Annotated in this window: 82 protein-coding genes and 1 riboswitch (1 of these 83 cut by a window edge); of the genes, 73 read left to right on the forward strand and 9 right to left on the reverse strand. The window is 41.4% G+C overall.

The features are described from left to right. The 26 genes from OEV42_00270 to OEV42_00395 all read left to right on the forward strand — a co-directional run. On the forward strand, positions 1–1,866 hold the 3' portion of the coding sequence (locus OEV42_00270; GenBank protein MDH3972683.1) for a PEP-utilizing enzyme. It extends 486 nt beyond the left edge of the window; only the last 1,866 of its 2,352 coding nucleotides appear in the window; the start codon falls outside the window, past its left edge; its stop codon occupies positions 1,864–1,866. Between the two features lie 23 nt (positions 1,867–1,889). Further along, the gene (locus OEV42_00275) at positions 1,890–2,489 is read left to right on the forward strand and encodes a gamma-glutamyl-gamma-aminobutyrate hydrolase family protein (GenBank protein ID MDH3972684.1); all 600 of its coding nucleotides are present in this window, start codon (positions 1,890–1,892) and stop codon (positions 2,487–2,489) included. Positions 2,490–2,498: 9 nt separating this feature from the next. Further along, positions 2,499–3,236: a phosphocholine cytidylyltransferase family protein gene (locus tag OEV42_00280; GenBank protein ID MDH3972685.1), complete on the forward strand. Its 738-nt coding sequence runs from the start codon at positions 2,499–2,501 to the stop codon at positions 3,234–3,236. A 164-nt stretch (positions 3,237–3,400) separates the two neighbouring features. After that, positions 3,401–4,438 carry an FkbM family methyltransferase gene (locus OEV42_00285; GenBank protein MDH3972686.1) on the forward strand — a complete coding sequence of 346 codons (1,038 nt, stop codon included), beginning with the start codon at positions 3,401–3,403 and terminating at the stop codon, positions 4,436–4,438. Positions 4,439–4,479: 41 nt separating this feature from the next. Further along, positions 4,480–5,457 (forward strand): NAD-dependent epimerase/dehydratase family protein, encoded by a 978-nt coding sequence (locus tag OEV42_00290; GenBank protein MDH3972687.1) that lies wholly within the window; start codon positions 4,480–4,482, stop codon positions 5,455–5,457. Beyond that, positions 5,454–6,386 (forward strand): class I SAM-dependent methyltransferase, encoded by a 933-nt coding sequence (locus OEV42_00295; GenBank protein MDH3972688.1) that lies wholly within the window; start codon positions 5,454–5,456, stop codon positions 6,384–6,386. The genes OEV42_00290 and OEV42_00295 overlap by 4 nt, the downstream gene beginning before the upstream one ends. An 18-nt stretch (positions 6,387–6,404) precedes the next feature. Then, positions 6,405–7,391, forward strand: coding sequence for an NAD-dependent epimerase/dehydratase family protein (locus tag OEV42_00300; GenBank protein MDH3972689.1), 987 nt, complete (start codon positions 6,405–6,407; stop codon positions 7,389–7,391). Positions 7,392–7,418: 27 nt separating this feature from the next. After that, positions 7,419–9,377 (forward strand): radical SAM protein, encoded by a 1,959-nt coding sequence (locus tag OEV42_00305; protein MDH3972690.1) that lies wholly within the window; start codon positions 7,419–7,421, stop codon positions 9,375–9,377. Positions 9,378–9,434: 57 nt separating this feature from the next. After that, positions 9,435–9,947 (forward strand): dTDP-4-dehydrorhamnose 3,5-epimerase, encoded by a 513-nt coding sequence (gene rfbC, locus OEV42_00310; GenBank protein MDH3972691.1) that lies wholly within the window; start codon positions 9,435–9,437, stop codon positions 9,945–9,947. A 15-nt stretch (positions 9,948–9,962) separates the two neighbouring features. Continuing rightward, a complete protein-coding gene (locus OEV42_00315) occupies positions 9,963–10,961 on the forward strand; it encodes a kinase (protein MDH3972692.1) in 999 nt (332 codons plus the stop codon). After that, entirely contained in the window at positions 10,939–11,673 is a 735-nt protein-coding gene (locus OEV42_00320; protein ID MDH3972693.1) for a nucleotidyltransferase family protein, read from the forward strand. Before OEV42_00315 ends, OEV42_00320 begins: the two co-directional genes overlap by 23 nt. A gap of 51 nt (positions 11,674–11,724) precedes the next feature. Beyond that, positions 11,725–12,780, forward strand: a complete 1,056-nt coding sequence (locus OEV42_00325; GenBank protein MDH3972694.1) for a hypothetical protein — start codon at positions 11,725–11,727, stop codon at positions 12,778–12,780. 121 nt (positions 12,781–12,901) lie between these two features. Next, on the forward strand, positions 12,902–14,404 hold the full coding sequence (locus tag OEV42_00330) for an oligosaccharide flippase family protein (protein ID MDH3972695.1): 1,503 nt from the start codon (positions 12,902–12,904) through the stop codon (positions 14,402–14,404). Between the two features lie 38 nt (positions 14,405–14,442). Continuing rightward, positions 14,443–15,261 carry a glycosyltransferase gene (locus OEV42_00335; protein MDH3972696.1) on the forward strand — a complete coding sequence of 273 codons (819 nt, stop codon included), beginning with the start codon at positions 14,443–14,445 and terminating at the stop codon, positions 15,259–15,261. Positions 15,262–15,351: 90 nt separating this feature from the next. Further along, positions 15,352–16,275, forward strand: coding sequence for a glycosyltransferase family 4 protein (locus tag OEV42_00340; GenBank protein ID MDH3972697.1), 924 nt, complete (start codon positions 15,352–15,354; stop codon positions 16,273–16,275). A gap of 18 nt (positions 16,276–16,293) precedes the next feature. Beyond that, positions 16,294–18,741, forward strand: coding sequence for a YfhO family protein (locus OEV42_00345; GenBank protein ID MDH3972698.1), 2,448 nt, complete (start codon positions 16,294–16,296; stop codon positions 18,739–18,741). Between the two features lie 53 nt (positions 18,742–18,794). Beyond that, on the forward strand, positions 18,795–19,865 hold the full coding sequence (locus OEV42_00350; protein MDH3972699.1) for a Gfo/Idh/MocA family oxidoreductase: 1,071 nt from the start codon (positions 18,795–18,797) through the stop codon (positions 19,863–19,865). After that, positions 19,858–20,493: an N-acetyltransferase gene (locus OEV42_00355; GenBank protein ID MDH3972700.1), complete on the forward strand. Its 636-nt coding sequence runs from the start codon at positions 19,858–19,860 to the stop codon at positions 20,491–20,493. The genes OEV42_00350 and OEV42_00355 overlap by 8 nt, the downstream gene beginning before the upstream one ends. Continuing rightward, complete coding sequence (locus tag OEV42_00360; GenBank protein ID MDH3972701.1) at positions 20,493–21,596, forward strand: DegT/DnrJ/EryC1/StrS family aminotransferase; 1,104 nt, start codon at positions 20,493–20,495, stop codon at positions 21,594–21,596. The genes OEV42_00355 and OEV42_00360 overlap by 1 nt, the downstream gene beginning before the upstream one ends. Before the next feature lie 5 nt (positions 21,597–21,601). Next, on the forward strand, positions 21,602–22,537 hold the full coding sequence (locus OEV42_00365) for a glycosyltransferase (GenBank protein ID MDH3972702.1): 936 nt from the start codon (positions 21,602–21,604) through the stop codon (positions 22,535–22,537). 17 nt (positions 22,538–22,554) lie between these two features. Beyond that, positions 22,555–23,616, forward strand: coding sequence for a hypothetical protein (locus tag OEV42_00370; protein ID MDH3972703.1), 1,062 nt, complete (start codon positions 22,555–22,557; stop codon positions 23,614–23,616). After that, positions 23,591–24,742 carry a glycosyltransferase gene (locus tag OEV42_00375; protein ID MDH3972704.1) on the forward strand — a complete coding sequence of 384 codons (1,152 nt, stop codon included), beginning with the start codon at positions 23,591–23,593 and terminating at the stop codon, positions 24,740–24,742. Before OEV42_00370 ends, OEV42_00375 begins: the two co-directional genes overlap by 26 nt. A 154-nt stretch (positions 24,743–24,896) precedes the next feature. Then, the gene (locus tag OEV42_00380; GenBank protein MDH3972705.1) at positions 24,897–25,730 is read left to right on the forward strand and encodes a formyl transferase; all 834 of its coding nucleotides are present in this window, start codon (positions 24,897–24,899) and stop codon (positions 25,728–25,730) included. A gap of 16 nt (positions 25,731–25,746) precedes the next feature. Beyond that, entirely contained in the window at positions 25,747–26,673 is a 927-nt protein-coding gene (locus tag OEV42_00385; protein ID MDH3972706.1) for a flippase-like domain-containing protein, read from the forward strand. A 44-nt stretch (positions 26,674–26,717) separates the two neighbouring features. Continuing rightward, positions 26,718–27,461 carry a class I SAM-dependent methyltransferase gene (locus OEV42_00390; protein MDH3972707.1) on the forward strand — a complete coding sequence of 248 codons (744 nt, stop codon included), beginning with the start codon at positions 26,718–26,720 and terminating at the stop codon, positions 27,459–27,461. Between the two features lie 402 nt (positions 27,462–27,863). Continuing rightward, on the forward strand, positions 27,864–30,017 hold the full coding sequence (locus OEV42_00395) for a hypothetical protein (protein ID MDH3972708.1): 2,154 nt from the start codon (positions 27,864–27,866) through the stop codon (positions 30,015–30,017). A gap of 29 nt (positions 30,018–30,046) precedes the next feature. Here OEV42_00395 and OEV42_00400 read toward each other — a convergent pair whose 3' ends face one another. Beyond that, complete coding sequence (locus OEV42_00400; GenBank protein ID MDH3972709.1) at positions 30,047–30,595, reverse strand: tetratricopeptide repeat protein; 549 nt, start codon at positions 30,593–30,595, stop codon at positions 30,047–30,049. Between the two features lie 172 nt (positions 30,596–30,767). After that, positions 30,768–31,787: an acyltransferase gene (locus tag OEV42_00405; GenBank protein MDH3972710.1), complete on the reverse strand. Its 1,020-nt coding sequence runs from the start codon at positions 31,785–31,787 to the stop codon at positions 30,768–30,770. A gap of 426 nt (positions 31,788–32,213) precedes the next feature. On the opposite strand from OEV42_00405, the gene OEV42_00410 reads away from it, so the two are divergent. After that, the gene (locus tag OEV42_00410) at positions 32,214–37,202 is read left to right on the forward strand and encodes a tetratricopeptide repeat protein (protein MDH3972711.1); all 4,989 of its coding nucleotides are present in this window, start codon (positions 32,214–32,216) and stop codon (positions 37,200–37,202) included. Between the two features lie 139 nt (positions 37,203–37,341). Here the strand turns inward: OEV42_00410 and OEV42_00415 are convergent, their stop codons facing one another. Together OEV42_00415 and OEV42_00420 are read right to left on the reverse strand one after the other, a co-directional pair. Then, positions 37,342–37,701 carry a tyrosine-type recombinase/integrase gene (locus OEV42_00415; GenBank protein MDH3972712.1) on the reverse strand — a complete coding sequence of 120 codons (360 nt, stop codon included), beginning with the start codon at positions 37,699–37,701 and terminating at the stop codon, positions 37,342–37,344. A 60-nt stretch (positions 37,702–37,761) separates the two neighbouring features. Then, positions 37,762–37,932 (reverse strand): tyrosine-type recombinase/integrase, encoded by a 171-nt coding sequence (locus tag OEV42_00420; GenBank protein MDH3972713.1) that lies wholly within the window; start codon positions 37,930–37,932, stop codon positions 37,762–37,764. Positions 37,933–38,344: 412 nt separating this feature from the next. Here OEV42_00420 and OEV42_00425 point away from each other — a divergent pair, with 412 nt between their 5' ends. The 9 genes from OEV42_00425 to OEV42_00465 all read left to right on the forward strand — a co-directional run bounded on the left by OEV42_00425 (position 38,345) and on the right by OEV42_00465 (position 44,695). Continuing rightward, a complete protein-coding gene (locus OEV42_00425; GenBank protein MDH3972714.1) occupies positions 38,345–38,992 on the forward strand; it encodes a hypothetical protein in 648 nt (215 codons plus the stop codon). Positions 38,993–39,087: 95 nt separating this feature from the next. Continuing rightward, complete coding sequence (locus tag OEV42_00430; protein MDH3972715.1) at positions 39,088–39,504, forward strand: hypothetical protein; 417 nt, start codon at positions 39,088–39,090, stop codon at positions 39,502–39,504. Then, positions 39,497–39,907, forward strand: coding sequence for a TIR domain-containing protein (locus OEV42_00435; protein ID MDH3972716.1), 411 nt, complete (start codon positions 39,497–39,499; stop codon positions 39,905–39,907). The genes OEV42_00430 and OEV42_00435 overlap by 8 nt, the downstream gene beginning before the upstream one ends. Next, on the forward strand, positions 39,831–40,775 hold the full coding sequence (locus OEV42_00440) for a response regulator (GenBank protein MDH3972717.1): 945 nt from the start codon (positions 39,831–39,833) through the stop codon (positions 40,773–40,775). Before OEV42_00435 ends, OEV42_00440 begins: the two co-directional genes overlap by 77 nt. Before the next feature lie 305 nt (positions 40,776–41,080). Next, positions 41,081–41,536: a hypothetical protein gene (locus OEV42_00445; GenBank protein ID MDH3972718.1), complete on the forward strand. Its 456-nt coding sequence runs from the start codon at positions 41,081–41,083 to the stop codon at positions 41,534–41,536. A gap of 149 nt (positions 41,537–41,685) precedes the next feature. Continuing rightward, a complete protein-coding gene (locus OEV42_00450) occupies positions 41,686–42,294 on the forward strand; it encodes a hypothetical protein (protein MDH3972719.1) in 609 nt (202 codons plus the stop codon). A 254-nt stretch (positions 42,295–42,548) separates the two neighbouring features. Continuing rightward, on the forward strand, positions 42,549–42,761 hold the full coding sequence (locus OEV42_00455; GenBank protein MDH3972720.1) for a hypothetical protein: 213 nt from the start codon (positions 42,549–42,551) through the stop codon (positions 42,759–42,761). Positions 42,762–42,868: 107 nt separating this feature from the next. Next, a complete protein-coding gene (locus OEV42_00460) occupies positions 42,869–43,258 on the forward strand; it encodes a hypothetical protein (protein MDH3972721.1) in 390 nt (129 codons plus the stop codon). A gap of 792 nt (positions 43,259–44,050) precedes the next feature. Then, positions 44,051–44,695 carry a hypothetical protein gene (locus tag OEV42_00465; protein ID MDH3972722.1) on the forward strand — a complete coding sequence of 215 codons (645 nt, stop codon included), beginning with the start codon at positions 44,051–44,053 and terminating at the stop codon, positions 44,693–44,695. Between the two features lie 257 nt (positions 44,696–44,952). Here OEV42_00465 and OEV42_00470 read toward each other — a convergent pair whose 3' ends face one another. Continuing rightward, positions 44,953–49,134: a hypothetical protein gene (locus tag OEV42_00470; GenBank protein ID MDH3972723.1), complete on the reverse strand. Its 4,182-nt coding sequence runs from the start codon at positions 49,132–49,134 to the stop codon at positions 44,953–44,955. A 408-nt stretch (positions 49,135–49,542) separates the two neighbouring features. Here OEV42_00470 and OEV42_00475 point away from each other — a divergent pair, with 408 nt between their 5' ends. The 30 genes from OEV42_00475 to OEV42_00620 all read left to right on the forward strand — a co-directional run bounded on the left by OEV42_00475 (position 49,543) and on the right by OEV42_00620 (position 82,816). Next, positions 49,543–49,695, forward strand: a complete 153-nt coding sequence (locus OEV42_00475) for a hypothetical protein (GenBank protein ID MDH3972724.1) — start codon at positions 49,543–49,545, stop codon at positions 49,693–49,695. 57 nt (positions 49,696–49,752) lie between these two features. Then, positions 49,753–50,832, forward strand: coding sequence for a molecular chaperone DnaJ (dnaJ, locus tag OEV42_00480; protein MDH3972725.1), 1,080 nt, complete (start codon positions 49,753–49,755; stop codon positions 50,830–50,832). Positions 50,833–50,836: 4 nt separating this feature from the next. Continuing rightward, entirely contained in the window at positions 50,837–51,214 is a 378-nt protein-coding gene (locus tag OEV42_00485; protein ID MDH3972726.1) for a MerR family transcriptional regulator, read from the forward strand. Further along, positions 51,204–53,630, forward strand: a complete 2,427-nt coding sequence (locus OEV42_00490; protein MDH3972727.1) for a DNA internalization-related competence protein ComEC/Rec2 — start codon at positions 51,204–51,206, stop codon at positions 53,628–53,630. The genes OEV42_00485 and OEV42_00490 overlap by 11 nt, the downstream gene beginning before the upstream one ends. A gap of 338 nt (positions 53,631–53,968) precedes the next feature. Beyond that, positions 53,969–54,604, forward strand: a complete 636-nt coding sequence (locus OEV42_00495; GenBank protein MDH3972728.1) for a response regulator transcription factor — start codon at positions 53,969–53,971, stop codon at positions 54,602–54,604. 194 nt (positions 54,605–54,798) lie between these two features. After that, positions 54,799–55,149 (forward strand): PilZ domain-containing protein, encoded by a 351-nt coding sequence (locus OEV42_00500; GenBank protein ID MDH3972729.1) that lies wholly within the window; start codon positions 54,799–54,801, stop codon positions 55,147–55,149. A gap of 20 nt (positions 55,150–55,169) precedes the next feature. Next, the gene (locus OEV42_00505; protein MDH3972730.1) at positions 55,170–55,790 is read left to right on the forward strand and encodes a polysaccharide export protein; all 621 of its coding nucleotides are present in this window, start codon (positions 55,170–55,172) and stop codon (positions 55,788–55,790) included. 46 nt (positions 55,791–55,836) lie between these two features. Beyond that, positions 55,837–56,931, forward strand: a complete 1,095-nt coding sequence (locus OEV42_00510) for a hypothetical protein (protein ID MDH3972731.1) — start codon at positions 55,837–55,839, stop codon at positions 56,929–56,931. Position 56,932: 1 nt separating this feature from the next. Next, entirely contained in the window at positions 56,933–58,453 is a 1,521-nt protein-coding gene (locus tag OEV42_00515; protein ID MDH3972732.1) for a Wzz/FepE/Etk N-terminal domain-containing protein, read from the forward strand. 4 nt (positions 58,454–58,457) lie between these two features. Then, positions 58,458–59,477 (forward strand): AAA family ATPase, encoded by a 1,020-nt coding sequence (locus OEV42_00520; GenBank protein ID MDH3972733.1) that lies wholly within the window; start codon positions 58,458–58,460, stop codon positions 59,475–59,477. Between the two features lie 59 nt (positions 59,478–59,536). Continuing rightward, the gene (locus tag OEV42_00525) at positions 59,537–60,511 is read left to right on the forward strand and encodes a polysaccharide biosynthesis tyrosine autokinase (protein ID MDH3972734.1); all 975 of its coding nucleotides are present in this window, start codon (positions 59,537–59,539) and stop codon (positions 60,509–60,511) included. Positions 60,512–60,542: 31 nt separating this feature from the next. Beyond that, complete coding sequence (locus OEV42_00530) at positions 60,543–61,937, forward strand: TIGR03013 family PEP-CTERM/XrtA system glycosyltransferase (GenBank protein MDH3972735.1); 1,395 nt, start codon at positions 60,543–60,545, stop codon at positions 61,935–61,937. 77 nt (positions 61,938–62,014) lie between these two features. Beyond that, the gene (asnB, locus tag OEV42_00535; GenBank protein MDH3972736.1) at positions 62,015–63,976 is read left to right on the forward strand and encodes an asparagine synthase (glutamine-hydrolyzing); all 1,962 of its coding nucleotides are present in this window, start codon (positions 62,015–62,017) and stop codon (positions 63,974–63,976) included. A gap of 41 nt (positions 63,977–64,017) precedes the next feature. Further along, entirely contained in the window at positions 64,018–64,263 is a 246-nt protein-coding gene (locus tag OEV42_00540) for an acyl carrier protein (protein ID MDH3972737.1), read from the forward strand. An 86-nt stretch (positions 64,264–64,349) separates the two neighbouring features. Beyond that, on the forward strand, positions 64,350–65,885 hold the full coding sequence (locus OEV42_00545) for an acyl--CoA ligase (GenBank protein ID MDH3972738.1): 1,536 nt from the start codon (positions 64,350–64,352) through the stop codon (positions 65,883–65,885). Positions 65,886–65,961: 76 nt separating this feature from the next. Further along, the gene (locus OEV42_00550; GenBank protein ID MDH3972739.1) at positions 65,962–66,954 is read left to right on the forward strand and encodes a hypothetical protein; all 993 of its coding nucleotides are present in this window, start codon (positions 65,962–65,964) and stop codon (positions 66,952–66,954) included. A gap of 11 nt (positions 66,955–66,965) precedes the next feature. After that, complete coding sequence (locus tag OEV42_00555; GenBank protein ID MDH3972740.1) at positions 66,966–67,823, forward strand: DUF3473 domain-containing protein; 858 nt, start codon at positions 66,966–66,968, stop codon at positions 67,821–67,823. A 22-nt stretch (positions 67,824–67,845) separates the two neighbouring features. Continuing rightward, a complete protein-coding gene (locus OEV42_00560) occupies positions 67,846–68,760 on the forward strand; it encodes a hypothetical protein (GenBank protein MDH3972741.1) in 915 nt (304 codons plus the stop codon). Between the two features lie 249 nt (positions 68,761–69,009). Beyond that, the gene (locus OEV42_00565; GenBank protein MDH3972742.1) at positions 69,010–69,996 is read left to right on the forward strand and encodes a polysaccharide deacetylase family protein; all 987 of its coding nucleotides are present in this window, start codon (positions 69,010–69,012) and stop codon (positions 69,994–69,996) included. Positions 69,997–70,020: 24 nt separating this feature from the next. Next, positions 70,021–71,070 carry a FemAB family PEP-CTERM system-associated protein gene (locus OEV42_00570; GenBank protein ID MDH3972743.1) on the forward strand — a complete coding sequence of 350 codons (1,050 nt, stop codon included), beginning with the start codon at positions 70,021–70,023 and terminating at the stop codon, positions 71,068–71,070. Positions 71,071–71,094: 24 nt separating this feature from the next. Continuing rightward, entirely contained in the window at positions 71,095–71,901 is an 807-nt protein-coding gene (locus OEV42_00575; protein ID MDH3972744.1) for a glycosyltransferase family 2 protein, read from the forward strand. 24 nt (positions 71,902–71,925) lie between these two features. Beyond that, a complete protein-coding gene (locus tag OEV42_00580; protein MDH3972745.1) occupies positions 71,926–73,050 on the forward strand; it encodes a glycosyltransferase family 4 protein in 1,125 nt (374 codons plus the stop codon). 42 nt (positions 73,051–73,092) lie between these two features. After that, a complete protein-coding gene (locus OEV42_00585; GenBank protein MDH3972746.1) occupies positions 73,093–73,902 on the forward strand; it encodes a putative nucleotide-diphospho-sugar transferase in 810 nt (269 codons plus the stop codon). Between the two features lie 75 nt (positions 73,903–73,977). Then, entirely contained in the window at positions 73,978–75,417 is a 1,440-nt protein-coding gene (locus OEV42_00590) for a hypothetical protein (protein ID MDH3972747.1), read from the forward strand. 46 nt (positions 75,418–75,463) lie between these two features. After that, the gene (locus OEV42_00595) at positions 75,464–76,813 is read left to right on the forward strand and encodes an O-antigen ligase family protein (GenBank protein MDH3972748.1); all 1,350 of its coding nucleotides are present in this window, start codon (positions 75,464–75,466) and stop codon (positions 76,811–76,813) included. Between the two features lie 3 nt (positions 76,814–76,816). Continuing rightward, positions 76,817–78,145 (forward strand): oligosaccharide flippase family protein, encoded by a 1,329-nt coding sequence (locus OEV42_00600; protein MDH3972749.1) that lies wholly within the window; start codon positions 76,817–76,819, stop codon positions 78,143–78,145. Positions 78,146–78,173: 28 nt separating this feature from the next. Then, positions 78,174–78,965 carry a hypothetical protein gene (locus OEV42_00605; protein ID MDH3972750.1) on the forward strand — a complete coding sequence of 264 codons (792 nt, stop codon included), beginning with the start codon at positions 78,174–78,176 and terminating at the stop codon, positions 78,963–78,965. 14 nt (positions 78,966–78,979) lie between these two features. Next, positions 78,980–80,032, forward strand: coding sequence for an acyltransferase (locus OEV42_00610; GenBank protein MDH3972751.1), 1,053 nt, complete (start codon positions 78,980–78,982; stop codon positions 80,030–80,032). A gap of 221 nt (positions 80,033–80,253) precedes the next feature. After that, positions 80,254–81,615 carry a DUF362 domain-containing protein gene (locus OEV42_00615; GenBank protein MDH3972752.1) on the forward strand — a complete coding sequence of 454 codons (1,362 nt, stop codon included), beginning with the start codon at positions 80,254–80,256 and terminating at the stop codon, positions 81,613–81,615. A 52-nt stretch (positions 81,616–81,667) separates the two neighbouring features. Then, positions 81,668–82,816: a glycosyltransferase gene (locus OEV42_00620; protein MDH3972753.1), complete on the forward strand. Its 1,149-nt coding sequence runs from the start codon at positions 81,668–81,670 to the stop codon at positions 82,814–82,816. A 44-nt stretch (positions 82,817–82,860) separates the two neighbouring features. On the opposite strand, the gene OEV42_00625 is transcribed toward OEV42_00620, so the two are convergent. The 3 genes from OEV42_00625 to OEV42_00635 all read right to left on the reverse strand — a co-directional run bounded on the left by OEV42_00625 (position 82,861) and on the right by OEV42_00635 (position 85,886). Further along, complete coding sequence (locus tag OEV42_00625) at positions 82,861–84,309, reverse strand: hypothetical protein (protein MDH3972754.1); 1,449 nt, start codon at positions 84,307–84,309, stop codon at positions 82,861–82,863. A 220-nt stretch (positions 84,310–84,529) separates the two neighbouring features. Beyond that, entirely contained in the window at positions 84,530–85,144 is a 615-nt protein-coding gene (locus OEV42_00630) for a fibronectin type III domain-containing protein (protein MDH3972755.1), read from the reverse strand. A gap of 70 nt (positions 85,145–85,214) precedes the next feature. After that, entirely contained in the window at positions 85,215–85,886 is a 672-nt protein-coding gene (locus tag OEV42_00635) for a fibronectin type III domain-containing protein (GenBank protein MDH3972756.1), read from the reverse strand. 89 nt (positions 85,887–85,975) lie between these two features. Next, a riboswitch (cyclic di-GMP riboswitch) is annotated at positions 85,976–86,081 on the reverse strand. A 333-nt stretch (positions 86,082–86,414) separates the two neighbouring features. Here OEV42_00635 and OEV42_00640 point away from each other — a divergent pair. From OEV42_00640 to OEV42_00655, 4 genes are all read left to right on the forward strand, one after another. Further along, a complete protein-coding gene (locus OEV42_00640) occupies positions 86,415–87,269 on the forward strand; it encodes an exosortase/archaeosortase family protein (GenBank protein MDH3972757.1) in 855 nt (284 codons plus the stop codon). Between the two features lie 386 nt (positions 87,270–87,655). Then, positions 87,656–92,818: a tandem-95 repeat protein gene (locus OEV42_00645; GenBank protein ID MDH3972758.1), complete on the forward strand. Its 5,163-nt coding sequence runs from the start codon at positions 87,656–87,658 to the stop codon at positions 92,816–92,818. Between the two features lie 219 nt (positions 92,819–93,037). Further along, on the forward strand, positions 93,038–94,429 hold the full coding sequence (locus OEV42_00650; GenBank protein MDH3972759.1) for a UDP-glucose 6-dehydrogenase: 1,392 nt from the start codon (positions 93,038–93,040) through the stop codon (positions 94,427–94,429). 111 nt (positions 94,430–94,540) lie between these two features. Further along, positions 94,541–95,206 (forward strand): EpsI family protein, encoded by a 666-nt coding sequence (locus tag OEV42_00655; GenBank protein MDH3972760.1) that lies wholly within the window; start codon positions 94,541–94,543, stop codon positions 95,204–95,206. Between the two features lie 15 nt (positions 95,207–95,221). Here the strand turns inward: OEV42_00655 and OEV42_00660 are convergent, their stop codons facing one another. Next, a complete protein-coding gene (locus OEV42_00660) occupies positions 95,222–95,911 on the reverse strand; it encodes a CAAX prenyl protease-related protein (protein MDH3972761.1) in 690 nt (229 codons plus the stop codon). A 662-nt stretch (positions 95,912–96,573) separates the two neighbouring features. Between OEV42_00660 and OEV42_00665 the strand changes: the two genes are divergently transcribed. The 3 genes from OEV42_00665 to OEV42_00675 are packed head-to-tail and all read left to right on the forward strand — an operon-like array spanning position 96,574 to position 100,841. Beyond that, positions 96,574–99,807 (forward strand): hypothetical protein, encoded by a 3,234-nt coding sequence (locus tag OEV42_00665; protein MDH3972762.1) that lies wholly within the window; start codon positions 96,574–96,576, stop codon positions 99,805–99,807. A gap of 1 nt (position 99,808) precedes the next feature. Then, the gene (locus OEV42_00670) at positions 99,809–100,573 is read left to right on the forward strand and encodes a hypothetical protein (protein MDH3972763.1); all 765 of its coding nucleotides are present in this window, start codon (positions 99,809–99,811) and stop codon (positions 100,571–100,573) included. A gap of 25 nt (positions 100,574–100,598) precedes the next feature. Further along, complete coding sequence (locus OEV42_00675; protein ID MDH3972764.1) at positions 100,599–100,841, forward strand: hypothetical protein; 243 nt, start codon at positions 100,599–100,601, stop codon at positions 100,839–100,841. Positions 100,842–101,553 lie beyond the last annotated feature (712 nt).

The raw sequence follows: 101,553 nt of genomic DNA on the forward strand, positions 1-101,553 counted from the left end.
TGCTACAAGGAGTCCCCTGTTGAATGTAACAATAATGATCTTAAAAAGGTTTGCAATGCCTGCAAGGAGTTAGAGGAAATTACAGGTAACGCCCATCTCGATATAGAGTTTGCAGTAGATGGAAAAGGCGACCTGTACATCTTTCAATGCAGACCTATAGCAATAAAAAACAAAGAAGACTTGTCACAGATTGATCTGGCAGATTCCTTGTTAAAGATCCATAAAAAAATCAAAAAACTCTCCTTCCCTCATCCTAATCTGCTGGGAGACAAGGCAATGTTTGGAGTCATGCCGGACTGGAATCCTGCGGAAATTATCGGAGTGAAGCCTAAGCAACTTTCCTTATCTTTGTATAAGGAGCTTGTAACGGATAGTGTGTGGGCTTATCAGAGGGACAACTATGGTTATAGAAACCTGCGTTCCCATCCCCTGTTGATTTCATTTCTGGGAATGCCTTACATTGATGTGAGGGTAGATTTTAATTCTTTTATTCCTAAAAATTTAAATGAAAAAATTGCAAAAAAATTATTTGCCTATTACATGAGTAAACTCGATGCCATGCCGACTCATCACGATAAGGTGGAATTTGAAGTTGTCCATTCCTGTTATTACCTTAATTTACCTGACAGATTGAGGGAGTTATTGGATTACGGATTTAATGAAAACGAGATCAAAAGGATAGAATTTTCTCTACTAAATATCACAAACGACATTATTTGTCCGGAGCATGGACTCTATAAACGAGACTTGGAAAAAATAGAGATCCTGAAGAAAAAGTATGACACCATCATCGAATCAGACCTCCCCCTAATCGAAAAGATATATTGGTTGGTTGAAGACTGTAAAAGGTTTGGCACATTGCCATTTGCCGGAGTTGCAAGGGCGGCATTTATTGGAATCCAGTTTTTGCAGTCATTCGTTGACTTGGGGATTATGACTATCTCAGAGTATGATGTTTTCATGAATTCATTAAATACAGTTGCAAAAAAATTAAATGCTGATTTGTGCAAACTGGCAGGAAAAGGCATGTCCAGGAAAGAATTTCTTGAGCAGTATGGGCATCTGAGACCTAATACCTATGATATTCTGTCTCTGAGATATGATGAAAATTTTGAACATTATTTTTCTGATGCCAAGATTGTGCAAAATAAAGTGGAAACCTTTGAATTTAGTGTGGGGCAGCTTGAAAGGATCAATACGGCATTGGTTGAAAGTGGGCTCATGATAGATGCTGATAGATTGATCAGATTTATCAAAGAGGCGGTTGAGGGGAGAGAATACGCAAAATTCATATTTACCAAATCACTGAGTGAAATATTGAGACAAATAAAGGTCTTGGGGGAGAAGGTTGGTATGAAGAGAGAAAAATTAGTCCACCTTGATATCAAGACAATACTTAACCTGTATGCAACTCTTGACCATCGTGATGTTAATGATGGCCTTTTAATGGATATAGAAAAAAATAAGGAAGCATTCAACTATACAAAGGCGGTTAAGCTGCCTACCCTCATTAGGGGGGCTGATGATATTTATGCATTCTTTCTGGAAGATGAAGAACCTAATTTCATTACCCTTAAAATGGTGGAAGCTTATATAGTCATGGAAGATGAACTAAGAACTGGAAATCTTGAAAATAGGATTGCTTTTATAAAATCGGCAGATCCAGGATATGACTACCTGTTTTCAAAAAATATTGCCGGGTTGGTAACCCAGTTTGGAGGCGCGAATTCTCATATGGCAATACGATGTGCAGAGCTTGGAATCCCTGCTGTTATAGGAGCCGGCGAAAAGAAATTCAACCGGTGGTCCAAAGCTGGAATGCTGGCGTTGGATTGCGCAAACAGGCAAGTGCGAATAATATTATGAAGCGTATAGCCATAACGCAGCGTTTGATTGAAAATGACAGTTATTATGAGGTCAGAGATGCCCTTGATGTAAGATGGGCTCAGTTACTGGGAAAACTTGGATGGCTTCCAGTAATTCTTCCAACAGCCTTTGACTTTGGAGAATATTTTCGATCATTTAAAATTGATGGAGTTGTACTTAGCGGGGGAAATGATCTTGCTCTACATTCGGACAGCAGTTTGTCCCGGAAGAGAGATGCCTTTGAAATGGGAATTATTAAATTTGCGCTAAATAATGATATTCCTGTTTTTGGAATTTGCAGAGGGATGCAGATATTGGCCCAATATTTTAACTGTACATTTAAAAAAATAGATGGGCATGTTGGTAGTAGGCATAAATTGGTTAATTCGGACAGATCGAGATATAAGGATGATTTAGCTAAATTGAATGAAGTGAATTCATTTCATAATTACGGCATAGACATTGTACATGATGATTTGATTGTATCTGCAAGGAGTGAAGATGATGCAGTAGAAGCAATTGAACATAAGCATTATAAGGTGTTTGGGCAAATGTGGCACAGCGAAAGGGAAACCCCTTTTTCTGATGTTGAACTGAATATAATAAGTAAATTTTTTAACTGAGGGATTTCTATGAAGGGGGTAATACTTGCTGCCGGAAGAGGTAGCCGGATGAAGGATGAGACCGATAATAAGCCTAAATGTTTGGCAAAACTAGGAGGAAAGCCGCTCATTCAATGGCAGATAGAGTCAATGAAGGAGGGGCAAATTGAGGAGATAGGTATTGTACGGGGGTACATGTCCCATATGCTTGACGGCTATGGAGATAAACATTTTGAGAACCACAGATGGTCAGAGACCAATATGGTAATGTCATTGACCTGTGCGGAAGAATGGTTGGATAACGGCACCTGTATAGTTAGCTACTCTGATATCGTATATTCTGCTGATACTATTTCTTTATTGTCGAAAAAAGAAGGTGATATAGTGATTACTTATGATAAAGAATGGTTAAAGTTATGGCAGAAACGATTTGAAAATCCATTATCGGATGCAGAAACATTTCGTATTGATAAAAGAGGAGTTTTAGTTGAAATTGGTAATAGAGCAAAAAGTCTTGATGAGATTGAAGGGCAGTATATGGGTCTTCTAAAATTTACTTCCAGAGGGTGGCAACAGGTAAAAGGTTATCTATCTACTTTAAATCAGGAAGAATGCGACAGGCTTGATATGACGGGTCTGCTAAACAGATTAATAGAAAGAAAAATCATTATAGACACAGTGCCCATAAATGAATGGTGGTATGAAGTAGATAGTGAAAAGGATTTGAAAATATATAACTCTTTATTGAATGAAAGGGATTGCAATTGATAACCCATTTTCTCATGGAATGCTTGTTTAACATTTTAGTTGGTATGTTACATTACATTGTATGAGAGAAGTTGCCCGTTTGGGTATTTAATAAATAAAAGAAGTGATTGTCACGAAAGTTACTTTATGAACGTTAATTTTACCTGATTTATAAAGGTTTATTCATGTCAGACTACATCATTTCAAAGCTTATTTTAGATACACTGTTAGAGAGTGAAAAAATATCGGTTATTGATTGTGGCGCCAGAGGTGGGGGGGAACGGCAATGGTCATCATTAACCAATAATATGATTCTTTATGGCTTTGATCCTGATAAAGATGAATGCGATCACCTAAATGAGCAAGCCAAGAATAAGGGGCTTGATCATTTTTATTACCCTTTATGCCTTGCCGAAAATAATGATAAAAATCGTGATTTTTATATTGCAAAGTGTTGTGATTCAAGTTCCCTGTATCCGCCGAATGAGGAGTTGTTAAAGAGATTCAAACAAAGTGTCTGGGGAAAAACTGTTTATACCTTTGATTCACTTAAAACAGATAAAATTGAGAAGGTTAGCACAACGAGTCTGGATATATGGGCTGAGGAAAATAATATTAAAGAGGTAGATTTCATCAAACTTGATGTTCAGGGTGCAGAGCTTGAAGTTCTTAAAGGAGGAAAAAAACTATTAAAATCTACCTTAGGTTTGAATATAGAGGTTTGGTTTCTTCCTCTTTACAGGGGGATACCTCTGTTTAGTGATATCGATTCTTTTGTTCGCAGTGAGGATTTTGATTTTTATTCAATGCATACTTATACTTCCGGTCAATTTGTTGGCAGAAAGTCATCTCCCGTTATGTTTGACAGGGTTAATACTTTTTGGGAACAGCAACTGGCAGGGCAATTAGTGACTACAGATGCATTCTTTTTAAAAGATCCCATTCAAAGGGCGATACCCTCTATGGATAATAATAAAATTTTAAAATTATCCTGTATTGCAGAAATAAGCGAGCAGATAGAGTATGCTTTTGAGCTTTTATCTTATTTGAAAAAGAAGCTGGATGTAGAGGGTGAAGATAAAAAATCAAGACTTGTTAATGATATTTATCGTATAGCTGCTAAAAAATATGGCAGGAAAAAAAAGATCATATATTTGAAAAAAGACTTGGAAAACAGAGTGTTCCAGCCAATAAAAAAAATGAAAAAGAGATTTTTGGGTTAGATGAGATCAGTAATCATTAATGGAATAGAGACAAGTTAACGTTGTTCTATAAAGGGAAAAGAGTTCTGGTCACTGGCGGGACCGGTTTTGTCGGCCTCCATATTGTTTTGGAATTGTTAAAGCAGGGAGCGAAAGTTCGAGTTCCCCTTCATAATCGCCCTCTGATTATTCAAGATGAAAATATTGAGATAATCAGCGTTGATTTGTCAGATCAAAATGGTTGTCTGAAGGCAGCAGATGGTGTTGATTATGTTTTTCATGCTGCCGGCGCGGTCGCTGGAGTTGGTCTTGCTGCCAATGGTTCAATGGCTGCGATTACAACGAACCTTATCCTGACCTCACAAATGTTGCAGGCCTCATGGACAGCCAGAGTAAAACGGTTTTTACTTTTTAGCAGCAGCACAGGATACCCTGTGACCGACCATCCGGTTCAAGAAGATGAAATGTGGAGTGGTCCGACTCACCCAAACTACTTTGGTTACGGTTGGATGCGAAGGTATTTTGAGAGGCTGGGCGAATTTGTCGCATCCAGTTCGGATCTCCAAATATCAATTATAAGGCCTACGGCTGTATATGGGCAATATGATAATTTTGACCCTTTAACGAGCCATGTCATTCCTGCTCTCATCAGAAAGGCGGTTGAAAGGCAAACACCTTATGAAGTCTGGGGCAGTGGTGAAGAGGCAAGAGATTTTCTGCATGTGAGTGATTTGGCAAGAGGCTGCCTCCTCATGTTGGAGAAAAACCCTGCATGTGATCCTGTTAACATTGGTTATGGTCAGGCTGTTAAGATTAAAGATATTGTCCATATGATTTTAAAAGCTGCCGGACATAATCAGGTTGAGGTCATATTTAATCAATCAAAGCCGACAACTATACCGGTAAGAGCTGTTAATACTGATAAGGCGAGAACATTGCTTGGCTTTGAGCCGCAAGTTTCTCTTGAAGATGGTTTAAGGGATACGCTTTACTGGTATGCTAAAAAGGAAAAATATAACCTGACTGAGATTTCTAAATGAAAAAAGAAAGAATAACAGAAGAGGATTTTGAACGAATGTTTGACTGTGGGAAAAATGATTTTCCTCCTGGGTTTTCATCGCGTCTTGCTACAGTTAATACGGTCTATCGGGAAGCGGAAAGAGAAGATATTGAAGAATATACTCTTGATCTTTTAAAAAGAATTCAATCTCCCCAAATTACCAGGACAAAGGAAGAAAACCTCCAGGCTTTTGAAAAAGGCTGGGGAGAAAACCTGGAAGCATTGAAAATAAAAGGTGTCACGTCGGAAAGTCTTAAGCCCGGGTACTTTCGCCCCTCAAACTATCTTCGCTACAGGAAGAATCTTATTATCCCCGATAACCCTCATATAGAGTATGATCTGTTTAACCTTGCCCGGGAGGTGATATTTACAAAATATCTATCTCCTTATGAAACCATATGTGAGATAGGCTGCGGAAGCTGTCAAAATCTGTTTATGCTTAGTGAACTTTACCCTGAGAAAAAACTGATTGGTCTTGACTGGACATTATCTTCATCTGAAATTGCCGGATTGCTTTCCAAAACATTGAAAAGAGATATTGAAGGTCACCTTTTTGATATGATGGAACCAGAGTCGGACCTGTCTATTAAACCTGCCGGCGCCATAATAACCATTCATGCCATGGAGCAGGTAGGGACTAATTATGGAAACCTGCTATCTTTTATTCTGAATGCAAAGCCAGCTATCGTTTTACACTATGAACCGATTCTCGACTTTTATGATGAGAACAACCTTCTTGATTTCCTTGCCTTAAGTTACTGCAAAAAAAGAAATTATCTGTCCGGTTATTTGACTGCATTAAAAGCGCTGGAAAAAGAAGGGGAAATTGAAATTATTGAGGCACGAAGGCCATATCTCGGGGGAGTCGTTCATGAGGCTTCACTTGTCATATGGAGGCCAAAAGGATAATTATCTGTGAAGGTAAGAATGATTAGTGAAAAAATATTAAAAAGCTTTTCTTCTAAAAAGGTTCTGGTTACGGGTGGCACCGGTTTAATCGGGAGACAGGTTGTTGATATCCTGGTTTCTACCGGTGCTGACGTAAGGATTGTGTCGCTTGATAAAATTAATGTCAATGATAAAGCCGAACATATTTTTGGAGATTTAACCCATTTTGATTTCTGTAAAGAAGTAACAAAGGGAATTGACTGTACTTTTCATATTGCCGGCATAGGGGCATCTGTTCAGGCAACCGTTAATCATCCGGCGAGCCATTTTGTCCCCCATCTGATGATGAATACTAATGTCCTGGAAGCAAGCCGACTAAATGGCATCGAAAAACTTGTCTATACGAGCAGCATAGGCGCCTATGCCAGCGCTGAAGTATTTGTTGAATCTGATTATTCGATTGATTCCAAACCCATGGATTTTGCAGGCTGGGCAAAAAGAATGGCTGAAATGCAGGTTGATGCTTACAAGAAAGAGTATGGTTTAAAAGGTTATTCCATTGTCAGGCCGGCTAATGTTTTTGGGCCCGGTGATAACTTTGATCCCGTAAACGCCCTGGTCATTCCATCTCTCATAAGCAGGATTCACAGGGGGGACAATCCACTCGTTGTCTGGGGAGATGGATCAGCAATAAGAGATTTTGTCTATAGCCGTGATTGTGCAGAAGGGATTATTCTTGCCCTTTACCATGGCACGGGTGATGGTTTTATGAATCTCGGCAGTGGAAAAGGCTATTCCATAGGTGAACTTGTTGAAACTCTTCACCATATTATCGATTTCAATTATGTATTCGACCCTGAAAAACCCTCAGGCTATCCGAAGAGAGTAATGGATATTTCTCTTGCCAGAGAAAAAATTGGTTATCAACCAACAACGACCTTGGCAGAGGGCTTAAAAGCGACATGGGAGTGGTATTGTAAACACCGGGACGAGCATAAACTGAAGATGAACTATTTTAAGGAGTAAGTTCTTTCTTTAGGGAATTAAGGTCTCATGGCTTATAAAAGAAAAATCAGGGTTGGCCTTGTCCAGATAGGGAATTCATTCTCAGGGCAGTATTATATGCCTTATTCCATCGGTTTGCTTCAGGCATATGCTCTAAAATATTTGAAAAATCCTGATGATTTTGAATTCTTACTGCCTCTATTTAAGAGAATTAGTGTTAACGACGCCTGCTCTTCTCTCCAAAAGGCAGACATAGTTTTTTTCAGCATGTATTTATGGAATACGTCCATAAGCCTGGAAATCGCCAGAATGTTGAAAAAGAAAAATCCTGATATTGTTACCGTTTTTGGAGGCCCGCAGGTACCTAGTAATGCCAAAAACCTTGAAGTATTTATGAAAAGTTCCCCATTTATTGATCTTGGATGTTTCGGAGAAGGGGAGATCCCTTTCCTTAAAACGCTTCAAAACTACGATACAAGGAAATGGGAGAATGTTCCTTCAATGGGATTTGTGGACCCAGAAAAAGGACTGGTAATTACGGAAGAGGCAGAAAGAATAATGGACCTGGATGAGATTCCATCTCCTTATCTGGATGGAGTCTTTGATCCCTTGATGAAGGTAAACCCTGATGTTAACTGGTCTATTATGTGGGAGACTAACAGAGGTTGCCCTTTCTCCTGTGCATTTTGTGCCTGGGGAGCCAATAGCAAGAATAAGCTTTACAGATACGGGATGGATCGACTAAAGAGTGAGATCGACTGGTTTGGCAAAAAAAGCATTGACTTTGTTTTTTGCTGTGATGCGAATTTCGGTATTTTGGACAGGGATATGGATATTGTAAGGTATGTAGCGTGCAGCAAGAAGACTTGTGGCTATCCCCAGGTCTTTTCTGTGCAAAACACTAAGAACTCCTCTGAGCGGATTTTTGATATGCAAAGGCTCCTTTCTGAGTATGGGCTTCAAAAAGGGGTTAATCTGGCCCTTCAAACTGTTAATGAGGAAAGTCTTGAGAGTATTAGAAGAGCTAATATTTCCAATCAGGTATTTGAAGAATTGCAGAATCTTTTTGCCAGGGAGGGTATTCCAACTTTTTCAGATATAATTTTAGGCCTTCCCAGGGAAAGCTATGAATCGTTTACAAAGGGAGTGGCAGAAGTTATAGAAAGCGGACAGTACAATAATATCCAGTTTATTAACCTGACAATCCTTGAAAATACAGAAATGGCTGATTATGAATACCAGAAAAAATATGGACTCACTTTGCAGGAGTCACGTATTATCTATCACCATGGAACGGTTGAGGTTGAGGAAATACCTGAAAAGCAGTTTCTGGTTGTCGGATCGGATTCCATGCCTAAATCAGACTGGATAAATTCAAGAGTGTACAGTTGGATTGTCTCTCTGCTTTTCTTTGATAAACTTCTCCAGATCCCCATCCTCATTCTTAACAAAGTTTACAATCTGAACTTTAAGGATATTTTTGAACTTTTTATGACAAACGATCAATCCTATCCGTTGTTTTCAGAACTTAATTCTATTTTAAGGGATAAAGCTAAAGATATTCAGAGGGGGGGAACTGAATATGTACCATCGAAAGAATGGCTAAATATATGGTGGCCCATTGATGAATACCTGTTTATTTATTTATCTTTAAATAACAAATTGGACCTTTTTTATAGGGAGGCTGAAAAGCTGATTAATGCTCTTTTGAAAGAGCAAAAAGCAGTATCCTCGGAAGATGTTATTCGTGATTGTATCGTATTGAATCGCTCCATGATTAAACAGCCTTTTATAAAAGAGGATTTGACTGTCGAATTGAGTCATAATGTGTACAGTTGTTATAGTTCCTTTTTCAAGGGTGAATTGAAAGATATTGAAAAGGGCGAATATAAATTTAAAATTAAGAGAAGTGAAGAGCAATGGTCATCATGGGAGGATTGGTTCAGGCAGCTTGTCTGGTATGGTAAAAAAAAGGGGGTATATCTGTATAATTGTGAAGAAAGTTAATTTTTTTGTAAACCCTATTGTTAGGCAGAATGAATACTCATATTGGAGAGATTTATAATGGAAGTGGTTAAAACAGAATTGGATGGAGTTTTGCTAATCAAACCGGACATTTTTGAAGATCATCGTGGATATTATGTTGAGACATACAACGAAGAGATATATCGGGAAAAAGGAATTGATGTGAAGTTTGTCCAGGATGATATATCGGTATCTTCGAAGGATGTATTAAGAGGCATTCATGGTGATGGAGAAACGTGGAAACTTATTTCCTGTCTTTATGGAAAATTTTATTTTGTCGTTGTTAATTGTGATGAAACATCAGAGAACTTTGGCAAATGGCAGTCCTTTACTCTTTCAGAGACAAACCGATTTCAGGTTCTCGTTCCTCCGAAACATGGAAATGGACATCTGGTTTTGAGTGATAGCGCTATCTTTCATTATAAACAATCTACTTACTATAATCCGGCAGGACAGTTTACCTACAAGTGGGATGATAAAAAGCTAAACATATGGTGGCCTGTTAAGCAGCCCATCCTTTCCAGAAGAGATGAAACCGGTCACTTTGTTTAATAAAGGAGTTATATCATGATTATTACAAGGACACCTTTTCGTATTTCCTTTTTTGGTGGTGGAACTGATTATCCTGTCTGGTACGAGGAAAATGGCGGCGCAGTATTAAGTACAACAATAAATAAATATTGCTACATTAGTTGTCGATACCTTCCCCCTTTTTTCGATTATAAATATCGTATCAGATATTCTCACCGGGAGGAGACGAAGGTGGTCAACGAGATAAAACACCCCTCTGTCAGAGAGTGCCTCAAATTATTAAAGATTGAAAAAGGGATAGAAATGGTTCACACCAGTGATATTCCGGCCATGTCAGGTATTGGTTCCAGTTCAGCTTTTACTGTAGGTTTTCTTCAGGCTTTATATGCGTTGAAAGGAAAGATTGTTACCAAGCGACATTTAGCGCGGGAAGCTATTTCCATGGAGCAAGATGTTTTAAAAGAAAATGTTGGTTCTCAGGACCAGATTGCTGCTGCATTTGGTGGATTTAATAAGGTAGAATTTGGCGGAAATAGAGGATTTTATGTTACACCAATGACAATCGGCACAGAAAAGATGGATTTACTTCAGGATCATCTAATGTTGTTTTTTACAGGCTATTCAAGAACTGCTTCTGATGTAGCCGCTGAACAGATAAGGAAAACAGCTTCAAAAGGTGATGAGTTAAGGGCGATGGGAGAAATGGTTGATGAAGCAATAAATGTTCTTAATAGAGACAGGGGCAATATTACAGATTTCGGTAAGTTTCTCCATGAATCATGGATGTACAAAAGAGGTCTCACAAAACTAATATCGACAAATAAAATTGATGAGATGTATGAAGTTGGAAGAAGCGCCGGTGCTATTGGCGGGAAATTATTGGGGGCTGGCGGTGGTGGTTTTTTACTCTTTTTTGCCAAACCGGAAGACCAGCAAAAAATTAAGGAAAAATTGAAGGGGCTCCTGCATGTTCCCTTTCGATTTGAACCGCTGGGAAGTCAGATAATAATGTATGCAACACAAGACTTCTACTGATAACTTGAAAGCCATGGATGTTGTGATCTTAATCGGTGGCAAGGGGACACGTCTTAAGGATGTTATCAATGACCGTCCAAAGCCGATGGCAGAAATAAATGGCCGCCCATTTCTTGATATTCTTATAGAGTATGTCGCTAGTTTTGGTTTTTGTCGATTTATCCTATGTTCTGGCTACATGTCGGATTTCATAAGTAGATATTATGAGAAACAAGAAACATCTTACAGCATAATAATATCTAAGGAGAAAGAACCGCTTGGGACGGGGGGGGCCGTAAAAAATGCAGAATGCTATATTAAAAGTGATCCTTTTTTGGTAATGAACGGAGATTCATTTTGTCTGGTAAACCTGGAAGATTTTGTCGGTTTTCATATTGAGAAAAAAGCTGATCTTTCTCTCTCTTTAGCTTCTATTGACAATGCAGCGGATTATGGAACTGTTAAGATTAACCAGGAAAATTGTATAGAAAGCTTTGTTGAAAAAGGAATAAGCTCTGCAGGTTATATTAATGCAGGCGTTTATATTTTTAACAAAAGTATATTAGAGAAAATGCCTTCTGAAAAAGCCTTTTCTCTTGAAAATGATCTCTTCCCGCAACTTGCAGGTAAATCATTTTATGGCTATGAAACTGGAGGAGAAATAATCGATATAGGCACTCCGGAAAGATATAGAAAAGCGCAGCAAGCAATAAAAAAGATGCTAAGGTCATAATTATAAATTTAATATTTCCCTTGAATAAGGATTTGATTAGAGTTGCTTATTATGAAGAATTATTTTGTTATATTTTCTTACGGGCGAACTGCAACGCAGTGGATAACTAAAGCATTAAATATGCATTCCGATATATATTGTTCTCATGGCCCGGATTATGGTGATGGGAAGTCTGCGTCTGCATCGGAGGAAGATGAAAGAGAAAGACTTGATTTAATACAAAAACGGATGAACAAATTTACTAAATCAATGGATCTTGATGAATATTTTGACCGGATTGAAACGATTCAAAAAGGAAAAAGTTTCTATGGAAATATTCATGGGATTCTTCCTCAAAGAGTTTTTACCCGTTTAAGACCATTTAAAAGGAAATATAATTTTATCAATGTTGTTAGACATCCTGTAAAAAGAGTTGAATCAATGAAGAATAGATTGCTTCATGTTTCATCTGGCAGTGAGTTTCTTAAACAACAATATGAAAATATGTTTTTGTTTGAAAAAGATACAAAAATGATGCACAGGCTTGTGGAAAAATTTGATGTAGATTTCTCTAAATATGATAATAGAATATTTTTTCTGGCAGTACAACTTCTGGAAGCAGATCTTGTGGAAAGTTCATTGCCTGTTCCTCACTTGCAAATGGAGAGAATTACAGCTGATATTGAGTATTTTTTGTATTTTTTGAAAAAAATTACAGGTGGTAAACTCAAGTTAAGTGATTCCTATATTCGTGATGTTGCATTATTCGGCAAAGTAGATGAGAGAGGAAGTAACATGATTAATAGTTCATTTGATCAGTTTGAACAATGGGAGGAGTGGAAGAAATGGTTGTTTCTTAAGACAATCGACAAATTGAAGCTTTTTAAAGTATATGATAATTATGGTTATGATCTTTCATATTGTATTAATTCGGTTTCAAAAAGTAGTGGCTCTTTGTCTCAATTAACCGATGTTAATGATGATAGTGTAAGTACAGGTAAGAGAAATAACAATGTAATAAATGCGTTGTATTGTCTTTTATCCTTCTTCAAACGTCCTAAAGCATTGGGAGGTTTATTTTTAAAGGCGATGAAACGTCGCAGGTTTTTATCCTCTTTAGTTAATTGATAAATGTAAAATTATTTGTAAAATGACGTCCATTTCATTTATAAACTTGAAAAAGAAATAATGAACATCAAATTGTCTTAATGCTTTATTTAATTAGTATGGAATTTTCGGTAACTCTTTTTTGACAAAATCAGACCAGATTGGCAGGAATATACGTTTAATGGTTTTGAGCCAGGGGTTGATAATGCTTGGCTCCTTTATTTTGATGCCATTAATTGTAGGCCATGTAGGTAAAGAACTATATGGCGCTTATGTTTTAACTATCGCATTTAATGGTTACTTTGGACTTTTTGACTTTGGAATTGGCACGGCAGTGACAAAATATACAGCTGAATATAGAGGGCAGGGAGATATCTCAAAGGTAAATGAAATAGTCAGTGCAGCCTTTGTTTTTTATATATTTTTTGCCCTTCTCGTAAGTTCGATAATATTTTTTATTGCTCTTAATATTGACCAGTTTTTTAGTGTTAAAAATAACAAAGAACTTATAGAAGAGTTATTTAAAATAACAGCGCTATTTTCTCTGATTATATGGCCTACGAAGCTTTTTCGTGATACACTGGAAGGCTTTCAGCGGTTTGACTTAATAGCCAAAATCAATATTCTGACTCAACTGGCTTATATTTCATTAACCTATATTTTTTTGAAGAATGGATATGGAGTGATAACCATTCTTGTTCTTACACACTCCCTTGCTGTTTTGAATAATTTGTTGTTGTGTATATTAACTTTTAAAAACTCAAAGCAATTTAAAATAACATTTCCTTACTTATATTTTGGCACTTTTAAAAAAATATTTAGTTTTAGCTTTTTCATTTTTCTTTGTTCAATGGCCGGCTTTATTTCGAGGGAACTTTCAAATGTAATAATTGGAAGTTTTCTGTCTTTTGCTGCCATAGCCTTATTTCAGCCGGCTTACATGTTTCAAAAGAGCCTGGCTGTATTCATTACAAAAGTTATAGGAGGTTCGTTCAGAGTTGCATCAGCAGAAGCAGAGGGCAAGGGTAATGATGAAAAACAACGATACTTATTACTTGAGGGTGGGAAATTTATTACAATGGCTGCAATCCCCTTGATTGTTATTGTGATATTTTTTATGGAACCTTTGATTAATTATTGGCTTGGAGAGGGGTTTAATGAAAGTATCTTCCCCGCTCAAGTTATAGTAGCCAGTTGGGCTTTCAATGCTTTTTTAGAGGTTGGTCTGGGTATAGTCATTGCGAAAAGCAAGGTAAAGGCTTTTTCTAAAATACTAATAGCTGAAGCGTTCTTATATCTTGCTTTATCTTTGATACTGATAAACTTTATTGGCATTGCCGGGGTAGCAATATCTGTTCTTGTAGCACGAATGACTATATTTTTCCCCGCTTTGTTAGCATTAACTTTAAAGTCGGTTCAAATGCCAATTTTAAATTATTTCAAATTGACATTTCAATGGAATTGCATATTGTTTTTTATCACTTTTTTTGTCTCATTTCTTGTAAGAGAATATTTCTATCCTAAGAATCTATTTATCATGTGCCTTGAAATAGGATTTATTTATTTTTTTGTGATTGCTTTTTGTTATATATTTCAAATGAGTCAGGAAGACAGGAATAAAATTAAAACTCTCATTCGAATTTAAATACTTTAATTTTAAGAAATTAATATGTAGTTAAGATTATGAAAGCCTCGGTTATTACAGTCATATTTAATGAAGTGAACCATATTGAAAGTATAATTAAAAGTGTTTTATCTCAAGACTGCGCTGATTTTGAACTTTTGCTGATTGATGGAGGGTCGACGGATGGAACTGTTGAAATTATAAAAAAATATGCGAAAGAAGATTCAAGATTGAAATGGATTAGTGAACCTGATAATGGGGCCGCTGATGCCATTAGTAAGGGGTTGAAGCTGGCAAGTGGTAACATTATTGGATTTATTAATGCTGGAGATGAACTTTGTGATAGTGCAATAAAGTCTGCAGTAATAACGTTTATGGAAAATCCGACGTATGATATATTTCATGGAGATTTGTTAAAGCTCCAGGGTGAGAAAGTCATGTACCTGTTGAAACCGAGTAGAAATATAGATTTTCATATTTGGCATGAAATGCCGATAAACTCTGTTGGAACTTTTTATACAAGGCGGGCAATTGACATGGTTGGAGGATATGATTTTTCCTATAAAGTGGCAACTGATTATGACATGCTTCTTAGGATGTATATTAAAAAGTGTCGCTTTTACTATCTTGACATGCCTCTTGCAAAAATGAGGTATGGGGGAGTTAGTGATACAAATTACGTAGAAGGTCTTAAGGAAATCTTCATTTCATCAACAAAAAACGGATATCCCAAATATAAAGCTGCACTTTGGTTTGCGTTCAAGTTCTTTGTTAGAACAACAAAAAATTTTCTCAGAAAAATTGGATTTCATTCTGTGATTCGACTTCACCCTAAATTTCATCCCATAGGTGGTGGCAAAAGTAAGATGGGCAGATGAAAAATGAGCAGGCTGAAAATATTATATATTACTAAAAATTCAAAAAGCTTGACCGGTGCCGGGACATATTCCGATATTCTAATTAATGAAATGGCAAAAAAACATGATGTTAAGATTTTTGAAAATGACAGTGATCTGAAAAAAAAATGGGACATTGTTCATGTAACCGATCTAAAACATTTGAATCGTAAATTATTGAAAAAATTACCCAGACCTGTTGTCGTAGATATCCATGACTATTACTGGCTTAAGTTTTATCCATTTTTTTGTCTTGATTTTGCACTCAGGTTAATATTTCAGAAGATAAGAAAGTTCAAGTATAAGCGCTTGTTAAGAGAATCTGATGCGATAGTAACACACTGTAAATATTTGAGGGACAGGGTTGAACATAAAAACAAATATTTACTTTGGATAGGTATCCAGCCTAAGGCCCTGGCTAATGATCTTGAAACTGAAAGAGAAAATTTAATTCTCTTTGTCGGACGTGACTATTTCAGAAAGGGAATATACCCTCTTTTGAAAGCCATCCCTTTTGTGATGAAAAAAATTCCTGACGTCAGATTAATTGTTGTTGGCAAGGAGTATCGGCATTCCAGGTGGTTGGCAAAGTTTTTAGGCCGGGGCTTGCCTGTAGAGTTTATCAATGGCATGGAAAGGAATGAACTCCTTAAATTATTTAGAAAAGCAAAAACCTTTGTGCTTCCTTCACATATTGAAGCTTTTGGTATCGTTAATCTGGAAGCGATGGCTTCAGGTACGCCTGTCGTTGCCTCTCGGGTAGGGGGGATTCCTGAGGTGATAAAGGATGGGGAAAATGGACTGCTTGTTAATAGGGGTGACCATATTGGAATCTCTGATGCCATTATAAAGTGTTTTACAGAGAAATCCCTTATTCGTAAAATATCGGAAGAAGGCCGCAAAGTTGTATCTTCTCGTTTTCTTGCGGGCGATATGGCGGTTTCCATGGAAAAAATTTACAGAGATATTATAAAGACTTATACCTATACACACTAATTGAAGAGAGAACCTTTCATGAATTTAAATGGAACGATAAAAGACCTTCTCGATACCGGCAGATCCCGTTTTTGGATTCTTCTTATCACATTAATACCAATATTTCTTTTATATAAGATTCTTTTTTTAGGCGAAATTATTTACGCCCCGGATGTCCTCACCCAGTACTATTGGGAGGTTATTGACTATGGAAAAACTCATTTTCCAAATCCTTTTGGTGATAAATGGCGCCCTTTGATTAACTTTGGACAGGGAGGTCTTCCGGTTCCGGCCAAGGCATATTTTCCCTGGCGCTTATTTACATACATGATTTTTTCTTTACCGACGAGCATAGCATGGGAAACCGTTACTCATATAATATTTGCCGGTATGGGTACTTTTTTCTATTGCAGGCTGATTAAACTCAATCGGGCCAGTTCATTTCTTGCCGCTATATTTTTTATCCTTTCCTCTCCTGTTATATCTTTAATCAATGCCGGGCATATTGGCAAGATCAATACGATTGCCTGGGCGCCATGGGTTTTTCTTGCGCTGGAAAAAGGATTTCAGGATAGAAAACTATTCTACTTTTTAATTACCGGCGCCGTTCTGGCAGTTCAGTTTTTTGAAATGCACTGGCAGATATCTTTTTACACATGCATTGCAGTAGCCTTCTATTTTATTGCCAGACTTACAAATTTGCACCTGGAGGATAAAAATACAAAAGAAAGTGCCAGGTTATTCGTTTATGGCACAGTAATGGTTGTTGTGCTGTTTGCAGCCATTTCTATTGAATTTTTACATATTTATGACTGGTCAAAACGAAGTGAAAGAGCTGGAGGGATGAGTTATGATACCGGAATGAGTTGGTCATTGCCTCCGGAAGAATTGGTTACATTTCTTATCCCCGGCTTTTTTGGTCTGAGCATGAAGATGGGCGCCGATCCCTCTGGTGAACATATATATTATTGGGGGAGAATGCTATTTACGCAGACAACCGACTACATGGGGATTTTCCCGTTAGTGCTGGCTTTTTCAGCTTTATTTTATCGGAGAAACTGGTACACAAAGTTTTTCCTTTTTCTTTCTCTTTTTACGCTAATTGCGGCGCTTGGAAAATATACACCTGTTTATCGTTTCATGTTTGATTATCTTCCCGGTTTTTCCACATTCCGGGTTCCTAAAATGATACTTTTCCTTTTTGCTTTTACTGTTTCCGTCCTGGCAGGGTTTGGAGCAGAATGGCTGTTTTTTGATGAGGATAGAAAGAAGAGTGAAAGCGTAAAAAGGATTATTTATGTTCTTGGCATCCTTCTTTTGATTACGCTGGGGATTACCCTTTACGCCTATTTTGATAAGGAAAGCCTTATACAGGCATATAAGCCGGAATTATCCAGGTCTTTTCGCACAAAACTACCTGAAAGTATGATTGATAAAAGGTTTATGAACATTATACAGGGTTCTATTGTCTTCCTGTTTATTTCAGGTTCTGCAATGTTTCTATGCTGGTTGAGTATAAAAAAGAAAATTTCCGGAAACCTGCTTGTTTTTATTGCCTCTTTATTATTTATAATAGATATATGGATTGTTAACAGTAAATTTATCGTTACCGGTCCTGCGCCAAAAATAGAGAAAAGCAAGACGATAGAATTTCTTGAAAATGATAAAGGACTATACCGGGTAGCTACTTTTGCCGGGGAAGATTCTTTTCAGTATTCCTATTTCAAAATTCCCGTCGTCTCTAATTATCTTGCAGTTTCAGAAGGTTTTTTTGTTGAATACCGGAACAGGTTATCATTAAAGGGCAATTCCCTGGATCTTATGAATGTTAAGTATATAACACTGAAAAGATCTGATATAAAAGCCCCTCTGGGTTCAACATTTTTGGATAAATATACAGTTGTTTTTATTGATAATGAAAAGGGTATTGTTTTAATTGAAAATAAAAAATATCTTCCAAAAGCCTATCCGGTCCATCGAGTTGTTGTGGAAACTCAAAAGGATTCAATCTTCAATGTATTGAATCACCCTCAGTTTAACTCCAGGGAAATGGTTTTGCTGGAAGAAAAGCCTCACACATTGCCGCCTTCATCTATACCGTCTTCAAAATCTGACGTTCATATTACAACTTATAATAATGATGAAATACTGATTAATGCAGACATGGCCCAGGATGGTTTTCTTGTGCTGGCTGAGAAGTATCATCCGGGATGGAAAGCTTATATCAATGGAGTGAAAACGAAAATTTATAAGGCTAATTATATTGCCAGAGCCATCTATTTGCCTGAGGGAAAGCATAAGGTTACCTTTGTTTTTGATCCCTGGCCGTATAAGGTCGGATTATGGCTCAGTTTGGCCACATTTGTCTTTCTTGCAGGGGCAATTGCAATGAGGGTAAGAGGAGGTAAACCTGTAGTGCTGATTCAGGAAGATGCAGTGAAAAAGAAGAAGAAAAAAGGGAAAAAGGGAAAAAAAGGAAGAAGTTAATAGCCGCCTGAAATATAAAATCTTTTATGGAACCTATTATTAAAGGTTGATCTATGCCTGAAAAATTAAAGTTTGCCTTCATCGGATGTGGTAGAATCGCCAAAAGACATGCCCAGATACTGTCTGTAATGGATGATGTAAAGCTTGTTGCAGTATGTGATATTATTAATGATCGTGCCCGATCATTCAGTACAGAATATGATGTGCCTTGCTATACGGATTATCATAAGATGCTCAAGGATGAAGACATTGACGTTGTCAGTGTGTTAACACCCAGTGGTTCTCATGCCGAAATCGGGATTGATGTTGCGAAGACGGGGCGGCATGTGATTGTAGAAAAACCGATGGCCCTTCGTCTGGAGGATGCCGATGCATTGACGGCAGCCTGCTCTGTTAACAAGGTTGAACTTTTTGTCGTTAAGCAGAACAGGTATAATCTTCCTGTTATCAAGCTTAGGGAAGCTATTGACGGGGGGCGGTTTGGAAAATTGGTTTTGGGGACGGTGCGGGTAAGGTGGTGCAGGAGGCAGGACTATTACGATCAGGATGCCTGGCGGGGGACATGGGCCATGGACGGCGGCGTTTTTACCAATCAGGCGAGTCACCATATCGATCTTCTTCAATGGATGATGGGGCCTGTTGAAAGTGTCATGGCAAAAACAGGAACAATGCTTACCAATATTGAAACTGAAGATACAGGCGTGGCTATACTCAAATTTCAAAATGGCGCGCTTGGAGTAATTGAAGCGACAACCTGTACACGGCCGAAAGACCTTGAGGGATCAATAAGTGTCCTTGGAGAAAAAGGTTCTGTTGAGATTGCAGGCTTTGCCGTTAACAAGATGAAAATCTGGAACTTTGAAGAACCGCTCGACGGAGATGAAGAGGTAATAGAAAAGTATGCCCAGAATCCTCCTGATGTTTATGGTTTCGGTCATAATGAATTTTTACGTAACGTCGTTGATTGCATAAAAGATGGCAGACACTCGATTATCGATGGTTTGGAGGGCCGTAAGTCACTGGAATTGATTAATGCCATCTATGAGTCAGTGGAAACGGGCAGGGAAGTATTCTTGCGTTTTAAACCGAAAAGATGCCGTCTCGGCATGAGAGATCGTGGCTGATTATAAACTTTATAATAATGTCCACCTTGCAGGAACATCAAATATTGGTGATTATGTAATTATTGGTATGCCGCCTGCCGGAAAGTGTGATGGAGAGCTTGAAACATTCCTTGGGAGCGACGCGCTGATAAGGTCTCATACGGTAATTTATGCAGGTAATTGCATCGGTAATTATTTCCAGACAGGGCATAATGTGATGATTCGCGAGGATAACAGAATCGGAAACAGTGTGAGTATCGGGACGGGAACGGTCGTTGAGCACCATGTGACTATTGAAAATAATGTGAGGATTCACTCGCAGGCATTTATTCCTGAATATTCAACGCTGAAGGAGGGATGCTGGATAGGTCCGAATGCAGCGCTTACTAATGCTCTGCACCCGCTTTGCCCCAAGGTAAAGGAATGTATTAAAGGGCCGACTATCGGCAGGAATGCAAAAATCGGGGCCAATGCGACGGTTTTGCCCGATATTAAAATAGGAGAGAATTCTCTTGTCGGCAGTGGTTCCGTTGTTACGAAAGATGTACCTGAGGGCGTTGTTGTCGCCGGTAACCCGGCCAAATTTATTAAAAAAATTGAAGAAATCAATTGTCCCTATGAATTGATAGAAAGGCCCTATGAGATCTGATGAAAGTACCTTTTGCTGATCTTTCCCGGCAGCACATCCCCATTATGGGTGAACTCTCCGCTATATTTGAAGAGGCCCTTAAAAATTCAAACTTTATAATGGGAAAAGGCCTCAAGTCTTTTGAACAAGCTTTTGCCTCATTTTGCAATGCAACGCATTGTGTTGGTGTGGGGAATGGCACAGATGCTCTTGTCCTTGCGCTTAAAGCGCTCAATATCGGCAGGGGTGATGAGGTGATTACGGTCCCCAATACCTTTATTGCAACGTCGGAGGCCATAACGTCTGTTGGTGCAAAACCGGTTTTTGTGGATATCGATCCGCTTACCTTTACTATTGATGTTGAGCAAGTTGAAAAGGTGATTAAGGGAAATACAAAGGCTTTACTTCCTGTGCATCTCTACGGACATCCGGCAGAGATGAGCTTAATAATGGCGCTTGCCCAAAAGCATGGCCTTAAAGTTGTTGAAGATGCTGCTCAGGCTCATGGAGCAACTTACAAAGGGCTAAGGGCAGGGTCCATAGGCGATATTTCAGCTTTCAGTTTTTATCCCGGTAAAAACCTGGGTTGCTTTGGAGATGGTGGCGCTGTTGCTACTAATGACGGTGGATTGGCGGAGAAGGTCTCCATGTTAAGAAACCATGGCCGCAAAGAGAAGTATCTTCATGAACTTGAGGGCTATAACAGCAGGCTCGATACGATCCAGGCGCTTATTCTCGAAAAGAAACTTGAATATCTGACAGCCTGGAATGAGGAGAGGCAGAATGCCGCCTTAATATACAATAGACTCCTTTCCGCTGTTGATGAAGTTGTTATTCCTTATCGCTCCAGTGATGTAACTCACGTTTTTCACCTTTATGTGGTAAGGTGTAGAAAAAGGGATGATCTCAAGAATTTCCTCAGGGAAAATGGCATTGATACGGGGATTCATTATCCTCTCCCCCTGCACTTGCAGCCTGCTTACCAGTGGCTTGATTATGGAGAAGGCAGTTTTCCGGAAGCCGAAAAAGCGGCAAAAGAAATACTCTCTCTCCCTGTTTTCCCCGGCATTAAAGAGGAAGAACAAAACTATGTGGCGCATATGATTAAGGAGTTTTACCGTTGAAGGATGTGAAACCAACTATTTCTGTTTTTATTCCCGGTTATAATGAAGTAGGGAATGTGGATTTGCTTCTTGAGAAGATAGCCGTCGCTTTCAAAAATGACGGTATAAAAGGGGAAGTCATTTATGTTAATGACGGAAGCACTGATGGAACCGCTGAAAAACTGGAAACGCTTAAAGGGAAATATTCTTTTCTCAGAGTTTTCCATCACAGGACAAACTTTGGTCTTACCGAGGCCATGAGAACCGGGTTTCCGGAATGTGGTGGAGAAATTGTAATTTTTCTTCCTTCCGATCTTGAGTCTGACCCGGAAGAAGATATCCCCAAATTATTTCATAAGATCAGGGAGGGTTATGACATTGTAGCCGGTTGGCGACAGGGGAGAAAGGATGGGAAGAGTTTCATGTCAGCCATCTATAATATTGTTTCAAGAAAACTTTTCAACGTATCAGCCCATGATATGAACTGGATCAAGGCTTTTAGAAGGGAAGTCCTTGATGATATTGAATTGAGAAGTGACTGGCACAGGTTTATTTTAATGATAGCCGCATCTAAGGGGTATAAGATTGGTGAAGTAAAGGTTAACTGGTATCCCAGAAAATCGGGTAAATCGAAGTTTGGATTTTGGCGCATTCCCAAATCACTTATCGATGTTTTGGTTGTAAAGTTTCTTCTTACCTATTCAAAGAAGCCCATGCTTTTTTTCGGTCCCGCAGGAGGGGGAATTATTTTAGTCGGTCTTGTGATTGATATGTACTTGGCCTGGCTATGGTTTTTTCAGGCTACTCAAAAAAGACCGGTATTTATCTTTTCCCTTGTTCTAATGGTAATAGGATTATTCATTTTTATGGTTGGTTTCCTGGCAGAGATGATCGTAAGCATTACGGAGAGTCCGGAAAGCAGGGACGGTAAAAAAAATAATAATTTAAACAGGCGGTATTGACAGGCGCTTATTTGGTTATGAAAAAAAAACTTTATGTTGCTATAGGCAGCGATTGTGATCCTGACAGGCCGGGTTACGGAGGCCCTTTATACTCTGAAAAGACCTTAACCTGGCGTGGAAATGAGGAGGGCATAAGTTTTTTTTCTGCTTTTAGAGAAAAGTTTTCAGAAAGAAATGGGTATTTCCCAAAAATTACGTGGAACGTGAGGGCAGACAGGCAGATTGAAATGGTTCACGGCTCAGCCGGTTATTGCCTTCAGAAACATGACAGGTTATGGAATTCACTGGAAAAAGAAGGGGATGAAATTGCATGGCATCCCCACCTGTGGGATTGGGATGATAATGCAGGCAAGTGGTACCAGAAAGTAAATGATTACCGTTTTAAGGAAAGGTGTTTTTCCACTGGTATTGAAGCTTTTCGTCATGTATTAGGATTGACCCCTCATACAGTCCATGCAGGATGGTGCTATCAGGACAATGAAACGCTTGCCATCCTTTCGAGAGAGGGCGTGCGTGTCGATTATTCAGCTAATCCCGGGCAGGATACAATGGGACAGCAAGATATGGATCGATCCCTCTGGGACAGAACACCGTCAAACCCCTACTATCCCAGCGCAAAAGATTATCAGACTCAATCAGAAAATAAAGGGGAAAACCTCACGATTTTGGAAGTTCCTTCTACAACAGGTGAACACCGGGGGATGAATTTGCTGAAAGTAATTTCAGATCAGCTAAAACATGGCGTTAATTTAAAAGCTATTAAACATTCCCCCCGCCAGGTTCCTTTCATTGCATTAAAACCTGCACTTTTTAAGTTGATTATGAGAGATGTTTTAAAGAGAGAGAGACAACCTGTTAACTACTTTCTTTCCTATTTTCACTCCGATGAATTATTGCCTGAACAATATAAAAGGGGATTAAAGAAAAATATGTATAAATTAGAACATATTTTTAAAAATCTGATTCTCCTGAAAAGGGAAGCTGAAAAAAGTGATATGGAATTATCTTTTGTTACTGTGAGGGAACTCCTGGAATTAATTGAAAAAGGGCAAAGTGAAACTGCTTCTGCTTACCCATAACTACCCCCTCTTTTATGGCGATATGCGGGGCAAATTCCTGCTGTCCCTGGTTAAAGGCCTTGTCGAACAAGGTGTAGATGTTGTTGTTTCAACGCCTTTTTGGATTTCTGAAGCTGCGAATAGGGAATGTATTGATTCCTTCTCCGGTGAGACAATAATCAGATTTCCATGGGCGGGCAATCGATTTCAGTCAATGTCACCGGTAAATCCGGTCCATATTCTGAGTTTTCTCAAATTCTGTAAGACCTGGTCTCAATCGTTAAGTACTATTGTAAAAAAAGAAAAGTTTGATTTGATAATAGCTGCATGGGCAATTCCTGCAGGAATTCTTCTGTACAATAAAAATATTAAAGGTGTTTTCAAAGGTGTATGGTTATTGGGAACCGATTATCACAGGTTTATGAAGTATCCTTTTAAACCCATAATTATTAATATCTTGAAGAAGGGTAATCAGGTATGGTCTAACAGTAAAAGGGTCGTCAGTGAATTGCAAACCACCAGGCCCGGTTTAAATGTGTTCTTCATGCCTGACAAAACAAAAAAGTGGGAACAGTTTCAATCTTCGAGCCCTGTAAATGATAAAAAAAATATCCGACTTCTGAGTATTGGCCGTTTGGAAAATGTAAAAGGTTTTGATATGGCTATTAAGGCCTGTCGCTCACTTATAGATAAAGGCATTCCTGTGGAATATGAAATAATAGGTGAAGGGAGCCGGAGAAGCGAGTTGGAAAGTTTGATTAGTGGCTATGGTCAACACATAAAGCTTGCAGGCAAAATTGAAGATGATGATATTTTGCTGGAGTATTTGCAGCGTTGCCATGCGCTTGTAATTCCTTCACGATATGAAGGAATGCCTTCTGTTTTTTTCGAAGCCCTTGAGGCAGGAAAACCGGTTATTGCTACAGATGTGGGTGATATGAAAGTCTGTCTCCGGGGAAACTCTACAGGGAAGGTGACAGCTGTTGAAGATATTGATGGTCTGGCTGAAAGTATTCATATGCTGGCAGAGGGAAAGGTCCATTTTGATCAACAAAGGGCAGATGAACTCTTTGCAGAGTACAGTGTGGATAGATCGGTAGATCTGCTCCTGTCCATTCTTAAAAATAAGAAGACTGAGATTTTATAGAAGACGGAAATTTAATGGAATAAATTCTGTTTTTGATTTACTTGTTATCAACTGACTCATGGATTCAAATTTTTTTATGTTGCAAACCGGTGAGCATCTTCTTGTGAATACTATGAAGGTTTGATGGGAGATTTATACAGGCAGGAAGCAAGGAATGGTTGAAAAAAAATACAGGCCCAGTGTGCTTTTTCTTACAAGAAAGGATCCGGCAAATTGCTTTGTTGCACAAGGGCTTAGTTCAAGCAAGAGCATTAACCTGCGAGCTGTTCTTATTGAAAGTCGTTCAATGGGCCGGCGGCAGTTGTTGTATAAAAAAATCTGTAATGCTTATAAAAAAAACAGCTTGCCGGGAGCCCTGAAGCTTATCATTGATCTTCCCTATTTATATTTTCAGGACAGGGGCTTATTGAAGATGCAGAAACAAAAGCTATGGGGTGGGAGTGATCCGCTCATGCCTCAAAATGTGCCTGTGCACTGTTTTGATGATCTTAACAGCCGGGAATCGATAAACTTTGTAAAAGAGATGGATGCCGATTTTCTTATTGTTATGGGGACCAGGATATTGATTAAAGAACTTTATTCAGCATCGAAAAGTGGTGCTATTAATATTCATATGGGAATCACGCCCGAGTATCGGGGCAGCAAAGGGGAGTTCTGGGCACTTTACAGGGATGATCTTGAAAATATTGGTTTTACGGTACACTTTATTGATGATGGAATCGATACGGGAGAAATATTGTACCAACATTTTACAAGACCGGAATTAAATGATAATGAGCGTACACTGCGTATAAAAAATATTTTTAATGTTGTTCCTGCTGTCGAGCTTGTATTAGAAAATTTACAAATGGGTGTGACACTGCAAATATCAAGGGAGGGGAGAAAGAGCTGCTTTTTTTCTACACCTTCAATGTTTCAGTATATGCGTCTCCATTGGCGTCTGAGACGGGAAAAAAATAGAAAAAGAATGGGAATGAAAAAGCATTAATATGGCAGGAAGGTGGTTGGTAAGATTGGCGGCCTTGCTTATGTTTGTTCTGGCCTCTTATTATATTTATAAAATGGTTTACAGCCAGTGGGAACTTGTAAGGAAAGGCCCTCGAGAGATAAATTGGGAAATGGTTGCCTTTGGCCTTTTTATCTTCGAACTGTACTGGTTATATCAGATTTATCACTGGAAAAGGATTATGGCTGTATTGGGTAGTTCTCTTGGTTTTATTCATTCATGCCAGATGTTTGTAACAAATAATTTGCTCGCTTATATTCCGGGTAAGTTTGCCAATATTATGGGAATGGCAATGCTGGCGAAAAAGAAGAATGTCTCCCGAATCCACACCGTTACGACTGTCATACTTTTTCAAATTTATTCGCTGGTAAGTGGCGTTTTATTTATAGCTGCTGTCATGGTGGGGAGTAATGGAAATGTGAAAAATCTTATATCTGAAGAATGGATCCCTTTTCTTTGTGCGGGCGCTTTATGCGGTATTGTGATGGTTATGCCTGCTACCGTCAATAGAGTCCTTGCTTTAGTCCGCAAAATTACAGGGCGTCAAGTAGAAGAAGTACGCATATCTTTTGTCGATCACCTGGCACATCTTTTAATATATTTTTTCAGTTGGCTGATTCTGGGATTGTCCATGTATTTTATTGTTTCAGGCTTGGGTGAAAATCTTTTGACTAAAGTCTATATCTTTGAGATAACTATAATCATTATTGCGAGCTACTTGATGGGTTTGCTCGCTTTTTTTGTTCCTGCCGGTTTTGGTGTAGCCGAACTGGGTCTTGTTTATGGTTTTATGAAGCTCTTTGAGCCGGCCCAGGCTGTTTGGGGGGCTGCTTCTTTTAGGATTGCAGGTCTGGTAACATTGATTCTCAGCTACTTGCTGTTGCTTCTCTTCGCTGTGAATAGAAAACAGGTTGACCGATTTTAGGTATGAGAATAGAAGGGGGTTTTTTATGATCAGGTGTAAAATGAATGAAGGATAATGTTCAAATTAAGGAGCAAGAAGAGTTTTACGACCGTTTATGGCATGAACGTCTGACCAGTCGAAAGCGAACATGGCTGGGGAAAATCTACCATTTTGATGAAAAAAGCCGCTTGAATATGTTGGGGCGGGAAGTCGATAAATTTATAGACCCGTTTGGCAAGGGCGTCAAATCATTTGATCTCGGTTGTGGGAGAGGAATAGTATCATCCCTTCTATTGCAAAAAGGACTGCAGGTGACGGCCCTTGATTTATCACCCGCTGCCATAGAGCTTAACAAGAAACGAATGCCTGAGGCAGAATTTATTGCATCAGACATCTTTTCTTACGATAATTATGACTTCGGAAAATACGATCTTCTTGTCAGTTCGGAAGTAATGGAGCACCTTCAGGTAGAAAGAAGGAAGGATTATGTTGATATCATTTTCCGGCTGTTAAAGGATGGAGGTATGGCAATTATTACGACGCCAAATGCAACAGAAATGAATAGATTGGGAATGGTGAAAGATCAGCCCCTAGACTTCTGGATGACTATGGAAGAGTTCAAAGCTTGTTTTGAAAGCAAATTTCTACTTCATTCTTTTCAAACAACATGTTTATGTTTTAAAAACAGGTTTTTAAATTACTTCTGGAAATTAGTGCCTTTTGTAAATAATATTGCCGACAGATTCATTGCTTCATCTGAACGAGGAAAGTATCAAATGATTGTTGTTGAGAAAAAAACATCAATATGATGCGTATGTTGTTTAAATTAATATAAATCAATGGAGTCCGGTTTAGTTATTTCCGTCGGCTTACATTTTCCGCAAAGGAGTTGAAATTTGAATTTGTTATCCAGGGTTAAACTTCCCAAGTCAAACTTTTCTATAGCCAGTATATATTTTATTTTAGTTATTATATTTTTTTATAAACTGTTTTTGCATCCTGATTTTATAGTATTCGGCACTGATGCTACAGATAGATTTTCTATTACAAATTATATCAGGAATGTAGCACTTGAATATGGGAGTTTTCCTTTATGGATTCCGGTTCATTTTTCCGGTCTCCCAAATATTGATGCTACTCATTCTATCCAGCTGAATTTATTCTGTTTTTTGTATTACATCCTGCCTCTTCCGTTGGCATTTAACCTCTTTATGTATATACATTTTTTCTTTGCCGGTTTTTTTATGTACCTTTTTGCAAAAGAAATTAATTTGAAAAAAGAGGGGGCTTTCCTGGCCGGTCTTATGTTTATGTTTTCCGGCGTCCTCATTTCACACCTTTTTGTGGGACACATGGCTAAAATTGTATCCTGGTCACATGTTCCCTTGCTGCTTTTTCTGACGAAAAGAGGTGTTGAGAGGAGAGAACTTAAGCCATTTCTCATTATGAGTATTGTTATGGGTCATCAGTTTCTCGGGGGACATACTCAGATGAGTTTTTATTCTACTTTGCTTATAGGTGTTTTTGCCCTTTTTGCTCTTTATCATTTTAAGGAGAAAGGGAATACTCCCGCCGATTGGCTAATTAAGCCGGGCCTGAAGTTTCTATTGTCCATTGTGCTGGCTGTCATGATTTATTCAGTTCAGCTCCTGCCTTCTTATCTTTATACCCAGAAATACTCGGAGCGCTCCGGCGGGACAAGCTATGAGTTTTCCACCTCCTGGTCTTTTGCACCCATTGAACTGCCGGGAATAGTTATTAGAGATCCTTTTGGTTATGCCTGGCCATGGACGATCAATATGGCAAAGACCGAGAGAAATAAAGATTCATTTGCCAAACCTTTCGTTCCTTATTGGGGACCCATGCCTCAACGGTTGACGGGGGATTACCTTGGTGTCTTGCCCTTTATTCTTGTCATAATAGGTATTACCTTTAACAGAAACCGATATAGTTGGTTCTTTATTATTTCAGCGATAGTTACATTGCTCTTATCTCTGGGAAAATATACCCCCCTTTACTGGTTGGCTTATAAGTTTGTATTTGGTTTCAGTTATTTTCGGGTCCCATCATCTATCTTCGCCTTAACGGTTCTTTGTTTCTCTTTACTGGCCGGTAAAGGGGTGGATTTCCTCTTGAATGACGACAGGCAGTTTACACAAAAAAGTTTTAAACGATTTATGAAAGGAATCTCTATTTTTACGGTTTTACTCGTTGTCTTTTCTGCTTTGTTGAGTTTTTTGGGTGAGAACTATCTTAACCTGTTTCAGGTTTCTATGGATAAATATCGATTTGCTGCTCAATTGGCATCCTACGATTCAATGGTAATGGACAGGTTTATCAAAATAAGAAACGGGCTATTCATTTTTTCCGCTTTAATGATAATATCGACACTAATTATTTATTTCCGCAGTATTGGAAAGGTAAGTAAACAACATCTCAGCATATTATTGTTTGCAGTAATCATTATAGATCTTTGGGGGTACGGGTACGAGTTTATAAAATATACAAAGATTGATGAGAATACTTTCTATGGAAATATGAAGGCTGTCAAGATTGTTAAGGAGGATAACAAGGACCAAAAGTTCCGGCTCCTGGCAATAGACGATAGGTCTATCCAAAATGCATCGATTAATTTGAGGTCTTTTTCTTATCATGGTATTGAATTGCTTAACGGAAGGCATGATCTTGCTCCCAGGTATTATCAGCAAATGCTTAATGCCTCTGTTAAAAGTCCAAAATTGTTAAGCCTTCTTAATGCAAAGTATGTGCTTTTAACCAAAAACAATGATTTAAGGCGATTTGTCGGCAGTGGTGAAAGGTTTGAGAAGCAGTTTAAGCTTCTTGTGACGGATGACACCTTTAAACTTTATAAAAATAACGAATATATGGATAGAACTTTCATTGTAAACAGGGCGAGAATAGTAAGTGATGATAAGTACGTACTTCCTTATATGATGAGGGACCACTTTGATCCCACCACGGAAGTTGTTATTGAAGAGAAACCTTCTAAGCCCGATGGTATGGCAGGTAAGCCTGCAAAAGAAAATAAGACTGAAATTGAATTGTACAGCCCTAATAGAATTTTAGTTAATGCCGATCTAAAGGCAGACGGATTTCTTGTTCTTGCCGACACCTATTACCCTGACTGGAAGGTTTATGTTGATGGTGTTGAAGGAAAGATTTACAAGACGGATTATGCTTTAAGGGGTGTTTATCTTAACAGGGGGAGCCATAAGCTGGAATTTGTCTATGAGTCTAAAACACTGAAAATGTACGGGTCACTTTCAGGCTCTGTGCTGATCCTGACATTATCAGCTATTATATGGATTATTTATCGGGAAAAAAGGGCGCTTTCCATGTCATAAACTATCGTTATTATTCTCCTTATTGTTATTTATTTCTTTTCAAGCGTCCTCATCAATTCCCTGGCTTCAGTTTTTAGTTCATGGCCACTATATTTGCTGATAAGCGTTTGCAGGTCAGTTTCTGCTTTTTGAGGTTCTTTAACCTTCAGATAGCAAATAGCGGACATGAAAAGCACATTGGGCATGAATTGGCTTTCAGGGTAATCTTCCCTGAAGCTGTTGAGAGCGACAAGCGCTTCGGGAAAATTATCGCTATTCATAAAATCTTCAGCGCTTTTAAGGGCTGCCGACTCAGCCAGGAGTTTATCGCTTTCGTGCCCTTTCCAGATGGGCTTAAGCTCCTCAGAACCTTTTTCAGCGCCCTTGATTCCTGCGACGGCTGTATTGCTTCGTTTGTTATATTTATTTGGAGAGAGTTTCCTTATCTTGATCCATAACCTGTCAAGAAACCCTTTTTTCTCATACTTTTTTTCTGTTTTAGCAGTGGACTTCTCTTCTCCGTAGAGCTTTTCCTGGTTAAGAGTCCCGATGGGGAAAATCAAGGTAATGATTACAAGAAAGTTTATGACGTTTTTCATGTCTTCCTCCCTTAATGAATATGACTTTCATCAATCTATTCTTATCTTTTTAAGTATAAGACATTTATTGTTAAGTTCAAAGGATATATTAATTTAATCTATCCTAAATTAGAACCCCTGCCTTTTCCGGCAGTGTATTCCCTGCTGTTTACCCGGGACGGCTGGTTTGCTTTTAAGTCAGCAACTCTTCTCTAAAGTGCTTTTTAAAAATGGCGGCAAGCAGATAACTAAATATTATTACAAAGAAGATAGAAAGACACCTGGCAATTACTGTATCATTAATTAGTAAATTTATTATGTAGGAAACAGGTTCCATTAAAAAGGGATGAAGACAATAAAGAGCAAGTGAGTATTTAGACATGAAACTTACAATTTTACCGGATTTTATTTTAGGATCTAAGGCAAAAATTAATAGTGTTAATGTTCCGAAAATGAGTGATGTTCTTGTATATGCAGGAATGGCAAATCCTTGCCCCGGAAAGAATATGGCTCCCGTGGAGGCATTCCATTCAATTATGGAAAATATAAAAAATAAAGAGAATGAAGTGACAAGAATGTAATACTTCTTTGATAAAATATTATCCTCGTTGCCTTTGATAAGAAGCGCTGCAAAGCAATAGGGGATAAAGTTTAATGGATTCCAGTAGGCGCTTAACTGATAATAGCCGTATATTTTTGTAAGCAGTGGCAGGAACGCAATAAATATTATTGATAATATAAAACCTGGTATCAGTATTGCGGGTTTAAGTTTTGAGATGGAATGAGTGAATAAAAGAGTAAGTATCAAACTAACGAAGAAGTAATATTTTGTATTTCCGGCCCGCAGCAAAATTACAATGAATGATGAAATAGAGTCGGGTATAATATCTAACTGGCCCGTGTAAAGATAACGCACAACTATTAATATTGGAGCCCAAAAGCTCAGCAAAAGCAATAGACGCTTCATGCGCTTTTGGAATGCTTTATATGTTATTTCCCTGGAAACGTAAAGATAGTTTGAGACTAAAATGAAAGCCGGAACAGCCAGCAATAAAAGGTGAAAGTTCACAAAATCTGAAAAGGTAAATGTGTGTTGACGGAAGTCTTTCATGGAGAATATTAGTGATCTGCCTCCTCCTCCCATATGCCATATCACTACGAAAACAGACATTATGGCACGTAAATAGTCGATGCCCTCTATTCTTTTATTCATCAATTGTCACTTCGTCGCTAAAAGTGTAAGTTTTTTTAAATCCGGATTTTTTCTTAATTACCATACCATAAATGTTAAATGTATGGTTATTGCGCAGCAGGGCATATTCTATTATAGTAATAGCTGGTCATACCAATAAATTATGGTTTGTTAAATGATATTGTCCTATTTAAGGGGCTGTTAAATATTATGGGATCATGTTTTTGCACTTGTTATACCTGTCTTCATGCTATGATTTAACTAAATAAGTAAAGTAACGGTTCATATCATAAAATAGAGAAAATTAAGCTATAAATTCCCGATGTCATTGTAATGCGTATTTTTATAAAATATTATTATATAAGATGTTTTGATTATTATGGTTTAATGGAAATGTACTTAAAGAACTCTAAAATTATTGTTTTTCCGACCTTTTTGTTTCATCTTATGGCAGTTTCTTTTTTCGTCTTATTCTTCTTTTCTTCTGCCCATTCCTATGAACGTATCGATTTTCTTTTTCAGATAGGCCCCGAATTAAGGGGAGACAAGCCTGGAAAGTTATACGAACCTGTTGATGCTTTCATGTCTGCTGATGGAACCATCTATGTTGTTGATTCAGATGCAGACAGGATTATTACCTTTGATGAAAGTGGTGCCTACAAAGGGGCCTTTGGCAGCAAGGGAAGTGAACCGGGAAAGTTTAATGAACCGACAGCAATAACACAGTCAAAAGATGGAAGACTGTTTGTTGTTGATAGTGGTAATAATCGTATCCAGGTTTTTAATACGCATGGCCAATTTCTTTATTCCTTTGGAAAGGGGGGGGATGAGAGGGGGGAGGTGGATGAACCCGGTGGAATTGCTATCGATAGTCAGGAAAGAGTTATGATTACTGATAGAGATAATTACTCTATCGTTTCTTTTACGCTCGATGGGATCTACCTGGGAAGATTCGGTAAAAAGGGAGATAAAAAAGGGGCCTTTCTTTCGCCGGCGGATATAGCTGTAGATTCACTCGATAATATCTATGTTTCTGATGACAAAAACGAAAATATCCAGGTTTTTGATTATGACCTGAATTTCAAAAGACTTATAAAGAAAAAATCGCGCAAAGATAAAAGCTTTGGATTACCTCTGGGCCTTGCTCTTGACAAGTGGGGGGCTCTTTTGTACACAGATGTTGAAAACAGCAAAATACATCGGCTGGATCGAAAGGGGGAGGAAGTTTTTCTCTTTGGCAGTGAGGGAAGTGGACGTGGACAATTCAGCGGTCTTGCTCGAATAAGGTATAATCGCCGTAAGAACCTGATTCTTGTTACCGGGGCCGGGAACTCACGGGTACAGGTTTTCAGGATTACACCTGAAAAAGATGAAAAAGTTATTGCTGCGGCAAAGGCGAGACGAAGGCTCTCCTTCGAGCGGATTATCCCTCATGTTGCAAATGATATGGCAATGAATGATAAGGGAGAATTCTACCTTGTGCAGTCTGATAAAAGGAAAATTCTTGTTCTTGATAAAGAGGGCAAGGTTGTATCCCGGTTTGGCAAGGCAGGGAAGGGTAAAAGCCTCTTTGATTTGCCTCATTCCATTATGTTGACACCACTGGAGAGACTCTATATTTCCGATGTGGATAACCATAAAATCCACGTTTTTGATACAAAGGGTAAAAAGCTTTTCCACTTTGGCGGCAAGGGGAGAAAAGAAGGAAATTTAAGGGAACCCAGGGGCCTTGCATTTTATAAAGACAATCTATACGTTGCCGATAGTGATAATCACAGGGTCCAGATTTTTAATAAAGATGGAATTTTTCTAAAAAGTATAGGAAAAGAAGGTGATGGGGCCGGCCGTTTTGATACGCCCTATGATATTGCTGTCAATTCGAGAGGTGAAATCTGGGTTGCCGACTATAATAACTCCAGGATTCAGGTTTTTGACAAGAATGGTAAATTTCTCAAAAAAATGGGAAAAAAAGGGATGAAAGCCGGGCAATTTTACCGGCCCAGATCTATCTCTATCGATGCCGATAACCTGGTTTATGTTCTTGACGGTGAAGAGGGCGCCCGCATCCAGGTTTTTAATGACAAGGGAAAGTATCTTTATTCATTGGGAAGTCCGGGAAAAGGGAATCCCCAATTGATGGATGCCCGGAATATTTATGTCCATTCCAATGAAGGGAGCAGGATATTGGTTGCTGATAAGGGAAATAAAGTATTGAAGGTCCTTTTTGTAAAACAGGTTCCTTCTGTCCCTTCCCCTATCTCCCTTGCCGGTAATGAAGCTTTTAGCCGCTTAACATGGGAGGCGGCCGGGGAGTCCTTTGTTGCAGGCTATAAAGTTTATGCCAGAGGGCTGAAGGAAGAGGAGTACTCACTGCTTGGTGCTTCCGGATCAGCGGAATTTGAAGTTAAGCATGATAAGGGAAAAGAAAAACCGCTTTATGTTGTATCGGCCTATTCTTTCGGCGGGCTGGAAAGTGAATTTTCGAAAGAACTGAAAGATGATTTCAGGTTGGGTTATGCTGCTTTTGAAGGGGGTGATTTTAAGGGAGCCATTATCTTTTTCGAAAAAGTTCTTTCCACTGTGCCTGAAGACCCCAAAGCCCTTCTCTATGCAGGGCATGCCTTTAGCCGCGAAAAAGAGTATATTAAAGCAAGTGAAAAGTATAAAGCCCTTTCCAGGGTAAAGGGCCATGAAAAGGAAGGCGCGCTGCAACTGGGCCTGCTCTACATGAATCTCGGTGAGCATATTGATGCGGAAAAAATATTTTCCGCCCTCTTAAAGAAAGACCCCGCATTCCTTCAGGCAAAACGTTATATGGGAGAAATACTTTTTGAAAAGGGGCTTTATTCACCGGCTCTGGAAATGCTTAATGAGGTTGCTGAAAAAGGCCTTAAAGATGCCCGGATTTACAATATTATGGGCAAAATTTACCTCAAGTCCAGTGTGCTTAACAAGGCTGAAAAGGCTTTTAACGACGCAATTAAACTTAATCCCCATTCTGCCGAACTTTACCGGAACCTTGCCGCAGTTTCCAAAAGGAAAGGGAAGGTAAAGGGGGCCATTGAAAAGCTTAATAAGGCTATCAGTCTTGATTCCAAAGATATTGAATCCTACCTTAATCTGGCGGAACTTTATATTGAAGCGGGAAAGCTTGAACATTCGGAAAAAGTTATTAATTCAGCTCTTCAAATTTCACCGGACAGCGCCGATGTTAACTATATTAAAGGGCGCTTGATGACTATGCAGAAGCGCTATGAAGATGCTGTTTTATCTTACGGGAAGGCGCTGACTATTGATAAGGAACATGAAAAATCCCTTTTTTACATGGCAATGGCCTATATGGAGATGGGGCGAAGAGATGAAGCTGTCAGCCATTTTAAAAAAGCCATTTCCTTTAAAAGTTCCAACCCTCTCGTTTATCTGGCCATAAGCCGTCTCTATGAGGAAGAGAACAAACTTGATGAGGCTATTCGCCGCCTGAAACAGTGTGTTGATAAAATACCTGATGATTCGCAATGCCATGAATTGCTGGCTCAACTCTATCTTAAAAAGAATAAACCGGAAAAGTCGGAAAAACACCTGGCTAAAGTCGTTCAAATTTCTCCACAAAAGGCAAGCGCTCGAATTAAACTGGCCTCTGTTTTGAAAGGGCTTGGAAAAACCGGAGAAGCCCTTGTTCAGCTTGAGGCGGCCATCAGTCTGGATGATGCCGGTTCTGAGGCGAGACATCTCCTGGGCACCATTTACCTTGAAAGCAAACAGTTGACAAAAGCGCTCAGGGAGCTTGAAATGGCTGTAAAGCTGGAGGCAGGGAATGCTGCTTATCATAACAGCCTTGGACTGGCATACCTGGAACTTTCCAGACCTGACGAAGCCATTGAAGCTTTTAAAAGAGCTTATAATATTAGCGCTCATGAAGTGTACAAGGCAAACCTCAATGCGGCCTTTGAAAAGAAAACACAACTTGCCGCTTCCAGTGACGGGCCACCTGTTGAAATCGTGCATATCTCTTTTAGTGAGGTTTTTGCCTCTGCCTATAAATCCTATGAAGAAGAGCCTCTCGGGACAATTTCTCTTAGAAACAACAGTGATGAGGTTTTGAAAAATATCAAGGTTTCTCTTAATATCAAGAAATATATGGACTTTCCTTCAGAGCAGCTTGTTAAAAGTATAAATCCCCATGAAACGGTCAAACTTGATATAAAATCGACATTTAATAATGCGCTTCTCCAGTTAACGGAAGATACGTCGGTGCAGGCTGAAATTTCTGTCCAGTACTTTAAAAACGAGAAAACCCTTTCTTTTGAGCGGAGAGAGTCTCTAACCATTTACAATAGAAATGCCATGACCTGGTCCAGAAAGGAGATGGCGGCGGCCTTTGTCACTCCAAAAGATGCGCCTGTCGTTACCTTTGCCCGGGGCGTTATCCAGATGGTTCATGGCGAAAGTCCCGACATCGATATGAACATGGGAAAGGCCATTCAGCTCTTTGACGCCCTTGGTGTAAGCGGTGTCGTTTATGTGGTCGATCCCAATAATCCCTATGCTTCCGTTTCCACCAATAACGGCAAAGTCGATTCCATACAGTATCCAAGGCATACGTTGAAGCACAAGACAGGTGATTGTGATGACCTTGTCGTTCTTTATTCGGCCCTTCTTGAAAACCTGGGGGTGGAAACGGTTATGCTTGATATTCCGGGCCACCTTTTTATGGCCTTTAAAACTGGTATTAAAAGTAAAGACGCCAAAAAGCTTGCAGGCAAGGAAAATCTTTATATCATTCGTGATGAATATGTCTGGATCCCTGTTGAGGTAACCATGGTAGGCAAGAGTTTTACCGAGGCATGGCGTGAGGGGGCGAAGGAAATGGTTTTAAGAAAGACAAAAGGTGAACTTAATATTATTGATACCCACGGGGCATGGGGGCAGTTTAAACCTGTTTCCATCGAGGATAAACAGGAAGTGTCTCTTCCCGGTAAAAATAAATTACTGGCCGCAATCAGGGAAGATATTTTCCTTCAGCAGAGCAAGGGCATAGAGAAGCTGATAAAGCCTTACGTGGAAGCATTGAAGAAGGATCCGGAAAATTACAAAGCCAGGCTTAACCTGGGTATTATTTATGGCAAGAAGGGTTATTACGAAAATGCGCTCAGGGAATTTGAAGGCATTTTGAAAAAGAGGACAGATGATCCTCATACGCTTAACAATATAGGAAATGTTTATTTTGAAGAAAAAAAGTATGAAGAGGCCGTAAAATACTATCAAAAAGCGGAGTCATCCGGTGAACCCGACTCTGCCCTCAAATTAAATCTGTCACTTGCCTATTACAAGATGGGTAAGCTTGAAAAAGCGAAAGCAAAGTTCAGGGAAGGGGAGAGACTATCTCCGGAAATTGCCGAACGCTTTTCCATCTTCAGATCCATTCTTTTTGATTGATTGGAGTCCCTTGAAATTACTTGAAAGAATTCTTTGACCGGACGGCTATGCGGTAATGAATATTTCATGTGGTGGTCATGTTTCCTGCCAGTCTGTGTCATTCCCGGCTTGGTCGGGAATCCATGAGCTTTACTTATCATTAAAAATCGAGCGGGCTTCCGGTTTTCTTGATGGTTGTCGTCTTGATTGTATGGGTGTAAATCATGGTCGTTCGTATGTCACTATGCCCCAGTAGCTGCCGGATTGTCCTGATATCGTAATTAGCCTGGAGCAGATGACTGGCAAAACTGTGCCGGAAGGTATGAGCACTTACCCTTTTTATAATGCCTGCCTGCTTAACGGCTCTTTTCACTGCTTTATTGACGTGGCTTTCGTGCAGGTGATATTGTCGCAGTTCTTCTGTCTCGGGTACTTTTGTCAGATTAATTGCGGGGAAAAACCACTGCCGGGGCAATTCTTTAGCACAGTTTTTGTATTTTTTCTCAATGGCATTGAACATAAAAGCACCATCATAGGCAGCCTTTTCGTCTTCCTGGAGTACCTTCTTTACGTTTTCAATCTAACCCGTTAGTTGAGGATAAATACTTTCCGGTAAAGGTACCGTCCTGTCCTTTTGTCCTTTCCCGTCATGGATTGTAAGAATCGCTGTATCAAAATTAAAATTGTTGATGCCTAATTTAAGACATTCAAAAAGGCGTAAGCCGCAACCACAGAGTAGCTTGACTACCAGATCATAAGGGTGTTCAAGAGAATCGAGTACAAGGTTGACTTCTTCTTTTGATAAAACGACTGGAATATAAGGTTTTTTTTTGCTCTTACATTGTCTTTATGCTGGCCAAAGTCTTTTTTGATAATATGCTTATAAAAAAAGAGCAATGCATTAAAAGGCTGGTTTTGTATTGATGAACTACGGAAGATTGCATTAATAATGGGGCAAAAGTGAATTATAAGAACTTGTTTATCAAAAAAAGAGGCTTTGTTTTTTTTAAATTGAGAAATCAGGCAATATATTCTTGAAAAAAGGTAATGATTGCGATAAAGATAAGTTATTAAATTTAATTATTGGTTGCGGTAAGGGGAATTCTACTAATAGGGTTTTTCTACAGCCTCGTTAGCTGATAAAACAATTAAGTGAGTAAGATATGAAAACAAATGGTTGGGTAGAAATAATTAAGTCCATTAAAACTCCAATTAGCTTACTTGCTCTAATCACCTTGATCGTCGGGTCGTTACTACATTTCAATCCAGATCCAGTAAGTAGATGGGCGGCAATATTTTTGCTTTTTATAATCACTATATTTACTATCGCATACGCCATCAAGTATAAGTCGCTATTCCCAACTGAAATAAGATCGATCTGGAGTAAAAATGATCTTCCATTAGAAGAGAGCGAAAGAGACTCATGGTTAGGTAAATGGAACTGTCGTTGGACATTTAGAGAAAAAGACAATCAGCTTAAGCCATATGTGGATGATATTATTGAAATCAATGAAATTGGTTGTAACAGTGGTGAATTGACTGGTATGGGCTTTTCTTCCTATATTGAAGGGTCAAAATATTTTCTCAAAGGCCGAGTGTCAAATAAAAGAATTGCACACATATTTTATACTAGTTCTGCGGAAACAGCCGGATTGTCAGGCATGGTTATTTTAAGTCGTCCCCCTATTGGTGATATCACAGGATGGTGGCTTGGTGCAGGGCGTAAAGGTGGAGATATTGGTGGAGGGGTAACTATGGAACGGCATGAGAACAACCTTGATTTCAAGATTAAAAAGTACGAAATCAGCTAAGTCTTTTTAAATAACAGCAGCTATCCAATGGGTCAAGTTGACGCCTAAAAGCGGCGCAACTTACCCATAACGTTATGTGTAAATAAGGAGCAATCATGTCGAAAATGCAAAGCCATTTGGAAATGATTCAGGGGATAATAAATCGATTGTCTCACAATTCTTTCCTACTAAAAGGATGGACTGTAGTGCTAGTTTCAGCCCTCTTTGCTCTCGCAGCAAAAGACAAGAATGCACTATTCATCTACCTGTCATACTTTCCTTCTATTGCATTTTGGTGTCTTGATGGATACTTCCTGTGGCAAGAAAGACTTTTTAGAGCTTTATACGATAATGTACGTGTAATGAAAGAAGAAAATATCGATTATTCAATGAATGTCAAAAATGCTGACATTTCGGAGATTACTTGGTCAAGTGCTTTTCTTTCAAAAACACTCATTATGTTTCATGGTGTAATTCTCGGTTCTATAATCATTGTAATGCTTCTAACCTTAAAAGGAGGGTGTAATGGCTAGAAAAGTTTTTTTTAGTTTTCATTATGCAGATATAATGAATGCAAACATTGTTAGAAATTCTGGACAATTTAAACCAACAGCTGAAACTGGATTTTATGATAAGTCCCTTTGGGAGGATGCAGAGACTAAAGGAAAGACCGCTATTCAAAAATTAATAGACGATGGTCTTCATAACACTAGCGTTACATGCTTTCTTCTCGGAGAAAAAACATATGCCCGTCCTTACTGCAAGTATGAGCTTGAAAAAAGTCTCGATGAGAAAAAAGGTATTCTTGGGATATTATTACCAAATCAAGAAAAACATGGCCCAAAATGGATTAGTAAATATGGAAGAGTATACAGTTGGGACCATAGTAAATTTGCTGATTGGGTTGAGAAAGCTGCAAGGGATGCTGGGAGATAACAGTAATAAAAACACTACAGGGGTTGATGGGGTCGGACAGGACTTTAACCTGCTAGATATGTTGCCGGTAACGGCGTACGGTCCGACCCCATTGCAGCATGCGTTGATAACAAAAGAAAAGGGGGCACTCAAATTGAAGATTCTATATGCCGAAGATGAGGAAAGACTCCAAAAGTCTACTGCGATGCTAATGAGTTGTTGGGGGTATGATTTTGACTTGGCTTCTAATGGTCAAGATGTGGTTGAATATGCCAAAGCAAATGAAGGAGGATATGACCTTTGCCTGATGGATGTTGATATGCCCATCATGAATGGTTGCGAAGCAACGGAAATGATACGTCAAAAGTTTCAATATTTTCCTATTATGGGGCTATCAGGAAATCCGCAATATAAAGATAAATGTCTTGAAATCGGTATGGATGATTTTTTGTCAAAACCCTGTTCTCCAGACGAACTTCTTGCTAAAATCAATGAGCTAACAGTCAAGTTTGAAAAACTATGCTTTAAAGATGAAACTATTTTTTTGAAAAAGGAGATGCCCATGGACCAGCAACATGCACAAGAATTGAGAGAATTAAAAAAGCAAGATTTGATTAAAGTTAAATTTGATGATGTAAGCGGTTCAGAGGTTGTTGTTCATAAAAACATTATCAACAAAATTGTTCAGGATTTTAACATCAAAAAACAGTTTGTTTCGACATTCATAAACCGCAACCCCGAGAAACCAACCAAGTGTATCCTCTTTGGCAATAATTGCCGTATGCCACAAATGTATCTTGATGGTGAGGATTATGAAGGCGAGTTGCAAGCAGAAAACGAAGAAGTAAAAAAGTACCCATCCATGATTTTGAAAGCCGAAGAAAAGTAAAATACAAAGCTAATCTTCGGCGGAACTTTCAGGCCTCTGAAAATCCAACAGAACTTCGAGCGACTTCAAACTGGAGCAGCTCAAAATGTCCAGCCAATGCTAAAAGCTCGTGGCTGAAAAGTGAGGGCAAACAAAAGTAGGTTGCCCTCAAGAAACGTGGAATTTCTAACAAATCAATAAAGAGGGAGCACCAAACATGCGTACTTGATTTTAGTATCTTACTCCGCTTAAACATTGTCGGTGGTTTTGGGCTGGTTGCCCCGCATGTTTGGCACCCCCTTATTGTGTCGTAATGCTTTTAAAACATGAAAGAATGCCCAACATTTGAAAATGCAATCCAGTCCTTTGAAGGATTTTTGAAATCAGAGAATAAATCCCAGGCGATTCAATGGTTATTTCGTGAAGATATCACAACTTACAAATTAAAAATGTGGATCAAAATCCCTTATTTTGAAAATCACTGGGAGGTAGCAAAGAAAATTTACCAATTGGGGTTAGATCGTGGGTTCGGTATCAGAATCATCCAGATTGGTTCTATTAATAATGATTCTTTATGCTACATCTGGTTGCCACAAGATGAATTAGATATGGACCAATCAATGATGGACCATAATCTGAAATTAAGTATTTCTCAAACAAACCGGGGGATTACTCCGATTAAAAATAGCGGTTTCTGGAATTTAATAAAATGGGTAAACTCCAAGAGGGGCTACAATTATTTAGAAAGTGATATGCCAAGTAGAAAATCATTGATGGTATAACAATGAAATACACACCAACCTGGAACCCTGCACTTTTTTGTATGCTTTTGGTAGATTTGGAGTGCATCATTTTTTCCGCACTGGCTGGAAGGTCCCAGGCGGGTGATTTAGATGCTAGCCTTACGAAATTAAAGAATGGAGAATAATAGATGAGAACGACCCTAATAGTCTTATTTTTAATAGCTATGCTCATTTCTTCGACTCAAACATTTCGGCACTTTTATGTGAAGTTTATTCATCCAACTGGCTCGGTTTTGGACCAATTTAAAACAGAAACTGAATCAGATATCGAAAAAGCAAAAAGTATAGATGATCTTGTTACACTTTATCGTAAGGCAAAAGATGAAATTAAAAAATATGAATCAGACTCCAGCAATCCGAAAATTGAACACAAACGTCGAAAAAATATTGAACCGTATAAATCTGAAATTCAAATTAAAGGGGAAATACGATCAAGAGAATACGATCAAAATCAACTGTTCAAATTATGCTTTTATTGGCTTTGTGGATTGCTTAGCACACTTATAGGCATCTTTGCTTTCAAGAAAATTAATAATTGGTTGGGACTTTCAGGAATAATTGTAGGGTTTTCCGAAATGCTATGTTGGACAAGTCCACTATTTCACAATCGTCTACTTAGTCAACAATATGAATACTTGTTGAATTATAAATTATTGTTCTCGTTTGTAACTATGGTTTTCCTGGCATCACTTTGGCTAATAGTTGAAAAGAGGGACTTTTTAGCAGAAAAAGGCTAAAAAGGTGCTTGAAAACGATGCAGAAACCAGCACGTTTCAGCTCAAACGTTGAAGCTGTAGGAAAACCCCTTTTGAAGTTTTTTTTTGGAAAAACCACAAAAATGACAAATATTTAATTCAATAAAATCAGCATGTTAGGAAATCGAAAAAATTATATTTTCGTAAATTTTTATTAAATTTGAGTTTTCCTACAGACTCGTTATATTGTTTTTATAAGATACTTAAGTTTCTCGCTTTGAGTGGAGGTATAACATATGGAAACATTTATTAATATTTTTGTCAGTTGGTTCCCAATGATCCTTTTAATTGCGGTCTGGGTACTTATGGTGAAAAAAATCAGGCCAACACAAAAAGAGTCTGTTTCTTTAATGAGGAAGCAAGCTGAACTCTTAGAACAGCATCTTCAACAGGCCGAGCGAATAGCAAGTGCTCTCGAAAAAATCTCTCAAAAATTGAATTCAGAATGAGTATATACAAAGAAACAATATGACCAGTCACTAAACCGGACCGTACACCCACGTTGGCTCTTGCCAATGGCTCCGGCTTGGTCGATTGGCTTTACGTTAGAGCTCAAATGAAAAAAACAATTAGCATAGTTTCAATTTTTCTTTTGGTAATTTTTATCGGATATGCAGTTATTAAAATTATTGGGTCAGCTGGTAATATTAATAACCCCGATGCTCAACTAGAAGCAATGCTACCAGAGGAAAGAGAATTCTGTAAAAAAGTCCTATGGCAGATTAAACCTGAATCTAGTGTAAAAGATGTAATAACATTACTTGGTAAGCCATCTCGTGATTTAAAACTTAAAAAGAATTGGTGGATGAAATTAAACGGAAAAAAGGACAGAGTGGGCGTTTATTTTACCTTGTCAGGCTTTGCAGAAGAGGTTGTTTTAGATGGAGGGCCAGGCAGATTCTACTATAGAAGAAAAGTATCAGATCATGTGAGTAAAAACTTCTAACATTCTCATTCACCAGATCGTCACCTTCGCCTTTTCGGGCTCCGGTGCTAACTGGTGATGAAGGGTGTTAGGAATACAAAGTAAAAGAGTTGGAACAATTCAAATATAGCCATACACTAGAACTGTCGGAGTCTGAATATGCCGATATATACGGCATTTACTCAAGGCGTTCACGTCCTTGGCGACGGTCTTTGGTCGTCATTGGTGGTGTCGCTTGTTTGTTTTGGACTTACACGCTTCTTTTAGGAATCGTACTACTCGGTTTGGCATGCTTGGCTGTTTTCGAACCACGCATGGTACCCTTTGGTGCGTCATCGATATTCAAGGGTCACGCTCATTTGCATCAGCCACTCACTTTTGGAGTTTCCGATGTGAAACTATCGGTTTCGGGATCCAATTTGAATTTATATTGTGATTGGTCAAATCTCGCAGTGTGGTATGAACGCGACGGCTGGTTACGTGTTTCACCGCATGGTATGCAAGATTTGTATTTTCGTGTTTCAGATTTACAGGAGAAAGCGGTGTATAATAGCGTCTTAGAATTGTGCCGGAAACACGGGAAAGAGTTTAATAGTAAGGATTAATTTCCTAACAAATTGACCGTTAAAACGCGGTTGTGTTTTAACGTCGGCTTACTTGAACCAGCAAATAAAGAGGGACCGCCAAACACGCGTACTTGATTTTCAGCGTGTCGTCCCGCAGTAACATTGCGGTAATTTAAAGGCCTCGGCCCGCACGTTTGGCGGCCCCTTATTGTTGTTGTTATATTTTTGTTACCCATAAGGTAAGTAAATGAATTTGGAACTCCATCACTTTTTCATTCTTGTTAAGCCTGAGGCAGAAGTCGCGGAAAAATTGATATCAATTGGGATGTGCGAGGGAACAAGAAACAAGCATGAAGGGCAAGGAACTTCAAACAGGCGTTTTAACTTCTCAAACGGGACTCTAGAGCTGTTATGGGTTCATGATGAAGAGGAGGCAGTTAACGGTCCAGGGAAGGGTATGTGTTTAGCAGAGCGGACTAAAAATACAAGCGCTTCACCATTTGGGGTTATTTTTAATAGAAAGGATAATTGTAGTCAAGAAATGCCATTTGAAGGATGGAAGTACGAACCTGTCTATTTTCAAGCGCCGTGGGCTTTTCATATTGGGGCTAACTCGAAGAGCATAGTTGAACCACTCTGTGTATATATGCCATTTATTGAGCCTGGAATGTCAAAAGGACTTGATGAGAACGAAACATTTAAGTCTATAACTCAAGTAAAGGTACATACTCCATCGGAACCAATGTCGAATGTTCTGGATATTGTGAAAAACGCTGAAAGGTTAACCATTGTAAATGGTAAAGAACATTTAATAGAAGTTACTTTCAATGAGAATCATATGGGTTGTTCACAGGATTTCAGGCCAGATCTTCCGCTGGTGGTTAATTGGTAAGGGATTGAGTGAATAAAAATATAACGATTAGCTACACCGGGTAGTGTTCCACGGCACTTTTTTGTGCTTGAGTAGCACAAAAGAATCACCACTCCAAAATGCAGGTTAGCACAGTGTTATAATTGTGCTTCCGGCGGAGGTATATCCGAATCCTTCTTACCTGATACTCTCTCAAAGAGGACGGGGCTTTCGTGCAGTTGCCATAATGAAAGTAGTCCAGCCACCCTCGGCCATTAATGTCACCTCAGAGCGCTTATTCACTCAACCTTTAATGATGTAGGTGCGCTGAGTGGATTGTCGTCTAGATCATAAAACTCTAAATCATCTTCATTAGCAAACATCAATTCACCCAAGTACGGTATTTTAATAAGTTTGACAAATTGTTTAGTTCCATCCTCAAATGTTTTAAAAATAGATTTATTCACTGTAGTTCCTGCCATATGTGAATAAGTATCATAATCAGCACCACCAACTACAACATCACCTTTATAGCGCTGTTCTGAAACTGAGTTGTTTGGAAATACATAAAATTTCGCAGCTGCACTAAAACCATGCCATCGGTGATGTGTATCAGGCATGTAAAGCAAACGCTCCTGTAGTTCTTTTTTAAATCTAGCCATTTTAATAGCCCTGGGTTTACCCTCGAATATTTTTCTGGGTGTGTAATATGGAACACTGACAGATTCCAATGGCATTATTACCGGTCCCTTACGAACTTGTGCTATCTGTGCTTCCGTGCGATCAATCATATCCCGCTCAATACCTTTCAAAATAGTCGTTAAACGATCATTAGGTACCCACTTTACTTTAATTTCATGACCGAATGTTGTCATATTTATATCACCAGCTTTATACGCATATTTCGAACCATCCCACTTAACCGCGACATTACTACTGATATAAAAGTGCCAATCTCTATAATTACGTATGTTCAAATCTGCCCAAATTTGAAAAGCATCCCAATTATCAACAAAACCTTCTTCATCATTTTTCTTACTTCTTGGAATTTCAGTAATAGTTACATAATCCAAATTATTATCATCAAAAAGTTCTTGCACTCGTTTAAAGCTGTGTGTGTATTCTATTAAGCTCCCTATTGCAGAATCATCAACCCCGAAAACTTTGGGTTCAATGCCGGTACGCGCCCACCAGTCAATAGCATTTAAGAATGGAGTTGTATCCTCGTCTTCCGTTTCAGTGGATTTCAGCCTTTGATATTGTTGAGCAAATTCTGCTGCTATCGTCAATGCCAGTAGTGCCCCTGCTTTAGCTCTGGCTATCTTTGCCTGAGGTTTAGATTGTGGTATACGCCTTAATATCCTCTGTTTTTCCTTTCTAGATAAATGACTGCCATTGACCAATTTATGTGCTAAATTTGGATCAATTCGCCATAACATGGAGACAGCTACATCTCGGTGTTTAGGTGTGATGCGCCCTGTTTCTCGTGCAACTTTCATTAATTTATGAAATCTTTTTATATTGTTAGAATAACTGTGCCTTTCACGAATGTTCCTCATATAGGGAACTGTTAAAGACTCAACAATTTCTGGTATCGGAATATCTTTCACCAATTTTTTGATTTTCTTTTTAAGGGTTTCTGGTGTTGCACCCTTAGCAACTATTTCTGTTGTTTTCTTTTCTAAAGCGGTAAGAGATCTCTTAACACTTCGGTAGGCTTCTCTCAATTTGGACTCATTCAAGCGTTCGTCAAGGTGTCTCCCACTTTGCTCGTGGATGGATAACGCTTCACGCAGCCGAGCCAAACGTCGATAAGCACTCTGAATTTCATTATTTGAAGAAATAGCGCTTTGTACCACCCCTTTGCCACGCCTAACAATTTCACCATCTGAAAATACTGTTAATGTAGCAACCTTATTGCCGGGACCAGGTTCCTTGGCAATATGAACATTAAAACCTAATTCAACCAAAGCTCGGTACGTGCTTTGGTTAAGTCTGAAGGTGCTGGCTCTATCTTTCGATTGAATAATAATATCGATATCACCTCCGTTGTGATGGAGGTGATGCACTAGTCTTGCCGCACCGCGTGCATCACTGGTTTTCGCCAATTTACCCATATGATGCTGAAAGCCTAATAAAATACGTACATTTCGAACGTTTTCCCGATATTCCTTTCCCATCGCACGCTCAAACTCCAATAACGTCTCACTTCTTACATCACCCACATCTAAGAATCGTATGCCGCTGGGTTTATGGGTAACAAACATCAATAGACTCGCAGCATCCCCTATCCCATTAGGCGGTTTTTCTCCTTTTAACCGGACTTCTCTTAACTTTGCGAAGACTCGATTAAGGCCATACAAATCAATTCGTAAAACGTCATTTTCCAAATGTAGATGATGGTATCCTTTTTTATTTTCAGGTTGGGGTATGGCATTAAAATTAGTAGCTAATCCACTCTTCTTTAATTCAGTTTCAAGGGCTGTTATTCTTTTTGCAAACCCAGATCCTGGTGCATCAGGATTGGTAGCAAAAACAGCGGGGTAATATATATTATGTGCAAGTATACCTTCTTCCAAAACAATACGCTTGATTTGCCGGATATGATCTTCATGAAGGTGCTTTATAACTACTCCACTGATTTCGTTAATTTTTAGAGCTTCTTTGACAGCTGCAATTGCATGAGGATAAACAGCATCAGTAGTGCCAGTATCATTAGCAAGCCCTTTGCCCCTGCCCATATGAAACACACGTAGTGATTCTTTGCCACCTGTTGGGACAGCCAAAAGCGGATGTGCCGGGCTGTGCCCTAAACCCGGAGCAGGAACATGAGTAGCATATCCGTAGGCAGGCAATATCGCCAGCCTATGACCTTGCCGGATCAGTAGCAGATCATCATCGTCAGGTTCAATAGATTTAGGCGGATTGGATGAGCTTAAATTTAGTTTGAACGCAGATTTGGCATTACTGCTTGCTGGTTTATTTACCATGTTATAAACGAATTCTCGGGTTTGCCAACCGGCATCTTTAACTTTATATTTTAGAAGGGCGATTATTTTGCTGCCGTCTAATGGCAAATGACGCACTACAGCGCTATTATCTTTTGCGAAATTATTTATGTCTGCAGGTTGCAGACGGCTACCTGATGGATGATCGGATTTAATAATCAAATCCCATTCTTCAACATCAATGTCATTCCTTTTCCATTTGAACGTCACAACATCCTCTGTAATTGCAGTTCCCGGTACAGGCCAGACAAGTTCTGGAGCTCGCATGACAATAGGTCGTAGAAGAAAACGGCTTGCGCTGGATCCAGCCTTGGAACTATGAACAATAAGGTCTCCACTATTATTCATGGCTACTATTTTATGGATTTTCAACTTCTCTCCGATAGGCAAAAGTTTATCCAATGGAGACATAATATTGTTATGCATAATAAAATGTACAGGTTCAGATTCAGTATAGGCACCCTTAAATTCAACAACATAGCCAGCTATCATATTAGAATCATTAATCAAAACAGGTGTAAATTCTTGATAGTAGTCTGGCCTGGCAGGGGAAAGCATTCCCTCAAAAATATGGATATTTCCATCCTCTATTGTAAATATCTTCGTCGATCTGGGGTCTCCCTCTTCTATATATATGGGGCAGTCTGCTGGCTTAGCATAAATTATTTCTGGAGGATTTGTGGCGAATGCACCAACGAGTGTTCCTATGGAATTATTTGCCGAAACACCCCCTGGGCCTGGTAACTTTGTCGACAATAATAATGACTCGGATTGTAAATCGTATTGATAAATTATTGATTGTCGATTCGAGGTGTTTAAGCATGCAATTGGTGTCTGAAGATCGTATGGAGTATAATTCCAGTCATTTAGAACATGACCCTCCATTGGGGCTGGTACATAAGGTTTTCCTCCACCAACAAGTCTGTCCTGGTCGGTTAATAAAGGCATATAAAGAAATTCGAAATCACCAAAACGGGTATAGGATTTCAATTTATTATTTCGAAAAGTAAAATGTTTCCTTGCATAATGTTCACTTGCTAATATAGTTCCTTTATTATTTAATGACGCGCTTTCCAGAGATGGATCAAGACTTTCTTTCTCGCTTATATTATATTCGAAAACTTTATGATCTTTTATATTAAAAAGCGACATTGCAGTTATTTCCTGATAGGTCATATTTCCCGTTTTCTTAGTAATGTATTTATTAGCTAGGACTTCTCCACGATCGTTGAGGCTAGTATACCTATAACCAGGTCTTGGTGTGATTTGACGAACAATTTTATTATCCTTCCAGATGCCATACATTTCTTTTCCATAGTTAATAAGTACTTCAGACTCGTTGTTGATGTCAATTGGAGTAGCATCTTTTATGCCCAGGTCAACAATTTCATATAAAGGCGGATTTGCAAATATTACAGGAGGGTGTGCTAATAGGTTGGCTGCAATACAAAAATATAGACACGTATATTTCATAATACCCTCATAGTCAAATGGCTAGGTTCCTTTACTATACATTTAGAGATTCACGACAAATCAACTCAACCAGTAAATAAGCGCTTTGGGTTAAACGAATGCTATAAAGACACATAATGTACATATTAAGTCAAAACAATTCCTTCTATCTTCGTAAAAGTAGACCAATTACTGAATTAGTTTCTAAAAAATTATAGTAATTTAAGCATTTTTGGAACTGAATTACAAATTACAGCTTATAATCTACTTGTTTACAGGTAAAGGTATTTTTTAATTAGTACGGTAAGTACTTCACCCCATATTGTTAGTGTAGCATTGTTTCTGTAAATTCAATTTAAAGGTTGAAAGAGGTGGATCAAATTAGTACTCCTAAATAGTTCAGCAAAACTAATAAAAGGAGGAAGAGAAATGATCCACCAAGAAAAAGGTAGCATATTTAATGAGTTAATAGAAACGATATCGGAGAAAGGACTGGAAGGCCTGGGTGAAGCCGTAAAAAAATCCAATTACCTCCATAAATACAATGAATGTTCCCCTTTTCTCTATTTGAAGTCACTTTAAAAAGCTGATATCATCTTGATAAAATTTAGTGACTAAAAAGGACCCAGAGAGATCTCGATGCCGAAAAAAGATTATTATAAAATGCTGGAAGTAGATAAGAAGGCAAGTGATGCCGACATAAAGAAGGCCTTTAGAAAGCTTGCAAGAAAATACCATCCCGATGTTAATCCCAACAACGAAGAGGCGGAAGCAAAGTTTAAGGAGATCAACGAAGCCTATGAGGTGCTCGGTGATACTGAAAAAAGGAAGCAGTACGATACGATGGGTGACAGCTTTTTTGAAGGTTTCAGGCCGAGCGGCAGCGGCTTTGAAGGATTCAGTTCTCAGGATTTTGAAAACCTCTTTAGGGGAACAGGCGGATTTGAAGATATTTTCGGGGGGATTTTCGGTCGTGGCGGAGCCCGGCGTGCTGCGCCTCAAAAAGGTGAAGACCTTAAGTACAGGATGGAAATTGACCTGGAAGAGGTTGTGACCGGCAAAAAGGTGGATATCTCCTTTTATCATTCGACGAGTTGCACAAGCTGTGGTGGCAGTGGCGAGAAGCCGGGAGGCAAGAGTGATACCTGCTCCCGCTGCGGAGGAAGTGGTAATGCAGCCCTTTCACGAGGCTTTATGAGGGTGCAGCAGACCTGCCCTGCCTGTAACGGCGCCGGCAGAGTCAATGTGGAGGCCTGTTCTTCCTGTGGAGGGAAGGGGGAGATTGCAAAGCATGAAAAGCTGAGTGTCAAAATACCGGCCGGGGCAGATAACGGTTCCATGATAAGGCTGGCAGGAAAGGGGAATGCCGGGAGGCATGGCGGGCCATCGGGAGATCTCTATATTGAAACGAAGATAAGGGATAAGGCGGGCTTTAAAAGGGATGGCCGGGATATTACCGTTGAAGCCCTTATCTCTGTGCCGCAGGCTATTTTAGGTGACACCATAGAAGTGTCTACTATTGATGGCAAGGCAAGTATGAAAATACCTAAAGGGACACAAAATGGCCAGAAATTCAGGCTGAAAGGGAAGGGTCTTCCTCCTATGGGCGGTGGAAAGCGGGGAGAACAGTATGTTCTTGTTACCGTTAATATTCCGAAGAACCTTGACGGGGAGGCGGAGGACCTTGTCAGGGCTCTCGGCAGAAAGTTAAGGAGTTAGAAAGATGAAGAGGAAAGGTTATATAATCAGCCAGGCTGTTGAAATGACGGGAACCGATGAAGTAACCCTTCTTTCCTATGAAAGGGAGGGACTTATTGAGCCCCTTATTGAAGAGGGGGAGCGGTTCTATACTGATGAGCATATTGAGAAGGTCATGATGATAAAAAGACTTACCGATGATCTCGGTGTCAATATGGCCGGTGTGGAAGTCATTTTAAACATGCGTGAGCAGATGCTCAATATGCAAAGCGAGTTTGAAAAGATTATCGATGAGATGAAGCTCGGCATTTTGAAAGAACTGAATGATTATGAGTCGAGGCTTAGAAGGCCGAGGATTGAAAGTAAGGCGGGAAAATGCTTAAAGGTTAAGATTGAAGATTAATCCCCTTCCCCGCATCATCCTTTCCCGGCCCCTTATAAGCATAACTTTTCTCTACATTGCCGGACTTTTTGCAGGGAAAACTTTTGAGCCTGAATATATTTTCTCTCTTCAGCTTTTGTCTCTCCTTTCGCTTCTGCTTCTTATTTCTTTCTTCTATTTTAAAGATATATTTCCTTACGCCCTTTTTCTTCTCTTTTTCCCTCTCGGTTTATTTCTCTCACAAGGTTTTGGTTTTATTTATGCCGGAAAAGAAAATGTAAGCCAATATGCGGGCCGGGGGAGGATAATCGTTGAAGGAACCGTCCTGGAAAGAAATGACCTGGGGCCTGAAAAAAAACTCTTAATAGAGACGGCAAAGGTTTTTGAGAAGGAAAGTGCAGCCGTCGTCAGGGGGCGCATACTGCTTACGCTTAAATGGGGTGGTGAAAGTATCGTGCCCGGCCAGAGGGTCAGGTTCAGGGGGAAACTTAAGGAACCACGCAATTTCGGTAATCCCGGTCACTTTGATTATGAAAAATATCTGCATGAACGGGGAATCTATGGGACATCCTATTTGAAAGATGATGATTCGCTGGCTGTTATCGGCGGCGGCAGTCCTCTTTGGGAAAGGGTTTATTCATACAGGCGGAAGGTAAGCGCCGCCATTGAGGAAAGCAGTTTAAAAGAGTCGAGGGGGATTATTGCCGCCATCAGCATCGGTGACCGCGGCTATATTGAAGAAGATCTCATGAGGGCATTCAGAAAGTCGGGGGTAGCGCACCTCCTGGCTATTTCAGGCCTCCATATGGGGATTGTGGCCTTTTTCTTTTTCAGGCTTTTCAGGTGGTTGCTTTCAAGGTCCGAGAGTATTCTTCTTTACAACCTGGCAGGCAAGGGGGCTGCCATGGCGACACTTATTCCGCTTACAATATACCTCCTTGCCTCGGGCATGGCAACTTCTGCCGTGCGGGCATATATTATGGTTGTTATTTTCCTCTTTTCCCTTATCATGGAAAGAGAGGCGCATATTTATAACACGATCGCCTTTGCAGCCCTTGTGATCCTCTTTATATGGCCGCCGGCTCTTTTTGAGGTTGGCTTTCAGCTCTCATTTATTGCTGTCTTGTCAATTGTTTACCTTGTTCCCAAACTGGAGCGATTCCCCGGGACAGGAAGGAAGAGTCAAAAAAAAGACTGGAAAAGCAAAATGGCAACCTTTGTCATTGTCTCTATTGCAGCATCACTGGGAACGGCTCCCCTGACTGCTTACTATTTTACGGAGGTCTCTTTTTCTGCCGTCATATCAAATCTCCTCATTATTCCACCGGGAGCTTTTATTGCAGTCCCTCTTTCAAGTCTCGCTCTTTTTCTCTCAATATTTTCAATGGAAGCGGCAAAGGTCATGTTTTTCGCGGCCTCTGCTGTTATGAAACTTCCCATTCTGCTCGCTCAGCATATCTCATCCATACCTTATTCATCATCCATTGTTGTCCCGCCATCAGGGTATGAGATCGTTTTTTATTATCTTCTTCTCATTTTAATCTTCAGTTCCTATAGAAAAGTCGCTTTTTCAGCAATGCTTATCCTTCCCCTTGCTTTTATGTTTTTTAAATTTTCGGATAATGGGCACGATGAATGGTCAGGGAAGCTAAGTGTGACCTTTATCAGCGTCGGCCAGGGAGAATCGGCTTTTATACGCTTTCCCCGGGGGAAAACAATGCTTATCGACGGGGGAGGGTTTTATGATAATTCCTTTGATGTGGGCCGCATGGTTTTGAGGCCTTTTCTTCTTTCCCGGGGTGTAAAAAGGCTGGATTACGTTGTCATTACCCATCCCCATCCCGATCATATGTATGGCCTTTTGCATATTGTTTCGGAATTTTCAGTCCGTCAACTCTGGACCAACGGCATGCCGCCCTTCGATGATATATATGGTGAAATCCTGGATGTTTCAGAAAAAAAAGGGACCCTGAAAAAGGTGATAAACGCTTCATCCCCTCCTGTTGAAATTGAAGGGGTAAGGATAGAATTTTTACACCCGCCGCCGGGAGTGATGAGATTCAGATCAGGGACGGATATCAATAACGGATCGATTGTCATGAAAGTGACTTTCGGTAATAAAAGTTTCCTTTTTACGGGAGATCTTGAAAAAGAAGGCGAAAGGAGACTATTAAGCAGCGACTATGATCTGAAGGCGGATGTCATAAAAGTTGGTCATCACGGCAGTCTTACATCGAGCGCGAAGGCTTTTGTCAGGGCTGTTTCTCCCGATTATGCGCTTTTTTCGGTGGGTCATAATAATCGTTTTCATTTTCCGAAGAAAGCAATTGTCAAACGCTACATGGATGTGGGAAGTTCTCTTTTAAGGACCGATGAATCGGGCGCCGTCACTTTTTTTACTGATGGCAGGGAATTGAAAGTCAGCACATTCAGGTGACGGCTCTTTTGACTCGATATTGTAGTATAATGAAATTAAGGGAACCTCTAAAAAATCATGCCTTTTCTCCGCCGGAATGATGAGCGCTTCCCTGACGGTTCATATTGACTGGGAATATAAATGAAAGGTATGGCGTGATTGACAGGCACAATTCAGTGGTAAAGGGCTATTGTGAAAGGTTGAATATTTTGTGCTATACTTTATTTCTTCTCATACTCCAGTCCTGTCACAGGTCGGCCGTGATCCAATAATAAATAGTAAAAATGTTTTTTTTGAAGGAAATTTGTTGATATACTATGATAGGATAGTTAATCTGTTCAACTTAGAGGAGAAAACTATTGTCTATAAGTGTCGTTATTTCTTTCAGTAATAAACTCTTTTCCGAGGGGATAAAAAAGCTGCTCGAAAATGATCCCCGAATAAAGGTGGAAAGCGTTTCGTCCCCCGGAAAAAAGGAAGCAAAAAGATCTTTAGCCCTTAAACCGGATATTCTTTTACTCGATTTTACTGCCCTTTATAATGATTTTTCCTTCCTCGATGAGTCAAGTCTTATCAAAATGATACTTTTTGATACGGGATGCGGGGAAAATAATATTACTCATGCCATTGTGACAAGAGGTGTCAAGGGTGTTGTGCTCAGTAATTCTTCCATTGATTTGCTTGTAAAGGCAGTTAAGGCAGTCGCTGAAGGTGACGTCTGGTTTGATAAGGCGACGGTGAAGAACCTTCTCACAGGCATGAACTCAATAAAGAGTGAAGATAAAGAGGTCCTTACGAAAAGAGAAAAGGAGGTGGTTACCCTCGTTGGCAAGGGTTATAAAAATAAAGAAATTGCAAAAAAACTTTATATCAGTGAGCCTACCGTTAAAACACATCTGCACAGAATTTTTCAGAAGCTGGAAGTTAGCAACAGACCCCAATTGATTACCTACGCCCTAAAGAATCCGGAAATTTCAGGTTTATCTCTCGATTAGCAACTAATTTTTTTATACATTTTGCCGGTGGTTTAGCTTGAAATATAGAGCTAAGTCATTGAATTCACAGGTTAATTTGGTTTGGTGTAGACCTAAAGGTTTACAACGCCGTTTACTATTTTTATCCGGTAGTATAATTGACTTGAGTGCTCATAAAAGTGAAAATGAAATCATAATAGTTTAGGAATGAGTTAATGATTGAGTTAAGAATTTGTCCCCAATGCAACAAGGTTTTTTATTCTAACAGCAAAGAGTCTTCTCCTCCTTGCGTGTATTGTGGCTATGTACTCATAGAGAGATGTGAAGAGAGAAAGGAAGTATCACAGGATATGACACTTACCATTAACGGTCGAAAAAAGGGCGTAACACTAAAAGATTATTCTCCCAATGGCGCTATGGTCGTTTATGTAGGCAGCGAAATTCCTGTTAACACTTCTTTCTTATTTGAAATAAGGGAATTGAATATTAAAAAAGCCGCTAAAATCGTTTGGTCAAAAAAAATAAACAAGTCCATATCGGCAACAGGGATTCGTTTTTGCCGGTAATGGGGAGCAGGGAGGAAAAAATGAGAAAATATAAAATTAAAGGACCCCAAATAGCTGCTTATGCTTTTTTTGCAATCCTTTTAATCTTTGCGGCGCCTAATGCGCTTGCTGAAGAAGCAGATGAGAGCAAGGCTAATAATCCTTCCGCTTACCTTATCGGTCCTGAAGATATTCTCGAAATCTCTGTCTGGAAGAATGAAGACTTGTCAAAAGTGGTAAGAGTAAGGCCTGACGGGGTGATTTCTCTCCCCCTCATTGGAGATGTGATTGCCGCCGGCCTCAGTCCGGCAGAATTGCAAAATATAATAATTGAAAAATTGAAAAAGTATCAGAATGCCGCTGTTGTTTCCGTCATTGTCGGCGAGGTTAACAGCTATAGAGTCTTTGTTGTCGGTGAAGTGGTAAGGCCTGATACGTATATATTGAGAAGAAAGACTTCGGTTATTCAGGCCGTCGCCATGGCAGGCGGCTTTACGCCTTTTGCCAAAAAGAACAGGATTGTCTTGATCAGGGAAAAAGGGAATAACAACGGTAATGTTAAAAAGAAAATTCGCATTTACTTTGATGACATTGTAGATGCCGGTGAAAAATATGATAACAATTTAACCTTAATTCCGGGAGATACCCTCTTTGTCCCGTAGACCAGGCTTATTACTAATAATGATTATTTTAATGCAATCAAATTTAATGAGTAAGAGCGCCTTTGGAATGATGACGTTGAGCCCCTCTCTTGCCGTTAGTGAGCGATACCATAGTAATGTTGAGGCGAGCAGTACTGATGAAGAGGCTTCCGAAGATTACGAAACATCGATTAATCCGCAGATTGCTCTCCTTAATGAATGGGAGGGCCTCTCAATTACCGGTAACTACAGCCTCAATTCGAGGCTCTATGCGAAAGATGCCGATCGTAACTATGTAGGCCACACCTTTAGCCTGGCCATGGATAAAGAGCTTACAAGGAATATATCCATGTTTTTTTCCGATTCTTATATTTATACAAAGGATTCCCGTGAAGCCCTTGAAAATCAGATGGAGCTGGGCCGGGGCACGGTCATTACAAACAGCGCGGCTTTGTCTTTGGCCTATACTATTAGTGAGAGGGCCTCATCAGGCATCGGCATATCACAAAGTACGACACTTTATGATAATGAGGAGCTTTTTGACGATAGAACGGATGGCTTATCCCTGACTTATTCAAACAGGATGAGCCGCTATTTAACGTTGGATTTCAGTTATGCTTACACGGTTTTCAACTATGAAAATGATTCTCATGTTGATGACCGGGAGATTCATAATATGAGCCTTGGCATAACAAGAATGTTAACGAGATCACTCACTTTTACCCTCACTGCCGGCGTGAATTATATGCCCGACATGGAATCCGATTATGACTGGACCGGCAATGGGGGACTTTCCAAATCATGGAGACGGACTTCTCTTGACCTTGCCTATACAAGAGCCGTAACAAACAGCGGCGGTTTGGTGGCGGAGGTTGTCATTAATGATCGCGGTTCTCTTCTTTGGCATATTAACAGGGCAAGGACAGTCACATGGTCGCTTGAGGGGAGTTATTCAAAAAGCAGGAGTAAAGACACTGACGTGATAGACAACTATTCTTACAGTTATGGTCTTAATTGCAGCTGGCAAAGGGGCGAATGGACTATGCTCAATCTTGGTGTTACAAGGTTTGAACAAAAGACGGATGATCTGCTCACGAGAGAAGTGGAAAGTAATGCCCTTTTTTTGAGTATTGCATTCACTCCCGAAGGATGGAGATTATAAGATGATAGCAGATACGAATAAAAATTTGATAGATCAGGTAGAGCCTTTTATCCGGAGAAAGTGGATAATCGTCATATCTTTCCTGCTGGTTTTTCCTCTGTCTGCCGCTTATGCCTTGATGATGCCCAAGTCATATCGTTCGACGACCTTAATACTCGTCGAACAGCAGAAGGTTTCCGAACAATATGTGACACCCACAGACGCTACTCCCATTACGCAGCGTTTAAATACGATAAGTCAGCAAATAATGAGCAGGACCAACCTGGAAAGTATCATCATGGATTTTAACCTTAATGCCCCCAGGGAGCCCGGGTTAAAGGAAAAAATATTAAATAAACTCGGTCTTTCAATGGATCGCACTCCTGTAATGGAAGTTCTCATTGAAGAGATGAAAGCCAATATTGAAGTGAATGTGCATGGCAGACGGCGAGGTTCGGGAGATGCATTCAGCATAAGCTTTGCGGGGAAGGACCCGGAAGTAACGAGGCAGGTAACCAATGCGCTGGCCACAATGTTTATTAATGCAAACCTTAAGATAAGAGAGCAGTATGCCGAGGGAACGACGGATTTTATTTTAGGGGAATTGAAAAAAGCCAAGCTTGAACTTGAGGCCCAGGAAAAAGCGCTGTCGGATTTTAAAACGGAGCATATGGGGGCATTGCCTGAACAGCTGAATGCCAACTTAAGAACGCTTGACCGTTTGCAGTTGGAGTTGCAATCCGTGAGGGATAGCATTAAAAGCACGAAAGACAGGAAATTATTGCTTGAAGCTCAATATGCAGCGGGCAGGTTGGCGCCGACGGCAGGAACGGGAGATATATTGTTTCGCCTCAATGAAGAACTGGCCGGCTTGATAAATGAAGAAAGATCATTGCTGTCCCTGTATAAAGAAAACTATCCCGATGTCATTCTTGTTCGGGAACAAATCAGGAATTTGGAAACCCGGATAGCGGAAGAAAAGAAGAAGAAAGGCAAAAAAGGCAGAACCGCCGGAAATGGAGTGTCTTCCGGATCAAATAGTGAGCTAATGATGTTGGAAGGGCAGATACGATTATATATGAACCGGGAATGGGAAATTAATAAACAGACGAGGCATTATGAAAAACGTGTGGAAGAAACGCCCTCTAATGAGCAAAGGCTGGCAGATTTGACAAGAGATTATAATATTTCCTTTCAAAATTACCAGCAGTTGCTTGAAAAAAAGCTGAGCGCCCGATTGGCCGAGAATTTGGAAAAAAGGCAGAAAGGGGAAAAATTCAGGGTCCTCGACCCTGCCAATTTACCGGAAAAGCCTTTTAAGCCGAATGTAAAATTGATTGCCGCCATGGGTGGGGCTCTTGGTATCGGCCTCGGTATGGCCCTTGTTTTTCTTATTGAATTAATGAATCCGGCCTTCAGGAAAGCAGAGGATTTTGACGGTGTTTTTTCATTGCCTGTTTTAGGGCAAATCCCCCTGTTTGAAGATAAGCCTGAAAAAAATATTAAAAGCAGGTTGAAGGTAGTTAACGGTGGAAAGGCTTAGTTTAATGAAGAAAAATGTGCTCAATTTAAATATCAATTCTTTGCAAATGGAAAATACCGGCGCCGCCGGCATGGAGAATTTTAATAAAAAGATGACTGAAAGTGACAAAAAACGGAATGTGAATGCTTCCAGTATATGGTGTATTGGCGGAGGGAAGGGGGGCATTGGAAAAAGCTTCATATCGTCTAACCTGGGCACCCTGCTGTCAATGCAATCGAAAAGAGTGCTGCTTGTCGATGCAGACTTTGGCGCCGCAAATCTGCATACCTTTATTGAATGCAGGCAAAGAATGTATTCTTTCTCAAAGTTTTTGAAAAGGGAGGGCTCAAATATCAGGGACGTTATTTGTAAAACGTCATTTGATAATGTGGACCTTCTTAGCGGGGCCAATGATGTTCTCGATGTGGCGGATATCAAGGAGGGCGCCATGAGGCGTCTCATAAGAGAATTAAGAAATCTTGACTATGATTATATTTTGATCGATGTGGGGCCGGGCACTTCATCTCATATGCTGGACCTGTTTCTTATGTCCGATCAGGCCCTTTTAATATCGACGCCGGAGCCCACATCCATTGAAAATACCTATCGTTTTTTAAAGGCCCTCTGTTTAAGGCAGATAAAGCAGCTTGTCAGCAGCGGGAAAGACGATGAATTGAAAGGGGCCCTTTGCGCGGCCCTGGGAATGACGGGTAACAGCAAGGCAAAGACCATCATTGAAATTTTTGAAAGGTTAACAACGCTTGATAACGGCCGGGGGAAATACCTTGATGCCGTCATAGGAGAAATGGATTTTTCACTCATCATTAATCAAACGAAAAATAAAGCCGATGAAAATATCGGTTTACAAATGAAACAGGCATGCTGTGACTATTTTAGTATAGAAATGAATTACCTTGGCCATATCAAATACAATGAAACCGTCGGGGATTCGCTTCGTAAACGCATGTCTCTCGTAAAAGACTTCAGTAAAAGTGAGCCGGCTCTGTTGATGAAAGCCTGCCTGAAGAAGATGCATGATAAATGAGCCTTTTTTCAAGACCAAGTTTAATAACGTGAATAGTAAATGAAAACAATGGGTCTGCTTTGAAAAATGAACTGAAAAATTATTATGAGATTCTTGACCTCTCGCTGGATGCCGATATGAAAGCGCTTGAAAAAGCCTATAAAAAAGCGATGTCGATATATGGGCAGGATTCAGCCGCAATATATTCTCTTTATACGGAAAAAGAGAAGGAAATGAAGGTATCTAATATTAAAGAGGCATATCATACGCTTAAGGATCCCGAAGCACGGCGGCTTTATGATAGAAAACTTGATAACATGAGCGCAGCCCTTTCAGAGGATAGCAATTTGAAATCAGAACTTGCTGTAAGCGATGAGGTCGGTTTGCAGGATTGCCTTGTTTTGAAAAAGCCCCTTGCCGTTATGGAAGCCGGTGATCCCCTGGCCGCAGAGCACTACCGCATTCTTTATACAAAGCTCGAGCAAATTCATATGAATAATAATGACAATGTCTTTGCCCTGACCAGCGCAATAAAGGGAGAAGGAAAGACAACGACATCGTTAAACCTCGCCTACATTATTAGTGAGGAATTCAGGAAAAAGGTAATTCTTCTGGAGACGGATTTAAGGAAGAATTCTATTGCTGAAAATTATCTTCAGCCTTTTAGGGGCAGCGGATTGGTTGATGTTCTCAGCGGGAGGGCCGATCTTGATGAGGCAATCTACCCTTTGAGTGATAGTAACCTTTATGTTCTTCCTTCGGGAATGAGTGTAAGAAATTCAACGGAACTTCTGGCCTCTCCCAAAATGCCTCAAATCATTGAAATACTAAAGTCTGAATTCGATTATGTCATTATTGATTGCCCACCGGTGCTGCCTTTGGCTGATATGAATGTTTTATCAAAAATGGTAGATGATGTTTTGCTTGTTGTTCAGGCGGGGAAGACCCACAAAGATCTCGTTGCGCAGGCAATTAAAGCGCTTTCACGGGGGAAAGTAGCAGGATTTATTTTAAATGGAACAGAGAAGTCGGCTAAAAATTATTATTACTATTAAGTATTTAATGTGGCTGCGGAGGTAAGGTGATATGTATTTCTTTTTTAATCGATATTTTCCGATAAAGCAACTTTACCTGTGGATTTCAGAACTGATCATTATTTTTATGGCGCTGATCGCACTTGGCCATATTATCTCATTTGTTGTCGGATCGGCTATTCTTCATTATGATCCTTTTGTCATAAAAATAATTCTTATGGTCGTTGTTTATATGGTTTCACTCTACTATTTTGATATTTATTCACCCGAGTTATACCGTCCGAGCCAGCAAATGCTTGTCAAGTTAGCCCAGGCCCTTGGCGTGGCAACGCTTGTGCTGATGGGCATTTATTATGTTTCGCCTCAAATCAGTGTGTGGAAGGGGATGCTGATTGTTAATGCGCTTGTGCTGCCCCTTCTTATCACGTCATGGCGTTCTCTTTTCACTCATGTAACCCACTTTCAGATGCCCAGAGAAAAAGTTCTCCTTATCGGCACAGGCGACCTTGCCCAAAAGATTGGAAGCAAAATATACACCGAACCTCATCATGGACTGCATTTAGCGGGATTTATCGATGATAATCCCCATCAGGCAGACCAGGGAAATGTGAATCCCGGAATCGTCGGTGGTTATGGTGATATCGCCAGGGTTGTCAGGGAGAAAGAGGTGAGGCGGATAATCGTCGCCTTGGCCGACCGGCGGGCGAAACTTCCCATGTCGGCCCTCCTCGATTGTAAGCTAAAGGGCGTAACCATCGAGGAAGGTGAGACATTTAACGAACGGCTGGAGGGAAAAGTTCCTCTCGATCAGCTGAAACCGAGCTGGATGGTTTTTTCTGACGGCTTTAAATCGTTGAGGTCAAGGAAAATTCTGAAGCGTATCCTCGATATTTTTCTTTCAGCGCTTTTGCTGATTCCTGCGGCCCCCTTATTATTGATTACACCCCTCTTGATAAAACTCGAATCAAAGGGGCCTGCTATATTTAAACAAAAACGTGTCGGTGAAAACGGCAGGGAATTCGACATTTATAAATTTCGTTCCATGCGAACCGATGCAGAAGACAGTACGGGGCCTGTCTGGGCAAGGGAGAAAGATAACAGGATAACCAAAATAGGCGCTTTTATAAGGAAGGTCAGAATTGATGAACTTCCTCAAATATTTAACGTCATCAAAGGAGATATGAGCTTTGTCGGGCCAAGGCCGGAACGGCAGTTTTTTGTCGATCAGCTGAAAAGAGAGATTCCCTATTTTGAAATGAGAACGGTCGTCAAACCGGGACTTACGGGCTGGACCCAGGTTAAATACCCTTATGGCGCAACCATTGATGACGCCAGGGAAAAGCTTCAGTATGACATTTATTATATAAAAAATATGTCTCCTGTCCTTGATTTCATCATTTTCTTTATGACCATCAAGGTCGTTCTTTTCGGCAAAGGGGCCAGGTAGGAAGAAGAGCAAATCCGGGGATAATTCATAGCGCTTCATCATTGAAAGAACACTTCAGCAGGGATTCAAATTAAATTATGTGTGGTATTGCGGGAATCATAAATTTAGCCGATCATCAAAAAATTGATGAGGCGGAAATAGAGCGCATGATCGCTGTGCAGAAGCACAGGGGGCCTGACGAGTTCGGCATGCTCATCGATGGAAACGCCGGTTTTGGCCATGCGCGGCTCAGCATTATCGATCTTTCATCGGGGAGCCAGCCTATGTCCAATGAAGAGGGTTCTCTCTGGATCGTATTTAATGGGGAAATCTTTAATTATATAGAACTGAAAGAAGAGCTGGTAAAGAAGGGACATCAATTCAGGACCACTTCCGATACGGAAGTCATTATCCACCTTTTTGAAGAGCATGGTCTTGATTGCCTTCAATATTTAAACGGTCAGTTTGCCTTTGCTATCTGGGATAATAAAAAGAAGGAACTCCTTCTTGCCAGAGACAGGGTGGGAATTTCACCGCTTTATTATGCCGGGAAGAATAAGCGCTTTTATTTTGCCTCGGAAATAAAATCTATCTTCGCCACAGGCGCCGTTGAAAGAGAAATTGATCCCCTTGCCCTGGATGAGCTCTTTACCCTCTGGCATACGGTAGCGCCGAGGACGGCATTCAAAGGGATTTTTGAGCTTCAGCCGGGCCACTTTATGACTGTTAAAGGAGGGGAAATTTCAGTCAAAAAATACTGGGACCTCTCCTTTTCTGAAAAAGATACCGTCATTTCCGAAGAAGAAGCTTCCCGGGAATTAAAAAGACTGCTTGTCGATGCTACCCGGTTAAGACTGAGAGCTGATGTTCCCGTTGGCGCTTATCTTAGCGGCGGCCTTGATTCATCGGTAACGACGGCCTTGATACGTCATTATACGAATTCCCCGCTGGAAACTTTTTCCGTTGCCTTTGAAGACAAGGCCTTCGATGAAAGCCGTTATCAGCAGGAAATGGCAAAGGCGCTGGCGACGACGCACCATGAAATCAAGTGCTCATATAAAGATATTGGCGATAATTTTCCCGATCTTGTCTGGCATACGGAAAAGCCTCTTTTCAGGACGGCGCCGACGCCGCTTTTTTTGCTTTCAAAACTGGTCCGGTCCAATCATTTCAAAGTCGTTTTAACGGGTGAAGGCGCCGATGAAGTGCTTGGCGGATACGATATATTTAAAGAAGTAAAGATCAGGGAGTTTTGCGCAAAAAACAGGAACTCAAACTTCAGGCCATCGCTTCTGAAAAAACTATATCCCTATCTCCCTGCTTTTCAGAGCCAGTCTCATGCCTATATGAATGCTTTTTTTAATGACAAACTGCTCGATGTGAATGACAGTCTTTTTTCGCACAGGCCGCGCTGGCAGACGACTTCAAAAATAAAAACTTTTTATTCACAGAATTTTAAGAATGAAATCGGCCTTTCTTCCCCGGAAATTACCTTCGGCGATACGCTTGATCCCTCTTTTTCCCGATGGAAACCTTTTGAAAGGGCCCAGTATCTTGAAAGCAAGGGCCTGCTGCCGGGCTACCTCCTTTCATCGCAGGGAGACCGGGTTCTCATGGCCCATTCCATTGAGGGGCGATTTCCATTTCTTGATCACCGTGTAATGGAATTTGCTTCCAAACTGCCCTATACTTATAAAATGAAAGTGTTAAATGAAAAATACCTTTTGAAAAAAGCGATGAAAAAGTATTTGCCCAAAGAAATTACAAAAAGAACGAAACAGCCTTATATGGCGCCTGACAGCAAAAGTTTTTTCAGTAAGGGCGCCCCCGATTATGTTTCATCGCTTTTATCGGAAGAATCCATAGACAAGTATGGGTATTTCAATTCAAAACCTGTGAACTTGCTCGTCAGGAAATGTAAAAAAGGGGCTGTCACGGGATTCAGGGATAATATGGCCCTTGTGGGCATTTTATCGACCCAGCTTCTTCATGAACGTTTTATTGAAAATTTCAGAATCGATTGGGAACCCCTTGCCAATGTCCGGAAAATTACTATTTAAAAATGACATTGCATTGAAAGTTGAAAAATATGGGAGGAAATATGCTGCACAATCAAATCAGAGCATTTATTTTTGAAAATTTTATCTTCGAGGAAGACAGTGAAGATATGTTGAAAAACGATGACTCCTTTCTCGAAAAAGGAATCATCGATTCGACGGGAATTTTGGAAGTTGTCATGTGGATGGAAGATACCTTTGGTGTTCACACCGATGATACGGAACTGATTCCGGAAAACCTGGATAGTGTAAATAACCTGGCCGGCTTTATTGAAAGGAAAAAATCCTGATTGAGTCTTTACGCTTAAATTGCCCGGTTTTTGATGAAAAGGGACCGATAAAAAGCTTAAAGCTAACTATCTAATGGGTGATGCTTATGTTAATCCAGGACTATTTAATAAAGGCCGTTTCAAACTATCCTGAAAAGGAAGTGATCATTGCCGGTAAAAAACGGCTCACCTATAATGAGCTGTTAAGGGATTCAGGAAAGATTGCAGCCTGGCTTATGAGGCGGGGACTGAAAGCCGGAGACCGGGCAGGCATATTGATGGATGAACCCATGGAATATGTTAAATCCTACTTTGGAATTTTGCTTGCCGGTGGCGTCGTTGTTGCCATGAATTCTCAAACAACGGTGAGAAGTCTCACCTATCAGGCCAATAACTGCGAAATATCCTTTCTTCTCAGCCAGCTAAAGTTTGTTAAATACGTAAAAGAACTGTCAGGGCAGGTTGATTCTCTAAAAAATGTTCTTATCAGCAGTTCAGGCGATGAAGAAGTGCCTGAAAAGCTGTCCTTTGATCTGGAAAACCTGGAAGACCTGTTGCAACGTTTTTTCCCGGAGCCGCCTTCCTTTCCCGCTGTCGACGCTGATGGCCTTGCCCAGATTATCTATACGTCAGGCACGACGGGAGAACCTAACGGTGTCATGCTGAGGCACAGAAATCTCATTGCCAATACGAATTCCATTGTTAAGTACCTTGAGCTGACGGAAGCAGACAGGGTAATGGCTGTTTTGCCTTTCTTTTATTCCTATGGCAATTCGCTTTTGCTGACTCACATTGCAGTGGGCGGGTCTATTGTCGTTAACCAGCACTTTTTATATCCCAATGTCATTCTCGATGAAATGGCGGCAGAAAAGGTAACGGGATTTTCCGGCGTTCCCTCTACCTTCGCCATCTTGCTTAACCGTTCCTCTATCAGGGAGTATCAATTTCCTTCACTCAGGTATGTTACCCAGGCAGGGGGCGCCATGTCGCCAAAGCTTGCAAGGGAAATCAGCAACATATTGCCTGAAACCGATGTTTATATCATGTACGGCCAGACAGAAGCTTCGGCCCGCCTGTCCTACCTTGAGCCTGAAAAGCTTATTTCAAAGGCAGGCTCCATAGGCAAGGCTATTCCCGGCGTTACACTGAACCTGCTCGATGCTGAAGGTAATCCTGTTCCTGCCGGGGAGGTCGGTGAAATTGTTGCAGAGGGCGAAAATATTATGGCCGGATACTGGGAAAACCCTGAAAGGACAGCCCGGGTTCTTAAAAAAGAAGGCCTCTGGACGGGAGATCTGGCTAAAAAAGATGAAGAGGGTTACTTTTACATTGTCAGCAGAAAAAGCGAGATGATCAAAAGCGGCGCCCATCGGATCAGTCCGAAAGAGATTGAAGAGGTCATTCATGAGCATGCTTCCGTACATGAAGTTGCCGTTATCGGCATTAAAGATGAAACGCTCGGTGAAAAAATCAAGGCTTGCATCGTGCTTAAAGAAGGCTTTGATTTAAAGAAAATGGAGATAATGAGGCACTGCAAGCAGTCGCTTCCACCCTTCAAAATCCCGCATGACGTTGAATTCATGGCGGAACTGCCAAAAACAACGAGCGGGAAGATAAGAAAAAAAGAGCTTCTTTCCGCTTGAAAAAGCAGAACGGCAGTTACTGATTTTTTAACATTTTTTACCTTAATTCCAAGGCCAGAGATAAAGGAGTCTATTCATGAAACGCTGCACAAATTGTGTTCTTCCTTCCACATTCCCCGGAATATCATTTAATGATGAGGGTCTTTGCAATCATTGCCGGAATTATCGCGGCCATGCGGCAAACGATGCAATGAAGCTTAAGTATGAAAATAAATTTCTCGATCTTTTGAAAGAAAAAAGCAAAGAATCCCATTATGACCTGCTCATGGCTTACAGCGGCGGCAAGGACAGTACTTATACGCTGGAAGTTTTTGTTAATCGCTATAAGCTGAAGGTCCTTGCCCTTACTTTCGACAATACCTTTATTTCGGACCAGGCCTTTATCAATATGCGGAAAGTCTGCGGCAATCTCGGCGTCGATCACATGGTCATAAGACCCAGCCGGAAGATGCTGAGAAATATATTCGGCAGAGCTGCCAGAGAGGAGCTTTACCCGGCAAAAACGCTTGAACGGGCGAGCACCATATGCACTAGCTGTATAGGGCTTGTAAAAGCGGTCATACTAAGAACGGCCATTGAAAAGGAAATCCCTTTTGTCGGTTACGGGTGGTCGCCCGGCCAGGCGCCTGTTCAGTCATCGGTTATGAAAGCGAATCCCGGTTTAATGAAAATAACGCAAAAGGCCATCTATGAACCGCTTCTAAAGATAGCCGGTGAGGGAATTAATCCCTATTTCCTGACGGAAGCGCATTATTCTCAGCCCGAAAAGTTTCCCCATAATATTCACCCCCTTGCATTTTTAGAATATAAGGAAGAAAAAATATTCAGGAGACTGGGGGAGCTTGGTTGGGAAAAACCTTCCGATACGGACGCAAACTCAAGTAACTGTACGGTAAATGCCCTTGCCAACGAGATCCACAAGGACCGTTACGGATTTCACCCCTACGTTTGGGAAATCGCCAATATGGTCAGGTCGGGCGCAATGACGAGAGACGAGGGGCTTGAAAAAATTGAAACCCCGGAAGATAAAGATATGGTTCGGTTTGCCGAAAAAGAACTTGAACTTTAAGGGGTAACTTTTTGAGCGCTCAAGGAGAAGAAAAAAAAATATTTATTACCGTCGATCTTGAAGACTGGTTTCAGGTTGAAAATTTTAAGGCTTATATTCATCACCATGAATGGGACAATTGTGAAAAACGATATGAAAAAAGCACCTCCCTGCTTTTGGAGCTTTTTGATAAATTTAAAATAAAGGCTACTTTTTTCATCCTGGGCTGGAATGCCGAAAGAAGTCCCCATCTTGTCAGAGAAATCAGTAAGAGGGGTCATGAGATCGCTTCTCACGGCTATGGTCATGAACTCTGTTCTTCTCTCGATGAAGAGGCGCTTTACGATGATTTGAAGAGAAGTAAGGAAATGCTTCAGGATATTACAGGTGTTGAGGTGCTTGGTTACCGGGCGCCCAGCTTTTCAGTTGATGACAGAGTGATAAGCCTGTTAAAAAAACTGGGCTATCGCTATGATTCGAGCTTAAATAGTCTGGGCCTTAACTCAAGGCACGGAAAAATCGATTTACAGTCCTATAAAAAACGGGGTCTTGCATACCTTGATGAAGAGGGTTTTGCTGAACTGCCTGTGAGCAACTGGCCTTTTATGGGGATGAATCTTCCCTGGGGAGGGGGAGGGTATTTCAGGTTCTGGCCTTCATTTTTATTTTATGAGGGAGTAAAGCGCATTTTGAGGAAGGAAGAGGGATACAACTTTTATTTGCATCCCTGGGAAGTCGATCCCGGCCAGCCCAGAGTGAATGACGCGGATCTCTTGTTTAAGTTCCGCCATTACCTGAACCTGGACGCCTGCTTCAATAAGCTGGAGCGATTTATTAAAAAGTTCAGGAATCATCACTTTATTAGCTGTGCCGATTATTTAGAGAAATAATTTTTTTAAAGAAAATTAATTAATGACTGCACGCGGTAATGGTGGAAAAAAGGAGGTCCGGGAGAAGCTCGAGGCCTCAATAAGTGAATTAAATGATAAGCCTGGACATATTGAAGGGTCTTTACTTTTCGAAAATGTCATGAGGGACTACCTTCAGTGTATTCACGGTTTCATTGCTACCGACAGGGACGGGCTTATAAATCTTGAAAAAAAAATCGATCAATCTGCGGGAATTGAGACAAGATTGATTTACCATCAGGCTTTGGTTTATCAACTTTATCTCCGAAATATCGGGAATATAGGTAAACAGGCTTTGCCTGAAGGTGTTGCCGCCTATCTGGGCCAGGACTTTGACCGCATAGTTGAATTGGCGGACAAAGGGAATGCGGCCAGGCTCTCTTTCACAGATTACCCCTTTTTAAGTTATATAGAAAAACTCTGTTTTAAGAGTCTGCCCTTCGGCAATCACGATGTTACCCTAAGCGGTGTGCCGAGAAAATTAATGTTCAAACAGTCCTTGAAAAATATGCTGAAAATGTCCTTTTCGCTTCTCTCTATGGGAGGGAATGAACCCCTCTTTGAGCTTCACTACAATCCTCACCGGCTAAGGTTGTTTAATCCTGATGGATGGAAGGAGGTCTTTGCCCTGGCTGCTCAGACCTTAAAAACACGAAAGGAAGTAAAGGGGCTTTTTGGCGCAACCTGGTTTTATGACCCTGCAATGAAAGAGGTTTCGCCGGAATTGTCTTATATACGCGAATTAATTGAGAAAATAGGGGGAGCGTTTTATTTGGCCGGTTCCAGTGAAGATGACAGGAAAAATGCTTTTTTTGCTTCCAAAGCCCGAAAAGAGGCTTATGAAGAGGGACGCTATATGCCGACCAGCTATATGATGATTATTAAAAGAGAGGCCTTGCTGCAATATTATGCCTCCTAATTAGTGTCCATCCAGAAACTATAATAAATGAAACTTTGTTTTCAATCCGGAAAGGAGGGGTTTTTTGCAAGGTCAAGGAAATCAAGGGTTTCGCCGAGTTGTACTACTGTACATCGCACAAGTAAAGCCGAAGATTGACGCAGAGATTGCGAAAAAGCACCCTTTCCGGATGAAAACTGATTATTTTCGCCATTTACCGGAATCATGGATTGAATTATGAATCTGCCCTTAAAAAGATTGCTTTATAAAATGATATCCGCTCTTGGATCTTCTTATATTCAAAAAAAAATCAGGAGTGATCTCACTATTGTCATGTATCACAGTGTTGTTGAAAAACTGCCTCAACTCTATGACTGGTGCTACGTCGATGCAGAATCTTTTCGCCGCCAGGTAAGCTATTTAAAAAATAATTTTGAAGTCATACCGCTTTCCCGGGTCCCCGGCAGATTAAGGTCAGGCAGAACCGGGCGCCCTCTTGCCGTGATAACCTTTGATGACGGTTACCAGAATAATTTTGATGTTGCCTTTCCCATTCTCAGGGAAGAAGGCCTGCCTGCCACCATTTTTTTAACGACGGGCCTCATCAATACGGACGATACGCTCTGGGTATGCCGCCTCCATGAGGCCTTCAGCAATACGGAGGCAAGGGAAGTAAGATGGGAGGGAAAGATATTCCCCATAGGAGGGCAGGATGAAAAGGTTGAGCTCATTGCGCAAATGAAGAATAAATTCAAGACAATGCCTATTGCTGAAATACGCCCCCTGTTGAAGGCAGTTGTCCATCAATTAGGCTATGATTTAAGTCAACCCGTAGCGCATGACTCTCTCTACGGCATGCTTGATTTCCAATCGATAAATGTAATGCGCCGGTCAGGTCTCATTGATTTTGGCGCGCATACGATGGCCCATGAAATTCTGAGTTGCCTGCCGCCTGAAGAACAGGAAAAGGAAATAAAAGGCTCCCTTAACACCGTATCGGAAATTACAGGGAAAAAATGCACTCTCTTTGCCTACCCCAATGGCGCCGGAGAAGATTATAACGACGAAACAATAGAGATTCTCCGTCAGTGCGGGATTGAAGTTTCCCTGACGACTATTGAAGAGATGATCGATGGTGATACGCCTTTGCTGGAGTTAAGAAGATATAGTATTGGCCCCGGTATGGATATGGGATATTTCAAGCTGCTCGTTATACATTTTATAACCTGGTTTAAAGGCTTGAAATTATCTCATTAGAACAGGGCAGGGATTTCAAGGGATATGAATATTAGAATTGCCTCACTTGAGGACAGACATGAATGGGATGCTTATATAGGGAATTATGAGGGCTCATCGCCTTATCACCTTTTTGGCTGGGGGCTTGCCGTAAAAGAGGCTTACAGGCATGAACTTTATTATCTCATGGCAGAGGAGGACGGGCATATTGTCGGCCTTTTACCTTTAGTCTATATGAAGCCTCCTCTCTTAAAAGGGGAACTTGTGTCTCTTCCTTTTTGTGACCAGGCGGGTATTTTGGCGGAAGACGAAGCTGTTAGGGCGGCGCTGACGGCGGAGGCCTTTGCGCTGGCCAAAAAAATGTCCCTTAAACATGTCGAGTTGAGAGAGTACGCTTCCCATGATGAGGACAAGGGCAGTCAATACAGGGTGACTTGCCGCAGAGATAAAGTACAGATGATTCTGGCCCTTCCCGGTTCTTCGGAAGGTCTTCTGGCAGGCTTTAAATCAAAATTAAGAAGCCAGATTAAAAAAGCGGAAAGAAACGGTTTGACCTTTAGCTGGTTGGATATCAGTGATTTTGAAAAATTCTACACCGTTTTCAGCGCCAATATGAAGGATTTAGGCTCCCCCGTTCATTCAAAAAAATGGTTTCTCGCGCTCATAAAGGCATTGGGGGAGGCTGCAAGAGTGGGTGTTGTTTATTATGGTGATATTCCTGTCGGCACGGGATTTATCTTATGCCACGGAAAAAGGGTATCAATTCCCTGGGCCTCTACAAGGCGGCAATATAACTATTTGTCTACCAACATGCTTTTGTACTGGAATATGTTAAAGTTTGCCGCCGACAATGGTTATGGAGAATTCGATTTCGGAAGATCGACTCCCGGAGAAGGAACCTATAAATTCAAGGCCCAATGGGGCGCCGAGCCTTGTCGGCTAAGCTGGAAATATATCCACCTTGAAGAAAAAGAGCGTCATGAAGGTTCCGCTTCGAAGGGTTATAGAGAAATCGTTGAGAAGATCTGGCAAAAGATGCCCCTTTCACTGGCAAATACCATCGGCCCTGTTGTAAGGAAATATATCAGCTTGTAATAAGCTTCCCTTTTTATGGTAAGAATGACGAAAAATAATACTCAACTATCGCTGATCATTTTATCCTGGAATTCAAGGCATCATATTGAGAGATGTTTGCCCTCTCTTTTAAGCGCTCTTGATAAGCCGGAAGTGAAGGCTGAAATCTTTATTGTCGATAACGGTTCTACAGACGGCTCGGTAGAACTTCTGAAAAACTATGAAAAAGACCATGAAGGAATCATTAAGCCAATATACCTGGACAGCAACAGGGGAACGACCTATTCCCGCAACCTGGCCCTTAAAGAGGCTGCAGGCAAATATATTGTCATTATGGATTCGGACGTCGAACTGCGTGCTAATATCATGGAGCGTTTGATCCATGTCCTGGAAAGTGAGAAAAATGCCGGGCTGGTTGTGCCCCGCCTGGTTTACGGGAATGGCTCGCTTCAAAAATCGACAGATACTTTCCCCACGCTCTGGAGAAAGATATTCCGTTATTTTTTTCTAAAAAAGATTGAAAACAGGGAAGATAAAAAGCCCGAAGAGGAAAATATTAGAAAAGTGGATTATGCAATATCTGCTTTCTGGCTTTTTCGAAAAGAGGTTTTAAGGGACGTCGGGTTTTTGGATGAAAAAATATTTTATGCGCCTGAAGATGTTGATTATTGTCTCAGACTATGGAAAAAAGGGTATGAGATTTTGTATGTGCCCCATCTTTATGCCGTCCATCATGCCCAGGAAATTTCAAGAGGTTTTAAATTCAACAAAGCCATGAGAGAACATATTAAAGGGCTTATTTATTATTTTGTAAAACACAGGTATTTTTTCCAAAGACCAAAGTTTTATTAATTGCAGATCAGGTAACTATATTAAATGCAACGGAAAGTAAATGTGCTGCAACTGGGCAGCCCCTCCGGTCTTTATGGCGCAGAAATGTGGATAATCGCGCTCATTAAGCACCTTGATCCTGAAAAAATACGTTCTTATGTCGCTTCAATAAGGGATGAAGCCGGAAGTGATGTTCCGCTTTGCGTCAAAACGGAAAAACTCGGTTTTTCAAGCTGCATTATTGAATCTTACGGGAGGGTCAACTTTTCAGGCGTAAATAAACTCCGGGCCTTTATTAAAGAGAATGCAATAGATATTTTGCATACCCATGGCTACAAAACGGACCTGACAGGACTTTTCGCTGTCAGGGGGACTTCATGTAAAATTGTAACGACCCCCCACGGCTGGACAAAGGACCCTGATCTTAAATTATTAGTATATGAAATGATTGATCGTCTTGCTTTCCCCCTTTTTGACGCCGTTGTTCCCCTTTCTCATGATCTTTTCTCTTCATTAAGGCGCATTCCGGGTTTGAAGGGTAAACTGCATCTGGTAAATAACAGTGTTGATACGAGCGAGATTAATGAAGTATCCTCCGTAGCTTCAGAGATATCCTCTCTGAAAGAAGGAGGGGCATTTGTCATCGGTTATATCGGCCGCCTGACTCCCGGAAAGGGTCTCGACGTATTGATTAAATCTGTTGCTCACCATGGCGAACCGAACTGGCATGTGGCAATTATTGGAGAGGGTGAACAGGAAAAGGAACTGAAATCAATGGTCATGGAATTAAACTTGACTGATAAAGTGACTTTTTTCGGTTTCAGGCCCGACCGGCTTGCTTTTCTGAAAGGTTTTGACCTCTTTGTTTTACCTTCCCGTTCGGAAGGTATTCCACGGTGTATTATGGAGGCAATGGGGGCCGGTGTCGCTGTTGTCGCTTCCGATATTCCCGGTTGCCGTTATCTTGTGGAAAATGAAAAGACGGGGCTTTTGTTCGAAACAGATAATCCTGCAAGCCTGGCCTCTGAAATTAAAAAAATACAATCTCATCATGGCTTGAAGCAGGCCTTCAGTGATGAGGGAAAGAAAAAAATTAATGCGAAATTTTCTGCGGCCCGAATGGCGCGGGAATATGAAGAACTTTTCCTTGAGCTGGCTGAAAGAAGGTAATTCTATTTGATGATATTTGAAAATAAAAACAGGGATTGACAAATGATTATTTTAACAGGGGCAAATAGTGATAAGGCTAAAGATGATGCCGGTAATATTTACAGGAATTTCAGCTTTAGAGGCGTTATCGGTGAAACCGTTGAAAAGGCGGAAAGCCTGGGTTACAAGCCCGTCGTATACGACCTTGGAAACCTCGGCAGGGGAGAACCTTTTTCGGTGCACGATGAGTCCTTTGCAGAAAAAGGTTACTATGAGAGGGATGTTCAGGGATCTTATAAGTCCAAGTCACTTTTTAAACCTGAAATGGTTAAATATTGTATGAAGCAGTATGACGATTTGGTGGTCTATCTCGATGGCGATGCGCAGCTGCTCGATAATATTGATGAGGTAAAGAGTGATGATTACGATATTGGAGTGACACTGCGCGATGCCTCGGAACTGGAAAATGAATGGCACCAGGAACATTTTGAAATTGTAAAATATGTTAATGCCGGTGTTATTTTTTTTAATAACACAAAAGGCACAAAAGATTTTCTCGACTTATGGACCAAAGCGACGGATGACGTCGGTAATGACCAGAAAGCATTGAATAAATTGACTTGTCCCGATGATTATCCGGAACCTTACAGCGTTCATGTCGTTAATGGCTTTCGGATCAAGTTTTTTCCCTGCAAAGCCTATAATTATTATTACTTTGAAGAGGGATGGTTCCCAAATGTAAAAATATTGCACTTTAAAGGACCGGTGCGTCATTTTTATCCCTTTAACCGGAAGAAAAGGCTCTATTGCGCATCTGTTATTCCTGTAAGAAATAAACTGAGGGACTTCATAAAAAAAATCCTTCCTTCATAAGAATGTTTACTGTGGTCATTATATTTCCCCGTATTTTATATACAGAAACCCTTATAGTTTAGCCGGAATTCTAAAATGGAACCATTAGCCCTCTGCAAATCTTTTTTTGAGGCCCTAAACAGTGAAAACGTCAGGTATTGCCACTGGAAAAGTAACGGTCACCTTTTGAAAGCCCTTTGCGGCAAGACCGACCTCGATATCCTTGTTCACAGGGATGATAAAAAGGACTTTGAGGAAATTCTCAAGGCACATCCTTTTAAAAAGATTATTTCCCCTCCTGAAAAACAGTTTGAGGGGATGGAAGATTACCTGGGCTTCGATGAAGCGACGGGAAGCTTTATTCACCTGCATGTTCATTATCAATTGATACTGGGCCAGAAATATATCAAGAATCATCATTTGCCCCTGGAAGACCTGTTTTTCGGCAATCTTGTAAAGGCCCATAACCTGTATATTCCCTGCCCTGAAATTGAACTGATTATGCTTGTCATCAGGGCGCACATGAAAACAGACCTTTTGTCGCTGGCCAAACATGCCCTGAAAGATTTGATTTCCACAGGGTACACGGCTTTCCCCGCTGATATTGAAGATGAATTCAGAGCACTCATATCAAAAAGTGACAGGGCTAAAGTGATAAAGCTTTTACATGAAAGCAAGCTTCCCCTGAGGGAAAGCCTTGTCAGCGAATTTATCAAAAGATTTTCGGAAAAAAAATTAACCTTTTATCAAATCTTTTTTACCCAGGTGGAAATACTGAAGAGCCTCAGGGATTTCAGACGGCGAAAGAGTCTCCTCGTCTATTTAAGCTATTTCTCTTTTTACCTGTCTGAGCTTCCGCTTTCAGGTAAAGTCAAGGCGCATAAAAAAAAGACACTCGAAGGGGAGGGGAAGATCATTTCACTTGTCGGCGCAGACGGATCGGGCAAGTCCACCTTAATTAAAGACCTGGAAAAATGGCTGTCCTGGAAACTCTCTGTTAAACGCTATTATTACGGTATCCCCAAAAATAAGGTAAGCAAATTAAATTCTTTCCTTGTGAGGGGATTTAATAAGCTGGGCCTCTCTTTTATTGCCTCTTTTATTGAAAAGCTTTTCTGGATTTACGTGGCGAGAAAAAGGTATTTAATTGCCATAAAATCCCGAAAAGACGTGAGGCGCGGACAGCTTGTTATTACCGACCGTTTTCCTTTAAAAGATTTTCATGACATGCCCGAGCCGATGGATGGCCCCAGGGTTCATCTTTCCCCTTCCCATTCGCTTGCAGGAAAGCCTTTAACAGCTCTTGAAGCCCGTTATTATAAAAAGATTGACTATCCTCATCTGATTTTTGTGATCCAGGTTGAACTGGAAGAATTAAGAAGACGAAAGTCCGATCTGCCTATAGAGGTTCACAGGGTTAAGGCCGATGCCGTTAACCGTTTAAAAGAGAGTGCCCCTGTTTTTCCGGTAAACGGGAACCGGCCATATGATGAAGTGCAATTGGCCGTTAAACGAAAAATATGGGAACTTATTTAGTAACTGCCCCTTTGATTGCAGATGGGCTGAAAGTTAGAGAATATAAATGTTTTATGCTTTAGGCTTCCTTTTAATAAATTTCGCCAGTTACTTTCTCGCCATTTCGAGAGGACCTTTCTGGGGATTATTCGCCTATATGAATATCTATTTCAATTCCCCTCAGGAAATTATAAACTGGTGGACTCTCTACCTGCCCTTTCACCGCTGGAGCCTGCTCACATCGCTTGTCCTTTTTGTTTCATTGGCCATTCACTGGGGCAAGACCTCGGACCATAAGTTTAGAAATGCCAGGTGGGTCTATGTATTTTTAGCGCTAAGTGCTGTGGTATGTTTTACAAATGCCTTTAACCCCAAAGATGCAAACCAGTATTTATATTCTCTTTTAACCTATTCGATTATTGTTTTCATCCTCATAAAAAGCATTACCTCTGTCGATCAATTCCGTTTATTCTGCCTGAGCGCTATCGTTTTTGCCGCCGGCCTTTCAGTTAAGGCCTACCTGACAGGCAAGCGCGTGCATGCCAGGCTGGAGTACGGCGGTTCTGCCGACGCCTACGGATCGAATGAATTTTCATTGCTTCTGGCAGGAATTATTCCATTGATGCTGCCTTTTTTTAAAAGTGGAAAACCCTATGAGAAGATTATCTGCATATTGTCTCTCCCTTTTTTATTAAATGCCTTGGTCCTTTGCAACAGCCGGGGTTCTTTTATTGCCTTTGCAGGGGCCATCGTCATCGCCACAATCATCTCTTTTGACAAGGAAATTACCAGATATTTCCTGGTTTTACTTATGCTGGGCCTTCCTTTGCTGCTTTATTTATCGGATGAATATTTTATAGACAGGCTCTCTTCTCTCGTCGGTGCAGACGAGGCCATAGAGAGTGTCGAGGGAGCAAGAGAACTTTCCAGCGGAAGAACGGAGATATGGTCTTACGGGATCGACATGGCCGGGGACAACCTTTTTGGCGCCGGACCTAATGCATTTAAAGAGTTGGCCCGCTTCTACATGCCGGAAGAGGTGTTGACATTTCATCCCGGTGCAAAGTATGGCGTCCGTTCAGCGCACAACACTTATTTGCAGGTCCTCGTTGAGCAGGGGGTTTTGGGGTTCATTGTATGGATCGCCATGTGTCTGCATAGCTACCTGTTGATCGTTAAGTCTTTTAACCGGGTGAAAAGGGTGGACCTGGATTCGCAGTTCTGGAAGTTTTCGCTTTTTGCTTTAAACATTTCCTTTGCTTCCATAATGATCGGCGGCCTGGTTAATTCGAGAGTGTATTATGAGTTTTTCTGGTGGCAAGTTGCCCTTATTGCCGTGGTAACGTCACTTGTTAGCAGGGAAATTGAAGATAAGGTTAATCCTGTTGATGAGAATGATGAAAAGAGGATTTACTGATCCATGCTGAATATAAAGGCTCAATATCATAACTTGAAGAATAAGCTTGAAGATAAATTACTGAAAAGAATCGTAAAAAATTCGGGCGTTATTTTATTCGGCAACTCGACGGCCGCAGGCCTGGGCATTATATCTTTTACCATACTGGCCGGCCAGGTAGGGCCCGAATCTCTGGCTATTTTAGTGCTTGCCCAGACATACGCCCTCATTATTAATGATATTTTTAATATACAGACATGGGAGTCAATGGTTAAGTTCGGCGCTTCTGAATTAAAATCAGAGCGAATCAAAAATGTGATTAAAACGAATTTGATACTGGATTTTGCCAGCGCAATTATTGCATTTGGCTTTGCCCTGATGCTTGTAAAAACGGTGGGCCGCCTTTTGGGCTGGCAAAGCTCTTTTTTCCCTTTTTTGTCTCTATACAGCGCTAGCATTCTTTTTAATATAACGACCCTTACCATAGGAATTCCCAGGCTTTTTAACAAGTTTGCTTCCATTGCAAAAATTCAGGTCGTCATGGCAGTTATTAAGCTTTGTGCCGTATTATATGCAATGGCAAGTTCGTCAACTTTTACGGTCTATATCTATATCTATTTAGTCGTCGATATTCTGACAAATTTATCCCTCAATATTTACAGCATAAGATTGCTAACGCAAAAATACGGCAGAACATGGATAAGGGAGAAAATAGCTTTTGATAAAAACCAGCTGAAATTTATCTGGTGGACCAATCTTCGCACCATTATAAGGATTCCCGTGCGTCACCTGGATATGATTGTTATCAGTTCTGTTTTATCCGTCAAAATGGTTGGTATCTATAAAGTTTACAAAGAGATAGCAGGACTGATAAACAGGGTTGGAGAACCGATCAATCAGTCCATGTTCCCTGAATTTACAAAACTGATCGGCAGTAATAATCTCGGTGATGCTGCCGGTATAACCAAAAAAACCATGCTCATATTGCTGGGCGTCGGTTCTGCCGTTACTCTGGGTCTGCTCCTTACATCCAGATTTCTTGTGGGAACCTTTTTCGGAGAAGAATATCTTCAGGAAATATATGCCTTGTACCTGATGCTCTTCTTTTTTTCAATGAGCTTTATTACCGTTCCCATTAATTCCCTTTTCATTGCTGCCGGCTTTGCAAAGTATAGTTTTATGGTCCTGTTATTTACGAACACTATTTATTTAATGACTCTTTTCAGCCTTGGTAAGTTAATAGGCATCTATGGTATTATTGCGGCATTTGCCCTTCAGCTGGTATTAAATAAGGGATTAAAGGTCTTTCTGCTGAAAAGATATTACCATGAATGGGGCACGGTTATCCGGTAGAGAGCATTTTTGCAGGTGAAAGGATATTTTGTACAGAGTTGAATTTATAGGGCTTCCCGGCGCAGGCAAGAGTACCGTCAGAAAAGCCTTGATCGACAGGTTGAGGGCTGCTTCCGGCGACGGCAGGTATTTCACTGTGGAAGAAGCTTATCTTCATGGGGCAAGGTTAAATATGGATAAGGTTTTCAGATATTTTTTGAAGCTTCTGCCCGGTTCTGCGGCAATTAAGCTTTCAAATAAACTGGTTAACCGGTCGCTTATGCATTTTGAGGCGCAAAACCGCTTTCTCGCAAATTATGGCAAGGCTTTAGGCGCTTTTTTTTCCTCACATGTTTTCAATGAAATGTCAATTGATGACAGGCAATCGGTGATTTCGGCTTTTCTTGAAGTGGGGGCATTTTACGAATCTGTTAATGCATTATCATTTAAAAACCCGGTCGTCTTTTTTGAAGAGGGCCTGGTCCAGAAATCTTTAATGTTCGTCTCCCCTTCAGGCAGCTACGGAAAAGACATGGTTAATCTGGAAACTTATCTCGATGAGATTCCCCTTCCTGAAATATTGATTTATGTCAAAAGCGATATTGAAACATGCTCCCGGAGAATGTTGAGCCGTCCTGAAGGTTTGACGAGACGGTTAAAAAATGCCGATGCCGCTTTGATTTGTGAATTTTTGAAAAAAACGGACAGGCACTTGCAGGAAGTTGCCTCCCGGGCGAGCGGGAACACTTCCTGCGCTGTGATAGAAATTAATAATAATGGAAAGCTCGAAGATAATATTGATTGTCTTGAAAGAAGGATGAGAGAAATTACGAAAGCGTAATTTGATAAAGGTCTATGGGTAAGACAGTCAAAGAATATAACAATAATTATTCAATCCTTTTTGGTCTTTTATGTTTCGGCGTCGTCTATTTGCATTCAGACTGGGCCGGTGGTTTTGATATCTATACTTTTGGTGTTAAGAGCAGTCTTTTAAAAAAGTTATCTGCACTTCTTCTCATGTCCATTGTTCCTTCTTTTTTCATTTTATGGGGATATTTATCCTGTAAATATTTTTATTCTCATGAGAGGCCCCTGCAATTTTTAAAGAAAAAAATCATCCAGTTTTACCCGCTTTATTTTTTTTCTTTCACCATCAATATGGTGACCCGGTCAGATTATATGTTTGACCTTCCCCGGTGGAAGCTTGTTCTTGCTCTCATGGGCATGTATTACGAATCCGGCCTCTGGGGAGGGGGACATATTTTCCTTGTCGTGCTGGCTGTCATTATAACGATAAGCATTTTTAAGCTCTTTAATTTAAGGCGCAGGGGAATCTTTCTGTGCGGCATAATGGTTTTGATAGCGGCAAAAGCGCTGCCTCATGAATCGGACCTTTGTTATATAAAGTATTTCGGCTATTATGCCGCTTTTTTTCTTGGTGCCCTGTTAAAACATTATTCCGCATTTGACGGCCCTCTCTATTTAAAAAATACTTTCGAAAGAGCGTTAATGCTGGCAATTATGGGTGTGGGCATGATGACGCCGCTTCTTAATTTCTTTAAAATCTATGCTCTTGAAATTGAGTATAATCCCAATTCACCGGAGCAGCTCTTTTTCAGTGTTCTTCTTATCTATCTATTGTCAAGAATGCTGGACCGGCTGCCTTATCTGCGGGATCGCTTCTTTTTAGGCAAAGTTATTCACAAAATCGGAAATAATGCCTATGGCCACTTTATTTTGCAATCACATATTATTCGTCTCATTATCTATTTAAATTCATTCCTCCTGGTAAACAAATTTGTTTTACAATTATTTATTATTATTTTTACCTCATCTATTGTCGTTTATCTGCTGCTGCCCATTTACAGGAGCACGGAAACACTTGTTTTCAAGGTATTGCCTTCATGATTTGTGAGGAGTGCGCCAGGGAGCGTATCATTTAAGGGGTATGGACAGCTTCATGTTATATTTAGTAAACTTAAAGGTATCTCTAAAAAATATTTTCCTGCTTCATTAAGGGGCAAAGTATTCAGGGCTTGACTTAAAGAGAGGGGGGGGGGGCATGTTTTCAGGTTTATCTTGCAGCGCCCTGTTATAGCGTTTTAATTTAAAATAAGAAGGACAACAAGGTGATCAAAAAGGTATCAAGGCGGCTGTTTCTCAAAATGACGGCTCTCTTTGCATTTTTCTTATCTATTGGCAAAGTGGATTATTCCTATGCTTCCGGCGCTGATGCAACAGGCAGCATGCCGGGAGGGGAGGGAGGGGAAAAAATGAATCCGGGCGTTGATGAAGACGGCCTGTCAAGGGTCTATATTGCATCAGGGCATTCACCTGAAGAAAATATAAAAGAAGCCGTCCGTCTTATGGGTGGAATTGAAAAAATGATTGGAACCGATGATATTGTTGTGCTAAAACCCAATGCCCAGTGGTGGAACCAGGGCACGACGAACACAAACAATATGAAAGGTTTCATTGAAGGGGTACTTGCAATAAAAGATTTTAGGGGGGAAATAATTATTGCAGAGAATCACCACTATAAGGAACTGGATTCCCGCGGATGGACGACTGAAGAGAGAAACGGCGATTATAATCTTAATGAACTGGTTCAATATTTTAATGATGCCGGTTTTGCCAATGTGAGCAAATATCACTGGGTCGATGGAGGGCCTAATCCGCAGCCGCAGGAGGGCACCGGCGGCGGCGGCCAAAGGGTCCCGTCTGTTTCAGAGGGTGATGGGTATGTATGGCTGAAAGATGAAATCTATGTCAGTCCGGAAAATAGAAAGTGCATGATGACCTGTCCCGTCTTTACCTCTCCCTACAGCGGCGCAAAAATTGATCTTAAAAAAGGTGTTTTGGAGGGCGGCGAGTATATTGATAAGGTCAAGCTGGTAAACTTTTCATGCCTCAACCATCACGGACAATCATTCGGGGTTACCGCTTCCATAAAAAACCTTATGGGTGTTGTCGATCTTACCTGCGGTTATCACGGAACAGAGCCCGAAGGATTTTATAATGTTCACTTTGTTGGAGAAATGTCTCTTCTTTATAAATCAGGCATTGGTCTCAAATACTATGGGAAACGTTTCGGTTTTGGTTCTGCTTTCGGAAAAAAAATGCAGGAAATGGGTTCATGGAGCACTCAATATACGGGAGGGGCGCTCGGCCACTGGATGAAAAGGGTCAAAATGCCGGATATTAATATTCTGGCTGCTGAATATGTCGGTTGGGGAGGCAGAGGCCGGAAAGGCCCTGAAAAGAGAGAAAGAGCGAATACCGTCGCTATTTCTCACGACCCTGTTGCTCTCGATTATGTGGGGGCCATGCATATTTTATTGCCCGCAACGCCTGAAAAAGAAACTTTTTATAGAAATCTGAACAATCCCCATAAGAAACCCTTCCGTTCATTTTTGGAGGAATGTCATCGTCAGGGGATTGGTAATCTTGATGCGCAAAAAATTAAAATCATAAGAAGTACCTCACAGTAAAGGGCCGGCTTCTTACGGCAGGTATTTTTTTTAAGAAAAGAAACCAACCATAATGTCTGATAAGTGTTTTCTTGTTTTTTCTGATGATTTTGGAGAGCACCCCTCCAGTTGTCAGCATATTTTCCGCTCTATTCCAACCGAGCATCCCGTTTTATGGGTCAATACCATCGGCATGCGCTCTCCCCGTTTGACATGGAGGGATTTAAATAAAGCCTTTCTTAAGGCAGGAAGAATGCTTTCCGGTTTATTTAAGGGAGGAAGTAAAAAAGTCTCAACGGGCCATATCAAAGTCTGCCAGCCGCCAATGCTGCCTTTTTTAAATATTCCTTTTGTAAGAACCTTTAATAAAAGAAGCGTTACGGGGCATGTAAAGAGGAAACTGGAAGGGCTCGATATGAAATCGCCCATTTGTGTCATTACTGCGCCCAATGCCTGTGATTATATCGGCCAATTTAATGAGAGCCGGATTGTTTATTATTGTGTCGATGATTTTGCCGAGTGGCCCGGCCTGGATAAGTCACTTGTGCAATCCATGGAAAGTGATCTCATCGATAAGTCCGACCGGTTTGTGGCCACCTCTCAAGACCTTGCTGATAAACTGGAGCAAAAAGGCAAGAAGGCCCATCTTTTAACGCATGGCGTCGATTATACGTTTTTTCAGAAGGCCTCTCAAAAGGAACACCCGCTTCTGGCCCATATTCCGAAACCGAGAGTTGGATATTTTGGTTTGTTTGACGGCAGGAGTGACTTGGATTTAATTAAAGCCGTTGCAGCCGGAATGCCGGACATATCTTTTGTTGTTACGGGAAATACAGAGGTCGATATTTCGGACATGAGGAAGATAAAGAATATCTATTTTACAGGAAGTATACCCTACAGTGAATTACCTCAAATGGCTAAAGGCTGGGACATCTGTATGCTTCCCTACCTTGTGAATGTATTAACCAATGCCATTCAGCCCTTAAAAATTAAAGAGTACCTCGCTACGGGCAAGCCGATTATCAGCACGCCCATTAAAGAAGCATGTAATTTGAGCGATTATGTAAACATTGCTGCAACAGCGGATGAGTGGGAAAATAGCATTCGCAGTAATTTAGGGCCTCTTTCCCATGATTTAATTAAAAAAAGAACAGACTTTTTGAAGAATGAGTCCTGGGCATGCAAGGCTGAAAAGTTCTTTAAGCTATGCCTCGAAGATTAAGCCTTCTCTTTCATCAAAAAAGAGACTGAAAAGTGGGGTTAAAATTATTTGACTGACTTTATTTTTATATGGGCCACCGGCATAGGCATGCAATCCCCATCAAAGGTATAGCTGCTTACAGACAAATGGTGAAGGTATTCTTCTATGTTGGTATAGCCGTCATTATTTCTGTCCATGGCCGAATCGTTAGCCTTTGTATTCAGGCCTTTCAAGACTTCCCAGCTATCGGCCATGCCGTCGTTGTCCGTATCTGCCGGAGGGGCGGGGGTGGTAAAAGTCGGGAAGTCACCGGGGTAGGTCACAGTATCGATTATGGCCCCTGTTCCTGCTGAAAAGTCGGCAATGATCCTGCTGTCGACACTGTCTCTCACAGGCGCTGTGGCGCCGACAGCCGATAAAAGGCAGTTGGCAATAGCCGGAGACATGATGTCAGTTGTTATGGCCGCTGCCGGCCAGGCGTCGATTTTTCTGAATCCTTCATTTAACAGCTGGTTTTGCCATTCAAAACCGACGGACCACTCGGGCGCGCTCTGGTCCATTCTTCTTATCCCTATATTCCCTTTAACATATATGAGCGGATGAGGAGCCAGCCCCTGGGGATAGTGAATGGCTTCAAAGGCTGTAGCATTTGACCGGGGTCCTCTCTTGACGTAGTTATGGACCCAGTTGACCCTGCCGTGTTCATAGGTCATCATGGACAGGTTGCCTTTAAAGTTATATACCACATTATTGACGACGTCCGCCAGAGGCGCCGATACTCCTCCGCCGATCATGGGGTTTCTGTCCTGGTTATGGGCAAGGTAGTTGTGATGAATTGAAACTTCGGCATTATTGTTTTTCCCGGAAATGAGCAGCCCTTTACTGTGATCTGCTTTAGGGTGGCCTATCGGTTTGGCATTATTCAAGCCTTCCGAAACAATTGACCATTGAAGCGTAATATTCGTCGCATTCCATGAACTGCTGAAGGTTTCATCGATGCCCCAACTGAATGAAGAGTGATCTATGATGATATTGTAGGCTTTATTAGGGTAATAACCGCCATAGTCACCATATATTGCAATGGTATCAAAGGTTTCGGCGTCATTTTGATCTATCACGCCGTGAGAACCTAACCTGAAGCGCATATGCTGCATGATTAAATCATGCGTATTGATGATCGTCGGTCTTCCTGTGACAAGGATGCCGCCCGGTGATGTTTGTCCGGCAATGGTTATGTAAGGATTAGATATGTAAAGGTTAGAAGTCAGATTAATAATGCCGGAAACTTCAAAGACGACGATTCGCTTTCCAGGGGCTTCAACGGCTGCTCTGAAGCTCCCGGGGCCGCTGTTATTAAGATTGGTGACCTTAATAATCGCGCCTCCTCTTCCGCCGGCGCTGTTTGCCCCAAAACCTTCAGCTCCGGGGAATGCCGCAACAGCATAAGCAATTCCCGGCAAGAAAACCAGGAGCATAAAAATAATAGGTAGAAAGAAATGCTTCATAAATTTCATTACTTTTCTCCTTTAGCCTGATTAAGGTCTCATAAGTACACTATTTAGTTTTCATTCAGAAAGGGCGCTTTTTCGCAATCTCTGCGTCAATCTTCAGATTTGCTTGTGCGACGTACAGCAGTATGCCTCGGCGAAACCCTTGATTTCCCTGACCTTGCAAAAAATCCCTCCTTTCCGAATTGAAAGTATAGTTTCATTTATTATAGTTTCCCGATGGATACTATTTAGTTATTGATAGTAACTCAGGAGCTGATGGCGGGTCAATATCGTATATTCCACTTATTTCTATCTCCATTGCGCTTTGCCTTGCAAGCAGTACAAGAGGACCCTCTGTCAGTGGGGAAAGGTTAACGGTTATACTCCAGTTTCCACTGGCATCAGAGGTGGTGCTGCCAAGCAAAGTCATGGAATTCTTGTCGAATGTTTCTATTAAGGTAGATGCAACTCCCGTACCTGTAAGCGTAAAAGAGGTATAGTTGCTTAAGTTTGCCTTAAAATTATCTCCCGGGATTTGTATGTTAAATGTGCTGATTTCATTTGAAAACTCACTTTCGTTCCCTTTGGCGTCGAATGATTTCATAACAAAAAAATAAACCTCGCCGTTAGGCAGGCCCGTTATTGTGTGGCTCGTCTGGTTCCCCATGACAGGAGGCGTATTGTTTGTGTAAACACCGCTCCTATTGCCCCAGTAGATGACGAAATGGTCAATATACAGCCCTTCATCCCAGGTTGACCAGCCAAGGGTTACGTCCAGGGCAAGCGCCGGTGTCGATATGAACAGTGAAACAAGGAGGTTGATAATAAATATTTTTATTTTCTTCTTAAAAGATCTCATAGTCAGTTGTGGTTATGTCCCCTCTTAATTGTGTAATATCCTTTTCCTTACAAAATGTTCTGCAAAGGTTTTAGGGCATAAAAATGCTTAACTCATTGGAGAAACTGCTTTCGTTGCCTGCCGCATCAACAACTTTAAGTGAAAAAAACCATTCATTTGGAGAAAGGCCCGACAGGGTGTAGCTGCAATTATTGATATTGCCGCAGCCCGATGGTGCGCCGACACCGGTATCGGTACAGCTGATTTCAATAAGGTTGACCGGTATTTGAGCCGTATAGGTTCGCGGGGCAATTCCGTAATGAATGACGTAACCATCGAGGTCTGAAGCACATGATCCGCTTTGACTGGTTGAAGGGGCCGTCCAGGTAAGGGTAATATTGGTCCCATTGGCAGTTCCATTGAGAGCATATTCCTTAACTGTTGTTGTGCCCACGTCACCGCAGGCGGTATGTATTGATGCCGCCATTAATGTGAGGATGACATAACGTGAAAAGAGGCGGGGCCTTTTATCTCTTAAATAAAAAAACTTTTTGACGGGAAAAAACAAACTGCTGAGAAGAAGCAATGTCCGCTCAGCAAATTGCGCTGACCTGTCATTTCGGGTGAAGGGAGAAATCTTTTCCTCCCTGACTTCCAGTATTTCTCCTTCTGCCTCGTCGAAATGACAATTTTTTTCCCTTCTTCCAGGCCGGCAACACTGGCCTGGAACAGGAAAATAAGTTTTAACCTTTGAAAAAATCATGGATTTTACTTAGCCGGTATTTTACAGTTCATCCGATAAAATATCGGCTCCCCTTTCCCCTGGACTAAAAAAGCCGCCAGAAGTTTATCTCTGGCGGCCCGGCTGACAGTATATCCTTTTTTCCGTGATCATTCCGGATATCTAAGTCCCGAAGCTCTGCGTCCCGGGGTTTCCCCCAGTTTGCTCTGAGCAGAGTGCGATTTATAAATCAGGATTATAACAATTGTACTGATCTACAGTTAAAATGATATCTTTTTAATAGAAAAAAATCAAGATGAATTTGCCTGGAAAGGGTAGACGGCTGTGGGTTTATAGCATAAGCTCCTGGTTTCAAAGGGTTTTTAAAAAAATGGCTTCAACTTATGCTTAGTCGGGTATTTATAAAATGTTTTGCTTGCCTTCGCCCGCTGGCATTTTAAGGCCGCCATGACAGGAAAATTCATGTCCCATTGGAAATATGGTCTTTATAAGTTGCATGTTAAAGAGTACAATTTTAAAATATGAGTAATTTTACAAGAGGTTGATTCTTTGAATATAGATTTTTTATCTCATAAAGGCTTGATAATCAGAGCTTTCCTGCTGCTTGCTTCTTTTCTCCTGTTGTATTACCCCATTATTGTTTCCCTTGTGCATGACTGGTCCATAGATGACAATTATTCCCACGGCTATATTGTTCCTTTCATGAGTTTATATCTTGTCTGGGAAAGGCGCAGTGAGCTTCTGTCTTTAAAGATTAAACCGAATTCATCGGGTTTGCTCTTATTGATAGTGGGTTTGTTTGTCATGATTCTGGGGCATGTAGGGGCCGAGCTTTTTCTCGGCAGGCTTTCCATTCTCATTGTTCTTTCAGGGATAGCGCTTTTTTTATTAGGGAAAGAGTATTTGAAGATATTGGCCTTTCCCATCGGTTTTCTTATCTTTATGATTCCTTTGCCCTCAGTCATCTTTAATTCTCTTGCCTTTCCTCTTCAGCTTTTAGCTGCCAGGGTTGCCGCCGGCATAATTTACACCTGTGGTATCCCTGTTTTAAGGGACGGCAATATTATTCATCTGGCCAATACCACTCTGGAGGTTGCCGAAGCATGCAGTGGCATAAGATCACTTGTTACGATAATGACACTGGCGACAATTTATGCCTATTTTATGGAAAGTAAGCGCTGGAAACAGGTGGTCCTTTTCCTCTCCTCTATTCCCATTGCCATTATCACCAACAGCGCCCGCGTAACTTTTACGGGATTCCTGTCTCACTACTATGGTGATGAAGCGGCAAAAGGTTTTTACCATACCTTTGAGGGATGGTTTATGTTTGTTGTCGCTTTTTCGCTGTTGCTCCTTTTTGGGCTTCTTTTGAGAAAAATAACCTTTGGCCGCAAAGTACATTGAAAAGCAGGAAATTTCCGTCACTGCGCCACAAAGAGAGCAGTATAAAATCTTTTGTCAAAGAATTTTACACTGCCTCAAAACCTCATAAATAAACATCATACCTCATATCATCTTCTCCAGGCAGCCCTTGAGTCATCAGTCATGAGGCTCGTGTCTTATGTGTCATACTAAAAAGCAGGCTATCTGTAAAAAGTAATGTCAGGAAATTTTACATTTCTTTGAGGCTGTAAAGGGGTAAATGAATTTACTTATTAAAAACAATAGCTTATGCTTCGGCAAGGTAATTGCACTATCTGTTCCTAATGAGACTTTTGCTGGAAAGTTATGCCCTGGCGCTATTGCCGGGCTAAGCGTAATCAATAGTGAACAAACCGGGGAGGAAGAGAATGAAGTTGTCAGGGAGTTTTTTTTCAATAAGAAATATAAGTATGCCTTTGGGAATGTTGCTGGCTTTCTATCTCTTCTCTCTGGCCAAACCTGTTGAGCTTAATGCGGCCCCGGCTCCGGCGTCGCTGATCCAGACCATTGATACATCCCGGTTAACCCCGCCCAGTCCGGATCCGGCAGGTCTTTGCTATCTCAATTTTTCCGATACTTTCTTGATCAGTGATTCAGAAGTCAATGAGATGCCCATCTTTACCGGTGATAACCTCTTTGAAATATCTCCATCAGGCATCCTGACGAGTACCATGACTACCTTGCCTTTTTCTTTTGAGCCTACCGGCGTCACGCTTAATACGAATAATAACCATCTTTTTTTTACAGATGATAATGAAGGATTTATTATTGAAGTAAATCCCGGGCCTGACGGGAGCTATTTCACAGGAGACGATAGCGTTACTTATTCCGACACCTTTTTATTCAATTGTACTGATCCTGAAGGCATTACTTTTGACAGCCTGCAGGGAGATCTTTATGTTGCCTGTGGATTAGATGCTCTCGTTTCCCGCGTCTCTCCCGGAGTCAACGGTTTTTTTGACGGCGCGCCGCCTGTCGGTGATGACGAGGTGACCAATTTCGATACGGCAAGCCTCGGTGTCATTGATCTTGAAGGGATTACCTATGATTCCGATAACGGTCTTTTGTATATCGTCGGTGAACCTGGTGATTTATTAGCGCATATCACAACTGACGGCAAGCTTGTGCGGATGATCGATATTTCAGTGATAAATGCCATAGACCCGGCTGGTCTGGCTTATGCGCCGAGCAGTATTGATCCTTCCGTTATGAGCATCTATCTTTCCGACAGGGGTATTGATAATAATGATGATCCATCAGAAAATGACGGTAAGTTCCATGAACTGTCCATACCGCTCATTTCGGAAGGCAATTTAATGCCTTATGTCTTTGCAGGACCGGACCAGGCCATCATTTTTCCCGATGACGCTCTCCTCGATGCTATCGCCTCTGATGACGGCCTTCCCTATCCACCGCAGCTGATTATCACCTGGAGCGTTATGAGCGGACCGGGAACAGTCACCTTTAGTGATGCCGGTGCCCTGAAGACGACTGTCGGCTTTTCGGAACCGGGGGCATATGTGCTGCGTTTGACAGCGGCAGACGGCGAGTTTGAGAGCACAGATGAGTTGAACATTTTTGTGTCCCATTTGGCCTATACGCCCGCTGCGGATACTTTTGTTGATAAGGCTAATCCCGGTACCAATTTTGGGAGCGCGCCGGACCTTGAGATAAGCGCCCTTGGTGATGGATCGCCACAAGAGACTGCTTACCTTCAATTTGACGTCGTTGGACTTGCCGGTCCCGTACAGTCGGCCAAAGTGAGGTTAGAAGTAAGCAATGCCGGCGTATTTGGAGGCAGTATTCATTCCGTGCCGGATAATAGCTGGGGAGAATATACCCTTGACTTTAACAGTAAACCGCCCCATGAAAGTCAAAGTCTGGATGCCCTGGGAAAGGTGAATGCCGGTGATACGGTATTGTTCGATGTGACAGAGGCCATTAGCGGAGAGGGCACTTATAGCTTTGCCATTTCGGGAGTCAACCCTGCCTGCACAGGCGGCAGTGATGGATCGATGGGGGAAAGCGGGGACCTGGGGACTTACGCATCGAATTTGACGGGAGAAAAAGTTTATTTCAGTCCTTTTATCCCTGCAAATAGCGGCATGGTATCCTATATTCATTTTGAAGAATTCTCCGCTGACGGCCCGCTGCGGGCGGGGGTCTATGATCAACTGGGGAACCTGCTTGCTTCCTCTGTGGAGCTTAGGGGAAATAATTCCAACCCCGGTATGGAGATGCACGCGGCCCTTGATCAAGCTATCTGTTTAACCTCAGGGCAAACCTATTATCTGGCCCTTTGGGTGGGTAAGGACGGATGGGCCGGTACCGCTTATGGCGGACCGGGCGGGGGAACCTATTATGTCAGTGATGTGCCGTCTTTTCCCGCATCATTGTCATTGCCGGGAAATACTCAGAGCGGTTCCACCTCAATGAGGATCACAGTCAATAACAGCCCTGATTCCTTTGCCGGCGGCACTGCGGCAGTTGCAGCTTACCGTTCTCGCGAGTATCTGAATAATCCGCCAATGTTAATTATCAATCCTGTTCCCATCGGTATTCCATCAGCCGTAAATGATGCATTTAGCATGGATGAAAATACGACACTAAGCGGCAGCGTTATAACTAACGACAGTCCGGGCGATGTTCCCATCACAGTGAGCGAGCTTGTCGGTGTAAATAACGGTCTGCTGACTTTGAATGACGACGGCATTTTTTCCTATACGCCGAATGCCGACTTTAACGGCACAGACAGTTTTATCTACCGGCTGACCGATGCCGATAATGAAAGCTCCGACGGCACAGTGACCATAACGGTGACAGCCGTCAATAGCGGGGTGCCGGTAGCCGTCGATGATCCGGCAGCAGCCGTAACGCCGGAGGATACGCCGGTGACTACTATCAACGTGCTTTTAAATGACACGTTGGCAGATAACGCCGTCATCAGCGCCTTTGACGCTATTAGTGTGAATGGCGGGGTGGTGGTTTATAATGGTGACGGCACATTTACCTATACGCCGGCTTTGGGTTTCAATGGCACGGACAGCTTTACCTACCTGTTGATTGATGATGACGGTGAATCCGGTACGGCTGCTGTGGCCGTCACGGTGACAGCCGTTAATAGCGGGGTACCGGTGGCTGTCGATGACCCGGCGGCTGCGACAACGGCCGATGGCATAGCGGTGACTACCATTGACGTGCTCTTAAATGATACGCTCGTGGACAATGCCGTCATAAGCGCCTTTGACGCTATTAGTGTGAATGGCGGAGCGGTGGTTAATAATGGCGACGGCACATTTACCTATACGCCCACATCGGGTTTTACCGGCACGGACAGCTTTACCTATACACTGACCGATGATGATGGTGAATCCGGTACGGCCACGGTGACCGTTACCGTGACATCCGTCAATAGCGGGGCGCCGGTGGCTGTCGATGATCCGGCGGCGGGGACAACGCTTGAGGGTACACCGCTGACTACCATTGACGTGCTCTTAAATGATACGCTCGTGGACAACGCCGTCATAAGCGCCTTTGACGCTATTAGTGTGAATGGCGGAGCGGTGGTTAATAATGGAGACGGCACATTTACCTATATGCCGGTATCGGGTTTTACCGGTACGGACAGCTTCACTTATACGCTCACCGACGACGATGGTGAATCCGCCACAGCCACGGTAACCGTCACAGTGACTCTGCCCGTCCTTTGTGATGGCGGCAGCAATGGATCGATGGGGGACAGCAGGGATCCGGAAACTTATGCGGCGAACCGCAGAGGAGAAAAAGTTTATTTCAGTCCTTACACACCTGATGTGAGTGGAAGGGTATCCTATATTCACTTCGAAGAATTTTCCGCCGGAAGTCCCATAAGGGCGGGAATTTATGACCACCTGGGGAATTTACTGGCTTCTTCTGCGGAGCTAATGGGAAACAATTCCAAACCCGGTATGGAGGTTCATGCAGCGCTTGATCAAACTGTCTGTTTAGCCTCGGGGCAAACTTATTATCTGGCCCTTTGGGTGGGCAAGGACGCATGGGCAGGCACTGCTTATGGCGGACCGGGCGGAGGAACATTTTATAACAGTGATGTCTTGTCTTTCCCTTCATCCCTCCTATTGCCGGGAAATCAGCAGAGCGGCTATACTTCGATCAGGATTACAGTGAATAATAAACCGAACGCCTTTGATCCGGGTATTCCCGTTGCGGTAAATGATGCATTCACCATTAGTGAAAATACGACACTTAGTGGCAGCGTTATAACTAATGACAGTCCGGGCGATGTTCCCATTACAGTGAGCGAGCTTGTCGGTGTAAATAACGGTCTGCTGACTTTGAATGGCGACGGCGCTTTTTCCTATACGCCGAATGCCGGTTTTAACGGCACAGACAGTTTTATCTACCGGCTGACCGATGCCGATAATGAAAGCTCCGACGCCACAGTGACTATTACGGTAACAGCCGTCAATAGCGGAACGCCGGTAGCCGTCGATGATCCGGCGGCAGGGACGACAACGGAGGACACGCCGGTGACTACCATTAATGTGCTTTTAAATGACACGCTCATAGACAATGCAGTAATCAGCGCCTTTGAAGACGTTAGCGCAAGTGGCGGAACGGTGGTTAATAATGGCGACGGCACATTCACCTACACACCGGCATCAGGTTTCAATGGTACGGACAGTTTTATCTACGTGCTGACCGACGATGATGGAGAATCCAGTATGGCCGCAGTAGCTGTTACAGTGATATCGGTCAATAGCGGGGCACCGGTGGCGGTCGATGATCCGGCGGCAGGGACAACGCCGGAAGGCACGCCGCTGACTACCATCAATGTGTTCTTAAATGATACGCTTGTGGACAATGCCGTCATAAGCGCCTTTGACGCTATTAGTGTGAATGGCGGGACGGTAGTTAATAATGGTGACGGCACATTTACTTACACACCGGCATCGGGTTTTAGCGGCACGGACAGCTTTACCTATACACTGACCGACGATGATGGTGAATCCGGTACGGCAACAGTAACCGTTACGGTGACTTTACCCGTCTCCTGTGTTGGCGGCAGTAACGGATCCATGGGGGACAGTACGGATCCGGGAACTTATGCGGCTAATTCTACAGGAGAGAAAGTGTATTTCAGTCAATTTATACCTGTCAATGGTGGAAGGGTTACCTATATTCATTTTGAAGAATTCTCTGCCGGTGGTCCGGTGCGGGCGGGGATCTATGATCACCTTGGGAATTTGCTGGCTTCCTCTGCCGAACTTGCGGGAAATAACTCAAACCCCGGCATGGAGATGCATGCGGCACTTGACCAGGATGTTTGTTTAGTCTCAGGGGAAACCTATTATCTGGCCCTCTGGGTGGGCAATGACGCATGGGCCGGCGCCGCTTATGGCGGACCGGGCGGGGGAACCTATTATAACAGCGATGTGCCGGCTTTCCCCTCTTCTTTAGCATTACCGGGAAATAAACAGAGTGGTTCTACCTCGGTGAGGATGACCGTAAACAACAGCGCCGACGCTTTTTAATTAATCGTTGAAGTCCCCGTCCTTTGGGCGGGGATTTTTACCTAAGACAAGATTGGAATTCAGGTCATCTTATTGTCCTTTCTGTTGAATCTCCGGCAAGTCTATTTCCTCTTACTCTCAGATTAAAACCTCATAAAGCCTGGCTGCTTGTCAAATAGTGAACTTTATCATAAAATTAACTGATAGCAGGATAAATTCTCCCGCAGGGAGCTTTGGGGTATGAAAAAGATGGAATTTGAAAAAGATATTCTTTGTATCGGTGCCGGTTACGTGGGTGGCCCCACAATGGCTATGATAGCGGCCAAATGTCCGCAATATAAGGTGACAGTCGTAGATATTAATGCAGAAAGAATCGCCGCCTGGCAAAGTGATGATTTGCCCATTTATGAGCCGGGATTGCTTGATGTCGTGAAAGAAGCGAGGGGCAGGAACCTGTTTTTCTCAACAGATATCGACTCGAATATAAAGCGTGCAGATATAATTTTTGTTTCAGTGAACACGCCCACTAAAACTTTTGGTGAAGGGGCGGGAAAGGCGGCAGATCTTCAATATTGGGAAAAGACGGCAAGAGACATATTGCGGCTTTCTGACTCGGATAAAATTATCATTGAAAAAAGCACGCTTCCTGTCAGAACGGCAGAGGCCATGGAACGCATACTTAACTCAAATGGCAAAGGCATTCATTTTGAGGTTTTATCAAACCCCGAGTTTCTCGCTGAAGGGACGGCTGTTGCCGATCTTGAATGTCCCGACCGGGTTCTTATCGGTTCCCGTGAAAAGGAGAGTGGCAGAAAAGCAAGGCAGGAAATCGTTGATATTTATGCTAACTGGGTTTCACGGGATAAAATAGTTACAAGTAATGTGTGGAGTTCTGAATTATCCAAACTTGTTGCAAATGCATTTCTTGCCCAGCGGATTTCTTCGATCAACAGCATTTCGGCTTTATGTGAAAAAACAGATGCTCATGTGAGTGAAGTTGCTTATGCCGTCGGCATGGATAGCCGTATCGGCAGCAAGTTTCTTAAGGCAAGTGTCGGATTTGGCGGCTCATGTTTTAAAAAAGATATTCTCAACCTCGTATACATTTGTGAAACCTATGGCCTTCATGACGTTGCGCAGTACTGGGAAAATGTGATCAAGATAAATGAATACCAGGAGAGGCGCTTTGTTCAGAATATGCGTTGCGCTCTTTTTAACAGTATTGCCAATAAGCGGATTGCCATTTTTGGGTTTGCCTTTAAGGCGGATACGGGCGATACGAGGGAATCTCCCGCTTTGTATGTTGTCCGCCAACTGCTTGAAGAACGGGCAAAGGTTGTTGTCACCGACCCTCAGGCGCTGGAAAATGCAAGGCTGGACCTTGATGAATTCGGTGACGCTATCCAGTTTACTGATGATCCCTATGAAGCGGCTAAAGGCGCACATGCCGTGGCCATTGTTACCGAATGGGAAGAATATAAGAGACTGGATTATGAAAGGATCTATAATGATCTGGAAAAACCGGCTTTTATTTTTGACGGAAGGAATATTCTTGATCACCGGAGAATGCATGATCTGGGTTTTAACGTTTACGCCATCGGTAAACCGCCACTCACGCATTTCAAGGAATAAATAAGACCTGATCATTGCCTGGATGATGCAAGTGAATGTTGAAATAAAAGAACCTGTTAATACCTTTTTGCCGGTTTTTAAAAGGATAATTTTTAGAAAGGCGCAAGGTAAATGAGTAATAAGGTATTTTACAATTTACGTTTCTTTACAGTCCTTTTTCTGCTCATTTCTGCTTTCATCTTCCGGCTTTACTGGTCGCCCGGCACAGGTGTTCCTTTAAAAAAGAACTTTGTCGATTTTCCTCTTGAAATTTCAGGATGGAAAGGCCGTTCAGCGACACTCGATAAAGAGGTTCTCCATGTTTTAGGCTTAACGGATTACATGATGAGAGATTATGTTCCTCTTAATTCTTTATCTCGGCTTAGGGCCACATTGCCCATAAATTTATATGTAGGTTATTATGCGTCCCAGGCAAAGGGGAAAACCTATCATTCCCCAAAGAACTGCCTGCCCGGGAGTGGTTGGGAGTTGACGGGAATTGATACTGTGCCTGTTGATTTTAACGGGACCACCTATAAAATCAACAAGGTATTAATTCAAAAAGGGCTTGAAAAGCAGCTCGTTCTTTACTGGTTTCAGGACCGGGGGAGAGTCATTGCAAGCGAATACTGGGCAAAAATTTACCTGGTTTTCGATTCTGTAATGAAAAAAAGAACGGACGGCACCTTTATAAGGATAATGGCGCCTGTAAAAAGTTCACTTGATGATACACTTAAAGAAGAAATTCTTTTTGCCAAATCAATGTTTCCCTTTCTGAAAGAACATTTGCCGGACTGATTTTTTTCCTGCTTCTTACCAGAACGCCCATAAGCCCGTTTTAATAACGTAAATACCCAGCAGGAGATTTGTCATGCCATGGGCCATAATGCAAAGGTAAAGGTTTTTGGTCCGGTAGAGAAGCATATTGTAAAGGACGCCTGCAACAATGCCGGCGAGCCATAGGTTATGCTCTAATCCGAAGAGGACGGAAGCGATGATAAAGGAAGGCCATGTAAAGGCGCCGATCCTGATGGATGTGAAGTCGGGATTAATAATGTATCTTAAAATAAAGGACCGCCAGAACAGTTCTTCAAATAAGGGTACAATCAGTGATGCGCCGGTTAACCTGATAATGATAAAAATATAATAGAAAACATCAGGAAGAAGGTTTGGATCAAAGGATTTATTTTCTCCCTGTTTTGCAAAGTCCTGATCAAGGTTTATCCATAAAATGAAAACCATCGCTCCAATAAATAGGGATAATATAAGGCCCTGACGATTAATACCTTCCCATTTAAGCTCATCATATGCGTTCCGGAAATAAATGAGAGCAATGATGACAAGGAGAATCCTGACGGTATAAAAGAAAGGCGTCAAATAGAGGGCGGCAGTATTATTTGCCAAAATAAATTCAAAGGCTGATTCGAGGGGAATAAAAAGTATGTAAAGGGCAAAAGGAAAAACCCTGGGAATCCACGGTTTGGATAAAACGCTTATGGTCAAAGGAATCTCCCGGAGAATTATTGGGTGCAGATACGTATGTCTTCGCAGCGGCTTCTGCACCATGAACCAGTACCGGTAATGATTAAATGCCGGAACGAATATGAAAAGATATACCTGTCTTTCAGGCATTTGTAAACAGGTTTTTAAGGTTTTTCAGGTATGTGATGTGACAGAACCAAAGGACTTGTCTTATCTTTTTTCAGTCATATGGCGGATGAATGTGCCTGATAAAGCTTTTTTTTGATCCTTGTTCTTTTGATTTTACGTTTTTATTGATTTTATTCACCAGGTTTGTTGAGTTTTTCTGTGGAATCGCTAAGCCTCTTCATTTCACCTGATCAGTGGTAAGAGGAACCCGCTTGCCGGTAAAAAAGTGCAGAAGCCGGTATTCAGGCAGTTATAGTAGCTTGTTTCAGCTTATGAAGATTGACTTTGTTTTTCAATTTGTTTTAAAATGAAGAATTTCACCTGGCTGTTTTAAAAAAGACTTTCTGTTAAGTTTTGTAAATTCGCATGAAAATTGCAAGAGTGTTCTCTTTAGTAATAATTTAAGTGACTTCTATGCATTTATTTAATGAAAATAAACTAAAAAGACATTTGTCAGAGGCATTTTCTTTTTTATGCTATCCAACTGGCGTGTCTGTCGTTTTGGGGAGGTATTTATGAGAATGTTGAGAGAAATAAAATTTGCTATTGTTTGGCTGCTTGGGGCTCTTCTGTTTGCAAGCTCTCCTTTTGTTGCCTATTCTGCAGTCCCTTCAATTGATTACCTGAATTCTCTTAACGTTGTTTATCCCGGCAGGTCGGTTCAGGATGCTTCCGGGAATATATACGTAGTTGACGCGAGAAAAAGCGCGGTTCACAAGTTTGATAAATATGGAAATGCCGTAAAAATAATTACATCCATAGCGCAGCCTGCTGCTGTTGCCGCCGGAGCCAATGGTGAAGTTTTTATTGCATCCTATAGCGGCATTTATACGGTGAACCCTGCCGGTGATATTGCTCTTTTTATTGCCGCCGGTGAAATAAATTCCCCCCTTGATATGGCCGTAGACTCTGCCGGTTATCTCTATGTCGTTGACTCGGCATCGAGGAATGTAAAGGTGTTCACAAGTTCAGGGTCTTTTTCATTTGCCTTTGGTGATGTCGTCAGGCTGGTGACAGACCTTAATCTGGACGGCATAGATGATGGCTGCACAAAGTGCTATCCTGTCTCTGTCGATGTAAAGTACGATGAGGTAAAGGGCATTGAAAAAATCAGGGTGGGCTATACGGTTGAATGGATTGATGCAAATAATAATAATGCAATGATCGTTACCTTTGACATTAGTGGCGCTCCTGCCGGTTACATGGGGACCCCTTTCAAGCCCGGCACCTACGAAGCGGCTCCGGCCTATAATGAACTTACTAAAGTCAATGGGCTCGCCACCGATAGTGCAGGCAGGATTTATGTTGCCGATAACTATGCCAGGAGAGTCGTTGTTTTTAGTGAAGAGGGTTCTGTTTTAACGGTTTTGCCTTTGGAAAGCATTCCAAGTAATGTGATGGTAGATCACTTTGACCGTTTATTTGTTTCCGCAATGAACGGGAGAGTGGATATTTACTCTATCGATGGGAAGGATGTGCCCAATGCCGTGCCCACGACACCATACTTTATTTCACCTGTGGGAGGCGATATTGTGAAAACCGCGACTCCCACACTTATCGCTGCCAATGCCACCGATGCTAATGGCGATATATTGACTTATGAATTTGAAGTATCTTCCAACCTTTCTATGACGGACATTGTCTGGAAACTTGAAAATGTTGCCCAGGGGGAAAATGGAATGACCTCTGCCACCGGTGTAATTCCGCTCGGGGAAGACACTAAATATTACTGGAGAGTGAGGTCTTTTGACGGAAAGGCCTATTCTCCCTATAGCCAGGTAACGTTCTTTGTTGTCAATAGCGAAAACAGCGCTCCCCTGATTGATGTTGTTTCTCCATCGATAGATGTCTTGTCGCTGGATGTAGGCTCATCAATCGGTTTTAATGTTTCGGGCCATGATCCCGATGGAGATAATGTCATTGTTCAATGGTATGTCGATGGCCAACTGGTCCTGGCAAATGAAAATACATTTGAATTTATGGCAGCGTCCGGTGACGCAGGACTTCATTCAATAGAAGTGAGACTAAGTGATTCTAAAGTGTATACAGGCAGGGCATGGTCTGTCACCGTTTACAGAGAAAATACGGCTCCCGTTGCTCCCGCCGCTCTTGCGCCTGTAGATGGCGTGGATATAAATCAGCTAAGGCCTGAGCTGGTTATTCAGAATTCAGCTCCCGACAGAGAGGGAGATAGTCTTTCCTATACATTTGAAGTAAGTACGGTCAGCGATTTTAGCAATATTGTTTCTTCCGTTGCGCAGGTTAGGGAAGGTGAAATATCTACGTCCACCATCATTGCAGACGACCTGCTGGAGAATACATTCTATTACTGGAGAGCAAAAGCCTGTGAAATCCCCCTTGCAGGAAGTTTTGTAAGTAACTATTATTGCAGCGCACCTTCTGCTACCGCCTCTTTCTTTGTGAATACAACGAATGATAAGGCGACCATGCCGGGGATTAGTTCTCCTGCCGATGGCACGGAAGTAGCGCTTTTGTCTCCTCTTCTCGTTGTCACAGCTTCAAAAGATGCCGATATTAATGATACCCTGACTTATGATTTTGATGTTGCCACAGACAGTAATTTCCTTAATATTATAGCAGGAACAAGGGGTGTTTCAGCGGTGGGAGGTTCAGCATCGTGGACAGTGGATGTGGAACTTTCTGATAATACAAGCTATTACTGGAGGAGCCGTTCCGTTGACAATAACGGCCTTGCCGGTGATTATTCGGTGTCGTGGTTCTTCGTAAATACGGCTAATGACGCTCCCTCAGCGCCTCTCGCTCTTTGGCCCGCCTCCGGTATCGAGATTCTGACAACCCTGCCTATGCTTAAGGCCGGTAATGGGGCAGACCCCGATAGAGATGCTCTGGTTTATATCTTTGAGGTTGATAAGGTAAATACTTTTGATAGTGGCGATTTAGAGAGATCTTCACTGATTGCCGAAGATGCGGAAAATACAACATGGATTATCACTAAGGCGCTTGTCGAAAACACCCGTTATTATTGGAGGGTCAAGGCGAGTGACGGCTTTGCTGAAAGCCCCTGGTCATCGACGGAAACATTCTTTGTCAATCTATATAATGACGCGCCTTCATCGCCTGTTTTAATGTCTCCTCTCAATGGCGTTGCCGTCAATGTGCTCAATCCTGAACTTGCCATCTACGATGCTGCAGATGCAGATGCTGACAGGCTATCTTACATATACGAGATTGCCAATGATTCCGCCTTTGTTTCCCCTGCCGCAGAATCAGGGCCTTCAGGAAACAGGTGGTTCGTTTCAGATGGGCTGATTGAAAATGAGTTTTACTACTGGAGGGCAAAGGCTGTTGATGAGCATGGCCTTGCCGGCCAGTGGTCACAGCCGGGAAGCTTTAAGGTTAACATTGCCAATGATCCGCCCACAGCGCCGGTTATATACTGGCAGAGTTTCCTTCCGTCGGAGAATGTTGTTTTAGAGATTGACAACAGTTTTGATGCCGATGGTGATTTGCTCACTTATGACATTGAAATCTACCGGGATATGAGCATGAAAACAGAACCTGATACAGTGACAGATATTCCCGAAGCGCCGGAGGTAACGCCATATGATGTTGGGGTACTTGAAAAAGGAACCTACTATTGGCGCGCAAGAGCTTTTGATGGCACCGTTTACAGTACCTGGAGCGGCGTGCGCATGATCATAGTAAATAAAGGCGCTGTAAATTCCAACCCGAGGACTGATAAGGCCTATGGTAGAAAGAGGTTCTAGTATGGCCGGATCTTTTTTTCCGCAAAAAGTAAAATCTATCATTAGAAAAGTTGCTTCTCTTGCTGTCTTGTCTTTTTTTATGTTATATGGAGAGCCTTCTTTTGCCGCAGCGCCCCACAACGTTGCTGAAACGAGTCATAATCTTTCATCTGAATTACTTGGGGGGGGATTTGGGTCGAATGTGACTGAAATTTGCGTTTTTTGCCATACGCCGCATAATGGGAACCTTTCCTATCCGCTCTGGAATCGTTATTCTACTATCGAAAGAGAATTTACCCTCTATTCAAGTTTTACCCTCGATGCAGACATGCCGGCTAACCTTGCGCCCGATAGCGCTTCCAGGCTGTGCCTGTCCTGTCATGACGGAGTAACGGCAATTAATGCCCTCGTACGGTACGGCAGTTTTGGATTCAAGCCGACTATGTCCGGTGGTGCAGAGACACTATCTGCAGCAGGAGAGAATACGGCAAACCTGGGGACTTCCTTAAGGGATGATCACCCTGTGGGATTTGATTATGCAGATGCCCAGTCCAGAGACAGCGGGCTGAGAAATATAAACGATGTGAAAGCCGGTGATCTTAAATTTTTCGGGGCCAACGGAAATATGCTGGAATGCGGGACCTGTCATGATCCTCATGTCGATTATGACTATATCAGAGGTTTCGGAGACAATGTTCTCGCTACTATCGGTGATAGACGATTAAGGCCTTTTTTGAGAATATCAAATCAATCGAGCCAGCTCTGCTTTACATGCCATATTAAGTAATGGTTGCACAGAAGATGGCCCTGACATGAAAAGTGGCCATCGATCCATAATTTTCCTCTTCTTTTTTCTGCTCCTTATTCCCCTTTTCTCAAAAGCGATCCCGGCGCCCCGTAATGATGCTGAATATGTTGACCGTCATAGCGGCATTTTTGGCAATGTTTTATGCTCCGGCGCCCGGAAACAGCCAAATTGTTACGATCGTTTAAGTGCAGCCGCGAGACGACCCTCTACAGAGAATGATAGTTCCTTTCTTTTAAGTTATCCCTGAAAGAGCACTTAGCTTGAATTTATTGTGAAATATCCGGGCTAATTCACTTGCCGCAGTAACTGACTGTCATCTCCAGCGTCACATTTTTGATTCTGATGCCATACTTGATATCACCCTGCAAAGGTGGCGATTCCCATGGTTGCTTATCCCAACGGATGCTTATGGCCGTTACTACAGGCCACCAGGTGTTGGCGCAAGCAATTCAATGGGGCTGATGAGAAGCAGGACTTGGCTCTTTCCTCTATTAGGCACATTTATTTGAAAATAAAATGTTATGGCATGTTTTTCGCTTATTTAGGTCTGTGCGCTTGATAAGACTACTCAGTTTTGCTGTTTATGGTGATTGTTTGCATGCTTGTCCGTGATTTGACGTAATTGTTTCTTTTTTCCGGTTCTTTTAAATTAAATAAAGGAATATTGATCAAAAAATAATTGCATGTTTTTTGGAAAAGTGTATAATTTCAGGTTTTTTAAAAGTAAAAATGTTTTATTTTGGTTTTAATGTTTTGACTATTTTTATATGATTTCAGGAAAGGCTATATGATCCAAAAAGCACACCTCACAACTTTCTTCTTCTTTTTTCTTCTGCTCCTTATTCCCCTTTCAGCGGAAGCGACGCTGGGTCCGCCCCATAACGATGCTAAATGTGTTGATTGTCACAGCGGTGGTTTTGCCGATGCATTATACTCTAATGCGCCGAGATGCCTAAACT

The organism is Deltaproteobacteria bacterium, from assembly GCA_029860075.1.
Lineage (GTDB): Bacteria > Desulfobacterota > JADFVX01 > JADFVX01 > JADFVX01 > JAOUBX01.

Excerpts from the sequence above, each read along its gene's own strand:
- OEV42_00445 (MDH3972718.1), top strand. The coding sequence starts at position 41,081 with ATGAAAGAATGCCCAACATTTGAAAATGCAATCCAGTCCTTTGAAGGA.
- OEV42_00515 (MDH3972732.1), top strand. The coding sequence starts at position 56,933 with ATGATAGCAGATACGAATAAAAATTTGATAGATCAGGTAGAGCCTTTT.
- OEV42_00350 (MDH3972699.1), top strand. The coding sequence starts at position 18,795 with ATGCCTGAAAAATTAAAGTTTGCCTTCATCGGATGTGGTAGAATCGCC.
- OEV42_00295 (MDH3972688.1), top strand. The coding sequence starts at position 5,454 with ATGAAAAAAGAAAGAATAACAGAAGAGGATTTTGAACGAATGTTTGAC.
- OEV42_00650 (MDH3972759.1), top strand. The coding sequence starts at position 93,038 with ATGAAAAAGATGGAATTTGAAAAAGATATTCTTTGTATCGGTGCCGGT.
- OEV42_00455 (MDH3972720.1), top strand. The coding sequence starts at position 42,549 with ATGGAAACATTTATTAATATTTTTGTCAGTTGGTTCCCAATGATCCTT.
- OEV42_00325 (MDH3972694.1), top strand. The coding sequence starts at position 11,725 with ATGAAGAATTATTTTGTTATATTTTCTTACGGGCGAACTGCAACGCAG.
- OEV42_00370 (MDH3972703.1), top strand. The coding sequence starts at position 22,555 with ATGAAAAAAAAACTTTATGTTGCTATAGGCAGCGATTGTGATCCTGAC.
- OEV42_00630 (MDH3972755.1), bottom strand. The coding sequence starts at position 85,144 with ATGAGATCTTTTAAGAAGAAAATAAAAATATTTATTATCAACCTCCTT.
- OEV42_00545 (MDH3972738.1), top strand. The coding sequence starts at position 64,350 with ATGTTAATCCAGGACTATTTAATAAAGGCCGTTTCAAACTATCCTGAA.
- OEV42_00510 (MDH3972731.1), top strand. The coding sequence starts at position 55,837 with ATGAGTAAGAGCGCCTTTGGAATGATGACGTTGAGCCCCTCTCTTGCC.
- OEV42_00345 (MDH3972698.1), top strand. The coding sequence starts at position 16,294 with ATGAATTTAAATGGAACGATAAAAGACCTTCTCGATACCGGCAGATCC.
- OEV42_00380 (MDH3972705.1), top strand. The coding sequence starts at position 24,897 with ATGGTTGAAAAAAAATACAGGCCCAGTGTGCTTTTTCTTACAAGAAAG.
- OEV42_00560 (MDH3972741.1), top strand. The coding sequence starts at position 67,846 with ATGACTGCACGCGGTAATGGTGGAAAAAAGGAGGTCCGGGAGAAGCTC.
- OEV42_00665 (MDH3972762.1), top strand. The coding sequence starts at position 96,574 with ATGAGAATGTTGAGAGAAATAAAATTTGCTATTGTTTGGCTGCTTGGG.
- OEV42_00460 (MDH3972721.1), top strand. The coding sequence starts at position 42,869 with ATGAAAAAAACAATTAGCATAGTTTCAATTTTTCTTTTGGTAATTTTT.
- OEV42_00670 (MDH3972763.1), top strand. The coding sequence starts at position 99,809 with ATGGCCGGATCTTTTTTTCCGCAAAAAGTAAAATCTATCATTAGAAAA.
- OEV42_00620 (MDH3972753.1), top strand. The coding sequence starts at position 81,668 with ATGTCTGATAAGTGTTTTCTTGTTTTTTCTGATGATTTTGGAGAGCAC.
- OEV42_00285 (MDH3972686.1), top strand. The coding sequence starts at position 3,401 with ATGTCAGACTACATCATTTCAAAGCTTATTTTAGATACACTGTTAGAG.
- OEV42_00415 (MDH3972712.1), bottom strand. The coding sequence starts at position 37,701 with ATGTTCAATGCCATTGAGAAAAAATACAAAAACTGTGCTAAAGAATTG.
- OEV42_00565 (MDH3972742.1), top strand. The coding sequence starts at position 69,010 with ATGATATCCGCTCTTGGATCTTCTTATATTCAAAAAAAAATCAGGAGT.
- OEV42_00520 (MDH3972733.1), top strand. The coding sequence starts at position 58,458 with ATGAAGAAAAATGTGCTCAATTTAAATATCAATTCTTTGCAAATGGAA.
- OEV42_00305 (MDH3972690.1), top strand. The coding sequence starts at position 7,419 with ATGGCTTATAAAAGAAAAATCAGGGTTGGCCTTGTCCAGATAGGGAAT.
- OEV42_00430 (MDH3972715.1), top strand. The coding sequence starts at position 39,088 with ATGTCGAAAATGCAAAGCCATTTGGAAATGATTCAGGGGATAATAAAT.
- OEV42_00300 (MDH3972689.1), top strand. The coding sequence starts at position 6,405 with ATGATTAGTGAAAAAATATTAAAAAGCTTTTCTTCTAAAAAGGTTCTG.
- OEV42_00575 (MDH3972744.1), top strand. The coding sequence starts at position 71,095 with ATGACGAAAAATAATACTCAACTATCGCTGATCATTTTATCCTGGAAT.
- OEV42_00410 (MDH3972711.1), top strand. The coding sequence starts at position 32,214 with ATGGCAGTTTCTTTTTTCGTCTTATTCTTCTTTTCTTCTGCCCATTCC.
- rfbC (MDH3972691.1), top strand. The coding sequence starts at position 9,435 with ATGGAAGTGGTTAAAACAGAATTGGATGGAGTTTTGCTAATCAAACCG.
- OEV42_00335 (MDH3972696.1), top strand. The coding sequence starts at position 14,443 with ATGAAAGCCTCGGTTATTACAGTCATATTTAATGAAGTGAACCATATT.
- OEV42_00450 (MDH3972719.1), top strand. The coding sequence starts at position 41,686 with ATGAGAACGACCCTAATAGTCTTATTTTTAATAGCTATGCTCATTTCT.
- OEV42_00435 (MDH3972716.1), top strand. The coding sequence starts at position 39,497 with ATGGCTAGAAAAGTTTTTTTTAGTTTTCATTATGCAGATATAATGAAT.
- OEV42_00645 (MDH3972758.1), top strand. The coding sequence starts at position 87,656 with ATGAAGTTGTCAGGGAGTTTTTTTTCAATAAGAAATATAAGTATGCCT.
- OEV42_00485 (MDH3972726.1), top strand. The coding sequence starts at position 50,837 with ATGAAGAGGAAAGGTTATATAATCAGCCAGGCTGTTGAAATGACGGGA.
- OEV42_00610 (MDH3972751.1), top strand. The coding sequence starts at position 78,980 with ATGGGTAAGACAGTCAAAGAATATAACAATAATTATTCAATCCTTTTT.
- OEV42_00400 (MDH3972709.1), bottom strand. The coding sequence starts at position 30,595 with ATGAAAAACGTCATAAACTTTCTTGTAATCATTACCTTGATTTTCCCC.
- OEV42_00465 (MDH3972722.1), top strand. The coding sequence starts at position 44,051 with ATGAATTTGGAACTCCATCACTTTTTCATTCTTGTTAAGCCTGAGGCA.
- OEV42_00655 (MDH3972760.1), top strand. The coding sequence starts at position 94,541 with ATGAGTAATAAGGTATTTTACAATTTACGTTTCTTTACAGTCCTTTTT.
- OEV42_00405 (MDH3972710.1), bottom strand. The coding sequence starts at position 31,787 with ATGAATAAAAGAATAGAGGGCATCGACTATTTACGTGCCATAATGTCT.
- OEV42_00315 (MDH3972692.1), top strand. The coding sequence starts at position 9,963 with ATGATTATTACAAGGACACCTTTTCGTATTTCCTTTTTTGGTGGTGGA.
- dnaJ (MDH3972725.1), top strand. The coding sequence starts at position 49,753 with ATGCCGAAAAAAGATTATTATAAAATGCTGGAAGTAGATAAGAAGGCA.
- OEV42_00595 (MDH3972748.1), top strand. The coding sequence starts at position 75,464 with ATGTTTTATGCTTTAGGCTTCCTTTTAATAAATTTCGCCAGTTACTTT.
- OEV42_00360 (MDH3972701.1), top strand. The coding sequence starts at position 20,493 with ATGAAAGTACCTTTTGCTGATCTTTCCCGGCAGCACATCCCCATTATG.
- OEV42_00550 (MDH3972739.1), top strand. The coding sequence starts at position 65,962 with ATGAAACGCTGCACAAATTGTGTTCTTCCTTCCACATTCCCCGGAATA.
- OEV42_00425 (MDH3972714.1), top strand. The coding sequence starts at position 38,345 with ATGAAAACAAATGGTTGGGTAGAAATAATTAAGTCCATTAAAACTCCA.
- OEV42_00500 (MDH3972729.1), top strand. The coding sequence starts at position 54,799 with ATGATTGAGTTAAGAATTTGTCCCCAATGCAACAAGGTTTTTTATTCT.
- OEV42_00440 (MDH3972717.1), top strand. The coding sequence starts at position 39,831 with ATGGAAGAGTATACAGTTGGGACCATAGTAAATTTGCTGATTGGGTTG.
- OEV42_00585 (MDH3972746.1), top strand. The coding sequence starts at position 73,093 with ATGATTATTTTAACAGGGGCAAATAGTGATAAGGCTAAAGATGATGCC.
- OEV42_00580 (MDH3972745.1), top strand. The coding sequence starts at position 71,926 with ATGCAACGGAAAGTAAATGTGCTGCAACTGGGCAGCCCCTCCGGTCTT.
- OEV42_00340 (MDH3972697.1), top strand. The coding sequence starts at position 15,352 with ATGGCAAAAAAACATGATGTTAAGATTTTTGAAAATGACAGTGATCTG.
- OEV42_00540 (MDH3972737.1), top strand. The coding sequence starts at position 64,018 with ATGCTGCACAATCAAATCAGAGCATTTATTTTTGAAAATTTTATCTTC.
- OEV42_00395 (MDH3972708.1), top strand. The coding sequence starts at position 27,864 with ATGTATATACATTTTTTCTTTGCCGGTTTTTTTATGTACCTTTTTGCA.
- OEV42_00470 (MDH3972723.1), bottom strand. The coding sequence starts at position 49,134 with ATGAAATATACGTGTCTATATTTTTGTATTGCAGCCAACCTATTAGCA.
- OEV42_00675 (MDH3972764.1), top strand. The coding sequence starts at position 100,599 with ATGAAAAGTGGCCATCGATCCATAATTTTCCTCTTCTTTTTTCTGCTC.
- OEV42_00530 (MDH3972735.1), top strand. The coding sequence starts at position 60,543 with ATGTATTTCTTTTTTAATCGATATTTTCCGATAAAGCAACTTTACCTG.
- asnB (MDH3972736.1), top strand. The coding sequence starts at position 62,015 with ATGTGTGGTATTGCGGGAATCATAAATTTAGCCGATCATCAAAAAATT.
- OEV42_00475 (MDH3972724.1), top strand. The coding sequence starts at position 49,543 with ATGATCCACCAAGAAAAAGGTAGCATATTTAATGAGTTAATAGAAACG.
- OEV42_00600 (MDH3972749.1), top strand. The coding sequence starts at position 76,817 with ATGCTGAATATAAAGGCTCAATATCATAACTTGAAGAATAAGCTTGAA.
- OEV42_00590 (MDH3972747.1), top strand. The coding sequence starts at position 73,978 with ATGGAACCATTAGCCCTCTGCAAATCTTTTTTTGAGGCCCTAAACAGT.
- OEV42_00390 (MDH3972707.1), top strand. The coding sequence starts at position 26,718 with ATGAAGGATAATGTTCAAATTAAGGAGCAAGAAGAGTTTTACGACCGT.
- OEV42_00505 (MDH3972730.1), top strand. The coding sequence starts at position 55,170 with ATGAGAAAATATAAAATTAAAGGACCCCAAATAGCTGCTTATGCTTTT.
- OEV42_00320 (MDH3972693.1), top strand. The coding sequence starts at position 10,939 with ATGCAACACAAGACTTCTACTGATAACTTGAAAGCCATGGATGTTGTG.
- OEV42_00625 (MDH3972754.1), bottom strand. The coding sequence starts at position 84,309 with ATGAAATTTATGAAGCATTTCTTTCTACCTATTATTTTTATGCTCCTG.
- OEV42_00635 (MDH3972756.1), bottom strand. The coding sequence starts at position 85,886 with ATGATTTTTTCAAAGGTTAAAACTTATTTTCCTGTTCCAGGCCAGTGT.
- OEV42_00570 (MDH3972743.1), top strand. The coding sequence starts at position 70,021 with ATGAATATTAGAATTGCCTCACTTGAGGACAGACATGAATGGGATGCT.
- OEV42_00280 (MDH3972685.1), top strand. The coding sequence starts at position 2,499 with ATGAAGGGGGTAATACTTGCTGCCGGAAGAGGTAGCCGGATGAAGGAT.